The 101,711-nt window shown below is 71.3% G+C and carries 98 protein-coding genes, 1 tRNA gene and 2 pseudogenes; 42 read left to right on the top strand and 59 right to left on the bottom strand.

Annotated features, from left to right (window positions below; genetic code table 11):
* Nucleotides 1-180: 180 nt before the first annotated feature.
* Both Vau01_RS05255 and Vau01_RS05260 read right to left on the bottom strand, forming a co-directional pair.
* Nucleotides 181-717 (bottom strand): PH domain-containing protein, encoded by a 537-nt coding sequence (locus Vau01_RS05255; protein WP_203987897.1) that lies wholly within the window; start codon nucleotides 715-717, stop codon nucleotides 181-183.
* Between the two features lie 60 nt (nucleotides 718-777).
* On the bottom strand, nucleotides 778-1,590 hold the full coding sequence (locus Vau01_RS05260) for a biotin--[acetyl-CoA-carboxylase] ligase (protein WP_373320173.1): 813 nt from the start codon (nucleotides 1,588-1,590) through the stop codon (nucleotides 778-780).
* A 6-nt stretch (nucleotides 1,591-1,596) separates the two neighbouring features.
* Between Vau01_RS05260 and Vau01_RS05265 the strand changes: the two genes are divergently transcribed.
* Together Vau01_RS05265 and Vau01_RS05270 are read left to right on the top strand one after the other, a co-directional pair.
* Entirely contained in the window at nucleotides 1,597-3,180 is a 1,584-nt protein-coding gene (locus Vau01_RS05265) for an acyl-CoA carboxylase subunit beta (RefSeq protein WP_203987902.1), read from the top strand.
* 72 nt (nucleotides 3,181-3,252) lie between these two features.
* A complete protein-coding gene (locus Vau01_RS05270) occupies nucleotides 3,253-4,008 on the top strand; it encodes an SCO6745 family protein (protein ID WP_203987903.1) in 756 nt (251 codons plus the stop codon).
* Here Vau01_RS05270 and Vau01_RS05275 read toward each other — a convergent pair.
* The gene (locus tag Vau01_RS05275; RefSeq protein WP_203987905.1) at nucleotides 4,005-4,460 is read right to left on the bottom strand and encodes a gamma-glutamylcyclotransferase family protein; all 456 of its coding nucleotides are present in this window, start codon (nucleotides 4,458-4,460) and stop codon (nucleotides 4,005-4,007) included. The two genes, Vau01_RS05270 and Vau01_RS05275, sit on opposite strands and share 4 nt — an antisense overlap.
* Before the next feature lie 111 nt (nucleotides 4,461-4,571).
* On the opposite strand from Vau01_RS05275, the gene Vau01_RS05280 reads away from it, so the two are divergent.
* On the top strand, nucleotides 4,572-5,975 hold the full coding sequence (locus Vau01_RS05280) for an NAD(P)H-quinone dehydrogenase (protein ID WP_203987908.1): 1,404 nt from the start codon (nucleotides 4,572-4,574) through the stop codon (nucleotides 5,973-5,975).
* Here Vau01_RS05280 and Vau01_RS05285 read toward each other — a convergent pair.
* Entirely contained in the window at nucleotides 5,972-6,496 is a 525-nt protein-coding gene (locus tag Vau01_RS05285) for a 2'-5' RNA ligase family protein (RefSeq protein ID WP_308440436.1), read from the bottom strand. The genes Vau01_RS05280 and Vau01_RS05285 overlap by 4 nt on opposite strands.
* On the bottom strand, nucleotides 6,484-7,287 hold the full coding sequence (locus tag Vau01_RS05290) for an Fpg/Nei family DNA glycosylase (protein ID WP_203987911.1): 804 nt from the start codon (nucleotides 7,285-7,287) through the stop codon (nucleotides 6,484-6,486). Before Vau01_RS05290 ends, Vau01_RS05285 begins: the two co-directional genes overlap by 13 nt.
* Nucleotides 7,288-7,429: 142 nt before the next feature.
* Here Vau01_RS05290 and Vau01_RS05295 point away from each other — a divergent pair, with 142 nt between their 5' ends.
* The 3 genes from Vau01_RS05295 to Vau01_RS05305 all read left to right on the top strand — a co-directional run bounded on the left by Vau01_RS05295 (nucleotide 7,430) and on the right by Vau01_RS05305 (nucleotide 10,187).
* Nucleotides 7,430-8,374 carry a GNAT family N-acetyltransferase gene (locus Vau01_RS05295; RefSeq protein WP_203987914.1) on the top strand — a complete coding sequence of 315 codons (945 nt, stop codon included), beginning with the start codon at nucleotides 7,430-7,432 and terminating at the stop codon, nucleotides 8,372-8,374.
* A gap of 207 nt (nucleotides 8,375-8,581) precedes the next feature.
* Nucleotides 8,582-9,766, top strand: coding sequence for a threonine--tRNA ligase (gene thrS, locus Vau01_RS05300; RefSeq protein ID WP_203987915.1), 1,185 nt, complete (start codon nucleotides 8,582-8,584; stop codon nucleotides 9,764-9,766).
* A gap of 37 nt (nucleotides 9,767-9,803) precedes the next feature.
* Nucleotides 9,804-10,187, top strand: coding sequence for a heavy metal-binding domain-containing protein (locus tag Vau01_RS05305; protein WP_203987918.1), 384 nt, complete (start codon nucleotides 9,804-9,806; stop codon nucleotides 10,185-10,187).
* Here Vau01_RS05305 and Vau01_RS05310 read toward each other — a convergent pair.
* A complete protein-coding gene (locus Vau01_RS05310; protein ID WP_203987921.1) occupies nucleotides 10,180-11,934 on the bottom strand; it encodes an acetyl/propionyl/methylcrotonyl-CoA carboxylase subunit alpha in 1,755 nt (584 codons plus the stop codon). The two genes, Vau01_RS05305 and Vau01_RS05310, sit on opposite strands and share 8 nt — an antisense overlap.
* 145 nt (nucleotides 11,935-12,079) lie before the next feature.
* Here Vau01_RS05310 and Vau01_RS65660 point away from each other — a divergent pair.
* From Vau01_RS65660 to Vau01_RS05330, 4 genes and pseudogenes are all read left to right on the top strand, one after another.
* Nucleotides 12,080-12,304: pseudogene (locus Vau01_RS65660) on the top strand (PadR family transcriptional regulator); the annotation flags it as partial.
* A 517-nt stretch (nucleotides 12,305-12,821) separates the two neighbouring features.
* On the top strand, nucleotides 12,822-13,778 hold the full coding sequence (locus tag Vau01_RS05320; protein ID WP_203987923.1) for an ATP-binding cassette domain-containing protein: 957 nt from the start codon (nucleotides 12,822-12,824) through the stop codon (nucleotides 13,776-13,778).
* On the top strand, nucleotides 13,775-14,512 hold the full coding sequence (locus Vau01_RS05325; RefSeq protein ID WP_203987925.1) for an ABC transporter permease: 738 nt from the start codon (nucleotides 13,775-13,777) through the stop codon (nucleotides 14,510-14,512). Before Vau01_RS05320 ends, Vau01_RS05325 begins: the two co-directional genes overlap by 4 nt.
* Before the next feature lie 23 nt (nucleotides 14,513-14,535).
* A complete protein-coding gene (locus tag Vau01_RS05330) occupies nucleotides 14,536-15,732 on the top strand; it encodes an MFS transporter (RefSeq protein WP_203987927.1) in 1,197 nt (398 codons plus the stop codon).
* Here the strand turns inward: Vau01_RS05330 and Vau01_RS05335 are convergent.
* The 3 genes from Vau01_RS05335 to Vau01_RS05345 are packed head-to-tail and all read right to left on the bottom strand — an operon-like array spanning nucleotide 15,710 to nucleotide 17,166.
* The gene (locus Vau01_RS05335) at nucleotides 15,710-16,363 is read right to left on the bottom strand and encodes an O-methyltransferase (RefSeq protein ID WP_203987928.1); all 654 of its coding nucleotides are present in this window, start codon (nucleotides 16,361-16,363) and stop codon (nucleotides 15,710-15,712) included. The two genes, Vau01_RS05330 and Vau01_RS05335, sit on opposite strands and share 23 nt — an antisense overlap.
* A gap of 9 nt (nucleotides 16,364-16,372) precedes the next feature.
* Nucleotides 16,373-16,963: a Maf family protein gene (locus Vau01_RS05340; protein WP_203987930.1), complete on the bottom strand. Its 591-nt coding sequence runs from the start codon at nucleotides 16,961-16,963 to the stop codon at nucleotides 16,373-16,375.
* A complete protein-coding gene (locus tag Vau01_RS05345; RefSeq protein ID WP_239151325.1) occupies nucleotides 16,960-17,166 on the bottom strand; it encodes an acyl-CoA carboxylase subunit epsilon in 207 nt (68 codons plus the stop codon). The genes Vau01_RS05340 and Vau01_RS05345 overlap by 4 nt, the downstream gene beginning before the upstream one ends.
* Nucleotides 17,167-17,252: 86 nt before the next feature.
* On the opposite strand from Vau01_RS05345, the gene Vau01_RS05350 reads away from it, so the two are divergent.
* The gene (locus Vau01_RS05350; protein WP_203987934.1) at nucleotides 17,253-19,469 is read left to right on the top strand and encodes a hypothetical protein; all 2,217 of its coding nucleotides are present in this window, start codon (nucleotides 17,253-17,255) and stop codon (nucleotides 19,467-19,469) included.
* Here Vau01_RS05350 and Vau01_RS05355 read toward each other — a convergent pair.
* Both Vau01_RS05355 and Vau01_RS05360 read right to left on the bottom strand, forming a co-directional pair.
* Nucleotides 19,466-20,401 (bottom strand): hypothetical protein, encoded by a 936-nt coding sequence (locus Vau01_RS05355; RefSeq protein WP_203987937.1) that lies wholly within the window; start codon nucleotides 20,399-20,401, stop codon nucleotides 19,466-19,468. The two genes, Vau01_RS05350 and Vau01_RS05355, sit on opposite strands and share 4 nt — an antisense overlap.
* Nucleotides 20,398-21,027, bottom strand: a complete 630-nt coding sequence (locus Vau01_RS05360; protein WP_203987939.1) for an MBL fold metallo-hydrolase — start codon at nucleotides 21,025-21,027, stop codon at nucleotides 20,398-20,400. Before Vau01_RS05360 ends, Vau01_RS05355 begins: the two co-directional genes overlap by 4 nt.
* A 101-nt stretch (nucleotides 21,028-21,128) precedes the next feature.
* On the opposite strand from Vau01_RS05360, the gene Vau01_RS05365 reads away from it, so the two are divergent.
* Entirely contained in the window at nucleotides 21,129-22,079 is a 951-nt protein-coding gene (locus Vau01_RS05365) for a DUF4349 domain-containing protein (RefSeq protein WP_203987942.1), read from the top strand.
* On the opposite strand, the gene Vau01_RS05370 is transcribed toward Vau01_RS05365, so the two are convergent.
* Nucleotides 22,076-23,338, bottom strand: a complete 1,263-nt coding sequence (locus Vau01_RS05370) for an amidohydrolase (protein ID WP_203987945.1) — start codon at nucleotides 23,336-23,338, stop codon at nucleotides 22,076-22,078. The two genes, Vau01_RS05365 and Vau01_RS05370, sit on opposite strands and share 4 nt — an antisense overlap.
* Before the next feature lie 906 nt (nucleotides 23,339-24,244).
* On the opposite strand from Vau01_RS05370, the pseudogene Vau01_RS65665 reads away from it, so the two are divergent.
* The 3 genes and pseudogenes from Vau01_RS65665 to Vau01_RS05380 form a co-directional block, all read left to right on the top strand.
* A pseudogene (locus Vau01_RS65665) lies at nucleotides 24,245-25,505 on the top strand (serine/threonine-protein kinase); the annotation flags it as partial.
* A 233-nt stretch (nucleotides 25,506-25,738) separates the two neighbouring features.
* Nucleotides 25,739-26,287: a serine/threonine kinase C-terminal domain-containing protein gene (locus Vau01_RS65670; protein ID WP_444546019.1), complete on the top strand. Its 549-nt coding sequence runs from the start codon at nucleotides 25,739-25,741 to the stop codon at nucleotides 26,285-26,287.
* A 2-nt stretch (nucleotides 26,288-26,289) separates the two neighbouring features.
* Nucleotides 26,290-27,924, top strand: a complete 1,635-nt coding sequence (locus tag Vau01_RS05380; RefSeq protein ID WP_239151326.1) for a phospho-sugar mutase — start codon at nucleotides 26,290-26,292, stop codon at nucleotides 27,922-27,924.
* Between the two features lie 2 nt (nucleotides 27,925-27,926).
* Here the strand turns inward: Vau01_RS05380 and upp are convergent, their stop codons facing one another.
* Nucleotides 27,927-28,565 (bottom strand): uracil phosphoribosyltransferase, encoded by a 639-nt coding sequence (upp, locus tag Vau01_RS05385; protein ID WP_203987949.1) that lies wholly within the window; start codon nucleotides 28,563-28,565, stop codon nucleotides 27,927-27,929.
* A gap of 37 nt (nucleotides 28,566-28,602) precedes the next feature.
* On the opposite strand from upp, the gene deoC reads away from it, so the two are divergent.
* From deoC to Vau01_RS05410, 5 genes are all read left to right on the top strand, one after another.
* A complete protein-coding gene (gene deoC / locus Vau01_RS05390) occupies nucleotides 28,603-29,550 on the top strand; it encodes a deoxyribose-phosphate aldolase (protein ID WP_203987951.1) in 948 nt (315 codons plus the stop codon).
* A 2-nt stretch (nucleotides 29,551-29,552) separates the two neighbouring features.
* Nucleotides 29,553-30,983: an aldehyde dehydrogenase family protein gene (locus Vau01_RS05395; RefSeq protein ID WP_203987954.1), complete on the top strand. Its 1,431-nt coding sequence runs from the start codon at nucleotides 29,553-29,555 to the stop codon at nucleotides 30,981-30,983.
* Nucleotides 30,976-31,815, top strand: coding sequence for an aldehyde dehydrogenase family protein (locus Vau01_RS05400; RefSeq protein WP_203987956.1), 840 nt, complete (start codon nucleotides 30,976-30,978; stop codon nucleotides 31,813-31,815). The genes Vau01_RS05395 and Vau01_RS05400 overlap by 8 nt, the downstream gene beginning before the upstream one ends.
* Nucleotides 31,816-31,883: 68 nt before the next feature.
* Nucleotides 31,884-33,893: a SatS C-terminal domain-containing protein gene (locus tag Vau01_RS64530; protein ID WP_275423917.1), complete on the top strand. Its 2,010-nt coding sequence runs from the start codon at nucleotides 31,884-31,886 to the stop codon at nucleotides 33,891-33,893.
* Nucleotides 33,894-34,080: 187 nt separating this feature from the next.
* On the top strand, nucleotides 34,081-36,525 hold the full coding sequence (locus tag Vau01_RS05410) for an atrophin-1 family protein (RefSeq protein WP_239151327.1): 2,445 nt from the start codon (nucleotides 34,081-34,083) through the stop codon (nucleotides 36,523-36,525).
* Between the two features lie 155 nt (nucleotides 36,526-36,680).
* Here Vau01_RS05410 and Vau01_RS05415 read toward each other — a convergent pair whose 3' ends face one another.
* From Vau01_RS05415 to Vau01_RS05435, 5 genes are all read right to left on the bottom strand, one after another.
* A complete protein-coding gene (locus tag Vau01_RS05415; RefSeq protein WP_203930224.1) occupies nucleotides 36,681-37,265 on the bottom strand; it encodes a GTP-binding protein in 585 nt (194 codons plus the stop codon).
* Nucleotide 37,266: 1 nt separating this feature from the next.
* A complete protein-coding gene (locus Vau01_RS05420) occupies nucleotides 37,267-37,644 on the bottom strand; it encodes a DUF742 domain-containing protein (protein WP_203988086.1) in 378 nt (125 codons plus the stop codon).
* Nucleotides 37,645-37,696: 52 nt separating this feature from the next.
* A complete protein-coding gene (locus Vau01_RS05425) occupies nucleotides 37,697-38,101 on the bottom strand; it encodes a roadblock/LC7 domain-containing protein (protein ID WP_203930225.1) in 405 nt (134 codons plus the stop codon).
* Nucleotides 38,098-42,144, bottom strand: a complete 4,047-nt coding sequence (locus Vau01_RS05430; RefSeq protein WP_203987958.1) for a sensor histidine kinase — start codon at nucleotides 42,142-42,144, stop codon at nucleotides 38,098-38,100. Before Vau01_RS05430 ends, Vau01_RS05425 begins: the two co-directional genes overlap by 4 nt.
* A gap of 368 nt (nucleotides 42,145-42,512) precedes the next feature.
* Nucleotides 42,513-43,601: an adenosine deaminase gene (locus Vau01_RS05435; protein ID WP_203987960.1), complete on the bottom strand. Its 1,089-nt coding sequence runs from the start codon at nucleotides 43,599-43,601 to the stop codon at nucleotides 42,513-42,515.
* 35 nt (nucleotides 43,602-43,636) lie between these two features.
* Between Vau01_RS05435 and Vau01_RS05440 the strand changes: the two genes are divergently transcribed.
* Nucleotides 43,637-44,431 (top strand): putative RNA methyltransferase, encoded by a 795-nt coding sequence (locus tag Vau01_RS05440; protein ID WP_239151328.1) that lies wholly within the window; start codon nucleotides 43,637-43,639, stop codon nucleotides 44,429-44,431.
* A 78-nt stretch (nucleotides 44,432-44,509) separates the two neighbouring features.
* Complete coding sequence (locus tag Vau01_RS05445) at nucleotides 44,510-44,818, top strand: hypothetical protein (RefSeq protein ID WP_203987962.1); 309 nt, start codon at nucleotides 44,510-44,512, stop codon at nucleotides 44,816-44,818.
* Nucleotides 44,819-44,958: 140 nt separating this feature from the next.
* On the opposite strand, the gene Vau01_RS05450 is transcribed toward Vau01_RS05445, so the two are convergent.
* The 9 genes from Vau01_RS05450 to Vau01_RS05490 all read right to left on the bottom strand — a co-directional run bounded on the left by Vau01_RS05450 (nucleotide 44,959) and on the right by Vau01_RS05490 (nucleotide 54,639).
* Nucleotides 44,959-45,639, bottom strand: a complete 681-nt coding sequence (locus Vau01_RS05450) for a DUF4272 domain-containing protein (protein WP_203987963.1) — start codon at nucleotides 45,637-45,639, stop codon at nucleotides 44,959-44,961.
* Between the two features lie 87 nt (nucleotides 45,640-45,726).
* Complete coding sequence (locus Vau01_RS05455) at nucleotides 45,727-46,998, bottom strand: thymidine phosphorylase (protein ID WP_203987964.1); 1,272 nt, start codon at nucleotides 46,996-46,998, stop codon at nucleotides 45,727-45,729.
* A 100-nt stretch (nucleotides 46,999-47,098) separates the two neighbouring features.
* A complete protein-coding gene (locus tag Vau01_RS05460) occupies nucleotides 47,099-47,809 on the bottom strand; it encodes a cytidine deaminase (RefSeq protein WP_203987965.1) in 711 nt (236 codons plus the stop codon).
* Nucleotides 47,810-47,835: 26 nt separating this feature from the next.
* On the bottom strand, nucleotides 47,836-49,125 hold the full coding sequence (locus Vau01_RS05465; protein ID WP_239151329.1) for an ABC transporter permease: 1,290 nt from the start codon (nucleotides 49,123-49,125) through the stop codon (nucleotides 47,836-47,838).
* A complete protein-coding gene (locus Vau01_RS05470; RefSeq protein WP_203987966.1) occupies nucleotides 49,122-50,267 on the bottom strand; it encodes an ABC transporter permease in 1,146 nt (381 codons plus the stop codon). The genes Vau01_RS05465 and Vau01_RS05470 overlap by 4 nt, the downstream gene beginning before the upstream one ends.
* Nucleotides 50,264-51,856 carry an ABC transporter ATP-binding protein gene (locus Vau01_RS05475; protein WP_203987968.1) on the bottom strand — a complete coding sequence of 531 codons (1,593 nt, stop codon included), beginning with the start codon at nucleotides 51,854-51,856 and terminating at the stop codon, nucleotides 50,264-50,266. Before Vau01_RS05475 ends, Vau01_RS05470 begins: the two co-directional genes overlap by 4 nt.
* Before the next feature lie 105 nt (nucleotides 51,857-51,961).
* A complete protein-coding gene (locus Vau01_RS05480; RefSeq protein WP_239151335.1) occupies nucleotides 51,962-53,023 on the bottom strand; it encodes a BMP family lipoprotein in 1,062 nt (353 codons plus the stop codon).
* 160 nt (nucleotides 53,024-53,183) lie between these two features.
* Nucleotides 53,184-53,531, bottom strand: coding sequence for a hypothetical protein (locus Vau01_RS05485; protein WP_239151330.1), 348 nt, complete (start codon nucleotides 53,529-53,531; stop codon nucleotides 53,184-53,186).
* 61 nt (nucleotides 53,532-53,592) lie between these two features.
* Complete coding sequence (locus Vau01_RS05490; protein WP_203987974.1) at nucleotides 53,593-54,639, bottom strand: hypothetical protein; 1,047 nt, start codon at nucleotides 54,637-54,639, stop codon at nucleotides 53,593-53,595.
* Between the two features lie 108 nt (nucleotides 54,640-54,747).
* Here Vau01_RS05490 and Vau01_RS05495 point away from each other — a divergent pair, with 108 nt between their 5' ends.
* A complete protein-coding gene (locus tag Vau01_RS05495) occupies nucleotides 54,748-55,371 on the top strand; it encodes a TetR/AcrR family transcriptional regulator (protein ID WP_203987977.1) in 624 nt (207 codons plus the stop codon).
* Complete coding sequence (locus tag Vau01_RS05500; RefSeq protein WP_203987980.1) at nucleotides 55,368-56,312, top strand: MerR family transcriptional regulator; 945 nt, start codon at nucleotides 55,368-55,370, stop codon at nucleotides 56,310-56,312. The genes Vau01_RS05495 and Vau01_RS05500 overlap by 4 nt, the downstream gene beginning before the upstream one ends.
* Here the strand turns inward: Vau01_RS05500 and Vau01_RS05505 are convergent.
* Genes Vau01_RS05505 through trpS form a run of 4 tightly spaced genes read right to left on the bottom strand, consistent with a single transcriptional unit; the run spans nucleotide 56,301 to nucleotide 59,311 of the window.
* Complete coding sequence (locus Vau01_RS05505; RefSeq protein ID WP_203987983.1) at nucleotides 56,301-56,708, bottom strand: hypothetical protein; 408 nt, start codon at nucleotides 56,706-56,708, stop codon at nucleotides 56,301-56,303. The genes Vau01_RS05500 and Vau01_RS05505 overlap by 12 nt on opposite strands.
* Before the next feature lie 7 nt (nucleotides 56,709-56,715).
* On the bottom strand, nucleotides 56,716-57,669 hold the full coding sequence (locus Vau01_RS05510) for a YihY/virulence factor BrkB family protein (protein ID WP_203987986.1): 954 nt from the start codon (nucleotides 57,667-57,669) through the stop codon (nucleotides 56,716-56,718).
* A gap of 5 nt (nucleotides 57,670-57,674) precedes the next feature.
* Nucleotides 57,675-58,229 carry a 2'-5' RNA ligase family protein gene (locus Vau01_RS05515; RefSeq protein ID WP_203987989.1) on the bottom strand — a complete coding sequence of 185 codons (555 nt, stop codon included), beginning with the start codon at nucleotides 58,227-58,229 and terminating at the stop codon, nucleotides 57,675-57,677.
* A 56-nt stretch (nucleotides 58,230-58,285) separates the two neighbouring features.
* Nucleotides 58,286-59,311, bottom strand: coding sequence for a tryptophan--tRNA ligase (gene trpS, locus Vau01_RS05520; RefSeq protein ID WP_373320176.1), 1,026 nt, complete (start codon nucleotides 59,309-59,311; stop codon nucleotides 58,286-58,288).
* Between the two features lie 102 nt (nucleotides 59,312-59,413).
* On the opposite strand from trpS, the gene Vau01_RS05525 reads away from it, so the two are divergent.
* Together Vau01_RS05525 and Vau01_RS05530 are read left to right on the top strand one after the other, a co-directional pair.
* Nucleotides 59,414-59,995 (top strand): RNA polymerase sigma factor, encoded by a 582-nt coding sequence (locus Vau01_RS05525; RefSeq protein ID WP_203987993.1) that lies wholly within the window; start codon nucleotides 59,414-59,416, stop codon nucleotides 59,993-59,995.
* Nucleotides 59,992-61,281 carry a beta propeller repeat protein gene (locus Vau01_RS05530; protein WP_203987995.1) on the top strand — a complete coding sequence of 430 codons (1,290 nt, stop codon included), beginning with the start codon at nucleotides 59,992-59,994 and terminating at the stop codon, nucleotides 61,279-61,281. Before Vau01_RS05525 ends, Vau01_RS05530 begins: the two co-directional genes overlap by 4 nt.
* Here the strand turns inward: Vau01_RS05530 and Vau01_RS05535 are convergent.
* The 6 genes from Vau01_RS05535 to Vau01_RS05560 form a co-directional block, all read right to left on the bottom strand.
* Nucleotides 61,274-62,179 carry a hemolysin family protein gene (locus Vau01_RS05535; RefSeq protein WP_203987997.1) on the bottom strand — a complete coding sequence of 302 codons (906 nt, stop codon included), beginning with the start codon at nucleotides 62,177-62,179 and terminating at the stop codon, nucleotides 61,274-61,276. The two genes, Vau01_RS05530 and Vau01_RS05535, sit on opposite strands and share 8 nt — an antisense overlap.
* 27 nt (nucleotides 62,180-62,206) lie before the next feature.
* Nucleotides 62,207-63,487 carry a sulfate adenylyltransferase subunit 1 gene (locus tag Vau01_RS05540; RefSeq protein ID WP_203987999.1) on the bottom strand — a complete coding sequence of 427 codons (1,281 nt, stop codon included), beginning with the start codon at nucleotides 63,485-63,487 and terminating at the stop codon, nucleotides 62,207-62,209.
* The gene (gene cysD / locus Vau01_RS05545; protein WP_203988001.1) at nucleotides 63,487-64,395 is read right to left on the bottom strand and encodes a sulfate adenylyltransferase subunit CysD; all 909 of its coding nucleotides are present in this window, start codon (nucleotides 64,393-64,395) and stop codon (nucleotides 63,487-63,489) included. The genes Vau01_RS05540 and cysD overlap by 1 nt, the downstream gene beginning before the upstream one ends.
* A gap of 92 nt (nucleotides 64,396-64,487) precedes the next feature.
* On the bottom strand, nucleotides 64,488-65,951 hold the full coding sequence (locus Vau01_RS05550; RefSeq protein WP_239151331.1) for a sugar transferase: 1,464 nt from the start codon (nucleotides 65,949-65,951) through the stop codon (nucleotides 64,488-64,490).
* A gap of 357 nt (nucleotides 65,952-66,308) precedes the next feature.
* Nucleotides 66,309-66,896, bottom strand: a complete 588-nt coding sequence (gene pth / locus Vau01_RS05555; RefSeq protein WP_203988004.1) for an aminoacyl-tRNA hydrolase — start codon at nucleotides 66,894-66,896, stop codon at nucleotides 66,309-66,311.
* Between the two features lie 78 nt (nucleotides 66,897-66,974).
* Nucleotides 66,975-67,619 carry a 50S ribosomal protein L25/general stress protein Ctc gene (locus Vau01_RS05560; RefSeq protein ID WP_203988008.1) on the bottom strand — a complete coding sequence of 215 codons (645 nt, stop codon included), beginning with the start codon at nucleotides 67,617-67,619 and terminating at the stop codon, nucleotides 66,975-66,977.
* Nucleotides 67,620-67,844: 225 nt separating this feature from the next.
* Here Vau01_RS05560 and Vau01_RS05565 point away from each other — a divergent pair, with 225 nt between their 5' ends.
* Nucleotides 67,845-68,570, top strand: coding sequence for a DUF6597 domain-containing transcriptional factor (locus Vau01_RS05565; RefSeq protein ID WP_203988011.1), 726 nt, complete (start codon nucleotides 67,845-67,847; stop codon nucleotides 68,568-68,570).
* Here Vau01_RS05565 and Vau01_RS05570 read toward each other — a convergent pair.
* From Vau01_RS05570 to Vau01_RS05585, 4 genes are all read right to left on the bottom strand, one after another.
* Nucleotides 68,557-68,952: a VOC family protein gene (locus Vau01_RS05570; protein ID WP_203988013.1), complete on the bottom strand. Its 396-nt coding sequence runs from the start codon at nucleotides 68,950-68,952 to the stop codon at nucleotides 68,557-68,559. The two genes, Vau01_RS05565 and Vau01_RS05570, sit on opposite strands and share 14 nt — an antisense overlap.
* 57 nt (nucleotides 68,953-69,009) lie before the next feature.
* Nucleotides 69,010-69,990 (bottom strand): ribose-phosphate diphosphokinase, encoded by a 981-nt coding sequence (locus tag Vau01_RS05575; RefSeq protein WP_203988016.1) that lies wholly within the window; start codon nucleotides 69,988-69,990, stop codon nucleotides 69,010-69,012.
* Nucleotides 69,991-70,054: 64 nt separating this feature from the next.
* Nucleotides 70,055-71,500, bottom strand: coding sequence for a bifunctional UDP-N-acetylglucosamine diphosphorylase/glucosamine-1-phosphate N-acetyltransferase GlmU (gene glmU, locus Vau01_RS05580; RefSeq protein WP_203988017.1), 1,446 nt, complete (start codon nucleotides 71,498-71,500; stop codon nucleotides 70,055-70,057).
* 123 nt (nucleotides 71,501-71,623) lie between these two features.
* Nucleotides 71,624-71,695, bottom strand: a tRNA-Gln gene (locus Vau01_RS05585).
* A 409-nt stretch (nucleotides 71,696-72,104) separates the two neighbouring features.
* On the opposite strand from Vau01_RS05585, the gene Vau01_RS05590 reads away from it, so the two are divergent.
* On the top strand, nucleotides 72,105-73,085 hold the full coding sequence (locus Vau01_RS05590; protein ID WP_203988019.1) for an acyl-CoA desaturase: 981 nt from the start codon (nucleotides 72,105-72,107) through the stop codon (nucleotides 73,083-73,085).
* A gap of 101 nt (nucleotides 73,086-73,186) precedes the next feature.
* A complete protein-coding gene (locus tag Vau01_RS05595) occupies nucleotides 73,187-73,795 on the top strand; it encodes a TetR/AcrR family transcriptional regulator (RefSeq protein WP_239151337.1) in 609 nt (202 codons plus the stop codon).
* Nucleotides 73,796-73,816: 21 nt separating this feature from the next.
* Here Vau01_RS05595 and Vau01_RS05600 read toward each other — a convergent pair whose 3' ends face one another.
* The 7 genes from Vau01_RS05600 to metG all read right to left on the bottom strand — a co-directional run bounded on the left by Vau01_RS05600 (nucleotide 73,817) and on the right by metG (nucleotide 81,456).
* Nucleotides 73,817-74,278 carry a DUF4383 domain-containing protein gene (locus Vau01_RS05600; RefSeq protein WP_203988021.1) on the bottom strand — a complete coding sequence of 154 codons (462 nt, stop codon included), beginning with the start codon at nucleotides 74,276-74,278 and terminating at the stop codon, nucleotides 73,817-73,819.
* Nucleotides 74,279-74,328: 50 nt separating this feature from the next.
* Nucleotides 74,329-76,077: an ABC-F family ATP-binding cassette domain-containing protein gene (locus tag Vau01_RS05605; protein ID WP_203988023.1), complete on the bottom strand. Its 1,749-nt coding sequence runs from the start codon at nucleotides 76,075-76,077 to the stop codon at nucleotides 74,329-74,331.
* A complete protein-coding gene (locus tag Vau01_RS05610; RefSeq protein ID WP_203988093.1) occupies nucleotides 76,077-77,018 on the bottom strand; it encodes a 4-(cytidine 5'-diphospho)-2-C-methyl-D-erythritol kinase in 942 nt (313 codons plus the stop codon). Before Vau01_RS05610 ends, Vau01_RS05605 begins: the two co-directional genes overlap by 1 nt.
* 112 nt (nucleotides 77,019-77,130) lie before the next feature.
* Nucleotides 77,131-78,006, bottom strand: a complete 876-nt coding sequence (gene rsmA / locus Vau01_RS05615; RefSeq protein WP_203988026.1) for a 16S rRNA (adenine(1518)-N(6)/adenine(1519)-N(6))-dimethyltransferase RsmA — start codon at nucleotides 78,004-78,006, stop codon at nucleotides 77,131-77,133.
* A gap of 7 nt (nucleotides 78,007-78,013) precedes the next feature.
* Nucleotides 78,014-78,874 (bottom strand): TatD family hydrolase, encoded by an 861-nt coding sequence (locus tag Vau01_RS05620; RefSeq protein WP_203988029.1) that lies wholly within the window; start codon nucleotides 78,872-78,874, stop codon nucleotides 78,014-78,016.
* Between the two features lie 15 nt (nucleotides 78,875-78,889).
* A complete protein-coding gene (locus tag Vau01_RS05625; protein ID WP_203988031.1) occupies nucleotides 78,890-79,666 on the bottom strand; it encodes a spermidine synthase in 777 nt (258 codons plus the stop codon).
* Between the two features lie 11 nt (nucleotides 79,667-79,677).
* Nucleotides 79,678-81,456, bottom strand: coding sequence for a methionine--tRNA ligase (gene metG / locus Vau01_RS05630; protein WP_203988034.1), 1,779 nt, complete (start codon nucleotides 81,454-81,456; stop codon nucleotides 79,678-79,680).
* An 84-nt stretch (nucleotides 81,457-81,540) separates the two neighbouring features.
* Between metG and Vau01_RS05635 the strand changes: the two genes are divergently transcribed.
* Nucleotides 81,541-82,395 (top strand): hypothetical protein, encoded by an 855-nt coding sequence (locus Vau01_RS05635; RefSeq protein WP_203988036.1) that lies wholly within the window; start codon nucleotides 81,541-81,543, stop codon nucleotides 82,393-82,395.
* A gap of 46 nt (nucleotides 82,396-82,441) precedes the next feature.
* Here Vau01_RS05635 and rsmI read toward each other — a convergent pair whose 3' ends face one another.
* Nucleotides 82,442-83,263 (bottom strand): 16S rRNA (cytidine(1402)-2'-O)-methyltransferase, encoded by an 822-nt coding sequence (rsmI, locus tag Vau01_RS05640; protein ID WP_203988094.1) that lies wholly within the window; start codon nucleotides 83,261-83,263, stop codon nucleotides 82,442-82,444.
* Between the two features lie 62 nt (nucleotides 83,264-83,325).
* Here rsmI and Vau01_RS05645 point away from each other — a divergent pair, with 62 nt between their 5' ends.
* Both Vau01_RS05645 and Vau01_RS05650 read left to right on the top strand, forming a co-directional pair.
* Nucleotides 83,326-84,909 (top strand): dolichyl-phosphate-mannose--protein mannosyltransferase, encoded by a 1,584-nt coding sequence (locus tag Vau01_RS05645; protein WP_239151333.1) that lies wholly within the window; start codon nucleotides 83,326-83,328, stop codon nucleotides 84,907-84,909.
* Between the two features lie 97 nt (nucleotides 84,910-85,006).
* A complete protein-coding gene (locus tag Vau01_RS05650; RefSeq protein WP_203988038.1) occupies nucleotides 85,007-85,507 on the top strand; it encodes a hypothetical protein in 501 nt (166 codons plus the stop codon).
* On the opposite strand, the gene Vau01_RS05655 is transcribed toward Vau01_RS05650, so the two are convergent.
* Nucleotides 85,504-86,481: an aldo/keto reductase gene (locus Vau01_RS05655; RefSeq protein ID WP_203988040.1), complete on the bottom strand. Its 978-nt coding sequence runs from the start codon at nucleotides 86,479-86,481 to the stop codon at nucleotides 85,504-85,506. The two genes, Vau01_RS05650 and Vau01_RS05655, sit on opposite strands and share 4 nt — an antisense overlap.
* Nucleotides 86,482-86,506: 25 nt before the next feature.
* Here Vau01_RS05655 and Vau01_RS05660 point away from each other — a divergent pair, with 25 nt between their 5' ends.
* Nucleotides 86,507-86,761: a Smr/MutS family protein gene (locus Vau01_RS05660; protein ID WP_203988042.1), complete on the top strand. Its 255-nt coding sequence runs from the start codon at nucleotides 86,507-86,509 to the stop codon at nucleotides 86,759-86,761.
* A 3-nt stretch (nucleotides 86,762-86,764) separates the two neighbouring features.
* Here the strand turns inward: Vau01_RS05660 and Vau01_RS05665 are convergent, their stop codons facing one another.
* The 3 genes from Vau01_RS05665 to Vau01_RS05675 form a co-directional block, all read right to left on the bottom strand.
* Entirely contained in the window at nucleotides 86,765-87,028 is a 264-nt protein-coding gene (locus Vau01_RS05665) for a DUF3040 domain-containing protein (RefSeq protein WP_203988044.1), read from the bottom strand.
* Nucleotides 87,029-87,117: 89 nt separating this feature from the next.
* The gene (locus Vau01_RS05670; RefSeq protein WP_203988046.1) at nucleotides 87,118-87,837 is read right to left on the bottom strand and encodes a hypothetical protein; all 720 of its coding nucleotides are present in this window, start codon (nucleotides 87,835-87,837) and stop codon (nucleotides 87,118-87,120) included.
* Nucleotides 87,834-88,733 carry an ABC transporter ATP-binding protein gene (locus tag Vau01_RS05675; RefSeq protein WP_203988048.1) on the bottom strand — a complete coding sequence of 300 codons (900 nt, stop codon included), beginning with the start codon at nucleotides 88,731-88,733 and terminating at the stop codon, nucleotides 87,834-87,836. The genes Vau01_RS05670 and Vau01_RS05675 overlap by 4 nt, the downstream gene beginning before the upstream one ends.
* Before the next feature lie 148 nt (nucleotides 88,734-88,881).
* On the opposite strand from Vau01_RS05675, the gene Vau01_RS05680 reads away from it, so the two are divergent.
* Together Vau01_RS05680 and Vau01_RS05685 are read left to right on the top strand one after the other, a co-directional pair.
* Entirely contained in the window at nucleotides 88,882-90,111 is a 1,230-nt protein-coding gene (locus Vau01_RS05680) for a sensor histidine kinase (protein WP_203988051.1), read from the top strand.
* Nucleotides 90,108-90,710 (top strand): response regulator transcription factor, encoded by a 603-nt coding sequence (locus Vau01_RS05685; protein WP_203988054.1) that lies wholly within the window; start codon nucleotides 90,108-90,110, stop codon nucleotides 90,708-90,710. The genes Vau01_RS05680 and Vau01_RS05685 overlap by 4 nt, the downstream gene beginning before the upstream one ends.
* Here Vau01_RS05685 and Vau01_RS05690 read toward each other — a convergent pair.
* On the bottom strand, nucleotides 90,707-91,312 hold the full coding sequence (locus Vau01_RS05690; protein ID WP_203988056.1) for a DedA family protein: 606 nt from the start codon (nucleotides 91,310-91,312) through the stop codon (nucleotides 90,707-90,709). The genes Vau01_RS05685 and Vau01_RS05690 overlap by 4 nt on opposite strands.
* A gap of 88 nt (nucleotides 91,313-91,400) precedes the next feature.
* Here Vau01_RS05690 and Vau01_RS05695 point away from each other — a divergent pair, with 88 nt between their 5' ends.
* The 4 genes from Vau01_RS05695 to Vau01_RS05710 all read left to right on the top strand — a co-directional run bounded on the left by Vau01_RS05695 (nucleotide 91,401) and on the right by Vau01_RS05710 (nucleotide 95,050).
* A complete protein-coding gene (locus Vau01_RS05695; RefSeq protein WP_203988058.1) occupies nucleotides 91,401-91,916 on the top strand; it encodes a SigE family RNA polymerase sigma factor in 516 nt (171 codons plus the stop codon).
* Entirely contained in the window at nucleotides 91,913-92,992 is a 1,080-nt protein-coding gene (locus Vau01_RS05700; protein WP_203988059.1) for a hypothetical protein, read from the top strand. Before Vau01_RS05695 ends, Vau01_RS05700 begins: the two co-directional genes overlap by 4 nt.
* 77 nt (nucleotides 92,993-93,069) lie before the next feature.
* Nucleotides 93,070-94,065, top strand: coding sequence for an aldo/keto reductase (locus Vau01_RS05705; protein WP_203988061.1), 996 nt, complete (start codon nucleotides 93,070-93,072; stop codon nucleotides 94,063-94,065).
* A gap of 7 nt (nucleotides 94,066-94,072) precedes the next feature.
* On the top strand, nucleotides 94,073-95,050 hold the full coding sequence (locus Vau01_RS05710; protein ID WP_203988063.1) for an MBL fold metallo-hydrolase: 978 nt from the start codon (nucleotides 94,073-94,075) through the stop codon (nucleotides 95,048-95,050).
* 12 nt (nucleotides 95,051-95,062) lie between these two features.
* Here the strand turns inward: Vau01_RS05710 and Vau01_RS05715 are convergent, their stop codons facing one another.
* Together Vau01_RS05715 and Vau01_RS05720 are read right to left on the bottom strand one after the other, a co-directional pair.
* Complete coding sequence (locus tag Vau01_RS05715; RefSeq protein ID WP_203988065.1) at nucleotides 95,063-95,854, bottom strand: class I SAM-dependent methyltransferase; 792 nt, start codon at nucleotides 95,852-95,854, stop codon at nucleotides 95,063-95,065.
* Nucleotides 95,851-96,183: a hypothetical protein gene (locus Vau01_RS05720; protein WP_203988067.1), complete on the bottom strand. Its 333-nt coding sequence runs from the start codon at nucleotides 96,181-96,183 to the stop codon at nucleotides 95,851-95,853. Before Vau01_RS05720 ends, Vau01_RS05715 begins: the two co-directional genes overlap by 4 nt.
* A gap of 101 nt (nucleotides 96,184-96,284) precedes the next feature.
* Here Vau01_RS05720 and Vau01_RS05725 point away from each other — a divergent pair, with 101 nt between their 5' ends.
* The gene (locus tag Vau01_RS05725; protein WP_203988069.1) at nucleotides 96,285-98,552 is read left to right on the top strand and encodes a putative bifunctional diguanylate cyclase/phosphodiesterase; all 2,268 of its coding nucleotides are present in this window, start codon (nucleotides 96,285-96,287) and stop codon (nucleotides 98,550-98,552) included.
* Here Vau01_RS05725 and Vau01_RS05730 read toward each other — a convergent pair.
* Nucleotides 98,538-99,017 carry a hypothetical protein gene (locus Vau01_RS05730; protein WP_203988070.1) on the bottom strand — a complete coding sequence of 160 codons (480 nt, stop codon included), beginning with the start codon at nucleotides 99,015-99,017 and terminating at the stop codon, nucleotides 98,538-98,540. The two genes, Vau01_RS05725 and Vau01_RS05730, sit on opposite strands and share 15 nt — an antisense overlap.
* 59 nt (nucleotides 99,018-99,076) lie before the next feature.
* On the opposite strand from Vau01_RS05730, the gene rpsD reads away from it, so the two are divergent.
* Entirely contained in the window at nucleotides 99,077-99,685 is a 609-nt protein-coding gene (gene rpsD, locus Vau01_RS05735) for a 30S ribosomal protein S4 (RefSeq protein WP_203988075.1), read from the top strand.
* Here rpsD and Vau01_RS05740 read toward each other — a convergent pair.
* Together Vau01_RS05740 and Vau01_RS05745 are read right to left on the bottom strand one after the other, a co-directional pair.
* A complete protein-coding gene (locus tag Vau01_RS05740) occupies nucleotides 99,682-100,374 on the bottom strand; it encodes a hypothetical protein (RefSeq protein ID WP_203988077.1) in 693 nt (230 codons plus the stop codon). The two genes, rpsD and Vau01_RS05740, sit on opposite strands and share 4 nt — an antisense overlap.
* 11 nt (nucleotides 100,375-100,385) lie before the next feature.
* Nucleotides 100,386-101,240: a hypothetical protein gene (locus tag Vau01_RS05745; protein WP_203988079.1), complete on the bottom strand. Its 855-nt coding sequence runs from the start codon at nucleotides 101,238-101,240 to the stop codon at nucleotides 100,386-100,388.
* A gap of 132 nt (nucleotides 101,241-101,372) precedes the next feature.
* Between Vau01_RS05745 and Vau01_RS64535 the strand changes: the two genes are divergently transcribed.
* On the top strand, nucleotides 101,373-101,711 hold a 339-nt coding region (locus tag Vau01_RS64535), incomplete at its 3' end, for a hypothetical protein (RefSeq protein WP_203988081.1).

The following is a 101,711-nucleotide window of genomic DNA, read 5'->3' on the forward strand; positions in this document are numbered from 1 at the left end:
GCCCCCGCGTCCTCGGCGCCCCCGCGTCCTCGGCGCCCCCGCGTCCTCGGCGCCCCCGCGTCCTCGGCGCCCCCGCGTCCTCGGCGCCCCGGCCCGCGCCCCAGGCAGCAGTCGATCTTGCAGTTGTGCTCGCCTTTTTGTGGTGGTTAGGTCCGCTTTGGGCCGTGCACAACTGCAAGATCAACGGGGCCCGGGGGGTGGGGGGCGTTTCTGGGCTGGGGCGTCATCCTCCGCGGTGGGGCGGACGCGGTCGGCCTCCACCAGCTCGTAGAGGACCGTCTGGGTTTGCTCGACCCGCGGCAGGTCGGCGAGGACCAGTTGGCCGCGTTCGCCGGCGGACTCGACGGTCAGCGTTCCCGAGCCGAGCATCCGCTCCAGCAGGGAGTGCGAGAACGATACGTCGTTGATGCGGGCCAGCGGGATGTCACGACCGCGGCGGGCCAGCACGCCCTCGCGGGTCAGCACCCGTTCGGTGGTGAAGACATAGTGTGTCGTGCGCCACTCCAGGTACGGCCACACGGCCACCCACAGGAGCAGGCCGAGGCCGAGCACGCCGAGCACCAGCGCGCCGCTGCCACCCCAGATCACGAATCCGCCGATCACCGCGGCCAGCACGAGCAGGACCCAGCCGACCGGTGCCACCAGCCGCCGCCAGTGCGGACGCAGGTGCAGCACGACCTCTTCGTCGCTGGTGAGAACACTTTCGGGGAAGCCCACGGCGGCCAGGCTAGCGCCTGCACAGCCGTCACAGTGTCACCACGCGTCACACGGGCCGCGTCAACGCAGGTGAATCACGTCGGCGGCGGCGTACGGGGCTCCGTCGACCACGATGCGGCCGGAGCTGTCGACGTCGGTGGCGGTGCCGGTCACCGAGCGGTTGCCGGGCAGGTCGAGGCGCACCTCGCGGCCCAGCGTGGCGCAGTGCACCAGGTACGTCTCGCGCAGGCCGCTCGCGACCGGATCGCCGCCCGCGTCGCGCCAGCGCGTGTACCCGTCGGCCAGGCGGCGCAGCAGCGCCCGCAGCAGCGGGTCGCGGTCGGCGTTCGCGGCGCCGGCCAGCGTCAGCGAGGTCGCGGCCGGCACGGGTAGCTCGTCGTCGCGCAACGACACGTTCAGGCCCACGCCGGCCACCACGGCGCCGTCGTGCACCTCCACCAGGATCCCGCCGAGCTTGCGGCCGCCGACCAGCACGTCGTTGGGCCACTTGAGCACCGCGTCGACCTCCGCCACGCGCCGTACGGCCTCCACCGCGGCGACGCCGACCAGGAGCGGAAGCCAGCCGCTCACCGCGTCCGGTCGCAGCAGCACCGAGACGGCGATGCCGGCCCGGGGCGGCATGGACCACCCGCGGCCCAGCCGGCCCCGGCCCGCGACCTGGCGCTCCGCCGTGATCACCAGGCCCTCGGCGGCGCCCGCGCGGGCCGCGGCGGCGACGTCCGCGTTGGTCGAGGCCGTCTCGGGGGTCACCCGCAGATCGGTGTAAAGACCATCGGGGACCACGAGAGCACGCCGAAGGGCCGCGGCGTTCAGCGGCGGCCGCCCGAGGTCGGTGTAGGGACCGGTCACGGGGCAATCCTGCCCGACTAACATCCGGGCATGAGCGCTGACGCCGTTCCGGACATCCACACCACCGCGGGAAAGGTCGCCGACCTCGAGCGGAAGCTGGACGAGGCGGTGCACGCCGGTTCGGCGCGAGCGGTCGAGAAGCAGCACGCCCGGGGGAAGAAGACCGCCCGGGAGCGGATCGACATGCTGCTCGACAAGGACTCGTTCGTCGAGGTCGACGCGTTCGCCCGGCACCGGGCCACCGCGTTCGGCATCGATGCGACGCGGCCCTACGGCGACGGCGTGGTCACCGGGTACGGCACCGTCGATGGTCGCCCGGTCTGCGTGTTCTCGCAGGACTTCACGATTTTCGGCGGCAGCCTCGGCGAGGTGTTCGGCGAGAAGATCGTCAAGGTCATGGACCTGGCGATGAAGACCGGATGCCCGGTGATCGGGCTGAACGACTCGGGCGGCGCGCGCATCCAGGAGGGTGTCGTCTCGCTCGGCCTGTACGCGGAGATCTTCTTCCGGAACGTCCGGGCCAGCGGCGTGATCCCGCAGGTGTCGGTCGTGATGGGACCGTGTGCGGGCGGCGCGGTCTACTCCCCCGCGATCACCGACTTCACCGTGATGGTCGACCAGACGTCGCACATGTTCATCACCGGCCCCGACGTGATCAAGACGGTCACCGGCGAGGACGTGACGTTCGAGGACCTCGGCGGCGCCCGCACGCACAACACGAAGAGCGGCAACGCGCACTATCTGGCCTCCGACGAGGAGGACGCGATCGAGTACGTGAAGGCGCTCCTCTCCTACCTGCCGTCGAACAATCTCGACGAACCCCCCGTCTTCGAGTCGCCCTCCGATTTGTCCGTTTCGGAGACGGACCGTGCGCTCGACTCCCTCATCCCCGACTCGGCCAACCAGCCCTACGACATCCACACCGTGATCGAGGCGGTCCTCGACGAGGGCGAGTTCCTGGAGGTCATGCCGCTGTTCGCGGGGAACATCGTGGTCGGGTTCGGCCGGGTCGAGGGCCGGCCGGTGGGCGTCGTCGCCAACCAGCCCATGGTGCTGGCCGGCTGCCTCGACATCGACGCCTCCGAGAAGGCGGCCCGGTTCGTGCGCACCTGCGACGCGTTCAACATCCCGCTGCTCACGTTCGTCGACGTGCCCGGCTTCCTCCCCGGCACCGGCCAGGAGTGGGAGGGCATCATCCGCCGCGGCGCCAAGCTCATCTACGCCTACGGCGAGGCCACGGTGCCCAAGCTGACCGTGATCACCCGCAAGGCGTACGGCGGTGCGTACGACGTCATGGGTTCCAAGCACCTCGGCGCCGACCTGAACTTCGCCTGGCCGACGGCCCAGATCGCGGTGATGGGCGCACAGGGCGCGGTCAACATCCTCTACCGCGCCGAACTCCGCGACGCCGACGATCCGGTGGCCCTGCGGGCGGAGAAGATCCGCGAGTACGAGGACACGCTGGCCAACCCGTACGTGGCCGCCGAGCGCGGCTACGTCGACAGCGTGATCAAACCGTCGGAGACGCGGGCCGAGATCGTGCGTGGGCTGCGGATGCTCCGCACCAAGCGGGAGACGCTGCCGCCGAAGAAGCACGGCAACATCCCACTCTAGAGTGCTCAATAGGTGTCGATCCGTAACTGGACGGGTGGTACGGAACGGCGCACCGGGGCAGAATCAGGATCCGTGACACCGGAGCAGGCGGCGGCAGCCGGTAAGCGCGCGATCCTCAAACTCGGCGGGGCGTTCAGCCACGACCCCCGCACCATGCGACGGGCCCGGCAGCTCGGCCTCACCGGCTGGGCCTTCTACGTGGCCGGTCGAGGTGGTGCCCTGGGCGACGTCCGGGCCGACACCGTGGCCGGGGTGCTCGGGTTCATCGCGCCCGAGGCCGTCCACGACGGGTGGGAGGCCGCCCGCAAGGTGGCCCCGCCGCTGGAGATCGCGGCCCACAACCTCGCGGAGTGCTGCCGCTGGGGGCGCGAGCACCTGACCACGTTCTTCGCCCTGGAACGCATGGTGGAGCTCACCGAGCGGGTGGTCGTCTCGGCCGAGGCGGCCGGCCTGCCGCTCTTCGCCGCCTGGCGGGCGATGCCGGTGCCCGACGACGCCCCCGGCGCCCGGGCGGCGGTGCTGGCGCACCTGCTGCGCGAGCACCGCGGCGCCGCGCACCTGCTGGCGATCCGGGCCAGCAATCTCACGCCGCTGGAGGCGATCATCGCCGGCCCGGAGAAGGAGTCGGGCGCCACCGCGTTCGGCTGGCAGCCGCCGTACCCGGCCGTGGAGCCGCTGATGCGGCGCCGGGCCTGGGCGGAGGCGCTCACCGACCGCATCGCCGGCGAGGCGTACCGGGTGCTCGATCCGCCCGAGCGCCAGGAACTGGTCGAGCTGCTGGAGACCGCGTCGAAGATGCTGCAGGAGACGGAGCCGGTGCCCGTCTAGGGCGACGGGGTGCTCGTGGGGTGCTCGCGCAGGGTGGTGACGTAGTCGACCGGTGCGCCGGCCTTCTCCGCCGCGGCGGCGATCTCGGCCAGGTACCACGCGGTCGGCAGGCCGCCCTCGTAGCCGTTGTAGACGTACACCCACGCGGTGACGTCACCCTCCAGGGTCGCCACCCGCACGTGCAGCTTGCGGTACGTCTCACCGGAGATGCCCTCGACCTCGTCGAGCTGCTTCTCGTCGAGGGGATGGACGTCGTACAGGGCGACGAAGACCCGCTCGCCCTCCGCCTCCACGATCGTGGTGACGGATCCCTCCCACCCGAGCTCGGTATCACCGGCGAAGGTCAGGCGCCACCCTTCCAACCAACCGATACCGGTCATGGGCGAGCGCGGACAGTAGGCCTGCATTCGCCCAGGGTCGAGGTTCGAACCGTACGCAGCGTAAAGACGCACGGCGATGACGATAGCCGGGCGGGGCCATACGGGAGAATACTGCCGCGCGTGTCGGATTCTGACTTGTCCCGCCGTAGCGTTGGGTAGGTAGTCCTCGGAGGGGGTGCAGCGGTGAATCGGGTCGTCATCATCGGCGGGGGGCCGGCCGGCTACGAGGCGGCGCTCGTGGCCGCCCAGTTGGGCGCCGACGTCACGGTCGTCGAGGCGGAAGGTCCAGGTGGGGCATGTGTGCTTCACGACTGCGTGCCGTCGAAGACGTTCATCGCCAGTTCCGACGTGGTCACCGCGTACCGCGACACCGAGCAGTTCGGGGTCCGCTCGGGCGGCCTGGAGGCGGTCACCGTCGACGCGAAGGCGGTACACCGGCGGGTGAAGACGCTCGCGGCGGCGCAGTCGAGCGACATCGGCACCAAGTTGATCAAGGCGGGAGTGAATCTCGTCACCGGACACGCCCGGCTCGGCAAGGACACGCTGGGTCACACCCACCGGGTCGAGGTGTCCCCGCGCGACGGTGACTCACAGTATTCGATTGACGCCGATGCCGTCCTGATCGCGACCGGCGCGACGCCGCGCGTCCTCCCCACCGCCGCGCCCGACGGCGACCGCATCCTCGACTGGCGGCAGGTCTACGACCTCAGCGAGCTTCCCGAGCACCTGATCGTGGTCGGGTCCGGCGTCACCGGAGCCGAGTTCGCGTCCGCCTACCTGGCGATGGGCGTGGCGGTGACGCTCGTGTCGAGCCGCGAGCGGGTCATGCCGCACGAGGATCCCGACGCCGCCCGGGCCATCGAGCGGGTGTTCAGCGAGCGCGGCATGACGATCCTCGGCCGCAGCCGGGCGGCCGCCGCGAAACGAACGGCCGACGGCGTGGTGGTGGAACTGGCCGACGGCCGCACGGTCACCGGCTCGCACGTCCTCATGGCGGTGGGGTCGGTGCCGAACACCGACGGCCTCGGGCTCGCCGAGTACGGCGTCAACGTCGGCGACGGCGGGTTCCTGACGGTCGACCGGGTGTCGCGCACCAACGTCCCCGGCGTCTACGCCGCCGGCGACTGCACCGGCGTGCTGCCGCTGGCCAGCGTCGCCGCCATGCAGGGGCGCATCGCGATGTGGCACGCGCTGGGCGAGGCGGTGGCGCCGCTGAAGCTGAACACCGTTTCGGCCAACGTGTTCACCGACCCCGAACTGGCAAGTGTCGGCGCGACGCAGAAGGACGTCGACAGCGGCAAGGTGCCGGCGCGCACCGTGATGCTGCCGCTCGCCGGCAACGCCCGGGCCAAGATGATGGGCCTGCGCGACGGGTTCGTGAAGCTGTTCTGCCGGCCGGCCACCGGTCAGGTGATCGGCGGCGTGGTGGTGGCGCCGAAGGCGAGCGAGCTCATCCTGCCGATCACGATGGCGGTGGAGAACCGGCTCACGGTCGACGAGTTGGCCCACACGATCACGATCTACCCGAGCGTGTCGGGGTCGATCGCGGAGGCCGCCCGCCAGCTCATGCTGCACGAGATCAGCTAAAGGGGCGTGTAGATCCCCTTCGCGTGGTCGGCCACGGCCGCACCGGTACAGGTCGCCTCGATCGGCAGCGTCTCGATGCACCGGCGCAGCGCCTCGGTGAGCACCGGTCGCGGCACCCGCATCGACACGGTGGCGTGCGGCACCCACGCTCCCGGCGCGTACAACGGCGACATCGCGACGCCCGCGACGGCCAGCCGCCGCCAGACCTCCGCCTGGTGCCCGAGCAGGGAGACGCTGGGCGCCGGCCCGAGCCACAGCACCCGCCCGACGAAGACGCCGGCGAACTGGAACGACAACTTCAGGGGTGGCGCGATGTCGAAGCCTTCCAGCGCGTCGCGCACCACGGCCGGATCGAGCGCGGTCGAACCCACCAGCGACAGGTGCGGACGGTGCTTGCCGTCGAGGAGGCCGCGCATGGTCGGCACGCCGTCGGTCTCCAGCGCGTCCCACAGCACCCGCATGCGCCGCTCGGCGACGTGGTCGAAGTACAACTCCAGGGCGGCGACCACTAGCGCTGACACTCCTCACACCAGTACGAGTTCCGGCCGGCGAGGGTACCGGTCGACACCGGCGTTCCGCAGATGAGGCACGGCTGCCCGGCCCGGCGGTACACGTACACCTCGCCGCCGTGGCGGTCGACGCGCGGCGGCCGGTTCATCGCCTCCGGCGTGTGTGCACTGTGGACGGTGTCGATCCGGCCGTTGACCACGGCCTCGCGCATCAGCGCACCCAGGTCCGTCCACAGTGGACCCCAGGCCGCCGGGGTCAGGGTCCGCGCGGGGGCGGTGGGCCGGATCCCCGCCCGGAAAAGCGTTTCCAGGACGAAGATGAGCCCGCCGCCGGCGACCACGGACTGATCGAGCAGCACGGCCGCGATCGCCTTGCTGCTGCGACGGATCCGTTCGTAGGCCCGGTCGGGGTCGCTGTCGTCGTTCAACGGGTCGGGGCCGAGGCGTCCCTTGAGCAGGTCGACGCCCATCGGGTCGAGCACCTCGCAGGCGGCCGGGCCGCGCAGGTCGAGCCAGCGCCGGTTGCCCACCATCCGCAGCCGCACCTCGCCGACGATCGGCGGCGGCCGGCCCGTGCCGTCGGTGAACTTCCCGTACAACCCGAGGTGGACGTGCACCGCCAGGTCACCGTAGTGGTGCAGCAGGTGCTTGCCGACCGCCGACGTGCCCGTGAGCACCTTCCGGTCGATGGCCGTCGCCCCGTCGGCGAACCGTCCCTGTGGGCTGCTGACCCGCACCCGCCGCCCCACGAACAAATCGCGGTGCCGGGTGGCGAGGCGGTGAATAGTATGTCCCTCTGGCACCCGCCAATGATGCCGTTGCGGTGCCCCGGCCGATGAAGGGAGGTGAGCCGATGTCCACCCGTCCGGTGCCGTGCTCCCTCCCGCCAATGCAGGAAAGCTGACGCGGGAAAGGCGAGCACGCCCACTCCGTTGAGGAGAACGCGTGTCCCGTACCACCTTCCATCCGCTCACCGCGGGCGAAACTTCCCTGTTCACCGGCTTCGGCCCGGCGTCGGCCTCGGGTGTCGGCGAGCGCCGGCGCACCGTCGACGACGAGTTGGCCGCCGGCCTCTACCGGCCCGAATGGCTGTGGGTCGCCGAACGCGGCTCGTCGATCGTGGCCCGCGCCGCGTTCTGGGGGCCAGAGAACGCCGCCCACCCGTGGAGCATGATCCGGTTCGATCCGGGCACCGGGCCCGACCGGGTCGAGGTCGGCGCGGCCCTGATCGGAGCCGCGTACGCCGCGCTGGCGCCGGCTACCGGCCGGCCCGACTACATCCTCCAGATGCCGGCCGCGTGGCGTGACCTGCCGGCGGCCCGCCGGGACGTCGCCGATCGCCGGGCCGCCGCCGAGAAGGCCGGGCTGAACCTGTTCGTGGAGCGGTTGAACGTCCGGTGGATTCCGGAGTTCGGGCTGCCACCCCGTCCGGGACGCCTGCGGTTCACGCCGGCGGCCGACGACCCCGACACCACCCGCGACGTGCTCGGCCGGATCTGTACCGATTCGCTCGACGCGTACGCCCGCCGCGACGTCGAGCGGTACGGGCTGGCCCGCGCCGTCGAGGTGACCATCGAGGAGCTGATGGAGATGCCCGGCGGCACCGGTTGGGACCATTGGCGGCTGGCCCGCACGCCCGACGGGGCCGCTGCCGGGATCGTGCTGGGCACCCGCAACACGCTGGGCGCCACCATCGGCTACCTCGGTGTCGTGCCGGAGCACCGGGGCAACCGGTACAGCGACGACCTGGTGATCGAGGCACTGCACATCTTCACGGCGGCCGGTGAGCCGGAGGTGTTCGACGGCACCGACGTGGGCAACGCCCCGATGGCGGCGTCGTTCGCGCGCTGCAACTACGAGGTGAGCGGCCGCTTCATGGTCTTCTCCTGACGAAAACGCATTCTGGAAGCGGGCCGGCGCGCCGTAGGCTTGGTGCCATGCGCATCAGCCGATCCACGACGACGCCGGTCCGTCACCGGCGTCATCACGGCTGAGCATGTAGCACCTCAGACCATCCGAGACCCCGGGGCGAACCCCGGGGTCTCGTCGTCTGCGCGCCCTGTGGAGGAGCCCCGACCATCCACAGGGAGAACCGACATGATCGACCATCGGCGGCTCGGCCGCGAACTCGACTACTTCCACTCCGACCCGCTCGTCGGCGCGGGCCTGCCGATCTGGCTGCCCGACGGCGCCGCCGTTCGGCGGGCCATCGAGGAGTATCTCCGGGAGCTCGAACGGCGCAACGGCTACCGGCACGTGTACTCGCCGCCGTTGGGACGCCGCGAGATGTTCGAGAAATCCGGGCACCTGGCCCACTACCACGACGACATGTTTCCGCCGATGCCCGACGGCGGTGCCGAACTGTTCCTGCGGCCCAGCCTGTGCCCGCACCACGCGATGGTGTTCGCCAGCCGCGGCCGGTCGTACCGCGACCTGCCGTTGCGGGTGGCCGAGATCGGCCCGATGTACCGGGAGGAGCGCTCGGGCGTCCTCGGTGGACTGTCGCGGGTGCGGGCCGTCTCGTTGAACGACGCCCACATCTTCTGCTCGGAGGAACAGGCGGTCGACGAGGTCAGGCGGGTCTTCCGGCTGATGCACCGGGCCCACGAGGCGGTGCGGATGCGGCCGCTGCGGTACCGGCTGTCGTTGCCGAGCGACGGCAACGAGAAGTACGCGGCGCACGACGGCTGGCTGAAGGCCGCCGACATGTTGCGGCAGGGACTGGGAGACCTCCCGTACGAGGAGGCGCCGGGCGAGGCCGCGTTCTACGGGCCCAAGATCGATGTGCAGATCGCCGACCCGGCCGGTCGCGAGCAGACCCTGTCGACCGTGCAGATCGACTACTTCCAGCCGGAGCGGTTCGGGCTGTCCTACGTGGACAGTGAGCAGCGGGAGCAACGGCCGGTGATCATCCACCGGAGCCTGCTCGGCAGCATGGAGCGGCTGGTCGCGCACCTGCTGGAGATCCACAACGGCTGGCTGCCGGACTGGTGCGCGCCGGTGCAGGTCGTCGTGCTGCCGGTGCACGACCGCCAGGTCGGCGCCGCCCGGGAGTTTGCCGACCGGGCGCTCGCCCGCGGCCTGCGGGCCGAGTGCCGAGCACACGGGTCGCTCGGGCTGCGGGTGCGGCAGGCGGCCGAGCGGCGGGTCCCGCACGTCGCGGTGATCGGTGAACAGGAGGCCGGCGCCGGTGCGGTCGCGATCAGGGGACGCGCCGCGCAGCCCGCCGACGTGGCCCTGGAGATACTGGTCGACTCCTGCGAGGTACCACTCAAGGGGTGATCGAGCGCGGGCGGGCTGTCCGCCTTAGGCTCACGACGTGCTCGTTGTGACGACGGACAGCCTGCCCGGGTACGACGTGCGGGTGGTGCTCGGTGAGGTGCTCGGCGTCACCGCGTCCACCCGGAACCCGTACGCCGCCGGTATCCGCTCGCCCGCCACCGGCGAGCGCGGCGACATGGCCCACGTGCTCGTGCAGACCCGGGCCCGGGCCATCGAGCAGATGATGGTCGCCGCCCGCCGCCGGGGCGCCAACGCGATCCTCGGCATGCGCTTCGACAACCGCGACATCACCAGCATGTGGGTGGAGATCGTCGCGTACGGCACCGCCGTGGTGGCGGTGCCGGTGACACCCGAGGCTCAGCGCCAGTACGACGCGATGCAGGCCGAGAGCAACCGCCTGCCGGAGGAAGAGATCATTTGATCTCGCAGATCACCGCACCCGCGGTGATCACCTCGCCGACCGTGGCCGACAGGCCGGTGACCACGCCGGCCTTGTGCGCGGCGAGCGGCTGCTCCATCTTCATGGCCTCCAGGACCACCACCGGATCGCCCTCGGCCACCTCGTCGCCCTCCGCGACGACCAGCTTGACGATCGTGCCCTGCATCGGGCTGACGAGCGCGTCACCGCCCGCCGCGCCACCGCGGGTGCCGCCCGACGATCTCCGCCCCGCCGGGCGGCGGGTCCCGGCGGCGGCTGTGCCCGTACTCCGTCCGAAGGTGGCGGGAAGGCTCACGCTGAGCCGCTTTCCACCCACCTCGACCACGACGGTGGTGCGTTCTTCCGCCTCGACCTCGGTGGACGCGGCGCCCACGAACGGCTCGATGGTGTTCTCGAACTCGGTCTCGATCCAGCGGGTGTGGATCGTGAAGGGCTCGGCGGTGAACGCCTCGTCGCGGACGATCGCGCGGTGGAACGGCAGCGCGGTGGCCATGCCGTCGACGACCATTTCATCGAGGGCGCGGCGAGCGCGCTCGATGGCCTCGGCGCGGGTCTCGCCCGTGACGATCAGCTTGGCGAGCAGCGAGTCGAAGTTGCCGCCGATGACGCTGCCCGCCTCGATGCCGCTGTCGACGCGCACGCCGGGCCCCTGCGGGAGCCGCAGCGCGGTGACGGTGCCGGGCGCCGGCAGGAAGTTGCGGCCCGGGTCCTCGCCGTTGATGCGGAATTCGATCGAATGTCCGCGGGGGGCGGGGTCGGCGCTGAGGCGGAGCTTTTCATTGGACGCGATGCGGAACTGCTCGCGCACCAGATCGATGCCCGCGGTCTCCTCGGTGACCGGGTGCTCCACCTGCAGCCGCGTGTTGACCTCCAGAAACGAGATGGTGCCGTCGGCGCCGACGAGGTACTCGACCGTGCCGGCGCCGTGGTAGCCGGCCTCCCTGCAGATGGCCTTGGCCGACTCGTGGATCGTGGCGCGCTGCTCGTCGGTGAGGAACGGCGCCGGCGCCTCCTCGACGAGCTTCTGGTGGCGGCGCTGCAGCGAGCAGTCGCGGGTGCCGACGACGATCACGTTGCCGTGCTGGTCGGCGAGCACCTGCGCCTCGACGTGGCGGGGCTTGTCGAGGTAGCGCTCGACGAAGCATTCGCCCCGGCCGAAGGCGGCGACCGCCTCACGGACGGCGCTCTCGAACTGGGCGGGGATCTCCTCGATCGTGCGGGCGACCTTGAGCCCGCGCCCGCCCCCGCCGAACGCCGCCTTGATCGCGACGGGCAGGCCGTGTTCCCGGGCGAACTGCGCGATCTCGTCCGCGTCCTTGACCGGGTCGTTCGTGCCCGGGGTGAGCGGCGCGCCGGCGCGCTTGGCGATGTGCCGGGCGGTCACCTTGTCGCCGAGGTCGCGGATCGCCTGCGGGCTCGGCCCGATCCAGGTGAGGCCCGCGTCGATGACGGCCTGGGCGAAGTCGGCGTTCTCGGAGAGGAAGCCGTAGCCGGGGTGCACCGCGTCGGCGTCGGCCCTCCTGGCGATCTCTACGAGCTTGTCGATGCGGAGGTACGAGTCGGCGGCGGTGTCACCGTCGAGGGCGTACGCCTCGTCGGCGAGCACGGCGTGCGGGGCGTCGCGATCGGAGTCGGCGTAGACGGCGACGCTTTTCAGCCCCGCGTCTCGACACGCCCGCACCACCCGCACCGCGATCTCACCACGGTTGGCCACAAGTACCTTACGCATACGGACGTGCTCCTCCCGGCCACTTCTGGTCGGGAGTCTAGTGACGCCGCCCCGGGAAATCCCTGTGACCTTGAAGCGGTGCTCTTGTGACGTCACTCGTTAGTCAAAATTGAATGGGTAGGGTGATGTCATGTCGGTGACGCGCATGGTGATCCTGGGCCTAGTCCGCTGGCTCGAACCGGTGCACGGCTACCAGGTGCGCCGCGAGCTGGTGAGCTGGAACGTCGAGGACTGGGCCAACATGGCGCCCGGCTCGATCTACCACGGCCTGCGCAAGATGACCGAGGAGGGCCTGCTCGACGAGGTCGGCAGCGAACAGGTCGAGGGCCGGCCGGCCCGCACCATGTACCGCACCACCCGGTTCGGGCAGGAGGAGTTCCACCGCCTGCTGCGGAAGTACTGGTGGGAGCTGCACCAGCCCAACGACCCGTTCCTGGCGGCGATGTCGTTCCTGCCGGCGTTGCCCCGGCGGGAGGCCCTGCTGGCGATCCGCAACCGGATGGCCGTGCTGCGCGGCTACGCCGACCAGTCCCAGCTGGCGATGCGGGAGATGACGCCCGAGAAACCGGTGCACGTGAGCTGGCTGATGGAGTTGTCGGCGGTGCGGATCGAGGCGGAGATCGCCTGGTGCGAGCGGGTGCTGGCCCGGATCGAGGCGGGCGAGGGCCAGCACGAGGGCGACCCGGGTGAGCCCCTGGAGGCCCAGTTCACGGAGTGGCGCAAGGAGATGAACGGCTAGCGCCGGCTCGATTCACCGCACCGCATCCCTGGGCGTCGTGCACCCAATTTCATAGTCAAATTTGACTAACCAGCGCCGCGGGCTTACCGTCACAGGCTAACAGGATGACGTCATAGTGATGTCACTTGCCCGACAAGGATGGTGCTCCATGATCAAGACCTCCGGCCTGCGCAAGTCGTTCCGGAGCGGACGTACGACCGTCGATGCCGTGCGCGGGGTCGACCTCGACGTCGGCGACGGGGAGATCTTCGGGTTTCTCGGCCCGAACGGCGCCGGCAAGACCACGACGCTCCGCATGCTCGCCACGCTCATCCGCCCCGACGGCGGCAGCGCGCTGGTCGCCGGCATCGACCTGCGTCAAAGGCCGGGCGAGGTGCGCCGGCGCATCGGGTACGTGGCGCAGGGCGGCGGCACCTGGGACGAGGTGTCGGCCCGCGAGGAGCTCGCCTACCAGGTCCGGCTCTACGGGATCGGCCCGGCCGAGGCGAGAAGGCGCGCGCACGAAGCGGTCGACGCCTTCCAGCTCACCGAGTTCGCCGACCGCCACTGCAAGACGTACTCGGGCGGCCAGCGGAGACGGGTCGACATCGCGCTCGGCGTCATCCACCGGCCCCGCGTCGTGTTCCTCGACGAGCCCACCACCGGGCTCGACCCGCAGAGCCGCGCGCACATGTGGAACGAGGTGCGCCGCCTCCGCGACGAGGGCATGACGATCTTCCTCACCACCCACTACCTGGAAGAGGCCGACGCGCTCTGCGACCGGGTGGCGATCATCGACCACGGCACGATCGTGGCCGTCGACTCACCGGCGGAGCTGAAGCGCCAGGTGGCCGGCGACGTGGTCACCCTCGACCTCGCCGACGACCCCACCACCGTCGCCGCCGACCTGGAGCGCCAGCCCTACGTCCGCGAACTGGAACGCAGCGGCGACAACGGCCTCCGGCTGGTGGTCGACGCGGGTGCCACCGCGATGCCGCAGATCATGCGCCACGTCGACGCCGCCGGCGCCACGATCTCCGCGATCGAACTGCACCGCCCCAGCCTCGACGACGTCTTCCTCGCCCGCACCGGCCGCTCACTCCGCGATACAGGGAGCCAATCATGATCCGTGACACCTGGCTGGTCTTCACCCGCCAATGCGTCCTCGTCCTCCGCAACCCGGTCTGGGTGTTCGTCGGGATCTTCCAGCCGCTCTGCTTCCTTCTTCTCTTCGGCCCGCTGCTCGACAGGATGCCAGGGGTCGGCGGCTACGAGGCGTTCGTGCCCGGCCTGCTGATCCAGCTCGCCATGTTCGGCTCGATGTTCGTCGGGTTCGCGCTCATCGCCGAGTTGCGCGCCGGTGTGCTCGAACGGATGCGGGTGACGCCGGTCAGCCGCCTCGCCCTGCTGCTCGGCCGGTGCCTGCGCGACATCGTGTCGCTGCTGGTGCAGGCGCTGATCCTCGTGCTGATCGCGCTGCCGTTCGGGCTCGACGTGAAGATCACCGACCTGGCCCTGGCCATGGCGATGCTGGCCCTGATCGGGCTGCTCTTCTCGGCGTTCTCGTACGGGGTCGCGCTCCTGGTCCGCAGCGAGGACGCGCTGGCGCCGTTGCTGAACTCCCTCGTCATCCCGCTCCTCCTGCTCTCGGGCATCCTGCTGCCGCTGAGCCTGGGCCCGGGCTGGCTGCAGACGATCGCGCAGTGGAACCCGTTCTCGTGGGCGGTCGACGCCGCCCGGGCCCTGTTCGCCGGCCACCCGGGCGACCCGGACGTGTGGAAGGCCCTGGTGATCGTCGGTGCCCTCGCGGTCGCCGCCGCAACCTGGTCGGCGCGTGAGTTCGCCCGCAGTATCAGATAAGCGGGAAAGATAGCCTGGTCCCAGTGCAACGCCTCCAGCTCCAACGGGACCGGCTCACCCTCGTCACCTACGCGCAGTTGGGCATCTTCGGCTACTGGATCTACGGGTTCGGGCCGGTGGTGCCCCTGCTGCGCGACGAGCAGGGCACCAGCCGCGCGGTGGCGAGCCTGCACGGGTCGGCGCTCGCGGTCGCGGCACTGGTCGGCGGCGCCGCGTTTCCCTTTCTGGTCAAGAGGTTCGGGCGTCCACGGGTCATGTGGGCCGGCATCGCGGGGATGGCGGTGGGCGTCCTCGCGCTGTGGGCCGCGCGTCCGTTCCCGGCCACGATGGCCGCCGTGTTCGTGGCCGCGACAGCCGGGTCGATCCTGGTCAACGGCGTGGTCGCGACGCTGTCGGGTCATCACGGCCCAGCCGGCGCGGCCGCGATCAGCGAGGCCAACGCGGTCGCGGCCGGGGTCGGCACGGTCAGTCCGCTGATCATCGGCGGCGCGGTCGCCGCCGGCTTCGGCTGGCGGCCGGGCCTGGCCGCGGTGGTCCTGGCCATCGCGGTGGTCGCGGCGGTCGGTTGGTTTTCCGGTGACGCGTTGCGGGCCGCCGCCGTTGCGGCATCCGTCGATCGACCGGGTACCGGCCGGTTGCCACCGGCGTACTGGCTGGCCTGGACGAGCATGGTCGTCACCGGCTCGGTCGAGGTCTGCTTGAACCTGTGGGCCGGCGACGAGTTGCGCGGCCACGCGAACGTCTCGCCCGGGGTGGCGACGGCCGCCCTCGCCGCGATCGTCGGCGGGATGTTCCTCGGCCGGCTGGCCGGTGTGCGGCTGCTGCTGCGGTTCCTGCCGTTGCAGGTGCTGCTCGTCGCGCTGGCGGTGAGCGCGGCCGGGTTCACGATCTTCTGGCTGGCCACCACGGCGTGGCTGGCGATCGCCGGGCTGCTGGTGTGCGGGATCGGCAACTCGCTGCACTACCCGCTGGCGGTGGCGCTGGCCGTCGACCACAGCGACGGCCAGCCCGACCTCGCCGCCGCGCGCAGCGCGTACGCGATGGCCATCGGATTCGGGCTGGCTCCGCTCGCCCTCGGTTGGACCGCCGACCAGGTGGGCACCCACCGGGCGTTTCTCCTGGTCTACCTGCTGCTCGCCGCGGCGGCCGTAGTGGTGCTGCGGCTCATGCGGCACCCGGTGCCCATCAGCGAACCCTTCAGCGCACCCGGGCGACCGTGATGCCGTCGGCCACCGGAAGCAGGATCGAGTCGACCCGCGGGTCGTCACGGACCATGGTGTTGAAGCCGACGATCACCTGGTCGTCGGTGGTCTCCGGGTTCAGCACGCGCCCGTGCCGGAGCACGTTGTCGATCACGAGCAGGCCACCCGGACGCATCCGGGGCACCAGTTCGTCCCAGTACGTCGGGTAGCTGGACTTGTCGGCGTCGATGAAGGCGATGTCGACCACCGGGTCGGCCGGCAGCTCGGCCAGCCCCTTCTGCGCCGGCCCGATCCGCAGCTCGATGCGGTCGGTGACGCCGGCCAGGTCCCAGTACCGCCGGGCGATGTCGGTGAACTCGGTGGAGATGTCGAAGCAGATCAGCTTGCCGCCGTCGGCCAGCCCCCGCGAGATCGACAGAGCCGAGTAACCGGTGAACGTGCCCACCTCGACCGCGACCTTCGCATCGACCAGTCGGGTGAGCATCGTGAGCAGCCCGGCCTGCTCGGGAGCGATCTGCATCCCGGCGTTGTCGGGCAGCACCCGGCGGGTCTCCTCGATCAGCGCGCCGGCCACCTCGTCGGTGTTCGGGTTGTGCGCGACGACGTAGGCGTGCAGCTCGTCGGTGAGGTTGAGGGTTCTGAAGGACATGAACGAACCCTATGCCCAGAGATCGGTAAGGCTGGTCCCGAGGTCGGCGAGCAGGGTCCGGAACAGGGGCAACGACAGCCCGACCACGGTGCCGTGGTCACCCTCGATCCGGGCGACGAACGGGCCACCCCGGCCGTCGATCGTGAACGCGCCGGCGACCTGCAGCGGCTCGCCGGTCGCCACGTAGGCGTCGATCTCGGCGTCGGTGACGTCGGCGAAGTGGACGGTGGTGGCCGACGTCGCCGCGGCCCGCTTGCCGGTGCCGAGATCGATCAGGCAGTGACCGGTGTGCAGCACGCCGTGCCGGCCGCGCATCTGCCGCCAGCGGCGGGTGGCCTCGTCGGGTGACGCGGGCTTGCCCAGGATCTCGCCGTCGAAGGCGAGCACCGAGTCGCAGCCGAGCACCAGACCGGGCCCGGTGAGCCGGGCCGCGACCGCTTCCGCCTTGAGGCGGGCCAGCGTGCCGCTGAGTTCGGCCGCGTCCGGGGAGTCGACGGTCGTCTCGTCGACGTGGCTGACGATCACCTCGGGCCGGAACCCGGCGGCCGTGAGCAACGCCTTCCGGGCCGGGCTCGCCGAGGCGAGGACGAGCCGCGTCACCGCTGGGCCGGGAGGGCCGACGCCCGCCACGCACCCGGGCCGGGCCGGCCGGCCGCGCCGGGGATCGCGCTCGCCCGCCACCGCGACACCGGCGCCGGAACCTCGCCGGCCACATCGGCACCGGAACCCGACAACAGCACCACCGTTACCGCCGCGATCTCCTCGGCGCTGGGGTCACCAGCGAGAACCTGCAGTTCGAGCACGTGCTGTTCCCCTTTCGAGTCTCGATCGACGCCCAGCATAGGCGGCCGACGGCCATACTCGAAAAGGGACGAATCGGGGTGATCTTATGATTGCGCGGCGGCTGGCCGCGACGGTCGCGCTGGTGACGGTCGGGCTGACCGTCCCGGTGGCACCCGCCCGCGCAGAGGATCCGGAGCCGTTCGCCCGGTCCGCCGCCACCACCTACCAGGTGACGCTCGCCGCACGCGGCTGCGGCTCCTACGCCGAGGTCGTGGCCAACCAGGTACGCGAGGACCGGGGCGAGAGCCCGGGCCGGCCCGGCCGCGACAGCCCGTACAAGCCCGGCGACCCGGTCGACCCCCTGGTCGAGGACCAGAGCGGCTGTGAGCCGCTGGCCGGGATCACCTTCACGTTCGGCGGCGGCCGGGAGAAGAAGGGCGCCATGTCGTCGGTCACCGCGGCCGGCGCCCCGGTGACCACGCTGGCCGAGACCCCGCTCCTCGACGCGGTCGGCCGCACCGGAACCGGTCAACTCGGTGGCGCGGTGACCGTCCCGCTCAGCGAGACCCAGATGAACCTCGCCGGCAAGCGGGAGTTGTGGGTGCAGGGCGGCACGCCGGCGGCGCCGGTGCCGAACGGGTTCCAGTTCGCCGTGCTGCGCTGCGCCATCGACGGCCGCACCGGCGGCAACGCGCAGTGGATCGGGTACCTGCCGGGCACCCGGCATGTGTTCTGCTTCGCCTACTACGTCCGGAACGCGGCGCCGACCGGCACGCTCGCCGTCAAGCTGCGCACCACGAAGGCGGTCGGGTACGCGCAGCGCGTCCCGTTCACGTCGAACCTGAGCCAGAGCGGCTCGTTCCAGTTGACGACCGACAGCAGCTCGGCGTCGTTCGTGCGGCTGTCCGGCCAGACCTACCGGTTCCGGCCGGTGCTTCCGCCCGGGTGGCGGCTGGCCGACGTCAGCTGTTCGGCGTCGCGGCAGGTGGTCGACGTCGGCACCGGCCAGGCCGACATCACGTTGATCGGCGGCGAGAACGCGTCCTGCTCCTACGCGGTCACCCCGCCGGCCGCACCGCCCGGGCTCACCATCCGCGCGCTCAGCGAGGGCGGCGGCGGCACGTTCGGCATCGTGGTCGCGTCGGCCGCCACCACCTCGTCCAGTCCCAGCGCCGGCACCGGCGGCACGGGCGGCGGCTCGGCACCGGGCCTCCGCGTCGTCTCCGCGACCCCGACCGGAGACGGGAACGCGGCCGTCGCGACCGGCTCCGACCTCGGGTCCCTCCCGGCCGGCCAGTACCGGCTGACCGTGAACCCGCCGGCCGCCGAGACCGACCTGTGGACCGTCGGCGCGGCGACCTGCAACGGTTCGCCCGTCACCGTGCAGGGACGGGCGGTGCAGGTCGCGGTCGGATCGGGCGTGGTGACCGACTGCGTGCTGCGGCTCGTGCGCAAGCAGGGCAGCGCCGGCCTGCGGGTGATCACCCAGGGCGCCGTGGCCACGGCCGGGTTCGCGCTGCTGCCGCTGTCGACGGCGGAACCGGGCTGGTCGGCGTCGGCCACCACCACCCGGGCCGGCGACGCCGCGGCCGCCAGCGGCGACCTACCGGGGTCGCTGCCGTTCGGCACCTACCTCGTGATTCCGGTGGCGCCGCTGACCACCGTCGACTCGGCCTGGCGGCTGACCTCGCTCGGCTGCAGTCCGGGCACCTCGGGCGGCCCGGACACCCGGGCGCTGACGATCGACGTGCGGGCGGCCACGCCCACGGTGGACTGCACCGCCACCTACGAGCCGGTGCGTGCCGCCGAGCTACGGATCAACATGCAGGTGGAGGGCTCCGCCACCGCCGCCGCCCCGATCGTGGTCGACGTGTCGTGCACCGACGGCTCCACCGGCCGCCTGGTGCTGGCGGCCGGCGACCAGTCCTCGGCCGACCTGCCCGCGCCGCTGATCTTCACCGCCGACACGAACTGCACCGTCGGGCTGGGCGAGGACACCGAGCGCCCGTTCAACGCGTCGCTGGTCAACGAGGCGGCGGCCGGCAACGCGCCGCTGGCGTTACCGGCCACCGTGGCCGTCCGCCCACCCGACGCCGACTCCTCCGCCGACCCGGCCGCCGGCGACATCCGACTCGCCGTGACGCTCGGCTACACGGCCATGGGCGGCCGCGGTACCGACAAGGCGAAGCCGGGCGTGGTCGACTCGTTCGCGCTGCTGCCGGTGGCGCTGATCGGTGCCGGTCTGATCGGCATCGGCGCGGCCGTCCTCCTGGTCATGGTCGCGCGGCGCCGCCTGGGCCTGGCGGACGACGACGATCTTTAGCCCGGGTCGACGGTGGCGGCCTGTACGGCGGCCAGCGCCTGCTCCACCCGGCGCTTGGCGGCGCGGACGGCCTTCTCCGCCTCGGCGCGTTGGGCCTCGGCCTCGGCGAGCGCGGTCCGGGCGGCCAGCAGTTCGCGGTGCGCGGTCTGCTGCCGGCGACGTTGTTCGGCGGCCACCTTGCGGGCCGCCTCCTGCTCGGCGGCGCGCTGCCGCGCGGCCTCGTGATCGGCCTCGGCCCGGCGTTCAAACTCCGCGAGTTCGGCGTCTTCGGCCACGTCCCGACGGGGAACGGACCGCCGTTTGTCCGCGAGTTTGGACACTTTGGCGCCGCTCTCCGACGCCGGTGCCGACGCGGGTGCCGGCTTTCCGGAATCGCGGGGAGCTTCCTTCGGAACCTCTTTGGGCGGGTCCTTGGTGGCGGCGCCGCCGTGGACCAGCCGGAGCTGGGGACGCGGCTGCTCGCCGAACCCCGCGTACTCGATCGGCTTCACCAGCCGCCCCAGCCGGACCTCCTCGGCCACCTCCGGATCGGCCAGTGCGGCGGTCAACGTGTTCTCGACCTCGCCCAGCGGCAGCACCGCCCGCACGCCCCGGCCGGCGGCGACCGCCAGGGCCCGGGACTCCCGGGCCAGCGCCGACACCATGGCGCGCCGCTGGGTGGAGAGCTCGCGCAGCTCGTCTCCGCGCAGGTTCCGCTGGGCGGAGCGCATCTGCTCGCCCAGCGCCAGCAGTTCCCCGACGAGGTCGGGGCGCTGGTGGGCCAGCAGGTTCACCAGCCACGCGCCGACCGTGGGGCGGCGCAGCCCGCCGATCCGGCCGGCCAGCTCGCGGTCACCCGACTTGCGGGCGGCCGCCACCGCCTCGCCGCGCGCCGCGGTGAACTCCTCCGGCGGCAGCGCGTAGAGCTCGGCGGCGACCTCGTCGAGCGTCACAACTTGACGGCCTCCCCGGTGCCGAGCCGCACGTAGTCGCGGCCGGACAGGTTACCGATCATGGTGTCGAACACCTTCAGCCCGACGTCGTTGAGCAGCCCGTCGTGGATCGGGTGGACCCGGCCGGGCGCCACCAGCCGCACGAACTCCACCGCCTCGGCGAGCTTCGACCACGGCGCCGACACCGGCACGAGCAGCGTCTCCACCTCGGCGTCGGTGGGCACGTCGTACGAGTCGCCCGGGTGGTACACGCCCTCGATGAAGAAGCCGACGTTGGCGATCCGCGGCAGGTCGGAGTGGATCACCGCGTGCAGTCCCCCGTAGGTGCGCACGGCGAAGCCGGCCGCCTCGAAGTCGTCACCGGGCTGCACCTCGGTGACCGCGCCGGCCAGGTCGCCGAGCTTCGGCGCCACCTCGGGATGGGTGAAGATCCGCAGGTCCGGACGCTTCTCCCGGGCCTCGGTGAGCGCCTCGACGTCGAGATGGTCGAAGTGCTCGTGCGTGACGAGCACCGCGTCGACACCGTCGAGCGCCGTCCGTTCGGACAGCGTGCCCGGGTCGATCACCAGCACCGCGCCGTCGCGCTCCAACCGGACGCAGGCATGCGAGTACTTGGTCAGCCGCATTCGTGACCTCCACGCGGTTCAACCGTGACCTACCGGGTGGAACCGACCCGCTCCACCCGCACGTCCCAGTGGCCAGAAACTGAAACCTACCGGAGGCATAGATGACAGGCAGGCAATCGCTGCGGCGGGTCGCCGGAGCACTCAGCATCGGGCTGTTGGCCGCGCTCGTCGCCGCCGGCTGCGGCAGCAGCGCCGACAAGGACTCGGCGAGCACCGCCGGCGCTCCGGCGGCCCAGCCGGGCGATCCGAACGCCGCGAAGGACGCCGCGGGCGGCACCGGCGAGAACGCGGCGGGCACCAACGCACCGGCCCGCGCGCCGGTGGAGCTTCCGCCCGACGAGCGGTCGATCATCTACACCGGCCACATCTCGGTCGAGCCGGCCAACGTCAACGAGGCTGCCGACGCCGCGATCGCCGCGGCCCGCACGGCCGGCGGTGTGGTCGGCGGCGACAACCGGACCAGCGCCGGCGACCGGGCCGAGGCCACCGTGACGCTGCGGGTGCCGTCGGCCAAGTTCGGTGACGTCATGACGTCGCTGGGCAAGCTCGGCAAGGAGCTGAACCGCGAGGTGAAGACGGAGGACGTCACCGAGCAGGTGGTCGACGTCCAGTCGCGGGTGGCGACGGCGACGGCCAGCGTCGACCGCGTGCGCGCCCTGCTGGCCCGGGCGACGACGCTGGGCGAGATCGTGTCGCTGGAGTCCGAGGTGGCCAAGCGCGAGGCCGAACTGGAGTCGCTGAAGGCCCGGCTGAACAAGCTGACCAGCCTCACCGCGCTGTCGACGATCACGGCCCAGTTCACCCGCAACGGCCCCGTCGAGGAGCCGAAGAAAGAGGACGACTCCGGGTTCCTGGCCGGCTTCAAGGGCGGCTGGGACTCGTTCACCGCGTCGTTGAACGTGCTGCTGACCGTCGTCGGCGCGCTGCTGCCGTGGTTCATCATGCTCGGCGTGCCGGTGCTCATCCTGGTGGTGCTGCTCCGCCGGTCGGCGGCGCGCAACGATCGCGCGCAGCCGGTACCTGCGGGCGCAGCCGCCACCGACGAGAGTTAGAACGCTCCGGCGGAGAGAGCGGCCAGCGCCGTGTGGACCATGACCCGGACGCCGTATCCGATCGACCGCTCGTCGACGTCGAACGCCGACTGGTGGATGTCGAACTTCTGGTCGGACCCCGGGATGCCGCAGCCCAGCCGGATCATCGTGCCGGGCACCTGCTCCAGGTAGAACGAGAAGTCCTCGCCGCCCATGCTGATCTCGGCCTCGACCACGCGCTCGGGGCCGAGAGCCGCACCCGCGGCACCGGCGACGATCGCGGTGGCGAGCCGGTCGTTGACCACCGGCGGCACGCCCCGGGTGTACTTGACCTCGACCTCCGCGCCGGTGCCGGCGACGACGCTGTGCACCAGCTCGGTGAGCAGGTTCGGCACCTCGCGCCAGGCGTCCCGGTTGAGCACCCGCACGGTGCCGCGGACCACACCCTCGCCGGGGATGGTGTTGGCGGCGTCGCCGGAGTGCACGGCACCCCAGACCATCGAGACACCCGCGCGGGCGTCGACCCGGCGGTCGAGCAGCGATGGGACGTCGACGATCACCCGGCCCAGCGCGTGCACCAGGTCGGAGGTGAGGTGCGGGCGGGCAGTGTGCCCACCGCGCCCGGTGATCCGGACCTCGATCTTGTCGGCGGCCGCGGTGAACGGGCCGGAGCGCACCCCGACCAGCCCGACCGGCAGCAGCGGCGCGCAGTGCAGCGCGTAGATCGCGGCGACGTCGCGCAGCCCGCCGGCGGCGATGACCTCGGGCGCGCCGGACGGCATGTTCTCCTCGGCCGGCTGGAACAGCAGCCGCACCCGGCCGGGCAGCTCGTTGCGCTCGGCCAGCTTGGCCAGCGCGAGACCGGTTCCGAGCAGCACGGTGGTGTGCACGTCGTGGCCGCAGGCGTGGGTCACGTTCTCGACCGTGGACCGGTACGGCACGTCCTTGGTGTCGGGAAGCGGCAGCGCGTCAAGATCGGCGCGAAGCGCGATGACGTGATCGCCGACGCCAATGTCACAGATGACGCCGTTGCCCTTGGGCAGCATCTTCGGTGAAAGGCCGGCCAGCTTCAGTTCCCGCGCCACCAGTGCCGCCGTCTCGAACTCCTGGTGAGACAGCTCCGGGTGAGCGTGAATGTGACGGCGAACGGCTACCAGTTCGGCCCCGCGGGAGGCTAGCCAGCGGTCGAGCTGGCCGGGTAGCGGGTCGGCGCCGACTGGCGTTTCCGGCCAGGACGACGTCAACGAACTGTTACTCGGTAACGACAGAGCACTCGTCACGGTGAGTTCTCGTTCTCGGTCTATGTGAGCAACGCGCCCCGTGCGCGTCTCCGACAGCGTAGCCCCGTCTTGGTAACGGAGCGCAACATCATTCTCGTGACCAGTGGATCGCACTGTGTCACATTTCGCCTGGTGAGGGCTGTTTGAGGGCGTAGGCGCAGCCAGTGTCGCATTCCACGGCACCGACATGTGCCACACACCTCCTACAACGTGTGACGGGTTCCCGGGTCACGGCGCGGTCTTCTCGCCACTACTCGCCGTCATTGCTATTCGCGGATCAAGACAGAAAGGATGGCCCCTGCTGGACGCAGGGTGATGACCTTGACCGCAGACTGGCACGAACCCGTGTCTGACCGGCGCACACATCGTCCGTCACCTCCGCCGCCGACGGGGTCGGCTGGACGACCCGACGGCATACGACTTCTAGACGCCGACGGCTCCGCCAATGGACGCATCGTCGGACGACCATTAAGACAAACTTCAAAGTCAACGAAGCTCTTATAAAGCATTTCCCGATTGGAGCCAGTTCAATCTTCCGCCCGTCGAGTGTCTTTTGTCTCGATTTCCGGAAGTTTGCGACATGGAGTTCCCGAGTATGGCGCCTGCGCCGCCGCCTGCATTTCGTACCTCACGATTGGGACAAGACCGACACCCCACGGCCCTCCTTCCTTCATTGGGAGGCCTTCCGCGGGTTAGGGTGAACCGTCCCAATGACCCCCTCCTGCGACGGTGCGCGAGCCAGTGACGATGACGTGGCACGGTGAACCCCTGCCCGCCCCCGGTTCCCCGGCCGGCCCGAACTCAGCGGGTCAGGTCGGCGCGGGTGGATCCCCGAATCAGGCGTCGGCGGCTGCCGGCTCCACCCCCGGTTCGGGGCCCGACTTACCCGCGACACCGGGCGGCCCCGTGCCGTCCCAGCGTGGCGCTCCGGGCACCGTCATCGGCGGCCGGTACGCGCTGCGCACCGCGATCGGGCACGGCGGCATGGGCACGGTCTGGCGCGCCACCGACACCGTCCTCCGGCGCGACGTCGCCGTGAAGGAGGTCGTGCTGCCGCCGGGGCTCGCACCGGCCGACCGCGACCAGATGTACCAGCGCACGCTGCGCGAGGCGCGGGCCGCCGCCGCCCTGAGCCACCCCGCCGTGGTGCAGGTCTACGACGTCGTCACCGACGCCGGCCGGCCGTGGATCGTCATGGAACTGCTCAACGCCCGCAGCCTGGCCGAGATGATCGTCGAAGACGGTCCGCTGGCGCCGCGCGCGGTCGCGAAGATCGGCATCGCGCTGCTCGGCGCGCTGGAGGTGGCCCACGCCGCCAAGGTGCTGCACCGCGACGTGAAGCCGGCCAACGTCCTCATCAGCTCCGACGGGCGGTGCGTGCTCACCGACTTCGGCGTCGCCCGGATGCCCACCGACGCCGAGCTGACCTCGCCCGGCATGGTGCTCGGGTCGCCGCACTTCATCTCGCCCGAGCGCGCCGTCGGCGCCAGTTTCGGGCCCCCGAGCGACCTGTTCTCGCTCGGGGTCACGCTCTACACCGCGGTCGAGGGCCGGCCCCCGTTCGACAAGCCCGACCCGTTCGAGACGATGCGGGCGGTGGTCGAGGAGGCCCCGGCGCCGGCGATGCGCGCCGGTGCGCTGTCCGGCGTCCTCTACGGGCTGCTGGAGAAGAACCCCGACCGGCGGTGGGACGTCGAGACGGCCCGCTCGGTGCTGCGGGAGCTCCTGGTCGGCCCGCTCGCCAGCAACCCGACCACGCACTTCACCGACCCGTACGCGGTCGTCCGGCCGGCGCCGTTCACCCCGCCGCCCGCGCCGACGGCCAGCGGACAGATCGGCGGCCGCGCGATGCTCGCGCCGGGCGAAACCATCGACGACGCGCGGCGCCGCCGCGAGCTGCCGAACACCCCGCAGCCCGCGGGTCCGGTGTCGGGCCTGCCGGGTGGTCCCGTTTCCGGCGGGCCGGGCCCGCTGCCCGGGCCGATGCCGCCGTCGACGCCGCCGGTCCAGCGCCGCCGGGCGGCCCGCGACGAGACCAGCGCCAGCATCCCCGTCTTCGACGACAGCGACACCGGCAGCGGGGTCACCGGGCTCGACGTCGACGTGCTGCCCCGCGGCGGCCCGGGCCAGCCGGTCGGCGGCGCCGGGCACCCCGGCGTGCCGTTCGGCGCCATCCCGACCCAGCCGGTCGGCTCGCCCACCGAGTACACGGCCACCCGCCTGCCGGGCGGCCGGCACGCGCGGGCCAGCGGACCCGAGGCCAGCCAGGGCACCGTCGGTGCGGCGGCGAGCACGGCCGTCACCGCCGTCGCGCAGCTCGCCGGCCCGGCCGCGCAGACGCTCCGCCGCCAGCCCAGGGGCGTCCAGATCGCGGTCGCCGCCGGCGTCGCGCTGGTGCTCGTGATCGGCCTCATCGGCGTCATCGCGCTGTGGCCGGGCGGCAGCAGCGGGCACGCGCGGGCCACCGGCTCGCCCACGCCGTCGGGCCCGGCGTTCGCGACGCAGGAGTACCACGACTCGCGCGGCTTCACGGTCAACGTCCCGAAGGACTGGACCCAGCGGAAGCCGACGAACGGCTCCTACATCGACTACCTCGACCCGCAGGACAACAACCGCCGGATCCGGTTCAACATCGAGCCCACCGGCGGAACGGCGGCGAGCTTCGCGGGCGTCGCCGAGGGCTACCTCAAGAACAACACGGGCTCGTGCGAGGCGCCGTACCAGCGCGTCGGCCTGCGCGACAGCGCCGACATCAAGCTCGCCGGCCAGGGCGCGGCCGAGCTCGAGTACACCTGCGGCAACGGCGCCACCGCCCGGCACGGCATCTGGCGGTTCACCGTCCAGAACGGCAAGGTGTTCCACTTCTTCCTGACCGTCCCCGGCGGGAAGTTCGCCGACAGCAAGGCAATCTACGACGAGATGGTGCGGTCGTACCGCCTCGGAAGTTGACCGTGGATCTCCGTTCCGCCGCCGACCGGTGGCTCTCCGACGACCCCGATCCGGCCAGCCGCGACGAGCTTCGCGCGGCCATCGCGTCCGGGAACGAAGCCGACCTCGCCGACCGGTTCGCCGGGCCGCTGCGGTTCGGCACGGCCGGCCTGCGTGGCCCGCTGCGGGCCGGGCCGAACGGCATGAACCGGGCCGTCGTGCGGCAGGCGGCGGCGGGGCTGGTGGCCTGGCTCGCCGCCCGCGGCGTCGAGGGTCCGCTGGTGATCGGGTTCGACGCGCGGCACGGGTCCCGTGAGTTCGCCGCCGAGACCGCGCGCGTCGCCACCGGAGCGAAGCGGGCGGCGCTGGTGCTCCCCCGGCCGCTGCCGACGCCGGTTCTCGCCTACGCGGTGCGCACGGTGGGCGCCGCGGCCGGCGTCATGGTGACGGCGAGCCACAACCCGCCCCAGGACAACGGCTACAAGGTCTACCTGGCCGACGGCGCGCAACTGGTGCCGCCCGCCGACGCCGAGATCGAGGCGGCCATCCGGGCGGTCGGCCGGCTGTCCGAGGTGCCGCTGGGCGACGAGGGCGAGGTCGTCCCGGAGTCTCTGATCGAGGCGTACGTCGCCGCGGTGGCGGCGCTGGTGGGCGACGGTCCGCGTGCTCTCACCGTCTCGTATACGCCCTTGCACGGTGTCGGCGCGCCTGTGCTCGCCGCGGCGCTGGAGAAGGCCGGGTTCGCGGCGCCGGCAACCGTGCCGGAGCAGGCCGAGCCCGACCCCGACTTCCCGACCGTGGCGTTCCCGAACCCGGAAGAGCCCGGCGCGATGGACCTGGTCACGGCGCTCGCGTCGAAGACCGGCGCCGACCTGGCGATCGCCAACGACCCCGACGCCGACCGGTGCGCCGTCGCGATCCCGGCCGGCAGCGCCGGCACTGCCGGCTCCGCCGGCGAGGGCTGGCGGATGCTGCGCGGCGACGAGGTAGGCGCGCTGCTCGCCGACCACCTGATGCGGCGCGGCGCGGCGGGGCGCTACGCCACCACCATCGTGTCGTCGGCGCTGCTCAAGGCGTTGTGCGCCGCTCGTGGCCACGCCTACGGCGAGACGCTCACCGGGTTCAAGTGGATCGTGCGCGCCGGCGCCGACCTGGTCTTCGGGTACGAGGAGGCGCTCGGGTACTGCGTCGCCCCGTCGTTGGTGCTCGACAAGGACGGCATCTCCGCGGCGCTGCTGGTGTGCGAGCTGGCCGCCGGGTTGAAGGCCGAGGGGCGCACGCTCGCCGACCGGCTCGACGACCTCGCCCGCGAGTTCGGCGTCTACGCCACCGACCAGCTGTCGGTGCGGGTCACCGACCTCGCCGACATCACCCGGGCGATGGCCCGCATCCGCCGCCGGCCGCCGGCCTCGCTGCTCGACGAGCCGGTCTCGGACACCGACGACCTGCTGCCCGACGCCGACGTGCTGACGCTGCGCACGGCGAGCGCGCGGGCGGTGGTGCGCCCGTCCGGCACCGAGCCGAAGCTCAAGGCCTACCTGGAGGTCGTCGAGGACGTCGTCGACGGCGACGTTCCCGCCGCCCGGGAACGCGCTTCCGCTGCCCTGTCGGCGCTCCGCGCCGAGGTGGCGGCCGCGTTGGGCCTGATCAGCCCGTAGCTCTACTCGTGGAAACGGGGCATGCCGCCGAACTGGCGGTCGCCCGCGTCACCGAGGCCCGGCACGATGAACGCCTTGTCGTTCAGGCCCTCGTCGATCGACGCGGTCACCAGGCGCAACGGCAGCCCGGAGCCCTCCAGCCGCGCGACGCCCTCCGGCGCCGCCAGCGCGCACACGACGATGATGTCGGTGCAGCCCCGGTCGGCGATCAGCCGGCAGCAGTGCACCAGCGAGCCGCCGGTGGCGAGCATCGGGTCGAGCACCAGCACGGGCTTGCCGGCCAGGTCGGTGGGCAGCGACTCCAGGTAGGCGCGCGGCTCGAACGTCTCCTCGTCGCGGGCCAGCCCCACGAACCCCATCGACGACTCCGGCAACAGCGCCAACGCCGCGTCGGCCATGCCCAGCCCGGCCCGCAGCACCGGCACGAGCAGCGGCGGGTTGGCGACGCGGGCACCCTCGGTCGGCCCGACCGGCGTCATGATCGCGTACTCCTCGACCGGGAACAGCCGCGCGGCCTCGTACACGAGCATGGTGGTCAGTTCGTGCAGGGCTGCCCGGAACGACGCCGAATCGGTACGCGCGTCACGCATGTCGGTCAGCCGGGACCGGACCAGGGGGTGATCGACCACAAGAACGTCCACGGCGCTCAACCTACTGGAAAGCCGATAAGCTCGGCGCATGACGGCAACGGTGCCTCCCCTGGCCGAGGTCGCCCGGTCCACGACCGCGTTACGCGCGTTTCTGCACGGCCTGCCCGGTGTCGACCAGGTCGGTGCGGAGCAGCGGGCCGCGATGCTCGGTACCCGGTCGATCAAGACCACGTCCAAGGCGTGGGCGCTCGACCTCGCGATCCGCATGGTCGACCTCACCACGCTCGAAGGCTCCGACACGCCCGGCAAGGTCAAGGCGCTCTGTGCGAAGGGCCGGCGGCCCGATCCCACCGACGCAGACTGCCCGCCGGTGGCCGCGATCTGCGTGTACCCGTCGATGGTGGCCACGGCCGTCGAGGCGCTGCGCGGTAGCAAGATCCATATCGCGTCGGTCGCCACCGCGTTCCCGTCCGGTCAGGCGCCGCTGGAGATCAAGCTCGCCGACACCAGGGCCGCCGTCAAGGCGGGCGCCGACGAGATCGACATGGTGATCAACCGGGGCGCGTTCCTGTCCGGCCGCTACCTGGAGGTCTACGAGGAGATCGCGGCGGTCAAGGAGGCCTGCGGCTCCGCCCATCTCAAGGTCATCCTGGAGACGGGCGAGCTGGCCACCTACGACAACGTGCGCCGCGCGTCCTGGCTCGGCATGCTCGCCGGCGGCGACTTCATCAAGACGTCCACCGGCAAGGTGCAGCCCGCCGCGACGCTGCCGGTCACGCTGGTGATGCTGGAGGCGGTGCGCGACTTCAAGGCGCTCACCGGCACCACCATCGGCGTCAAGCCGGCCGGCGGCATCCGCACCGCGAAAGACGCGATCAAGTACCTGGTCATGGTCAACGAGACCGCCGGCGACGAGTGGCTGCACCCCGACAGGTTCCGCTTCGGCGCGTCGACGCTGCTCAACGACCTGCTCATGCAACGGGCCAAGATGGCCACCGGCCGCTACTCGGGCCCCGACTACGTCACCCTGGACTGATCATGGCCTTCGAGTACGCACCCGCACCCGAGTCCCGCTCCGTCGTCGACGTCCGCGAGTCCTACGGCCTGTTCATCGACGGCGCGTTCGTCGACTCCAAGGGCGGCGAGGCGTTCAAGACCGTCAACCCGGCCACCGAGGAAGTGCTGGCCGAGGTCACGGCGGCGGCGTCCGCGGATGTCGAGCTGGCGGTCGCGGCCGCGCGCCGCGCCTTCGAAACATCGTGGGGACGCCTACCAGCGCGCGATCGCGCGAAGTACCTGTTCCGGATCGCCCGGATCATCCAGGAACGCGCCCGCGAGCTCGCGGTGCTGGAGTCGCTCGACAACGGCAAGCCGATCCGCGAGTCGCGCGACGTCGACATCCCGCTCGTCGCCGCGCATTTCTTCTACTACGCCGGCTGGGCCGACAAGCTCCCGTACGCCGGTTTCGGGCCGTCACCGCGGCCGCTGGGCGTGGCCGCGCAGGTCATCCCGTGGAACTTCCCGCTGCTGATGCTGGCGTGGAAGATCGCGCCGGCGCTGGCCGCCGGCAACACGGTGGTGCTCAAGCCGGCCGAGACCACGCCGCTCACCGCGCTGCTGTTCGCCGAGATCTGCCAGCAGGCCGAGCTGCCGCCGGGCACGGTCAACATCATCACCGGCGCGGGCGACACGGGCCGGCTGCTGGTCGAGCACCCCGACGTCGACAAGGTCGCGTTCACCGGGTCCACCGACGTGGGCCGCCAGATCGCCCGGTCGGTGGCCGGCAGCCGCAAGAAGCTCACCCTCGAACTCGGCGGCAAGGCCGCCAACATCGTGTTCGACGACGCGCCGATCGACCAGGCGGTCGAGGGCATCGTCAACGGGATCTTCTTCAACCAGGGACACGTGTGCTGCGCCGGGTCGCGGTTGCTCGTCCAGGAATCGGTGGCCGAGGAGGTCCTGGATTCCCTGAAACGCCGGATGGCGCAGCTGCGCGTCGGCGACCCGCTCGACAAGAACACCGACGTCGGAGCGATCAACTCGGCCGCCCAGCTGGCCCGCATCAAGGAGTTGTCGGAGGCCGGGTCCGCCGAGGGCGCGGAGATCTGGTCGCCGCCGTGCGAACTTCCCGACCGGGGCTTCTGGTTCGCGCCGACGATCTTCACGGGCGTCTCGCAGGCGCACCGCATCGCGCGCGAGGAGATCTTCGGACCGGTGCTGTCGGTGCTCACGTTCCGCACGCCCGCCGAGGCCGTCGAGAAGGCCAACAACACGCCGTACGGCCTGTCGGCCGGCGTGTGGACGGAGAAGGGCTCCCGCATCCTGTCGATGGCCGACAAGCTGCGGGCCGGCGTGGTGTGGGCGAACACGTTCAACAAGTTCGACCCCACGTCGCCGTTCGGTGGGTACAAGGAGTCGGGTTACGGGCGCGAGGGCGGCCGGCACGGGTTGGAGGCCTACCTTGCCTGAGTCGGTCCGTCTTGCTGTTCGCAAGACCTACAAACTGTTCATCGGTGGGGCGTTCCCCCGGAGCGAGTCGGGGAGGTCGTATCCGGTGCGGTCGGCGGCAGGCGACTTCGTGGCGAACGCTGCTCTCGCGTCCCGTAAAGATGTTCGCGACGCGGTGCGCGCGGCCCGGGCGGCCTCTTCCGGCTGGGCCAGGGCGACGGCCTACAACCGCGGCCAGATCCTCTACCGCGTGGCCGAGCTGCTCGAGGGCCGGCGCGAGCAGTTCGTGGCGTACGGCGTGCCGGCGGCCACGGTCGACGAGGCGATCGACCGGTGGGTCTGGTACGCCGGCTGGTCCGACAAGATCGCCACGGTCTACGGCGGGGCGAACCCGGTGGCCGGCCCGTACTTCAACATCTCGGCGCCGGAGGCCACCGGCGTGGTGGGCGTGGTGGCGCCGGCCGACCCGTTGCTCGGGCTGGTGAGCGTGGTGGCGCCGGCGATCGTCACCGGCAACACGGTGGTGGTGCTCGCCGCGGAGGAGAACCCGTTGCCGGCGGTGACGCTGGCCGAGGTGCTCGCGACGTCCGATCTCCCGGGTGGCGTGGTGAATCTGTTGACGGGCCGCGTCGCCGAGATGGCGCCGTGGCTGGCGTCGCACATGGACGTCAACGCGCTCGACCTGGCCGGCGTGGAAGACGCGTCGCTCGCCGCTGACCTGGAGCGCGACGCCGCCGAGAACCTGAAGCGCGTCCTGCGCCCGGCGCCCGTCGACTGGTCCGACGACCCCGGTACCGGGCGCATGACCGCCTTCCTGGAGACCAAGACGGTGTGGCACCCCAAGGGGGTGTAACGAGACGCAGCTCGCCCGGCTAGGGTGGTCATCGCTTTGTAGCGACGTATGCCAACCCGGAGGTCGACGTGGCCCGCCAGCGGTCCGGATCGAGCAGCTCCCGCAACACTGGCCCCCGCGGGGCACGGCCGGCTTCCAGCCGACCGGCGGCGAAAGCCACCGGTAAGCCCCCGGTCGAGCCGGTCGACCCCGTCGACCCGACGACAGCCGACGCCGCGGGCGAGACCCCCGCGGCCACGGTCGCCCCCGACCCGGCCTCTCCCGCCCCTGCTTCCCCCGGCCTCGAGCCGGTGGCGGGCGCCGAGCCTGCCGGGGCCGAACCGGCCGACGCCGAACCGGCCGACGCCGAACCGGCCGACGCCCAACCCTCGGACGCCGCTGCCACCAGCGCCCCGGCCAAGCGGACGCCGGCCCGCAAGACCACCCCGAGAAAGGCCGCTCCGGCGAAGAAGACCACGCCAGCCGTGGGGCAGGCAATGCCGTCCACGGCGAAGAGCACGCCGGCCAGGGCCGCTGGCACCGCGGCAGCGAAAGCCGCGCCCGGCACCGCCGCTGCGAAAGCCGCACCTGGCGCCGCATCGGGCACCGCGCCCGGCACGGCCGCGAAGGCCGCGCCTGGCACCGCATCGGGCACCGCCGCGAAAGCCGCACCTGGCACCGCCGCGAAGGCCGTGTCTGGCACCGCAGCTGGCGCCGCCGCCGCGAAGGCCGCGCCGCCGGCAAAGGCCGCACCCGTGAAGCGGGCTCCCGCCGCCCGGAAGACGACTCCCGCGAAGAAGGCCACGCCTCCCCCGCCACCCGTGGTGGACGAACCGGTCGACCTCGAACCGGTCACCGTGGAGCCGGTCGATGTCGAGCCCGTCGATGTGACGCCGGTCGACGTCGAGCCCGCCGAGGTCGCGAAGCCGGCCGACGCGCCGGTGGCGGCCACGAAGCCGGCCCTCCGCAAGCAGGACTCGGTGGTCGAGGCCCCGCCCGAGCTGGAAGACATCGACGACGAGGTCGACATCGATCCGGTCGAGGCCGACGTCGAAGCCGACGAGGCCGACGAAGCCGAGCTCGACGAGGAGGATCCCGAACTCGCGGCGGCCGCCGCCGAGTTCTGGTCGGACGTCAAGGTCGCGCCGGTGGAGCTGGCCCTGCCCAAGGGCGTCGGGTACACGCTGCGGGCCTACCGGATGTCCGACGAGCTCGCGGCGGTCGAGGTCGACGAGCGTGAAGACGAGTTCGCCGGTTTCCTCGACGATGAAGACGAGGCCGATTCCGACCTCGTCGCGGAGGAGGAACTGGTCGCCGCCCTCGGTCTGGAGGCCGGTCCGGTCACGAAGACCCGCACCAAGAGCGACCGCGACGACGACCTCGACTACGACGACGATGCCGACGAGGACGACGACGACGACCTCGACGACGAAGACGAGGACGACGACGACATCGACGCGGAAGCGGACGATGACGACGATGAAGACGACGAAGACGAAGACGATGAGGACGAAGACGAGGACGACGAGCCGACCGCGTCCGACGATTCCGATGACGACGACGCTGACGACGACGAGGACGATGACGACGTCGAGGTGAAGCCCGCCGCGGAGGAGGTTCCGGTCTTCCTCGGCCGGCGCGGCAAGGTCTTCGTCTTCAGCACCGCCGACCAGCTCGTCGAGTACGTCAAGGCCAGCGACGACCACGATCTCGCTCAGCTCGACACCTGGGCCGACCTACGCGAGCGGATCACGGCCGACCACATCGTTCCCGACCCCGCCGACAAATACGAGCTCGACCTCGTCGTCGACAATCTTCGCGGCGGAGCGGACTCGCTCGATTACACGCTGTTGATTCAGGCCGGCGAGATCACCCGTGACATCGCGTACGCCACCCGGCTCGAAGCGGTCATCACCGCACTCGGCCCGGGAACGCCACTCGACGATCTCGACGAAGCGGTGCGCAAGGCCGATAGCAGTGGCGGAATTCGTGGCTTCTTCGCACGGCGCAAACTGCGAAAAATCGTCACGCAACAGACCGCGCTAGGCTGGCGCACGATAATTGGCAAGATCTCATCGGTCGTGGACTGGCGCGAGTGACCCCTAACCAGGGAGCATCATTCGGTGAGCATGCCATTGCGCCGTAACGGGTGATCGTCAGCAGGGTCACAACCGTGAATAGTGGCTGTTGTTTGGCCCTGCCTCCTGGGTAGGCCTGGTTGGTGGGGGGACGCACCGGCCAGGTTGAAAGAGCTCATGCACTCGGTCCCGGGAGGAGGAGCACGCGGTGACGCTCGTTCGGGTCTACTGCGGACTGGCGTCGGCAGACGGTCCTGCGCTCGCACCGGAGGCGCAGAACTGGTTGACGGTCTCGATCGTCGACGACGCCGGCCGGCTGCTCGACATATGCGAGATCACCGACGACCCCGGCGGGTACGCGGAGTTGTGTGCTCTGTTCGCCCAGCGGGGTGATGGTCCGGCAGCGGTGGCGGTCGCTACTGCCAACAACGATCATGCCGTCACCCAGTTACTCACCGCCGCCGGCCGTTACATGGCCTACGCCGGTCCCGACTCGGCCGACGACTTCGCCGAGCGGTTCGCCGACGACGGCTCGCCCGACGAGATCCGGTCCGGCCCGGCGGAGCGCCGGGCGATCGGGCTGGCGCGCGCGTTGCAGGCCGGCGTGCTGCAGGCCGTCCCCCAGGCCACGCCGCCGGAGATGTTCAACCTCAAGCCATTGCTCACGGCGCACGCCGCGATCGTCACCGGCCGGCAGCAGGCGGCCGGAACGCTGCGCGAGGTGCTCCGCGAGTTGTACCCGGCCGCGCTGCGCGCCTATGCCGACCCGGCCGAGCCGGTGTCGCTCGCGGTGCTGCAGGCCCTGCCGGAGCCCAGCCAACTCGTCAACGCCTCGGCCGGACGGGTGCAGGAAGGCGAGGTCGTCGCCGCACTCGTCGACGCGGGGGTCGCCGAGCGGGAGATCCTCGACGAAGCTGTTACCGCGCTGCGGGTCGCGATCGCCGAGACGCCCCGGCGCGCCGGTGTCACCCGCGCCATGACCTCGGCGGTGGCCGAGACCGTCAAGCAGGCGGTTGCCTCGGTCCGCTGCTTCGACGGCGCCAGCGAGGCGCTCGTCGGCGTCATCGCCGACCGGATGGCCCCGCCGGTGCGTCCGGTGGAGCAGCCGGCCTACGAGGCCCCCCGGCACCTCGGCGCCGGGTTCGGCGCGCCGCAGGCGCCGGCTCAACCGCCGCCGCTGCGGGTCGTGTCGAACGGCTTCGGCAACGGTCACAGCAACGGGAACGGCAACGGCAACAGCGGCCTGGGCGAGACGGCTCCGTACCAGCCCGAGCCGGTGTCGCCGGCCCCCTATCAGCCGGCCGCGTCGTTCCCCGGCTCCGGCATGATCCAGGTGCCGGCTGCCCGTCCGGTCGACCCCGGTAACAACGAAGAGCGCGGCCAGCCGACCACCGAACTGCCCCGGCGGCCCGTCCCGTCGTCGATGCCCACGGCGATCCCGCCGAGCACGCGGCAGAGCCGGCCGGCGTTCGGGTCCGACAACACCTCGACGTTCGCGGGGCAGTCGACCTTCGGGTCCGACAACACGTCGACGTTCGCCGGGCAGCCGAACAGGTCCTTCGGGTCCGACAACACGTCCACGTTCGCGGGGCAGCCCACCTACGGCTCCGACAACACCTCGACGTTCGCGGGACAGCCGACCTACGGGTCCGACAACACGTCCACGTTCGCCGGGCAACCCGCCACCGGGCAGTTCCCGGCGATACCGCAGCCGCCCGCGCCGTTCAGCCAGGTGACCACCGACGAGCGGTTCGGCGCGCAACCGCCGGCACACCACCAGCCGTCGCCGCCGATGCCGCGGCTCTCGCCCGAGGTGCACGCACCCGGGTCACGCGGCAACTGGCCGCTCAACGGCGAGCCAGACGAGGAGGCCAGCGGCTCGTACCCGTTGGTGTCCGGTACCGGTGCCGCCGACGTACCGCGTCAGCGCGAGGGACGCGTCAAGCCGCCGTGGCAGTCCGACGACCTGCCGGTCGAGCCGCCGACCCTGCGCCTCGTCGAGCCGGCCCCGCTGGCCGATCCCGCGTTGTCGGGCAACCGCCCGCTCAACGACCCTCACGACGACCGGTTCGACCCGCCGACGCTGCGGCTCGTGCCGTCCGCCTCGGAGCAGGCCAACCGGCACACCCGGGTGTCCGCCAGCGCCAGCGTCGGTGTCGACCACCTGGGTGAGGCGCCGGTTGAGACCAACGCCGACGACGACGATCTGCTGATCTTCGCGGCCTGCCGGTCGGCGTGGTTCATCGACGGCACCGAGGCCGAAGAGGAACGCGAGTGGGTCACGGCGGCCGACACGGGCTGGGAGGCGGCGTCGCAGGCGGCCCGCCCGGCCGTCGGCGCCGAGACCACAGCCGGCCTTCCGCGCCGGGTTCCCCAGCGCAACCTGGTGCCCGGCTCGGCGGCGGCGTCCGCCACCCCCGAGATCGAGGAGCGGCCGCTGCGCATCGTGCGCGACGCCGCGGCGATCGCCGCCCACACCGGTGCCTACTTCAACGGCTACCGGCGCGGCCAGGAGGTCGGCGGGTTCTCGGTCGGCGGTCGTCCGGGCCGCGAGTCGTCGGTCGGCTGGGACTTCAGCCGCGACGCGTCCGGTGACGAGGAGTTCGCCGCCGCGCCGGTCAACGACTACGGTTACCGCTCGGCCCGTCGCTAGGATCCACGAACGCCGAAGCCCGGTCCCAGAAGGGACCGGGCTTCGTTTTTAGGCAATACGCGCGATTTGTCTCTCCTTGACTACGCGGCGTAACCGACCCCGGATAGCAATCGACGCGGGCCGGAGAGGGAGGCCCGCGTCGATTGAAGCGGCGTTTACGCCGGTGCTGCGGCCCGCGAGCGACGCATCGAGAGCACGTACTCGACGAGCGAGATCAGCACCTGCTTGGTCGACTCACGGCTACGCGCGTCGCACGGCACCACCGGGACGTCGGGCGAGACCGCGAGGGCCTCCCGCACGTCGTCGGCATTGTGGTACTGCACGCCGTCGAAGCAGTTGATCGCCACCAGGTACGGCAGCCGCCGGTGCTCGAAGAAGTCGATCGCGGCGAAGCAGTCGGCGAGCCGCCGGGTGTCGACCATGACGACCGCACCGATCGCGCCCCGCACCAGCTCGTCCCACATGAACCAGAACCGGGTCTGGCCGGGGGTACCGAACAGGTACAGGATGAGGTCGCGGTCGATGCTGATCCGGCCGAAGTCCATGGCGACGGTCGTCGTCAGCTTGCCGGGCACCTGACGGGTGTCGTCGACGCCGACACCGGCCGAGGTCATGATGGCCTCGGTCGTCAGCGGAGTGATCTCCGAGACCGAGCCCACAAGCGTGGTCTTACCCACACCGAATCCCCCGGCGATGACGATCTTCGCCGACGTGACCCGCCCGGAAGCCGGGCGAGCCATGTTAGAGCCTCCGAAGTCCACTGAGCACCCTCTCCAGCAATTCCGTGCCCACCGCCTCGTTGTCGTCCAACGAGGTCGGCTCATGTACTGAGACCAAGCCCTCCGCCGCCATGTCGGCGACGAGCACCCTGGCCACCCCAAGGGGAAGATGCAGCCGGGCGGAGATCTCAGCCAGTGACTGCACCCGGTTGTCACACATCGTTGCGATGTACTGCTGCTCCTGGCCCTGGTTACCACCGGGGCGAGAATTCGCGGTCCGCCCTCGCACCGTCGTCTCGATCAGCGCCTCGATGGCGATGTCGACCCGCGGCCGGGTGCGGCCTCGGGTGACGGCGTAGGGACGCACTAGAGCACCCGTCGGCTCATCCCGTTCGGCCATTTCGCCGTTCACCTCCCCACCAGCCCCGATCGTGGTAGTCAATGTCTACCGCTCAGCCCATCATGGACGCGGCCGGGCGGGGCGCTGGCGTCAGCGCGTCACCCACCCGGTCCACGAGCAGCGCCATCTCGTACCCGACCTGGCCCACGTCGCATGCGCGGGCGGCGAGCACCGCGAACGAGGAACCGTCGGAGATGGACATGAGGAAAAGGAACCCGTTGTCCATCTCCACGACCGTCTGCAGCACCGCTCCGCCTTCGAAGCAGCGCGACGCGCCCTGGGTCAGGCTGACCAGGCCCGAGGAGATCGCGGCGAGTTGGTCTGCCCGGTCGCGTGGCAGGTCTCGTGACGAGGCCAGGAGCAGCCCGTCTGCCGAGACCGCCACCGCGTGGGCCACACCGGGCACACGGTCGGCGAAGTTGGCCAGGAGCCAACCGAGGTCCTGCGTCGATGTCATGCTTCGCGCTCCTTGCCCTGCGGATTAGAAGGCCCGGCCTGCGTTGGTTGCGGGGTTCGTGAGTCGGTGGACGAGGGACTCTGCTGACTGCGCCCCCGCTGGACACCGCGGTGGTACGCGGAGAGCAGGCCACGCACTGCTTCGGGGCTGCGCCGATGCGCCGCCGTGGCGCCACGCTCGACGCCTCCCGGCACGAGCTGCGACATCGGCACCCGCTTCGGCAGGCCACCCTCCGTCAAGTTGAAGTCCCGCTCCTCACCGAGAGCCTCAGCCGCACGCCATCCGTCGTCGGCGGCTGTACGCCAGGTTACCGACTCCCCCGGCGTTGACCTATCGGTGGATGCCGATGCGGGCTCGCGCGTCTCGGCGGGCGGGGTGTTCGACGCCGCGGCGGGCGCCGGCGTGCGCGGCGGGAGCGGCGACGACGGCGTACGCGGCGGCAGTGGCGACGACGGCGTACGCGGCGGGAGCGGCGACGACGACGCACCCGACGGTGCACCCGCCGACGACGGCGACCACGGTGCGCCGGTCGGCGCTGCCGACGGCCCGGTGCCCCGGCTGGGAGCCGACATGGGACCGGAGGCCGGCGCACCCGTCACGGGTGGGCTGGACACCGGACGCGTCGGCGCGGGCGGGCCGCTGACCGAGCTGTCGGACGGCCGGGCCGGTGCCGACGTGCCACCGGTTGCCTCCGGCGTGGCGCCGTTGGAGCCGTTGGTGAGCGCACGCATCGGCGACGGCCGGCGGGTGCGGAACCAGGCCGACTCCACGTCCCGGAAGATGGGCGGAAGCTCCATCGTCTGGTCGGGACGCGGCAGCGCGGCGAGTTCGTCACCGGGCTGGCCCGGCTGACCGGACTGACCGTTGCCGGCGGGCGGCGGTGCCCAGTCGTCACGCACCCGTGGAATCTCGGCGGTCATGTCGAGCGCGGGCGAGTAACCACTGTCGTCGCGGGACGCCGGCGGCTGAGTGGGTGCACCGGAGCCCGAACCGCCGGGCGCGCGGGTACCCGGCGCACCGGGACCCGGGACCGGCGGCGCGGTCGGCGCACCGGACGCCGGCGGCCAGGCCGGCGGTGCTGGTTGCGCGGCGGCTGCCGGCTGGGCCGGCTGCGGCTGGCCACCCGACGGGCGGACCGGAAGCCCACCGGGACCGGACGTACCGGGACGCGACGGCAATCCACCGCTGGCCGGCGCGGCCGGGGCCGACGGACGGGACGGCAGCCCACCGGGCGCGCCACTGGTCGGGACCGCCGGCGTCGCCGGGCCGGACGGACGGGTCGGCAGCCCACCGGGACCACCCGCCGGCGGACCGGCCGGGGTCGTCGGACGGGTCGGCAGCCCGGCCGACTGAGCACCGGCCGCCTGCTGCGGCGGAAGATCGGCCGGCCGCTGGCGCGGGATCGCCCCACCGGGATCGGACGGCTCGTTCGGGGTGCCCCAGTTGTCGCCTGCGCGCCGCTGCGGCAGCCCCTGCTCGGGACCGCCCGGACCGCTACCCGGACCGTGAGTGCCGTTGCCGTTGGTGGCGGAGGACGCACCGGTCAGGTCGGACCACGGCGGAAGGCCACCACGACCACCACCCGCGGGCGCACCCGGCCGACCGGGACCACCCGGACCGCTGGGGGCACCGCTGGCTGCGGGCCGTTGGAAGGCCGAGGACGCCGGCGGCTGGCCGCCACCGAAGGCCGGTGGCTGCGCACCGGGGATACCCGGAGAGCGGCCGGCCTGCGGCTGCGCCGGCCCACCCGAGCTCGGAGCGAGCGGACGGGACGGGCTCTCGGGAGCGGACGGACCGCGACCGAGCGACGACGGACCCAGCGGTGACGGACCGGACCCGCGGGTCGGAGCCGTGGGGTTGCCCGGCGAGAACGCCGAACCGGACGCGAACGCCGACTGCGCGCGCTCGCGCGGCCCCACCGGCCGGTCGCCACCCTCGATCGACAGCGTGGACGGCATGCCCATCGCGGGACGCGACGGCGGCGGCTGCAGTGCCCGATCGGCACCGCCACCGACCACCGGCAGCTCGCCGGTGGCTCGGCCGCCGGCCAGCCGCTGCACCAGCACGCTCGCGGGCAACGTGATGTCGGCGACCGTGCCGCGCTCGCGGGCGGCACGCAGTTCGACGCGCACAGCGTGCCGGGCCGCCAGCCGGGCGACCACGACCAGGCCCATCATGCGGGAGACGGCCACGTCGACGGCGGGCGGGTTTCCGAGCTTCTCGTTGAGTTCGCGCAGTTGGTCGGGCGAGATGCCGATGCCGCGGTCCTCGACGAGGAGCACGCACCGCTCACCGACCCGGCGCGCCTCCACGACCACCGCGGAATCGGGCGGTGAGAACGCGGTGGCGTTGTCGAGCAGCTCGGCGACCAGGTGCACCATGTCGTTGACCGAGTGCGCGGCGATCTCGACGTCGCGGTCGATCATGCCGAACTCGATGCGGGTGTAGTGCTCCACCTCGGACTGGGCGGCACGCAGCACGTCCATCAGCGGGGCCGGCTCGCGCTGCACGCGCGAGGAGTCGGCACCGGCGAGAACCAGCAGGTTCTCGTCGTTCCGCCGCATTCGGGTGGCGAGGTGGTCGAGCTGGAACAGCTCGGCCAGCCGGTCGGGGTCTTCCTCGCCACGTTCCAACCGGTCGAGGTGACCGATGAGCCGGTCGACCAGGATCTGCGAACGGCGGGCGAGGTTGACGAACATCGTCGCGACGCTGGACCGCAGTTGCGCCTGCTCGGCGGCGGTTCGCACCGCTTCCAGGTGGACCGCGTTGAACGCCTCGGTCACCTGCCCGAACTCGTCGCGGCTGCGGACCGGCAGGGGTTCGGCGATCTGCCGCGCGATGTGGTCGGGCGAGGCACCGATGGCCAGCGAGGGTTCCCGCAGCCGGGCGACGGCCTGTGGGAGGCCGTACTGGGCGACGGTGAGCGCGCCGTGGCGCAGTTCACGCAGCGACCGCGCCATCGAGCGGGCCACCAACCAGGCGAACAGGATCGCCAGGAGCAGCATGCTCAGGAGCAGACCGGTCTGGACGAGCACCGTCTGGCGCAGGTCGTCACGCACGCCGGTGGCGGCGATCACGACCCGCTCGTCGAGCGTCAACTCGACCTCGCGGAGCAGGTTGACCTCGGTGGCGATCGCGGCGTCCCATTCGGGCGCGGCGAAGTTGGGACCGGTGCCGTTGGTGGCGCTCTCGATCTCGCCCTCGAACAGGAACGCCTTGCGCAGGTCGCTACCGGTGAGGGTCTGTGAGAGCAGTTCCCGCTCGGCCGCGGTGGAGGTCGCGTCGAACCGGTTGCTGGCCGCGTCCTCCGCTGCCTGGGCGTTGTCGTACTCGCGCCGTAGTGCCAGCGTGAGACCGTTGTCGCCGTTCGCCGTGCCACTCGCGAGCACACGGAGAATGACCACCCGCTCGTCGTTGATCGCCGTCTTACGGTCGCTGACCGCGGCGGCGGCCTGCTGGGCGGTGTTCAACTTCGAGTCGGTGGTGAGCCGGATGGCGGTCTCGCGCACCTGGGTGAGCTCGGAGATCACCGCGCGGTAGCTGGACGCGATCGTCGTCTGCGACAGGACGCTGACCTTCTTGACCTGCTCACGCAGGCCGCCGAGGTCGCCGAGGTACTCGTCGGCCTCGTTCAACGCCCGCTGCGGGTCACCGCCGAGGTCACCGACGGCGCGACGGCTCTGCTTGTACTGCGAGATCGCGTTGTCGGTGAGCGGGATCTGCTTGTCGTAGGACTCCTGCGTGGTGCCGCGCGTCGCCTCCGGGGAACCGACGAAGAGAACGCTCGCGGCGCGCTCGTTCTGCAGTTCCTGGATGACCGCGCCGGCCTGTAGTGAAAGCCGGGCGAGGGTGCGCGTGCGGTCGGCGTCGTTGGCGGAGGAGATGTTCTCGACCAGACCCGTGGTACCGACGACGATCGTGGCGATTGTCGGCACGATCATGATCAGGCCGAGTTTGGACCAGATGGGCAGGTCGCGGAGGCGGCCTACCGGCTTGCGCAGACGCGAGAACTTGGAGCCCTCCGTCGTTGGCCGTTCGCTCACCTCACCGCCCTCCGTAACGGGACCCGCACAATGGGCACCCGCGACCGTCCGACCCGATCAGGCCGAACCTCCGAGATTCCACCATGTCCGGTGCTCCAAAGAAAGCCCGTGCAAGGTGCGATCGTGTTTGTGGAGAGTCTGTCGGGTCGAGCGAACCGTTACCGTTCAGGCGGTTTGTCCCGCATTGAAGGCCGGCGAATCGTCCCAAACATCCCACTGCAAAGTCCTTAAATTGGACGAAAGCACCATATTGCCCAGCACCCAGCGTAAAGAACCGGCCAACCGGCTGATGCCGTACCCGCCGTATGTTGGCCCGATCCACCGGCTCGGCGTGGACAAAATGTGCGCTTTAACGACCCCGCGGCTGCCTAAGTAGCAATATCGATCCGGTCGATCAATTTGGCGTAAGCGGGTTTGATCACTTCATTGATCAACGCCAACCGTTCGTCGAACGGGATGAATGCGCTCTTCATGGCGTTGACGGTGAACCACTGTAGCTCGGCCCACCCGTAACCGAACGCCTCGGCGAGCAGAGACATCTCCTTCGTCATCGATGTGCCGCTCATCAGCCGGTTGTCTGTGTTGACGGTCACCCGGAACCGAAGATCACGCAGGAGCCCGATCGGGTGTTCCGAGATCGAGGCCGCCGCACCGGTCTGCACGTTCGACGACGGACATAGCTCCAGCGGGATCCGCTTGTCGCGAACATACGCCGCGAGCCGGCCCAACGACCGGTCGGCCTCCGCGATGTCGTCGACGATGCGCACGCCGTGCCCGAGCCGGTCGGCGCCGCACCACTGGATCGCCTGCCAGATCGACGGCAACCCGAACGCCTCACCGGCGTGGATCGTGAAGTGGAAGTTCTCCCGCTGCAGGTACTCGAACGCGTCGAGGTGGCGGGTGGGCGGGAACCCGGCCTCGGCACCCGCGATGTCGAAGCCGACCACACCGGCGTCGCGGTACCGCACCGACAGTTCGGCGATCTCCATCGAGCGCGCCGCGTGCCGCATCGCGGTGAGCAGCGTGCCGATGCGGACCGGCTGGCCGGCGAGGGCGGCCTGGGCCGAGCCGTCGGCGAACCCGGCCAGCACCGCCTCCACCACCTCCGGCAGCGTGAGCCCGCGGGTGAGGTGCTGTTCGGGCGCGAACCGCACCTCCGCGTACACCACACCGTCGGCGGCCAGGTCGAGCGCGCACTCCGCGGCCACCCGGTGCAGCGCCGACGCCGTCTGCATGACGCCGACGGTGTGCGCGAACGTCTCCAGGTACCGCACCAGCGAACCGCTGTCGGCGGCCGCGGTGAACCAGCCGCCCAGCTCGTCCGGGTCGGCCACGGGCAGTTCGTGGCCGATCTCCGCGGCCAGTTCCACCACGGTCGCCGGGCGCAGCCCGCCGTCGAGATGGTCGTGCAGAAGGGCCTTCGGCGCGCGCCGGATTTCCTCGTATGTGGGTGCCATGCAAGGACATTAGACCCGTCGGGAAGGATGGCCGGGTGGACCTTCGGATAGTCGCCCGGCTGCGTTGTCCGGTGTGCGGCGAGGCCATGGACCCGGCCGAATCCGTGCTGCGGTGCCGCGGCGGCCACAGTTTCGACGTCGCGAGGCAGGGCTACGTCGACCTCAGCGCCGGCCCGGTGACGCATCCCGGCGACACCACCGAGATGGTCGCCGCCCGCGAACGGGTGCTGGCCGCCGGTCACTTCGGCTTCATCACCGCCGGGCTGGCCGAGGCCACCGCCACCTACGATTCCGGCCTGATCGTCGACGTGGGCGCCGGCACCGGCGTCCACCTGAAATCGTTGCTCGAAGCCCGGCCCGACGCTCTCGGCCTGGCCGTCGACGTCTCGAAACCCGCGCTCCGGCGGGCCGCGCGCGCCCATCCGCGCATGGGCGCCGTGCGCGCCGACGCGTGGCGCGGTCTCCCGGTCGCCGATGGCGCGGCGTCCGTCGTCCTCAACGTTTTCGCGCCTCGTGCGGGCCGCGAGTTCGCCCGCGTTCTCCGACCGGGTGGACGCCTGGCAGTGGTGACACCGGCCCCCGATCACCTCCGCGAACTGGGCCTCGCGATCGGCGTCGATCCACGCAAGGAGGAGCGCCTCTTCGCCACCCTCGGCCCCTGGTTCGTCCGCGAACAGGACCACGAACTCCGGACGACCCTGCACCTCTCCGCCGCCGAAGCCCACGCCGTGGCCGGCATGGGCCCGGGCGCCTTCCACCACCCCACCCCGGCCTACGAAGGCCCGGTCACCGCGGCCGTCCACCTCTCGGTATGGCACCACGCCGAATGACCCCTCGGCCGGCCGGCAGAGCCGCAGATACTCGATCTCCGGCAGGGAGTGGGCACCGCCCGCGGCATCGTGGGCGACGTGTGCGACCAGAAGCCGCCGACGGGCGCGTGGTTGCCGCGCCAACGCCACGGTCAGGTCGTCGATTCCGACCAGCCGCTGCTGAAACGCCGCAACGACGAGCGCGGCCGCCTCATGGTCGGAGGCCGCCCACTGCGCGGCGTCGACGACCGCACGTCCGGCCACGGTGCACGGTGGCGAGGTCGCTCGATGGAGTTCGTCGGATCGGAGCAGTCGGGTGCGGTGAACCACCGCGAACGGCGGCGGGTCGTGGTCACGCAGGCGACCGGGCAGCAACGCCCCAGTGCGCCTGCCGCCACGTCCCGGTGACGAGACGGTGGCGGATGGCCCCGGAACTGAGCCAGCGCCCCGCCTGGCGTCTGCTGATGACTCCCTCCTGTTGGTACAGCAGGAGGTCGAGATCGCTGAGTGAGTCGAACGGGTTGCTCCGGAGAGGCCGGAAGCGCTGATCAGACGCTCAGGTCGATTTCCTCCCAGGCCAGCGGGGCGTCGTGGTACGGGCCGTGGAAGACGACCGCCCATTCCAGGGCCCAGCGCCGTTGGCCGATCGCGTTCGAGTCGACCTCGCCGGGCAGGGGGAGGTTGCGGCGCTCCGCCTCCAGGTAGGCCCAGTCGAGGCAGTAGTGCAGGTCGAGTTGGCTGGCCACCTCGCCGGGCTCGCGGGGGGCGGTCAGCGTGCGGCCGCGCCAGGACGCGAACGTCTCGCCCTCCGCCAGGTTGGGCAGGCGTTGCACCAGGCCGTTGGCCGACGCGCGGCACGGGTCGAGGTCGCGGGTCAGGCCCATCACCCAGCCCAGGGCGTACACGGCCTCCAGGTGCAGGGCGAAAGAAAACTGGTCGCCCTTGTCGGCGACCACGAAATGCCATTCCGGACGGGTGAGGCGTTCGACCAGGTGCGCGTCGAGCAACCACTCCATGGCCATCTTGGGCGGCATCCCGAAGCTGCGGGCCAACACGATGTTGAGCACCGCCACCCGCGCCTCGAGCTCGGCCCGTGGGCGCAGCTCCATCTCGTCGCCGGGATCCCAGACCATCGGGAAATTGTCCGCCGGCACCGGCAGGCCGAGCCGCTCCAGCACGCGAAGATTCGCCTCGCGGACGGGTAACGGGTCAGGCGCGGTGGCGGTCATAACGGGCCCTCATACCAAGAACTCTAACGACCGATCGGCGCAGCGACAACGATCAACTACTGAGGGTCACGATATGTGGGTTACGATTCAGTCCAACCGCTCCAGGACCAGCGGAGATGCGTCGGGCGCGGTATCGGAGATCGTCACTGCCGAGGCGGCGACCTCCAACGCCGACGGGATCCGGCCGGCCTCGTCGGCGCGCAGTTCCATCAGGACGTCGCCCGCGCGCACCGCGTCGCCCTGTTTCTTCCGCAGCATGACCCCGGCGGACGCCGACACCGGGTCCTCCTTGCGCGCCCGGCCCGCGCCCAGCCGCCAGGCCGCGACGCCGATCCCGTACGCATCGAGCGTCGTCACATAGCCGTCGCGGTCGGCGCGGACGACCTCCGTCTCCGGCGCCTGCGGCAGCTTCGCCGACGGGTCGCCGCCCTGCGCGGTGATCAGTTCGCGCCACGCGTCCATCGCGCGACCGTCGCGGAGCGCGTCGGCGGGGTCGACGCCGTCGATGCCGGCGGCGGCGAGCATCTCGCGGGCCAGCGCCAGCGTCAGCTCGACCACGTCGGCCGGGCCGCCGCCGGCCAGCACCTCCAGCGACTCCTCGACCTCGATCGAGTGCCCGGCGGCCAGCCCCAGCGGCGTGTTCATGTCGGTGAGCAGGGCCCGCGTGACCACCCCGTGCGCCTTGCCCAGGTCGACCATCGTGCGGGCGAGCTCACGTGCGTCCTCGATCTTTTTCATGAATGCGCCGGAGCCGAACTTCACGTCGAGGACGAGCGCGGCCGTGCCCTCGGCGATCTTCTTGCTCATGATCGAGCTCGCGATCAGCGGGATCGCCTCGACCGTTCCGGTGACGTCGCGCAGCGCGTACAGCTTGCGGTCGGCCGGCGCCAGCCCCTCGCCGGCGGCGCAGATCGCCGCGCCGACGGTCTGCAACTGGCGCACGAACTCGTCGTTCGACAGCTTCGTGCGGAACCCGGGGATCGACTCCAGCTTGTCGAGCGTGCCGCCGGTGTGGCCGAGGCCGCGCCCGCTGAGCTGGGGCACGGCGGCACCGCACGCGGCCACCAGCGGCGTCAGCGGCAGCGTGATCTTGTCACCGACCCCACCCGTGGAGTGCTTGTCGACGGTCGGCCGGTCCACTGTGGACAGATCGAGCCGCTCGCCGGACGCGATCATCGCCGCGGTCCAGCGGGCGATCTCGGCGCCGGTCATGCCGCGCAGCAGGATCGCCATCGCCAGCGCCGACATCTGCTCGTCGGCGACGACACCCTTCGTGTAGGCGTCGATCACCCAGTCGATCTGGTCGTCGGTAAGCGGTCCGCCGTCGCGCTTCGTCCGGATGACATCGATCACGTTCACGGCCGCACCTCGCTTCGCGAGGGGTGGCCTCCGCGGCGATCCGCTCGCTCCGCGAGCGCATCGCCGCTGCTGTGCTGAATGATGATCTCGCTCCGCTCGATCATGGGCGCCACTCTTCAGAAAATTCTTCGGGACGCGCACCAGCGCCGGCCCAGTACGTACGGCCCTCGCCGTCGATCACCACCACACGGGGCGTACGGGCCCGACCCCAGGCCACCGCCGCGGCCGTGTCGGGCCACACCGGACCCTCCTCGATCACCGACGCCGAGCCCTCCGGGTCGCCGGGCCGGCCGGCACTCCAGTAACCGGTCCACACCTGCTGGCCACCCGCGATGTCGGGGTGCAGGAACGCGGTGCCGCTGCCCACCCGGTTCGACAGCACGGCCGGCACCCGGCTGGTCGAGTCGACCGCCGGCTGCCCGACCTTGCCGAGGTCGATCTCGTCGAACGCGTACGGCAGCAGGTCTTCCATCGTCACCGGGCCGCTGACGTGGTCGACCAGCATCTTCGGCCCGCCGTGTTCCCACAGCAGTTGGCGGCAGCGGCCGCACGGCATCAGCGGTTCGCCGTTGCCGTCGACGCACGCCATCGCCACGAGCCGGCCGCCGCCGGACGCGTGCAGCGCCGACACCAGGCCGCACTCGGCGCACAGGCCCAGCCCGTACGACGCGTTCTCGACGTTGCAGGCGCTGAGCACCCGCCCGTCGTCGACCAGGGCGGCGACGCCCACCGGGAAGTTCGAGTACGGCGCGTACGCCCGCCGCATCGCTGCGACGGCCGCGGCGCGCAGGGCGACCCAGTCCGGACTCATGGATGTGATCGTAGACCCGTTCAAGATCAGGTCGAGCGTCTGTACGGAATTCCGTCGGCGGCCGGGGGCCGCAGCCGCTGCGCCGCCAGCGCCAGCACCACGAGCGTGGTGACGTGCGGCGTGAACTGCACGAACGGCACCGGAACCTGGTCGGTGAAGAAGTAGGAGATCGCGGCCAGCACCGAGAGCCCGATCGCCACCCCACCGATCACGAACTTGCGCCGGTACACCTGCCAGGCGCCGACCGCCAGCAGGATGCCCGAGATGAGCAGCAGCAGCGCGTGGATCGACGTCGTACCGCCGCGGAGCTGCAGCGCGTCGGTGTAGCCGAACAGCGCCGCACCGGCCGCGAGGCCACCCGGCCGCCAGTTGCCGAAGATCATCGCGGCCAGGCCGATGTACCCGCGGCCATTGGTCTGGCCCTCGCGGTAGATGTCGGCGGCGACCATCGACAGGAACGCGCCGCCGAGGCCGGCGATCGCGCCGGAGACGACCACCGCGTAGTACTTGTACAGGTAGACGTTGACGCCCAGCGTCTCCGCCGCGTGCGGCGCCTCGCCCACCGAGCGCAGCCGCAGGCCGAACGACGTGCGCCAGAGCAGGTAGAACGTGACGGGCACCAGCACCACGGCCACGATCGTGAGCACCGAAACGTCGGTGAGCAGGCCCCGGACGATCCCGGCCAGGTCGCTGACCAGGAACCAGTGCTTGCTCTCCAGCCCTTCGGTGAGCCAGGTGACGCCGGGCACCGACAGGTCGGGCGGCTGCTCGACCGACGGCGACTGGTTCACCCCGCCGCCCTCCTCGTTGGCGAACGTCAACGAGGACAGGTAGCGGGTGACGCCGAGCGCCAGGATGTTGATCGCGACACCGGACACGATGTGGTCGACGCCGAACGTCACGGTGGCGACGGCGTGCAGCAGACCGCCCAGCGCGCCACCGATCACCGCCGCGATCAGGCCGACGGCCCAGCCCCAGTTCAACGAGCCCCAGGCACCGAACCACGTCCCGAAGATCATCATGCCTTCGAGGCCGATGTTCACGACGCCCGCCCGCTCGGCCCAGAGACCGCCGAGGCCGGCGAGGCCGATCGGCACCGCGGCCTGCAACGCGGCGTGCGTGGCGCCGCTGGACGTCAGGTCGTTCGCGCCGGTCATGACGCGCACCAGCGACAACGCGATGACGCCGGCGAAGATCGCCCCGGACGTGATCAGCAGGATCATCGGCAGGCTCAGCCGCCGCTTCTTCGGCCCGGGGTCACCGGTGCCGGCCGCGGCACCACCCGGCGCCGGCGTGAGGAGCGAATCCGCGGTCATGCCACTTCCTCCTTGGCCGGCGACGTCGGCGGGGTCGGCGGAACCGCCGCCGTACCCGTCGACTCGCCGACCTGCTTCTGCTGGATCCGGCGACCGATGCGGGCGGCCAACTCGTACGCGACGACGACCGCCAGCACCACCGTGCCCTGCATGATCGTCACCGTCTCGCGCGGGATGTCGTTCAGGTCGAGGATCTGCGCGGAGTTCTCCAGCGCGCCCCACAGCATCGCGCCGAGGATCATTCCGATCGGATGATTGCGGCCGAGCAGCGCGATCGCGATGCCGGTGAACCCGTACCCACCGACGTTCTCGGCGACGGCGTGCGTCTGCCCGAGCAGTTCCGGCAGCCCGATCAGCCCGGCCACCGCGCCGGACAGCATCATCGTGACGACCACCATCCGCTTGGCGTCGACACCGCTGGCCACCGCGGCCGACGGGCTGTGCCCGGTGGCCCGCAGGTCGTACCCGAACCGGGTCCGCTCGATCATGAACCAGTACCCGACGCCGACCAGCGCGGCGATGATGCCGAACCCGAAGAACCGGGCGTTGGTGCCGGGAATCAGGAGGATGCCGGGGATCCAGGCGTCCTTCTCCAGGATCGGGGTGGTCACCGAGTTGCTGCCCGGCGCCCGCACTCCGAGCAGGTCGGTGGTGAGCAGCCAGGCGAACAGGCCACCGGCGATGAAGTTCAGCATGATCGTCGAGATGACCTCGCTGACGCCGCGGGTGACCTTGAGCAGGCCGGCGATGCTCGCCCACGCGGCGCCGACCACCATCGCGGCGAGGATCATCAGCACGATCCGCACCGGACCGGGCAGGCCCTGGGTGAACGACGCACCGCCGAGCGCACCGGCCAGCAGCACGGCGAGCCGGTACTGGCCCTCGATGCCGATGTTGAACAGGCCCATCCGGAACCCGATCGCGGCCGCGACCGCGCCGAGGTAGTAGTACACCGTCTTGTTCAGGATGCCGTTGATGGTTCCGGGGCGGGTGCCGTACTCCCACATCGCCTGGAACGTCGAGATGACCTCGTGGCCACCGAGCGTGAGCACCAGCGCCGAGACCAGCACCGAGATCAGCAGCGCGACGATCGGCGCCACGATCGGCGGGAGGATCCGCACCGGATCGAACCGGCCCTTCATGCCTGCTCCCCCTCGGTCTTCTTTTCCAGCGACTTTTCCAGCGACGGACCCGCGTGCACCGGGTCGTCGGTCGCGCCCGTCATCGCCAGGCCGAGCTGCTCGGGCGTCACCGCGGCCGGGTCGACGGTGGCGACGAACCTGCCCCGGTAGATCACCTGCAGGGTGTCGGACAGGCCGATCAGCTCGTCGAGGTCGGCCGAGATCAGCAGGACGCCCATGCCGGCCCGCCGGGCGGCCCGGATGTGGTCCCAGATCGCAGCCTGCGCGCCCACGTCGACCCCGCGCGTCGGGTGGGCCGCGATCAGCACCTTCGGCTCGTGGCTCATCTCCCGACCGACGATCAGTTTCTGCTGGTTGCCGCCGGACAGGGCGCCGGCCGAGACCTCGATGCCCGGCGTACGGACGTCGTACGCGGCGACGATGCGCTCGGTGTCGCGCCGGGCGGCCCCCGAGGTGATCAGGAACCCGTTCGAGTTCGGCGGCTCGGTCTGGTGGCCGAGGATCCGGTTCTCCCACAGGGGCGCGTCGAGCAGCAGGCCGTGCCGGTGCCGGTCCTCCGGGATGTAGCCGATGCCCTTGACCCGGCGCTGCCGGGTGCCCCAGGTGGTGATGTCGGCGTCATCGAGCGTCACGGTGCCGGTCGAGGCGCGCATGCCCATGATCGCTTCGACCAGTTCGGCCTGGCCGTTGCCCTCGACACCCGCGATGCCGAGCACCTCGCCGCGGCGGATCCGCAGGCTGACGTCGTCGATGATGGTGCGGCCGGTGTCGGTGTAGACCGACAGGTCGCGGACGTCGAGCACGACCTCGTCGGTGACCGTCGACTCGCGCGTCTCCGGGCTGGGCAGCTCGCTGCCGACCATCAGCGTGGCGAGTTCGCGCGCGGTGACGTCGCCGGGCTTCACCGAGGCGACCGTGGTGCCGCGCCGGATCACGGTGATCGCGTCGGCGACCGACAGCACCTCGTGCAGTTTGTGCGAGATGAAGATGATCGTGAGGCCGTCGCGGGTGAGCTGGCGCAGGTTGCCGAACAGCTCGTCGACCTCCTGCGGCACCAGCACCGCCGTGGGCTCGTCGAGGATGAGGATGTTGGCGCCGCGGTAGAGCACCTTGACGATCTCGACCCGCTGGCGGGCGCCGACGCCGAGCTCTTCCATCAGCGGGCCGGGGTCGACGCCCAGGCCGTACTGCGCGGAGATCTCGCGGATCCGGTCGGCCGCCCGGCCGCCGATGCCGGCCACCTTCTCGGCGCCGAGAACCACGTTCTCCAGCACGGTGAGGTTGTCGGCGAGCATGAAATGCTGGTGCACCATGCCGATGCCGGCGGCGATCGCCTGCTGCGGAGTGTGCAGGGTCGACGTCTTCCCGTCGATGAGGATCTCGCCCTCGTCGGGGCGGTACATCCCGTACAGGATCTTCATCAGGGTGGACTTGCCCGCGCCGTTCTCGCCGACGATGGCGTGGATGGTGCCCCGGTCGACCCGGAGGTGGATGTCGGAGTTCGCCACGACGCCGGGAAAGCGTTTGGTGATGCCGCGCAGTTCAACCGCTACGCGCCCAGCCGAGGGGTCGCCGGGTGATTCGGCCATCTGTCACTCCAGGGCAGGGGGCGATCTTTGCAGGGATCGCATCTTTCCAAAGGAATGCGACCGGCGGGGGGCACGAGGCCCCCCGCCGTCGGAATTCTTTACTACCTACGCCTCGGGCACCTTGATCGTGCCGGCGATGATGTCCGCCTTGTACTTGTCGAGCTGGGCCTTGATGTCGTCGATCTTGCCGCCCGACGTGGAGTAGCCCACGCCCTCGGCCTTCAGGTCGAACACGACCTTGCCGGCGGTGAACTTGCCGGCGGCCTGGTCCTTGATGAAGTTGTAGACGGCCACGTCGACCCGCTTGAGCATCGACGTGATGATGACGTCCTTGAGGTCGGCCTGCACGGTGTTGTACTGGTCCGAGTCGACGCCGATCGCCCACTTGCCCTTGGCCTTGGCGGCCTTGAACACGCCGGAGCCGGAGCCGCCGGCGGCCTGGTAGACCACGTCGGCACCCTGGTCGTACATGCCGGTGGCCTGGGTCTCACCCTTGGCCGGGTCGTTGAAGCCCGAGCACTTGTCGGCCGGGGTCGACAGGTAGTTGCTCAGCACCTTGGTGCCGGCCTTCGCGGCCGCGGCACCGGCCTTGAAGCCGGCCTCGAACTTGTGGATCAACGGCACGTCGCAGCCGCCGACGAAACCGACCGTGCCGGTCTTCGTCTTCAGCGCTGCCGCCGCACCCACCAGGAACGAACCCTGCTCCTCAGCGAAGACCAGACCGGTCACGTTCGGAGCGGTGACGCTCTGGTCGTCGATGATCGCGAACTTGGTGTCCGGGCACTCCTGCGCGGCCTTGGCCAGCGGACCCGTCTTCGGGTCGGCACCCGCGTACACGAAGCCGACCGCGATGACCGGGTTGTAACCGCCGGTACACAGCAGCTTGAGGCGCTCGAACTTGTCGTTCTCGCTCTCGTTCGCCGCCGCTTCGAGGTCTTTGGCCTCGATCTTGAGTTCCTTCATGGCGTTGTCGAGCCCCAACGCCGCGGCGTCGTTGAACGACTTGTCACCACGGCCGCCGATGTCGAACGCAAGACCGACCTTCACGGTCTTGTCGTTGCTGCCGCTGCCCCCGTCCGACCCATCGTCGTCGGTTCCCCCGCAGGCGGTCATGCCCAGCGTGATGACCGCGGCTCCGGCCAACGCGAGCATCTTCATCCCACGCACTCGGCGCAAGACGATCTCCTTCCCCAATGCACCGCCCCACTTACTTACGCGGTGACCCAACGCAGCGCAGCGTACGCCCGACCGGCCCCGGATCCGACGAATGCTGCAGGGTTGGGAGATCGGCGTTATCCGGCCGTGACCAGGAGACCTGAACGACCGGTCACCGCCAGAAGGTGCCGACGGCCGCGGTGACGAGGGTCAGCCCGAGGATCGCCAGGAAGTGACCCTTGTTGACCTGCGCACGTCGCCGCGAGAAGAAGACCATCACGAATATCATGACAGCGAGTAGCAGCTTCACCACCAGTTTCGCGACCGGCGGTTCCTCACCTTCCGGGCGTAACGGTGCGGCAAGGGCGATGCCGGACGCCAGCTGGATGATCGACCCCCACAGCATCGCCGGATTGATCCGCAGCGTGCCGGTCAGATACTGGGCGAGGGTTCCGCCGAACAGCGCCGCGAACCCGACCAGATGGATGTACCGCAACACGTGCAGCAGAAGGTCGTCCACGCGCCGGAGTATATGGGTGTGCCCGGCGCCGCAACTGGGCGCCGGGCTTCCACAGACGGGGTCAGGCGGCCACCAGTTCGGGCGCGGCCTCCGCCGGGGCCGGGCGCCGGCGCCGGGCACCGGCCGTCGCCACCAGGATCAGACCCACGACGACGTAGGACGCGAGGACGATCGCACTCCGCGTTGCGCCCGCCCAGTCGAAGTACGAAGCCGACCGGATCAGCGTCGCGCCGGCGCCCACCGGCAGGAACTGCCCGATCTCGCCCCACGGCTGCGGCAGCATCTCGGGAGCCGTCGCCAGGCCCGACAGCGGGTTGCCGACCACGAAGGCGAGCACCGCGCCGAGCGCGATCCCGGGCCGGCCGAGCAGCGCGTACAGGCCGGCGACGGTCGCGGCGATGGAGCCGGTGAGCAGCGCGATCGCGGTTGCACCGCCGAGGTAGGAGCCGGCCAGCACGCCCGTCCAGTGCATGAGACCCGCGGCCAGGAGGCCGGCGCCCGCGCCGTAACCGACGATCGCCGCCACCCGGACCGGCCGCGACCGGGCCAGCAGCGCGACCACGACGCCGGCACCGATGCTGGTGAGGATCAGCGGCAGGAACGACCCGGCGAAGCCCGCGCCGCGCGGGTCGTCGGCCGAGGTGGGCACGACGTCGACGACCTTCACGGCCGGCCCGCCCGGCTGGCCGAACTGTGCCTGCATCTGGGCCGCGAGCTGCGACAACGCGGTGGCGACGGCCGGGCTGGCGGCCGAGGCGACGTGCACCTCGACGCCGGCAGCGGCTGGTTTGTCGCCGAGTGAGGCGACGGGCTGGCTCACGATGAACGCCGCGTACGCCGTGCGGTCGGTGAGCGCCGCGTCGGCGGCGGCCGCGTCGGCCACCGTCGTGACGTCGAACGCGCCCTCGCGCGCCGCGCCCAGTTTCGCGGCGAGCGCGTCGGCGGCCTGCTGCGGGCCGGCGACCACCACCGGCAGGTCACGCGGTTCGGCCTTCTGGGCCGGCCACGCGAACCAGAGCATCAGCAGCGCCTGCACCGCGACGACCGCCGCCAGCACGACGGCGACGGGTGGGGTCCGGCGGGGGGTGACCGCATCGTGCTCGCTCATGATGAGCTCCTTCCTAAAACGAACGATCCCTCTTTTAAGTGATGAGGGAATTCTCCGCCCGGTGAGTTTGGGTTGTCAAGAACGATCGTTCGTTTTACTTTGGGATCCATGCCACGTGTCTCCGCCGAACACCTCGCCGCCCGGCGCCAACAGATCCTTGACGCGGCGCGCCGCTGTTTCGTGACCAACGGCTTCCACGCCACCTCGATGCAGCAGGTGATCAGCGAGGCGGGGCTCTCGGTCGGCGCCGTCTACCGGTACTTCCCCAGCAAGAGCGACCTGATCGCGGGCGTCGCCGCGCAACTGGCCGAGGGCATCACCGCCCAGTTGCAGTCGATCGCCGCCGACCCGGAGCGCTCGCTGGTCGACGTGATGGACGGCGCGGTCGGCGTCGTCGACGCCAACGCGAACCCCGACGGGGCGTTGCCGATCGCCGTGCAGGTGTGGGCGGAGGCCCAGCGCGATCCGGCCCTGCGCGACCTGATCGCGCGGGTCTACGGCCAGATCACCGAGGTCTACGTGCGGATCGCCGGGCGCGCGGTCGCCCGCGGCGAACTGCCGAAAGACGCCGATCCCGGCGCGGTCGGGCCGGCGCTCGCCGCCATGATGCTCGGCTACGGGCTGCTCAAACTCCTCACCGGCGCCGGGACGGTGGACCTGGAGCGGTACCGGGCCGGTGTCCGCGCGATCCTTGACTCTCCACCCACGGGAGACTTCACCCTGGAGTCGTGAACATCGGGGAGCTGGCCCGTCGGACCGGGCTGTCGGTCAAGACGATCCGGTACTACTCCGACGAGGGGCTGGTGCCGGAGGCGTCGCGGACCGCGGCCGGCTACCGGCGCTACGACGCCGGCGCGCTGGCCCGGCTCGAGTTCGTGCGCTCGCTGCGCGACCTCGGGCTCGACCTGGCGACCATCCGCCGGATCCTCGACCAGCGGGCCGACCTGCGCGCGGTCGCCTCGGCGCACGCCGACGTGCTCGCCACGCAGATCCGGCTGCTCAAGGTGCAGCGGGCGGCGCTGCGGTCACTGGCCGGGCGGGGCTCCGGCGACCTTCGACCGGCAGAGGTGGAACGGATGAACCGGATCGCACAGGCGACCAACGAGGAACGGCGGCGGGCGCTCGGCGAGTTCCTCGACTCGATCTTCGACTACGGCTCCGGGCCGGTCGAGAACGACTTCACGAAGATGATGCGCGGGGTGGCGCCGGACCTGCCCGACGATCCGACCGACGAGCAACTCGACGCCTGGCTGGAGCTGGCCGAACTGATCCACGACGAGTCGTTCCGGGCGAAGTTGCGCGAGATGGGTTCGTGGATGAAGACCTCGCAGGCACCGGACGAGGTGATGCCCACCGACCCGATGGTCGCGATGGAGCTGTCGGAGCTGGCGTTCGGCCGGATCGAGCCGCTGGTGGCGGCGGGGGTCGTGGCCACCGACCCGGCCGCGCGGCCCGTCGTCGACGACATCGTGGCCGCCTACGCGGAGCGGGCCGGCAGAACACCCGACGACGCCTACCGGCGCGAACTGGCCGCCGCCACCCGGCGGGGGTACGAGCCCCGCGCCGAGCGGTACTGGCAGCTCATGGCGGTGATCAACGGCTGGGCGCCGGTGCCGCCCCGCATGCACCTGTGGGGCTGGTTCGCCGACGCCCAGGAGGCGCTACTCCCCTAGTTGCCGGGCGATCCGGGCGAACGCGGCCTTGATCTCCTCCGGCGACGGCGGGGTGCTCGGCGTCACGACCTCGTCGCCGTGGTCGTGATCGTGGTCATGGTCGTGCTCGTCCTCGGTCTCGTCGTCCTCCGCCTCGTCGGCGTTCAACCGGGACGCCGCGATCTCGCCGCGGATCTGGTCGACGGTGAGCGCCGGCTGCAGCGGCTCGACCACCGCCATCAGTTCCTCGTCGGCGAGCACGGCCTCGGCGAGCGCGAGCGCGTGCGCCCGCTCGTAGGGCCCGCACACGACGGGCTCCCATTCCTCCTCGTCGTCGGCCGGGCCGAAGGTGATGATCCAGGGCAGGGACAGCGCCGGCGAGTCGTCGGGCAGGTCCAAGGTCACGAGAGTTCCCACGCCGACATCATTCCGTAAGCGTCGGAGCGTTCGGTTCCGGGTCGGGGACCATGCGCTTCGGGCGGCGGCTCATGTCGTAGACCACGCCCCGGTTGCTGGTGGCGGCCAGCGCGGCGGCGAACAGCACGATCTGGTGGAAGAAGTACATGAACAGCAGCAGGCCCACCGCCGCGGCGGCGGCCGTGAAGTTCTCGTACGCCGGGTTGTGCTGGGTGCGGGTGATGAACCAGCGGCCGATCACCTTGAGCACGCCGAGGCCGACCACCACCAGCAGGGCCGGCCGGATCAGCCGCCGGAACGGCATGCGCAGCCGCGGCACCACCGCGAGCAGCGAGCAGGCCAGCACCAGGTCGACGCCGGCGGCGATCGCGGCGTCGGTCCACGTCACGAAGCCTTCGGCGGCGGCCGGGACGAGCACGTCCTCCGCCTGGTCGCGCAGCCCCAGCAGGACGCCGCGCAGGCCCGACGAGACCGCGATCGACACCAGGAGCAGCCCGCCGAGCACGGCCAGCACCGCCAGGTCGAGCAGCCAGCGCACCACCGGGTGCCCGGGATGCTGCTCCAGGCACCAGAGCGCGCGCTGCGACGAGCGCAGCGTCTCGATCCAGCCGACCCCCGCGATGATCAACGCGAAGATCGCGAGGACCCCGATCCGGGCGCTGGCCTTCGTGAGCGAGTCGGCGTCGAGCTGCGGCAGGTTGCCCGACAGGTACTCCTGCACGGCGTCGAGGCCGGCCTTGCTGGAACCCGGGATCGCCCAACCCACCACCGCGAACGCCAGCACGCCGAGCGCGAACGCGGCGAAGAAGCCGTAGTAGGCGGTCGCCGCGGCGAGCCGGGTTCCGTCGATCCCGTCGTACCGGGCGTAGGCGCGGAAGATGTGGTCGATGGGACGCGAACGGGCGCGTACGGCGTCGGCTCTCGCGACGATGGCTCGCTCGATCCGATCGACGATCACCATGTGTCCTACCGTCGACGATGTGACGCGGGTGGCGGCGCGGCGCCGTCACCCAGGCAGTATTCCCGATGTGGGCGCCAGCGCCCGTCCGGACCGTGCTCGAACAGAGTAAAGCCGGCAACCGTGAACTTCGCGTCGAAGTCGGCAAGATCCGCGAAGACCTCGTCGAGCGCCTCCGATGCGACGTCGTGGGCCACCGTGACGTGCGGGTGGTAGTCGTAGCGCAGCGGGCGCCGCACGGCGTCGAGTTCCCGCACCGCGGCCCACAGCCGCTTGCACTCCTCGTCGCCCGACGCGACCGCGACGTACACCACCTCGGTGAGCGGGCGGAACGTGCCCGTGCCGCTCAGGTGCACCGGAAACGGCTCGTGCCCGCCGGCGACACCGGTGAGGTGCTCCGCGACCTCGGCGATCACGCCGGTGTCGACCTCGGTGGGCCCGAGCAGCGTCAGGTGCGCCGGTATGTGGGTGGCCGCGGCGTCGCCGGCCTGCAGCCGCCGGCGGGTGAGCTGGCTGCCCCACGGTTCGGGGATGTCGATAGCGATGCCGATCGTTGTTCGCAAATTCGCCTCTTCATACCCGACCCCCGAGCCAACGGACCCCCTACGACCAGCGGCTGTCAGGCCGTGGCCGGCGCGACGAGACCGACGCGCTCGTACGCCGTCGCCAACGTGGGCGCCGACACCGAGCGTGCCTTTTCTCCGCCGATGGCCAGCAACTTGTCAAGTTGGGCCGGGTCGTCAAGATACATCCTGGTGCGCTGCTGGATGGGCTCGACGAAGGCGACGACGATCTCGGCGAGGTCCTTCTTCAGGTCGCCGTAGCCCCTGCCGTCGTAGGCGAGGGTGAGATCGTCGAGGGTGCGGCCGGTGAGCGCGGCGTAGATCGTCAGCAGGTTCGACACACCGGGCTTGTTCTCCGGGTCGTAGACGATCTCGCGGCCGGTGTCCGTCACCGCGCTCTTGATCTTCTTGGCGATGCGGTTCGTCGGCTCCAGCAGCTCGATGAGCCCGTTCGGGGTCGACGCCGACTTCGACATCTTGGCGCCGGGATCCTGCAGGTCGGCGATCTTCGCGGTGTCCTTGACGATGTGCGGCGCCGGCACCGTGAACGTCTTGCCGAACGAGGTGTTGAACCGCTGGGCGAGATCGCGGGTCAGCTCCAGGTGCTGCCGCTGGTCTTCACCGACCGGCACCGCGTCGGCCTGGTACAGCAGGATGTCGGCGGCCTGCAGCACCGGGTAGGTGAACAGCCCGACGGTGGTGCGGTCGGCGCCCTGCTTCAGCGACTTGTCCTTGAACTGGGTCATCCGGCCGGCCTCGCCGAAACCGGTGAGGCAGTTCAGCACCCACGCCAGTTGGGCGTGTTCGGGCACGTGACTCTGCACGAAGAGGGTGCACCGGTCGGGGTCGAGCCCGGCGGCGAACAACTGCGCGGCGCTCGCCCGGGTGCGGGCCCGGAGCTGCGCGGGATCCGGCCCCACCGTGAGCGCGTGCAGGTCGACGACGCAGAAGAACGCGTCGTGGGTGTCCTGCATCGCCACCCAGTTCCGCACCGCTCCCAGATAGTTGCCAAGGTGGAAGGAGTCGGCGGTGGGCTGGATGCCGGACAGCACCCGCGGTCGAGCCTCGGACATGGGCGTCATTGTTGCAGTCGGACGCGCGTGCAGACGCACGGGAGGTACGCAACCGGACAGCCGCCTCGCCGGTCTTCCAAGCAGGTGCCAACAGAGCCGAGGATGGAGTACATGGGAACCAGCCCCGAGGAGCGGGAGGCTCAGGAGGCCGTTCGCGCGGCGTACTCCGCGCACTACCGGCGGCTCGTCGCGGCGCTGTACGGGCTCACCGGCGACTACTCCGATGCGCAAGACCTGGTACAGGAGGCGTACGCGCGCGCCCTGGCCCGGCCCCGGCAGTTCCTCGACGTCGCCGATCCGGAGGCCTGGCTGCGCACGGTGGCGATCAACCTCGCCCGCACCCGGTTCCGGCGCCGGCGGCTGTTCGACACGCTGGTGCGCACCGGCCGGGTGGCCCGGCAGCCGGAGAGCGTGCCCGGTCTCGATCCGAACCGGGTCGCGCTGGTCGCGGCCCTGCAGCAGCTGTCCCGGCCCACCCGCGAGACCATCGTGCTGCACCACCTGGCCGACCTGTCGGTGCACGAGGTCGCCGAGACCCTGGGTGTTCCGGTCGGCACGGTCAAGGCGCGGCTGTCCCGCGGTCGCGCGATGCTCGCCACCCTGCTCGACGAACACGCCGAGGCCCGCCCGGCCCCGCCGCCACCGAGAACACCGGCGAAGTCGGAGAACGCCACCGAGGCGAAGCCATCATGACCGCGCCGGACGAGGAAGCCTTCGTCAGCGGGCCCGACTTCGAGGCGCTCCGCTCCGACGTGGAGACGGCCACCCGGCTGCCCGAGTTCGACCGGGTCACCCGGCTGGCCCGCCGCGTCCGGCGGCGCGACCTGCGGCGGAAGCTGGTCATCTCGATCGCGGCGATCGTCACCCTGCTGCCCGCCGGTGTGGCGGGCTGGCATGCGGCGCCCGGCGGTCCCTCGGTGCAGACCGACCAGCAGGTCGGTCCCGACCGGCCCGACCTGGCGCCGTCCCCGTCCCCGTCGACGGCCCCGGTCGCGACGATCCGGGCGATCGCCGGCACCCGCGTCGGCGCGCTGTACGCGGCGGTCGACGTGTGCCGGCCGGCCGAGCGGGTGAGCACCTGCAGCCTCCAGGTGGTGCCGCTGGCCGCCACCGCGCAGGATCAGCGCGCCCCGATCGCGGTCGGCGAACTGCGTAACGATCCGACCGATCCGCTCGACGAGGTGACGCTGCAGGCGGTCACCCCGCAGTCGCTCCTGCTCTCCGGGATCCGCCGCGACGGCGAGCGCAAGTACCGCCGCATCGACCTGCGCGGCGGCGGCCTCGACATCGCGCCCGAGCCGAACGACCACTCCGTGCCGACGGCCGGCGACCAGGCCGTGCAGCTGACCCGGTACGGCGAGATCTCGTTCGTCCGGCAGTCCGACGCGCGGGCGCTGCGGGTGCCGATCCAGCCCAACCTCCGGGACCTCGTCCTGGTGACCTCGGTGGCGCCGAAGGACGGCTGGTGGGTCACCGGCACCGATCCGACCACCGGCGAGGTCTCCGTCGCCGTCAGTCACGATCTCGGCACCAACTGGACGGTGGTCTCCCTCGGCCTGCGGCCCGGGATGAGCGACCCGATCCTGACCACCGGCGACGGCGACACCGCGTACCTGTTCCTGCGCACGTCCACCGGCATCCAGCAGCGGCTGACCACCGACGGCGGGCTCAGTTGGCGTCCGCTGCAGACCGACATGCCGTGGCCGGCGTTCGCCTCCGGCGGCGACGTGGTCGAACGGCGGCTGGGCGCCGTGGTGCGCCGGGACGGGTCGCTGCTGGTGTGGGTCGAGGAGGGGCCGGGGGCGGTCTTCCTGGAGAGCAGCGACCTCGGCGCGTCGTACCGGCCGGCCAACGGGCCGTCGGGGCCGATCGTGGTGGTGCCCGACGGGTTCGCGGCGCTCGGCGACCCGCCGCTGTTCTCGACCGACGGGCGCAGCTGGTCGTCGCTTCCCCGCCCGGCGGTCGTGCCGCCTACGTAGTCGTACGCGCCAGCCCGACGCGCGCCACCCGCCGGCCGTCGAGTTCGGCGACGGTGAGCTGCCAGCCGTCGATGCGCACCTCGTCACCCACCGACGGCAACTTGCCCAGCCGCGCCATCAGGAACCCGCCGATCGTCTCGTACGGGCCGGGTGGCAGGGGCAGGCCGGCGCGCTCGGCGAAGTCGGTGAGGTTGAGCAGACCGTCCACTTCGGACGGTCCGCCTTCGAGCTGCGGCTCCGGCGCGGCGTCGTACTCGTCGTGGATCTCGCCGACCAGCTCCTCCAGCAGGTCCTCCAGCGTCACGATGCCGGCGGTGCCGCCGTACTCGTCAACCACCACGGCGAGGTGGTGCCCCTCCCGGCGCATCTCCGACAGCGCGATCAGCGCCTTCTTGCTGGCCGGCAGCCGCTTCACCTCGCGCATCAGATCGCCGACGGAGCCGCACGGGTCGGTGGAAGGACGGATCGTCAGGTCGCGCAGGTGCACGAACCCGACCACCTCGTCGGGGCTGCCGTCGATCACCGGGAACCGCGAGTGCCGCGCCTCCCGCACCAGGCCCAGCGCGGCGTCGACGGCCAGGGCCGCGTCGAGGAAGACGACCTCGGTGCGCGGGACCATCAGCTCGTTGACGTGCCGCGCGCCGGCCGAGAGCACCTCGTCGATCAGCCGGCGCTCCTCCCGGGGCAGCACGGTGTTCGCCGCGACCAGCTCCCGGAACTCGACGTTGGAGATGCGCTCGCGACCGGCGGTGTGGTCGGCGCCGAGCAGCTTGACGACCAGCCGCCGCAGCGCGTCGAGGGCGGGGAGGACGACGCGCGCGAGCGCCGTACGGAACGGGCCGGGTTCCGCTATGTGAGCGGACCCGGCCTCGGTACTGCCCGAGGGCACGCCGGACATGCCCCGATAGTAGGCGTACCGCTCGACCTACGACGCCTCGATGATCATTCCCGCACCCACCGTGCGGTTCGTGGTCTCGTCGATGACGATGAACCCGCCGGTGGTGCGGTTACGGCGGTACTCGTCGGCCAGCAGCGGCACGGTGGTGCGCAACTTCACGCGTCCGATCTCATTGAGCTTGAGCTCGGTGGCGGCCTCGTCGCGGTGCAGGCTGTTGATGTCGAGCCGGTAGTTGAGCCCGCGCACGACGGCGCGCACGCTGCGGGTCGTGTGCTTGATCGCGTACTTGCCACCGACGCGCATCGGCCGCGACTCGTCCATCCAGCAGATCAGCGCCTCGACGTTCTGGGCGACCTCCGGCGCGTTGTTCGGCCGGCAGATCAGGTCGCCGCGGGCGATGTCGATCTCGTCGGCGAGGCGCAGGGTCACCGACATCGGCGGGAACGCCTCGTCGACCGGCCCGGCCGCGCCGTCGATCGCGGTGATCCTGGTGGTGAGGCCGCTGGGCAGCACCATCACCTCGTCGCCGGGCTTGAGCACGCCGCTGGCCACCTGGCCGGCGTAGCCGCGGTAGTCGGGGTGGGTGCTCGACTGCGGACGCACCACGTACTGCACCGGGAACCGCACGTCGACCAGGTTCCGGTCGCTGGCGAAGTGCACGTGCTCCAGGTGGTGCAGCAGCGACGGGCCCTCGTACCAGGGCATGTTCGCCGACCGGCTGACGACGTTGTCGCCCTTGAGCGCCGAGACCGGGATGACCGTGAGGTCGGGCGCGTCGAGCTTGGCCGCGAACGACGTGAACTCGTCGGCGATGCGGTCGAACACCGCCTGGTCGTAGTCGACCAGGTCCATCTTGTTGACGCACAGCACCAGGTGCGGCACCCGCAGCAGGGAGCACAGGAACGCGTGCCGGCGCGACTGCTCGACGAGACCCTTCCGGGCGTCGACGAGGATCAGCGCCAGGTCGGCCGTTGACGCGCCGGTGACCATGTTCCGCGTGTACTGGATGTGCCCGGGCGTGTCGGCGATGATGAACTTCCGCCGCGGCGTGGCGAAGTACCGGTACGCGACGTCGATCGTGATCCCCTGCTCCCGCTCGGCCCGCAGGCCGTCGGTGAGCAGCGCGAGGTTGGTGTACTCGTCGCCACGGGCGCGCGACACCTGCTCGACCGCTTCGAGCTGGTCCTCGAAGATGGTCTTGGTGTCGAAGAGCAGCCGGCCGATGAGCGTCGACTTGCCGTCGTCGACGGAGCCGGCGGTGGCGAACCGCAGCAGATCCATGGGCGGAGCCTCAACAGCGGCCGTCATTAGAAGTAGCCCTCCCGCTTGCGGTCTTCCATGGCCGCTTCCGACACCTTGTCGTCGCCCCGGGTGGCGCCGCGCTCGGTGATGCGGGTGGCGGCCACCTCGTCGATGATCTTCTCCACGGTGTCGGCGTCGCTGCGCACGGCGGCCGTGCACGACGCGTCGCCGACGGTGCGGTACCGCACGGTCTCCGTGAAGGCGGTCTCGCCGTTCCGGAGCGGCAGGTGCTCGTGGACGGCGTACAGCATCCCGCCGCGGTCGACCACCTCGCGCTCGTGCGCGAAGTAGATCGACGGCAGTTCGATCCGCTCGCGGGCGATGTAGTGCCACACGTCGAGCTCGGTCCAGTTCGACAGCGGGAACACCCGGATCGACTCGCCCGGCGCCACCCGCGCGTTGTAGAGCGACCACAGCTCCGGACGCTGGTTGCGCGGGTCCCACTGGCCGAACTCGTCGCGGAACGAGAACACCCGTTCCTTGGCGCGGGCCTTCTCCTCGTCGCGGCGGGCGCCGCCGAACAGCGCGTCGAAGCGGTACTTCTCCACGGCGTCGAGCAGCACCGGCGTCTGGATGCGGTTGCGCATGCCGTCGGCCGACTCGCGCACCAGGCCGCTGTCGAGCGCCTCCGGCACCGACGCCACGATCAGCTGGATGTTCAGCTCGTTGACCCGCTTGTCGCGGTAGGCGAGCACCTCGGTGAAGTTGTGCCCGGTGTCGACGTGCATCACCGGGAACGGCACCCGGCCGGGCGCGAACGCCTTCTCGGCCAGCCGCAGCATCACGATCGAGTCCTTGCCGCCGGAGAACAGGAGCACCGGCCGTTCGAACTCGGCGACCACTTCGCGCATGACGAATATGCTCTCGGCCTCGAGGGCGTCGAGATGGCTCACGCGGTATCTGCTGCGGGTCATTTCAGGCCTTTCGCGGGGACTCGTTGGGCCAGTCACCTAGTATGCCGGTCGTTTTCGGCGGCGCTGCCGAATACGTGGCGGGCAACACGTCTCTAGTACGCTCCCGCTCCGCGCCAGACCGCGGTGAGCGTGCGGAGCAGGATCACCAGGTCCAACGAGAGCGACCAGTTCTCGACATAACGGAGGTCGAGCCGAACGGCTTCCTCCCACGGAAGGTCGGATCTACCGGACACCTGCCACAACCCGGTCATCCCGGGCCGGACGGCCAGCCGCCGCCGGGCGTCGCGCGGATACGCGGCCACCTCGCTCTGCAGCGGCGGACGCGGTCCGACCAGCGACATCGTGCCCCCGACCACGTTGAACAGCTGCGGCAACTCGTCCACCGAGAACCGGCGGAGATGCCTGCCCACCCGGGTGATCCGCGGGTCGTCCCGCATCTTGAACAGCACACCGTCCTGCTCGTTCAGGTGCCGGAGCTCCGCGAGCCGCCGCTCGGCGTCGGTGTGCATGGTGCGGAACTTGTAGATCTGGAACTCGCGCCCGTACCGGCCGACCCGCGTCTGCCGGAACAGCACCGGCCCCTTGGAGTCGAGCCGCACCGCCAGCGCGACGGCCGCCAGCACCGGCGAGAACGCCAGCAGCAGCAGCGCCGCGCCGACCCGGTCGAACACCGACTTGGCCACCCGCCGGGCGCCGCTGAGGGTCGGGTGCTCGACGTGCAGCATCGGCAGCCCGTCCACCGGGCGGATCGTGGTGCGCGCCCCGGCGACGTCGATCAGGTTGTTCGCGACGATCAGGTCGATGTCGTCGCGCTCCAACTGCCAGGCCAGCCGGCGCAGCGACTCGCCGTCGAACTCGGGGCAGGTCAGCACGATCACGGTGTCGGCGCCGGCCTGGGCGACGGCGCGGGCGACGTCGTCGAACGTGCCGTAGACGGTGAGGTCGCCGACCTGCCCGTCGTGCTGCGGCGGCAGGCAGGCGCCGACGATGTCGAGCCCGTGGTACCGCTCGCGGCGCAGTTGCCGGGTCAGCCCCACCACGGCGAGTTCGTGCCCGGCCACCACCACCCGCCGCAGGCACTCGCCGCGCCGCCGGGCCGAGTGCAGCGCCTTGCGGTTCAGGAACCGGGTCACGATGCAGGCGGCGGTCGCCACCGGCAGCGCGATCACCACATAGCCGCGCGCGAGGTCGATGTCGAGCGAGTACGAGCCCACCGCCACGGTCGCCGTCACCGCGATGCCGGCGCCGAGCACCCGCTGGTACTCCTCGGTGCCGACGAACATCAGCCGCCGCTCGTAGGCCCGGTTCACCGCGAGCGCGATCAGCAGCCCGAGCGGCAGCAGCCCGCTGAGCACGAGATAGCCCTCGTTGTACGGCGTCACGTCACCGAACCGCAGGTCGAACGCCAGCGCCGCCGCGATGAGCCCGACCGCGAGATCCAGCGCGATCGTCCGGATCAGATAGTGGATCTCCCAACGGCGCGGGCTCCGCCGCAGGGCCGGGCCGCGGCGTCGCTGCGGGGCCGCGGCAAGATCAAGATCATCGGCTACGCCCACCGCTGGGTCGCCACTCGAACAGCTTGCGCGTTCAGCGCCGTTCGCAACGTCGGGTGCGACCTCGGCCGCAACCTCGGTCCCGGCGGCAACCTCGGCCGCGGTCTCGCCGCGACGGTGGGTCCCCTGGTGGCTTCCGTGGCCCGCGACACGGCGCCGACTGCGCGGCGACGGCCGGCGGACCGATCTCCCTTCCCGCCCGGCGTCGACCGACACAAAGCCCCCTTACGTCGTCCGCATGTAAGCACCATTCGGACATAAGGTGCGTACGCGGTTACAACGCCAGGATGCCGTCAATCGTCACGGCTCGGGCAACTTCCTCACCATGACACTCATCCGAGTCACCTTCACCACCGGTGCTCAGCCGGCGTGGTAGGTGTTCTGGGCGGGCTCGAGGCCGCCCACCACCACCGCCTCCACCGCGTCGGCGGTGCGGTCGACGAGGAACCCGAGTTCCTTCGACTCGGCGCCGGAGAAGTTGGAGAGCACGAAGTCGGCCGGGTCCTGCCGACCCGGCGGCCGGCCGATGCCGAACCGCACCCGCAGGTAGTCGCGGTTGCCCAGCGACTTCGACATCGACCGCAGCCCGTTGTGCCCGCCCTCGCCGCCGCCGCGCTTGAGCCGCAGCGTCGCGAACGGCAGGTCGAGTTCGTCGTGGACGGCGATGATCTGCTCGACCGGCACCTTGTAGAAGTTGGCCAGCCCGACCACCGCGCCACCGGCGAGGTTCATGTAGGTGAGCGGCTTGGCGAGCACCAACCGCGGCCCGCCCAACCCCAGCCTGCCCTCGGCCGCCAGCGCCACCGCCTTGCGGCTCCGGCTGAACGTGACACCCATCCGGCCGGCGAGCAGTTCGACGACCATAAAGCCGACGTTGTGCCGGTGCTTGGCGTACTCGGGCCCGGGATTGCCGAGCCCGACCACCAGCCAGGGCGCGTCCGACGTCATTTCTTCTCCCGGTAGACCGAAAGCCTGCGCTCCCCTTGTACGTGGGGACGCAGGCTCTCGTCAGTCGAATTTCGGCTCTTACGCCTCCGCGGTGGCCGCCTCGGCCGGGGCCTCGGCGGTCTCCTCCTCGGCAGCCTCGGCCGGGGCCTCGCCGCCGGCGGCGGCCATCTGCTCCTCGGTGGGCGCCGCGGTGATCACGACGATCGTGGTGTCGGGGTCGGCCGCGAGCTCGACGCCGGTCGGCAGCTTGACCTCGGCGGCCGTCACCTTGGCGCCGGCTTCGAGACCGTCGATCGACACCTCGATGTTGTCGGGCAGGCGCAGGGCCTCGGCCAGGACCGAGAGCCTGTCGTGCTCGGTCATCACCAGGGTGTTCTTCGCCGGCTCGCCGGTGAGCAGCACCGGGATGTCGACGGTGACCTTCTCGCCGCGACGCACGATGAGCAGATCGACGTGCTCGAACGTGTCGCGCACCGGGTCACGCTGGATGGCCTTCGGCAGCGCCAGCGCGGACGAACCGTCGCTGATCTCGATGGCGAACGCCTGGGTCATGCCGCCGTGGCGGATCGCGGCTGCGAACTCGCGTGCGGGCAGGGCGATATGGCGGGGCTTCTCGCCGTGGCCGTACAGCACCGCGGGCACCAGGCCAGCCCGGCGGGTACGGCGGGCACCACCCTTGCCGAACTCGGTGCGAACCTCGGCGCTGATCTTTACCTCGGACACGGGAAGACTCCTGTTGCGGTGTTCATGGTTCGAGTACGGTCAGCGGTGCTCGGGAGAGGGGTGCGTGGCGGGCCGTCGAACCGGCATCGCCCGGAGCACCGCGTCGATCACGGTGCCGACCGAGCCGATCCAACCAAGCAGATGCTTTGGCCCACGGGGCACCCTCGCCGTGGCAACCGCACTAGCCTACCCGAGCCATGCCCCGGGCGAGAAACCGGGCTCAACATGGCGGCGGTCCACCGGTCGGTGGATGCTGGTGGGGTGGCGGATCTTCCATACCGCGAGCGGGCGTCGCGCGTCGCCGGGGCCGTCGTGTGGCGGCGCCGGACGCGTCGAACGTCGCCCGGCCGGATCCTGCCCGACGGCTGCATGGACCTCATCTGGCACGACGGCGGGCTGCTGATCGCCGGCCCCGACCGGGAGGCGTTCGTCGGGCCGGTGGGCGTCGGCGGTTCGTACGTGGGGCTGCGGTTCCCGCCCGGCGTCGGCCCGGCGGTGTTCGGGGTGCCGGCCACCGAACTGGTCAACCAACGGGTCCCGCTGGCCGACGTGTGGTCGCCGGCGGAGGTCCGTCGGATCACCGACGCCGCGGCGGCCGGCGACATCGCCGGCGCGCTCGAACGGGTGGCGGGCGCCCGGCTTGAGGCGGCCGGTCCCGACCCGGTGGCGGCCCGCGTGGTCGAACGGATCGACGCCGGACGCAGCGTCCACGAGATCGCGGCCGACCTCGCGCTCAGCGAGCGGCAACTGCACCGGCGCTGCCTGGCGGCGTTCGGCTACGGGGCGAAGACGCTGGGCCGGATCCGGCGGATGCAGCGGGCCCTGGCGATGCCGGCCTCGGTGCCGGCCGCTCTCGTCGCGGCGACCACCGGGTACGCCGACCAGGCCCATCTCACCCGCGAGGTGCGGGCGCTGGCCGGCGTCCCGTTCGGACGGCTCAGCCGCCAGTAGGTGCGTACAGGTCGACGCCGTTGCCGTCGGGGTCGAGGACGGTCGCGTACCGCTGGCCCCAGAACGCGTCGAACGGTTCGAGTTCGCTCGAATAGCCGGCACCGACGAGGTCGGCGTACGTGCTGTCGACCTCGGCCGGCGAGTCGCACCGGAACGCGAGGCCGATCCGGCCCGGCCCGGTCGGCATGGTGAAGCCGGGGTGGAAACTCACGATCGTCGCGACCGTGTCCCAGCACAACCGCAGCCCACCGGGGAATGCGCATTCCACGTGCGGTTCGCCGTCGGCGTCGGCCGGGATGTCCAGGCCGAGCCGCCGGTAGAACGCGAGCGCCTTGCCCATGTCGGCGACGACGACATTGATCACATCGAAGGTAGGTGCCATGCCGTCCACGCTATTCGCCGCGCGGCCGGCCGGCTTGAAGGAATCGGACGGGCCGGGCTAGCTCAGGCCACCGAACAGCGTGGTGACGGAACCGTCGTCGAAGACCTCGCGGATCGCCCGGGCGAGCAGCGGCGCGATCGACAGCATGGTGATCTTGTCGAGCCGCTTCTGCTCCGGCAGGGGCAGCGTGTTCGTCACGACGACCTCGCTGATCTTGCTGTTGTGCAGGCGCTCGGTGGCGGGGTCGCTCAGGATCGCGTGCGTGGCGGCCACCACCACGTCGGCGGCGCCCTCGTCGAACAGGATCTCCGCGGCCCGCACGATCGTGCCGCCGGTGTCGATCATGTCGTCGACGATGATGCAGACCCGGCCCTCGACGTCGCCGACCACGCGGTTGGCGACGATCTGGTTCGGCTTCATCGGGTCACGCGTCTTGTGGATGAACGCCAGCGGGCAGCCGCCCAACCGGTCGGTCCAGCGCTCGGCCACCCGTACCCGGCCGGAGTCGGGCGCGACGACCGTGATCGGCCGGTCGCCCCACTTCTCCTCGACGTACTCGGCCAGCAGGTTCATCGCGAACAGGTGGTCGACCGGGCCGTCGAAGAAGCCCTGCACCTGCGCGGTGTGCAGGTCGACGGTGAGGATGCGGTCGGCACCGGCCGTCTTGTACAGGTCGGCCATCAGGCGCGCCGAGATCGGCTCGCGTCCCTTGTGCTTCTTGTCCTGCCGCGCGTACGGGTAGAACGGCAGGACGACGGTGATGCGCTTGGCCGAGCCGCGCTTGAGCGCGTCGACCATGATCAGCGACTCCATCATCCACTTGTTCACCGGCGACGACATCGACTCGACGACGAACGCGTCGCACCCGCGCACCGACTCCCGGTACCGCACGAAGATCTCGCCGTTGGCGAAGTCGTACGCGTCCATCGGGGTCGGCTGGACGCCGAGCACGCCGCCGATCTCCTCGGCCAACTCCGGAAACGCCCGCCCGCTGAACAGCATCAGCGACTTACGGTTCTCGGCCTGAATGCTGCTCATCGATCGGCTCGCTCCCCGACTCGCGCCCGTGTCCTGCCGGGGCACGTCCGTCACCGTCATCTGGTCAGCCCGTCTGTTGCTCGTTGGATCCGGTCGCGTCCGCACCGGCCGCCTCAGCGGCCTTCGCCGCGGGGGTACCCGGCCGCCGCAGGGCGACCCAGCCGTCGATGTTCCGCTGGACCCCGCGCGCGATGCCGAGCGCTCCCGGTGGCACATCGTTGACGATCACGCTGCCGGCCGCGGTGTAGGCGCCGTCGCCGACCTCGACCGGTGCAACGAACATGTTGTCAGCACCGGTCCGGGCATGCGCACCGATCACGGTGTGATGTTTCCGTACCCCGTCATAGTTGACGGTAACCGTTGCGGCGCCAACGTTCGAATGCTCACCGATCGTCGCATCACCGATGTACGAAAGGTGCGGAATCTTGGCGCCCTCACCGACCTTGGCGTTCTTCGTCTCCACGAACGTGCCGACCTTCGCGGTGGGCGCCAGCACCGTGCCCGGCCGCAGGTAGGCGTACGGGCCGACGTTCGCGCCGGCACCGATCTCGGCCTGGACGGCGTGCGCCCGCACCACGGCCGCGCCGGCACCGACGGTGGTGTCGATCAGGCTCGTGTCGGGCCCCACGGTTGCCCCCGCTGCCACGTGCGACGCCCCGCGCAGGTGCGTGTTCGGCTCGATCGTCGCGTCGGGTTCGATCCGGACGGTGACGTCGATCCAGGTGGTGGCCGGGTCGACGATGCCGGCACCGGCGCGCATCCACTGCGCGTTGACCCGGTCGCGCATCACCGCGCGGAGCGTCGCGAGCTCCACCCGGTCGTTGGCGCCCATGGTCTCGTCGGGGTCGTCGGTGCGGTACGCCCGCACCGGCCAGCCGCCGGAGACCATCAGCCCGACCACGTCGGTGAGATACTCCTCACCCTGATCGTTGTCGGTGGAGATCTTGCCGAGCATCTCCCGCAACGCCCCGCCGTCGAACGCGTACGCGCCGGCGTTGATCTCGTTGATCGCCAGTTCCTCGGGGGACGCGTCGCGCTTCTCGACGATGCGCGCCACCGCCCCGTCGGCGGTCCGGACGATGCGGCCGGCACCCATGGGATCGGCCACGGCGGCGGTGAGCAGGGTGGCTCCCGCCTTCGCCGCCTCGTGACCCTCGACCAGCGCCCGGAGCGTGTCCGGGGTGATCATCGGCAGGTCACCGTTGAGCACGATGATCGGACCGGCGCTGTCAGGCACCTCTTCGAGCGCGACGCGCACCGCATGACCGGTGCCCTTCTGCTCGGCCTGCAGCACCGTGCCGGCGCTCGGGGCCACGTCGGCCACGTGCTCGGCGACGCGTTCGGCCCCCCGGCCGATCACCACCAGCACGCGGGACCCGGGCAATGCAGTGTCGACCGCAGCCAGCACGTGCCCAACGAGGGTACGGCCGAGAACGGGGTGCAGGACCTTGGGTAGGTCGGACTTCATCCGCTTCCCCACGCCTGCGGCGAGGACGATCACGGTGCGCATGCGCGCTCCCTCGACTGAGCCAGCAGGAACCTCGGCCATGGTAGCCAGCGCGGAATGCGCGACTCGGGAGTGGCTGCCCATCGGCGACCCGGACGGATTAACCGATTCAGACAAAAAGTGAAGCTCGGCCGCAAGGACTCGAACCTTGACAAACGCCTCCAAAGGGCGCTGTGCTGCCAATTACACCACGGCCGAACGAGGTCGTAAGCGTATCGAATCTCTTCCGACGAAGCGAAGCCTTACCCGTTTGGTCGATGCAAAGCCGGGTAGGAAGGGTGGCCCTCGGGCGACCGGGATTTAGAACGCACGTACGACGAAACGTGGCATGTCGGGTTCTTGGAAAGCTACGGTTGCGTAGGTTACGGTGACGTAGGCGTAGCCGGTGTGGCGGGGTCCTGAAACCCACGTCACGCGGGGACGGCCGCCGCGACATGCAGGGCCCGCAACGACCACGACATGCCAGCACCACGGGGCCCACAAGCACGGCAGGCAGACCGCCGCCACACACATCCGGCCAGTTCTCCACATCTCAGGCCAGCCTCGGTCCACCCCGACCGGCTGACCGGTCGACCCGTACCCAAACCCAGGACTCAGCGAGGTGCCAGTGACCGCCGTACTCGAACCGACCCCGCCGCCGCCCGCGCCCGATGCCGGGCCGAAGGCCCTGACCACCGGTAAGCAGTCCCGCGGCATCCTCATCGCGCTGTGGGCGTTCGTGGCGATCCCGTTCGTCGCGCTGGTCGCCGCCGTCCCCGTCGCCTGGGGATGGGGGCTGAGCTGGGTCGACGTCGTGATGTTCCTGTTCTTCTACGTCGTGGGCGGCATCGGCATCGGCACCGGCTTCCACCGCTACCTGACGCACGGCTCGTTCAAGGCCGTCCGCCCGCTGCGCATCGCGCTGGCGCTGGCCGGCTCGCTGGCCATCGAGGGATCGCCGACCCAGTGGGTGGCCGACCACCGCCGGCACCACGCCTTCTCCGACCGCGAGGGTGACCCGCACTCGCCGTGGCGGTTCGGCGAGAGCTTCTGGGGTCTCACCAAGGGCCTGCTGTACGCCCACGTGGGCTGGCTGTTCCACCGCGACCTGTCGAACCCCGCCCGGTTCGCGCCCGACCTGCTGGCCGACAAGGACATCCGGCGCATCGACAAGGCGTTCCCGTTGATCGTGACGGCGTCGGCGGCGCTGCCCGGCATCATCGGTGGCCTGGTGACCTGGTCGTGGCAGGGCGCCCTGGCCGGCTTCTTCTGGGCCGGCCTGGTGCGGATCGCGCTGCTGCACCACGTCACCTGGTCGATCAACTCGGTGTGCCACGTCTACGGCGAACGTCCGTTCGAGACCCGCGAGGGCGACAAGGCGTCGAACTTCTGGCCGCTGGCGATCCTGTCGTTCGGCGAAAGTTGGCACAACCTGCATCACGCCGACCCGACCTGCGCCCGGCACGGCGTCGACAAAGGTCAGATCGATATCAACGCCCGGGTGATCTGGCTGTTCGAGAAGCTGGGGTGGGTATCCAACGTCCGCTGGCCCAAGGCGGACCGGTTGGATGCGAAACGGCTCGCCGGCACTGGCACGATGAGTAAGTGACCGACGGGTACCAGAGCGAGTCCAGCGAACCCGCACCTCCTCCTACGGCCGGCATCCCGCCACCGAAGGCGGTGCCCCCACCGAAGAACAGCCGGGTGCGGATGTCCTCGGCCCAGCGCCGGGAACAGCTCATCCTGATCGGCCGGCAGTTGTTCGCGGAGAAGGGGTTCGACGCCACCTCCGTCGAGGAGGTCGCGGCCCGCGCGAAGGTGTCCAAGCCCGTGGTGTACGAGCACTTCGGTGGCAAGGAGGGGCTGTACGCGGTCGTCGTCGACCGTGAGGTGCGGGCGTTGCTGCACCACATCGCGACGGCGCTGACCGCGGGGCACCCGCACGAGCTGCTGGAGCAGGCGGCACTGGCCCTGCTCGACTACATCGAGGGCGAGACCGACGGGTTCCGGGTGCTGGTCCGCGAGTCGCCGGTGATGTCGGCGACCGGCAACTTCTCCAGCGTCCTCAACGACATCGCGCACCAGGTGGAGCACATCCTGGGCGCGGAGTTCAAGACGCGGGGCTACGACCCGAAGCTGGCCGAGCTGTACGCGCAGGCGCTGGTGGGGATGGTCGCGTTGACCGGTCGCTGGTGGCTGGAGGTGCGCAAGCCCCGCAAGGAGACGGTGGCGGCGCACCTCGTGAACCTGGCGTGGAACGGCCTGTCGCACCTGGAGGCGAAGCCGGGCCTGGTGACCAGGCGGACGAGCGGCCGGTAGGAGCTACCGGCCGTCGGGCCCTCAGGCGTGGACGCGCTCGGGCGACTCGTGGTGCTGCTCGGACCGCCCGACCTTGGCGTACATGCTGGCGGTGAGGATGAACACGCCCACCACCATGACCACGATGATCGAGGTCATGTTGAAGCCGAGCACGTTGGCGTCGGTCCGCTCCACCGCCATCGACAGCAGCGCCGACAGGATCAGGATCTGCCCGATCCAGAAGTTGCCGAAGTGGTCGAGGTTGCGGCCGAGGGCGGTGACGATCACGACGATGCCGCCGAGCACCAGCAGCATGCCGGCGCTGGCCGGGTTGAGCTGCTGCTTCCACACCTCGGGCAGGTCGTCCTGGGCGAACAGCTCGAGCCCGCTGGTCTCGACGATGCCGTAGATCCCCAGCGCCACCAGGTACAGGCCGCTCAGCCCGGCGACCGCACGGTAGAGGCCCCGCAGGTGGTGGTTGATCGGGATGTGTGCCAGGTACATGGTTCAGATTCTTGCGTACCCGGCGCCACCGCGCGGCGCCGGGTCGAGATTCATTCCGCAGCGTGCAGCCAGGCCTCTTCCGCGGCCTCCCGCTCGGCCTTGACGTCGCGGAGCTCCTGGTCGAGCGCGGCCACCTTCTCGTAGTCGGTGGCGTGGAGCGCCAGCTGCCCGTGCAGCTTCTCCTCCCGCTGCGTCAGCCGGTCGACCAGCCGTTCCAGCCGCGCCAGCTCCTTCTGCGCCGCCCGCGAGTCGGCCCGCGCCGCCCGCGAAGCGGCCGGCGATTCCGCGGCGGGCGCCAGCAGCGACAGGTACTCGTCGACGCCCCCCGGCAGGTCGCGCAGCCGGCCGTCGCCGAACATGCCGATCATCCGGTCGCAGACGCGTTCCAGCAGGTACCGGTCGTGCGACGCCACCACGAGCGTGCCCGGCCAGGAGTCGAGCAGGTCCTCCAGCGCGGCCAGCGTGTCGATGTCGAGGTCGTTGGTCGGCTCGTCGAGCAGGAGCACGTTGGGCTCGACGGCCAGCAGCCGCAGCAGTTGCAGCCGGCGCCGCTCGCCACCGGAGAGGTCGCCGACGACCGTCCACAGGCGACGGTCGGTGAACCCGAACTCCTCGGCGAGCTGGGCGGCGGAGATCTCCCGCTTGCCGAGCACCACCCGCCGGGCGATCTCCTCGACCGCCTCCAGCACCCGCAGGCCCAACGGCAGCTCGCCCAGCTCCTGCGACAGGAACGCCGGCCGCACCGTCGAGCCGACCCGGACGGAACCGGCATCCGGCGGAACCGTCCCGGCGAGCACCCGCAACAGCGTCGACTTGCCGCTGCCGTTCGCACCGAGCAGCCCGATCCGGTCACCCGGCCCGACCAGCCAGTCCACAGTGGACAGAATCGGCCGCGCCGAGAACGCCACCGACACGTCCGACAGCTCGTACACCTGCTTCCCGAGCCGCGCCGTCGCCAGCTTGTGCAGCGTCACGGTGTCCCGCGCCGGCGGAACGTCGGCGATCAGCGCGTTGGCCGCGTCGATCCGGAACTTGGGCTTCGACGTGCGCGCCGGCGGCCCGCGCCGCAACCACGCGATCTCCTTGCGCAGCAGGTTCTGCCGGCGCGCCTCAGTCGCGGCCGCGACCCGCTCGCGCTCGGCCCGGGCCAGCACCCACGCCGCGTAGCCGCCCTCGTACGCGCGCACGGTTCCGCCGCCGACCTCCCACGTCGTGGTGCACACCGCGTCGAGGAACCAGCGGTCGTGCGTCACCACGACGAGCGCGCCGCGTCTCCGCGCGAGGTGGTCGGCGAGCCAGCGCACACCGGCGAGGTCCAGATGGTTGGTCGGTTCGTCGAGAACAAGAACATCGGACGCGCGGACGAGCAGCGCCGCGAGCGCGACCCGCCGCCGTTCCCCGCCGGACATCGGCCCGACCGTGGAGTCGAGCCCGAGCCGGTCGAGGCCGAGCCCGTCGAGCACCGTGCGCACGGCGGCGTCGCCGGCCCACTCGTGCTCGGCGGCGAAGCCGGCCGGCAGCCAGGCGGCGCCGATCACCACGTCGCGCACGCTCGCCCCGGCCGGCAGCACCAGTTGCTGCGGCAGGGTGGCCACGCGCAGGTCGCGACGGTGCGTCACGCGTCCCGTATCGGGTTCGTCGTCGGCGGCGAGCAGGCGCAGCAGCGTGGTCTTGCCCGCGCCGTTGAGGCCGACGACGCCGACCCGGTCGTTCTCGTCGAGCCCGAGCGACACCGACTCCAGCAGGGCCGAGTCGGGGTAGGCCTTGGACACGCGGTCCAGGTTGATCACGTTGACCATCAGACGACCCGGGCCCCCGCTACCGGCCCGGTCACGGTGGCGGTGGAGCGGCAGACGCCGGACCGCTCCAGGCTGGCCGCGATCGCCGCCGCGTGCCGGGAGTCGGCGGCCAGGAACACGCACGTCGGTCCGGAACCGGAGATGACGCCGGCGAGCGCGTCGACGTCGTCGGCGGCCATCAGCGTGCGCATCAGCTCGGGCCGCAAGGCGAGCGCCGGCGCCTGCAGGTCGTTGACGAGCGTGGCGGCGAGGATCTCCGGATCGCGTTGCCGGAGCGCGGCGAGCAGCATGTCGGCCTCGCCGGCCACCGCGTCGGCGATGCCGTTGGCCCGGCGCCGGTCGATCTCGGCGTAGACCTCGGGCGTCGACAGCCCGTCGTCGGCGAACGCGAGCACCCAGTGCCAGGTGTGGCCGGGTGCCAGCACGGGCGACACCCGCTCGCCCCGGCCGGTGCCCAGCGCGGTGCCGCCGAGCACCAGGAACGGCACGTCGGAGCCGATCTCGGCCGCGATGTCGGCGAGGTGGTCGCGGGTCAGCCCGGTGTTCCACAGCGCGTCGCAGGCCACCAGCGCGGCGGCGGCGTCGGCGCTGCCGCCGGCGAGCCCGCCCGCGATCGGGATGTTCTTGCGCAGGTGCAGCCGGGCGTACGGGGGCCGCCCGGTGTGCTCGGCCAGCAGCCGGGCCGCCCGGATGGCCAGGTTGGACTCGTCGAGGGGCAGGTGCCCGGCACCCTCACCCTCCATCGTCAGCGTGAGGGTGTCGCCGGACCGGGCGGTGATCTCGTCGTAGAGGCTCACCGCGTGGTAGACGGTGCTGAGCTCGTGGAAGCCGTCGGGACGCAGGTCACCGACGCGCAGGTGCAGGTTGATCTTCGCGGGCACGCGCACCCGGACCGGCGCGGCCCGCCCCAGCCGGGGACGCTCGCGCTCGGCCTCGTCCAGCGGCTCCGTCACGGGCGTGCCTCGCTCCGCGAGGCGCGCCCGTACAGGCGATCCGCTCGCTTCGCGAGCGATTCGCCTTCACTGGGCTGAATGGTGCCCTCGCTTCGCTCGGTCACGAACGCCGACCATACCCGCTGCCCGCGGGCGCGGCGGGAGCGGCGGCGGCGATGGCGGCGAACTGGGTGATCGTGAGCGCCTCGCCCCGCAGGCCGGGGTCGATTCCGGCGGTGACCAGCGCCTTCTCCGCCCGGTCGGGTCCGCCGGCCCAGCCGGCCAGCGCCGACCGCAGCGTCTTGCGTCGCTGGGCGAACGCGGCGTCGACGACGGCGAACGTGCGCTCCCGGTCGCCCGGTGGCGGGTCGTGCCGGACGAACCTGACCAGCCCGCTGTCGACGTTCGGCACCGGCCAGAAGACGGCGGGCGGCACCCGGCCCGCGGGACGGGCGTCGGCGTACCAGGCGAGCTTGGCGGTCGGGATGCCGTAGGTGCGCGACCCGGGTTCGGCGGTGAGCCGGTCGGCCACCTCCTTCTGCACCATCACCAGCCCCGAGGCCAGCGTCGGCAGCGCGGCGAGCAGGTTCAGCACCACCGGCACCGCGACGTTGTACGGCAGGTTCGCCACCAGCGCGGTCGGCGCCGGCACGAGGTCGGCCGCCGCCACCCGCTTGGCGTCTCCACTGTGGACGGTCAGCCGGTCGGCGTGGTCGGGCGCCCGGTCGGCGACGGTCGCGGCGAGCGCGGACGCGAGGACCGGATCGAGCTCGACCGCGTGCACGTGGGCCGCCTCGGGGAGCAGCGCCAGCGTCAGCGACCCCAGCCCGGGGCCGACCTCCAGCACGACGTCGGTGGGCGCCAGTTCCGCGGCGCGCACGATGCGCCGCACCGTGTTGGGGTCGTGGACGAAGTTCTGCCCGAGCGTCTTCGTCGGCCGCACCCCGAGCCGGGCGGCGAGCGTCCGGATGTCGGCCGGGCCCAGGAGGGAACTCACGGTGCCTTCACCATGGTCCGAAGACCCGCTCGCCGTTGGCGGAGATCGCCTCGCACAACGGCTCGACGGCGGTGCCGGTCGCCTCGGCCAGGGCCCGCACGGTGAGCGGGATCAGGTACGGCGCGTTCGGCCGCCCGCGGTGCGGCGCCGGCGTGAGGTACGGCGCGTCGGTCTCCACCAGGATCCGGTCGAGCGGCGTCGCGGCCGCCGCGACCCGCAACGACGTGGCGTTCGCGAACGACACGACGCCGGCGTAGCTGAGCACGAACCCGCGGCGGACGCACTCGCGGGCGAAGTCGACGTCGCCGGAGAAGCAGTGCATCACCACCACGTCCGGGGCACCGGTCTCGTCGAGGACCCGCAGGATGTCGGTGTGCGCGTCACGGTCGTGGATCACCAGCGGCTTGCCGTGCCGCTTGGCGATCTCGATGTGCCCGCGGAAGCTCTCCTCCTGCGTCTTGCGGCCCTCGTCGCCGGTGCGGAACGTGTCGAGCCCGGTCTCGCCGATGCCACGCACCCGCGGATCGGCCGCCAGCTCGTCGATCGCGCGCAGGGCGGCGTCCACATCGGACAGTCGCGGCGCCGCGTTCGGGTGCACGGCCACCGTCGCGACGATCTCCGGATACTCGTTGGCCGTCGCGACACCCCAGCGCGACGTCTCCACGTCCACACCGACCTGGACCAGGCGATCGACCCCGACCGACCGCGCGGCCTCAACCGCGGCGGCGACCGATGGCGGCGCCCCGGATCCGGTGATTGCGGTGTCGAGGACGATGTCGAGGTGGGTGTGGCTGTCGACCACCGGCACCGGGAGCGCGGGCGGGACCGGCGGGAAGCCGCCCTCGCGACGGCCGCTACGTCTGTTCATCGCGTTCAGGATCCCTCAGGCCACGTCGGCGTCGACCAGCGGGCGGGCACCACGCATGAACTCGGCGAGGCCCTCGCCGTGCAGCACGGCGCCGCCGGTGTTGCGGACCAGCCGGGTCACCGGCAACCGCTTCGGCGCGCGCCGGGCGGCGATCACCGCGTTGCCGTACCGCTTGCCGGTGAGCAGGCCCGGCTCGGACATCAGGCACACGTCGGGGAACAGCGAGGACACGGTGGCGACCTGGCGCCGGGAGAACGCCAGCGGCGGCAGGTCGGTGACGTTGACGATGTACGCGCCGCCCGGTGCGAGCACCTCGTACGCGGCGGCCACGAACTCCACCGTCGCCACGCTGCCGACCATCCGACCGGCCTCGTACGCGTCGGCCACCACGATGTCGTACGAGGCCGCCGGGGTCGATTCGACCACGCTGCGGGCGTCATCTATCTGTATGTCGATGCCGGCACCAGCCGGCAGCGGCACGAGGCGCTCGACCAGCGCGGCGAGTTTGCCGTCGCGCTCCACCACCACCTGCGGCGAGCCCGGCCGCGTGACGGCGAGGTAGCGCGGCAGCGTGTAGGCGCCGCCGCCCAGATGCAGAACCCTGAGTGGACGCCCGGCGGGCGCGACGGTGTCGAACACCGCCGCCACCCGCCGCATGTACGGGAACTCCAGATGCTCCGGCTCGATGATGTCGACGTACGACTGCGCCACGCCGTCGACGCGCAGCACCCACGAGCCGGGCCGGAACGGGCACGGTTCGATCGTGGCAACGCCGAACTCGACCTCGTGCATCGTTGTTTGTCTCAGCCGCCCAGTCGGGCCAGCTCTTCTTCCACGATCGACTCGTCGAGCTTCTTGAACACCGGCTTCGGCGCCGCCAGCTCCCGGCCGACCTCGATCGGCACCGACCGCCACCGCGCGCCACCGGTGTAGTCGCCGGTGAGGATCGGGTAGGCCGGGCCGCCGTCGAGGTCGTCGACCTCGCGGATCTCCGGCATCGGCGTGTGCAGGTCCTTGTTGCCGAGCAGTTCGTGCACCTTCTGCGCGGAGTACGGCAGGAACGGGGCGAGCAGGGTGTTGCAGTCGGCGACCGCCTGCAGCGTGACGTGCAGCACCGTGCCCTGGCGGTCGCGGTCGTCCTTCAGCTTCCACGGCGCCTGGTCGGAGACGTACTTGTTGACCTCGCCGACGATCCGCATCGCCTCGGTGATCGCCGCCTTCTGCCGGTGCCGCTCGATGAGCCTGCCGACACTGTCGAACCCGTTGCGCACGGCCGCCAGCAGGTTCTGATCATCTTCGGTGAGCTCGCCGGCCGGCGGCACCGCGCCGAAGTTCTTGTGCGCCATCGAGACCGACCGGTTGACCAGGTTGCCCCAGCCGGCCACCAGCTCGTCGTTGTTGCGGCGGCGGAACTCGGCCCAGGTGAAGTCGGTGTCGTTCGACTCCGGCCCGGCGACCGCGATGAAGTAGCGCAGCGCGTCGGCGTCGTAGCGGGACAGGAAGTCACGCACGAAGATCACCACCGAGCGGCTGCTGGAGAACTTCTTGCCCTCCATGGTGAGGAACTCGCTCGACACCACCTCGGTGGGCAGCGCCAGCTTCCCCATCACGCCGGGCTCGCCGCCCTTGGCACCCTCGCCGTTGTAGGCGAGCAGCTCGGCCGGCCAGATCTGGGAGTGGAACGTGATGTTGTCCTTGCCCATGAAGTAGAACGACTGCGACACCTCGGGCGTCCACCACTTGCGCCACGCCTCGGGGTCACCCTGGCGGCGCGCCCACTCGACCGAGGCCGACAGGTAGCCGATCACCGCGTCGAACCACACGTAGAGCCGCTTGGCCGGGTTGTCCTCCCAGCCCTCCAGCGGCACCGGGATGCCCCAGTCGATGTCGCGGGTCATCGCCCGCGGCTTGAGGTCGTCGAGCAGGTTCAGCGAGAACCGCAGCACGTTGGGCCGCCAGTCGGTGCGGCTGCGCAGCCACTCGCCCAGCGCGTCGGCCAGCGCCGGCAGGTCGAGGAAGAAGTGCTCGGTCTCGATGAACTTCGGCGTTTCGCCGTTGATGCGGCTGCGCGGGTTGATCAGGTCGATCGGGTCGAGCTGGTTGCCGCAGTTGTCGCACTGGTCGCCGCGGGCGCCGTCGTAGCCGCAGATCGGGCAGGTGCCCTCGATGTAGCGGTCGGGCAGGGTGCGGCCGGTGGACGGCGAGATCGCGCCCTGCGTGACCTTCGCGATCATGTAACCGTTCCGGTGCACGACCCTGAACAGCTCCTGCGCCACCTGCGCGTGGTTCCGGGTGGTGGTGCGGGTGAACAGGTCGTAGCTCAGACCCAGCGCGTGCAGGTCTTCGACGATCATGCGGTTGTAACGGTCGGCGAGTTCGCGGGGGGTGACGCCCTCCTTCTCGGCCTGGACGAGGATCGGCGTGCCGTGCTCGTCGGTGCCCGAGACCATGAGCACGTCGTGGCCGGCCATGCGCATGTACCGGCTGAACACGTCGGAGGGCACCCCGAAGCCGGAAACATGACCGATGTGGCGCGGTCCGTTGGCATATGGCCAGGCGACCGCGGCGAGAACGTGACTCATGGGACCCAAGCCTAAGAGGCGGCCGTGCCAACACGCAGCCGGGATCTAACTGCGCATACGGAACATTTGTAGTGCAATGGGGTAATGAGCAGGGATCACTCCACCACGGCCTGGACCCCGGACTGGTTGGGTGAATCGCCGGGACCGGCCGACCAGCCGACCGACGGGCCGGCCCACGCCGCCCCCGATCTTGACGACGAGACACGCGAACTCGAGGTGCACCTCGACGCCGCGGACCTGGCCGAGGAGCCGTTCGAGCCAATCGAGTCGCATGAGCCCCGCCGGAGCCCGATCAGGGAGCCGCGGCGTCCGCTGGTCAGCGAGGGCTGGGCCGAGGAACGCGGCCGGCCCACCTCCGACCGGCCCACCGACCCGGAAGTCGGCTCGCTGCGCGCGCTGAGCGCGGTGGCCGTCACCGGGCGCCGGCCGGTGCGTCCCCCGTCGTCGCCAATCCGGGTGGGTCGACGCGGCCCGCACGCCGGATCGACCGCCGGCCTGGTCGCGCTGGTGCTGCTGGCCCTGGTGTCGGCGTTCTTCGCCTGGGTCACGGCCGAACCGCTGTGGCTCGCCGTCGGGCACTCCCAGCCCGGCGTGGTCACCGTCACCCGGTGCACCGACGGCCGCTGCCTCGGCACGTTCACCGGAACCAGCAAGGACTTCGTCCGCGACGGCGTCCCGGTGATGGGTGACGCCCCCGTCGTCGGCCAGACGGCACCGGCCAGGATGACCTCCGACCGGGGCATCCGCGCCTACGTCGACGTCGACCCGAACAGCCGGGCACTGGTCGGGTTCGCCCTGATCCTGCTGTGCGGCCTGGGCATCGTCCGCGCCACCGCCGTCCGGCGCCTACCGACCCGCCCGGCCCGGCGGATCGCGGCCCTGCTCAGCCTCGGCGGCCCACTGCTCCTGCTGGCCGCGATGCTCGCGGCCACCTACTGACGCGCCGCTGATCGATCGACCCGTTCCGCGAACTCGCCCACTCGGGTCAGCGCGAGGCGACCACCGCGGCGTACACGTCGCGCTTCGGGCGGCCGTGTGCCTTCGCCACGGCGGAGATGGCGGCTTTGCGCGGCGTCCCGGTTGCTTCCAGCGCGGCGACCGCGGCCGCGAGGTCACCGGCGCCCTGCACCACGACGGCGCCCGGAACTGCCCCGCCCACGACCAGCGTGATCTCGCCCCGCGGCGGGTCCGTCGCGACGGACGCCGCGAGGTCGCCCAGCGGCGCGCGGCGCACCTCCTCGTGGGTCTTGGTGAGTTCGCGGGCGAGCGCCGCCGGGCGGTCGTCGCCGAAGGCCGCGATCAGGTCGGCGAGCGTGTCGGCGATCCGGTGCGGCGACTCGAAGAAGACCAGCGTGCGCCGCTCGTCGGCCAGGTCGTCGAGGTAGGCGCGGCGCTCGCCGGACTTACGCGGCGGAAAACCCTCGAAACAGAACCGGTCGCACGGTAGTCCCGACAGTGCCAGCGCCGTCGTCACGGCGCTCGGGCCGGGGACGGACGTGAGCGCGACGCCCTCCGCCAGCGCCGCCCGCACCAGCCGGAAGCCGGGATCGGACACCGACGGCATGCCACCGTCGGTGATCACCGCGACGGTCTCGCCCCGGCGCAGCGCCGCCACGAGTTCGGGCGTGCGCCGCTCCTCGTTGCCCTCGAAGTAGGAGACCGTTTTCGCAGTTATGGAGATTCCGAGATCGGCGGCGAGCCGGGCGAGCCGGCGGGTGTCCTCGGCCGCGATCACGTCGGCTTCCTGCAGCGCGGCGCGCAGGCGGGTGGACGCGTCGCCGGGGTTGCCCAGGGGCGCGCCGAGCATGATCAGCGGCACCCGGTCACTCCTTCACCCACGCGTTGATGTGAGCAGCCTACGATCGGCGGGTGACCACCGACACCACGGCCACGGCGATCGAACCTCTTGACGAATCGCCGGAGGCCGTCGACGAGGCGCCCGAGCCGCCAGCGGCCGAGGTCGCCGAGCTACCGGCCACGGTGCGCGGGCGCCTGGCCACGGTGGCCGCCGACCCGATGTCGTGGCTGGCCACGGCGTTCGTGGTACTGATCGGTGGGATCCTGCGGCTGGCCAACCTCGGCCATCCCGACGCCAAGATCTTCGACGAAATCTACTACGCCACCGAGGCCGACGAGCTGCTCCGGTACGGCGTCGAGTGGAAGCCGGAGAACAATTCGGGCGACTACGTCGTCCACCCGCCGTTGGGCAAATGGTGCATCGCGGTCGGCGAATGGATCTTCGGGTACGACTCGTTCGGGTGGCGGATCTCGGCCGCGGTCTTCGGCATCGTGTCGATCCTGCTGCTGGTGCGCATCGCCCGGCGCCTGTTCCGGTCGACGATTCTCGGCTGCGTCGCCGGCCTGCTGATGGCGCTCGACGGGTTGCACTTCGTGCTCTCCCGGGCCGCCCTGCTCGACATCTTCCTGATGACGTTCGTGCTCGCCGCGTTCGGCTGCGTGCTGCTCGACCGCGACCAGCGCCGCCGCCGGATGCTCGCCGCCCTGGAGAGCGGCGTGCTCAAGCTCGGCGACAGCCCGCGACTGGGCATCCCGTGGTGGCGGATCGCGACCGCGTTCTTCCTCGGCTGCGCCTGCTCGGTGAAGCTCAGCGGCGCGTTCTTCATCCCCGCGGTCATCCTGATCATGGTGATCTGGGAGATCGGCCTGCGTCGCGCCGTCGGCGCCCGCATGCCGTGGTTGTACGGGTCGCTCAACGCCGTCGGCTGGACGGCCGGCATGGGCGTCCTCGTGCTCTCGGTCTACATCGCCGCGTGGACCGGGTGGTTCGCCACCGACCACGGCTGGAACCGGCACGGCCTGGCGGCGACGGGCCAGGACGAGACACCGGTGCTCGGCGCGCTGAAGAACCTGTGGGACTACCACGTCAGCGCGTACAAGTTCCACACCGGCCTGGTCCAGAAGCACGACTACCAGTCGTGGCCGTGGCAGTGGCTGCTGATGGGCCGCCCGGTGGCGTTCTACTGGAGCACCGAACTGCCCTGCGACTCCGACCGCTGCGCCGCCGAGGTGCTGCTGCTCGGCAACCCGATCCTGTGGTGGTCGTTCATCCCGGCCCTGGCCGGGCTCGCCTGGTTCGGCGTCGCCCAGCGCGACAAGCGGGCCGGCGTGATCGGCCTCATGGTGGCCGCCGGCCTGCTGCCCTGGTTCTGGTACCACTACGACGGCGGCCGCACGATGTTCGTGTTCTACGCGCTGCCGGCGCTGCCGTTCCTCGTGCTCGCCGTCGTGTACGTACTCGGCTCGATCATGGGCCCACCGGGTCCGCCCGGCACCGGCGCACCCGACCGCCGGATGATCGGCGCCGTGGTCATCGGGATCTACGTCCTGGTCGTCGCCGCGTTCTTCGCGTACTTCCATCCCATCTACGTCGGTGAATCGATTCCGTACGAGGCGTGGTGGGATCGCATGCTCCTCGGCCGGAGGTGGGTTTAGCTTCGTTTCGACATTCGTCGGGGATCAGTCTGACTTGGGCGAATGACACGCCGTGACAATCCGCCCAGCAGGTCGACAACGCCGCTAAGTTCCCTGGATGCCGCGCGCTGAAGCCATCCAGCACGCCGAAGAGGCGTCCGCACTCGAAGCCGAAGCTGCCGGGGCCACCTCCGGCACCACCGCCGGCGGACTGCTGATCGAGGCCGCCAACCAATGGTGGCTGGCCGGCGACCTTCAGAGATGCAGATCGCTGCTGGAGACCGTCATCGAGGGCGGCGGCGAGGCGGGCTGCTTCGCGCGGGCCGAGCTGCTCGGCGTCTTCCTGCAGGAGGCCGACCGCGACGGCGCCGAGGCCGAACTCGTGCGCCTCGCCGACGACCCGGCCCTGACGGAAGGCCCGTGCCAGCTGGTCGGCGAACTGCTCACCGACCACGGCGCCCTGGCCGCGGCCCTGGAGTGGTACGACCGCGTGCTCGGCTTCTGGACCGACGAGCGACGCGCGGCCGCCGCGGCGACCGACGGCCGCCGCAGCACCGATCGCATGTTGTGGCAACAGCGCCAGCGGGTCCGCAAGCGCCAGGGCCTGCAGCCCGACTAGTGACCGCTGATCTCGTGCGGCCGGTACGGCGCCGCCAGCTTCTTGAGTTCGTCCCCGTCCAGGGCCAGGTCCACGGCCGCCACGGCGTCGTCGACGTGGGGAAGCTTCGTCGCGCCGAAGATCGGGGCCGCGACGCCGGGCTGGTGCAGCAGCCACGCCAGCGCCACCTGCGCCGACGGCACACCGCGGCCGGCCGCGATCTCGTCGACGGCGTCGACCACGGCGAAGTCGTCGTCGGAGTACAGGCTGTCGCCGAACTGGTCGTTGCGGGCGCGCAGCGTGTGCTTGCCGCCGCCGCGCGAGCGTGACCCGGTGAGCAGCCCCCGGGCCAGCGGGCTCCACGGGATGAGCCCGACGCCGAGGTCGACGCAGAACGGGTTCATCTCCCGCTCCTCCTCCCGGTACACCAGGTTGTAGTGGTTCTGCATCGACACGTACCGGGTCCAGCCGTTCGCCGACGCCGTGTACTGCGCCTTCGCGAACTGCCAGGCGTACATGCTCGACGCGCCGAGGTACCGCGCCTTGCCGGCCTTGACCACGTCGTGCAACGCCTCGAGCGTCTCCTCGACCGGCGTCTCCGGATCCCACCGGTGCACCTGGTACAGGTCGACGTGGTCGGTGCCGAGACGGCGCAGCGAGTTGTCGATCGAGGCCATGATGTGCTTGCGGCTCAGCCCGCGGTCGTTGGGGCCGGCGCCCATCTCGCCCCACACTTTGGTGGCCAGCACGTAGTCGTCGCGGCCGGCGAACAGCTTCGCCAGCAGCGCGCCGGTGATCTCCTCGCTCGCGCCGGTGCTGTAGACGTCGGCGGTGTCGAAGAACGTGACCCCCGCTTCGACGGCGCGCCGGACGATCGGCTCCGCGTCGCCGATCCGCAGGCTCCACGGGCGGAGGTCCGGGTCACCGAAGCTCATCATCCCCAGCGCGACGCGGGAGACCTTCAGTCCGCTGCTGCCCAGTCGTACGTATTCCATGGCTCCCCACGCTAGCCTCGGGCCGGTGAAGCTGAAGTTGGACCTGCATGACATCTTCAACCGCGGCCAGGACATCGACCGCGCGCTGAACGCGATCATCAACGAGGCGGTGCAGAAGAAGGCGACCCTCGTCGAGATCATCCCGGGCAAGGGCTCCGGCCAGCTGAAGAAGCGGGTGCTGCGGTTCCTCGACCAGAAGGAGATCAAGGCGCTCTACCACCGGGTGGAGAAGGACTCGAAGAACTTCGGGCGCCTCTTCATCCACTTCCGGCACAAATAGGCGTCAGTCGAGCCGACGCCGCACGAACCGGATCAGCGCGACCACCGCGATCGCCACCAGCACCAGGACGGCGGCCCAGTGTCCGGTGAGGATCACCGCGGCCACGCCCAGGACGGCGAGCACCGCCAGCACGACGGTCCACGTGCGGCGGTACTCGCGGGGTGGTTTCGGGCGGCCGGCCCGCATCGCGGCGGCGAATCGCTTGTCGCCGGCGGCCAGATCGGCCTCGATCAGCTCGAGCAGGTGCCGCTCGCGTTCACTCAACATCCGGTCCTCCGGCGGCTGACGGTGATCGCGATGTACCCCACGGCGGTCAACATCACTCCGCTTCGGCAACAGTTACGTCCGGGAGATTTTCACGAACGGGGCTGCCAGCGGAAGACCCGGGCGGCCAGCCAGGCGGACACGGCCGCGGTCACCGCTGTCGCAACCAGCGGCGGAGCGATCGTCGAGAACGACAGCGCGGTCCCCTCCCAGCCCAACCTGACCAGTTGCGCGACCGCCGCGCCGGGCACGGCCATCATCACCCAGGTCACCTCGCCGGGCGCGGTCGCCAGGACCCACATCGAGCCGCCGAACAGGGCCACGAACAACGGAAGCGTGGTCAGCTGGGCCATCTCGGCGCCGGAGGTCACCGCGGCGGTGACGAACGCCAGCGCCAGCGCCAGCGCGGTACCGCCGACCAACGCGAGACCGATCGGCCACCACGCGTGCGGCCACGACCGGGTGACCGCGATCGTGGTGGCGACGAGCACCACCGCCTGCACCGCGACGAGCGTCGCCAGCGGCACCAGCAGGCCGGCGATGATCGCCCGGTCCGACGCCGGCGACGTGCGCAGCCGCTTGAGCACCAGCTGCTGCCGCCGGGCGGCGAGGGTGGTGGTGGCCCCCGCGTACGGGGTGAACCCGAGCAGCCCCACCAGCTGCATCGACACCACCATGCCGACGGGCAGCTGCCCGTTGCCGATCAGGACGAACCCCATCGCGAGCGGGGCGAGGATCGCGGTCCCCGCGGCGAGCGGGCTGCGGGTGATCAACTTCAGTTCCGCGACGGCAAGCAGGGCCCAGGGCTTCATCGGCTGTACTCCTTGAACACCTCGGCGAGCGACGGCGGCGCCGCCCGCAACCGTTCCGGGCGCGCGTCGAGCCGCTCCGCCCAGGTCGAGAGCCGCTGCATGTCGCCGACCAGGTCACCGGTGCGGATCTCCAGATCGCCGACGCCGGTCCACACCTGCTCGCCGACCAGGCCCGGCACCATCGCGCCGTGCAGGCGGGCCGGCAGCGAGCACCGGATGCGGGCCGGCTGGCCGGCGGCCACCTCGTCGAGCGTCCCGGTGGTGACGATCCGGCCGGCGTGCAGGATCGCCAGCCGGTCGGCCAGTTCCTCCGCCTCCTCCAGGTAGTGGGTGGTCAGCACGACCGTGACGCCGGCCCGCACCCGCCGCCGGATGACCTCCCACGCCCGTTCCCGCGACTGCGGGTCCAGGCCGGTCGTCGGTTCGTCGAGGAACAGCAGTTCGGGGTCGCCGACGAGGGCCGCGGCCAGGTCGAGCCGGCGCTTCTCCCCGCCGGACAGGGCACCCACCCGCACCCGGGACCGGTGGGTCAGGTCGACCTCGTCCAGCAGCGTCGCCGGCGCCGTCGAGGAGCCGTACAGGCGCTGCCACATGGTCAGGGTCTCGGTGACGGTCAGGCCGGGCGCGAACCCGGACTCCTGCATCACCGCGCCGGTGCGGGCCGCCACCCGGTGCCGCTCGCGGTGGACGTCCAGGCCGAGCACCCGCACCTCGCCGGCGCTCGGCCGCAGGTGACCCTGCAGCGTGTCGAGAATCGTGGTCTTGCCGGCACCGTTCGTGCCGAGCAGCGCGAACAGCTCACCGCGGCCGACCGTGAGGTCGACCCCGCGCACCGCCTCGTAGTCGCCGTAGCGGCAGCGCAGGCCAGCGCACCGCAGAACCGGGTCCGTCGTCATGGCTCAAAAGCTTCTCGGTGACGCCGTGCGCCCGGTAGTGCGTGCGGGCACCGCCCGGTGTGCGCACTCCACGACCTCTCATGACAGATGTCATGAACCCAGGTCAGGGGCTTGGCCCCGAACCCGCCCGAGGGCGGATGATGACGGCGTGACCGTCGCCGCCCCCTACCCCGCCCGCCTGCGGTACCTGCGTCACATGACGTTGTGGACGCTGCTGCTGTTCGACGGCGTGGTGTTCCTCCCGGTGGCGATGGAACTGTTCTGGCACCGGTCGGCAGCGGTGCCGGTGCTGCTGGTCCTGGCCGCCGCGCTGGTGGTGTCGTGCGCGGTCGCCGCCCACTTCATGATCGCTTCGGTGGCGGCCGGCGGCCCGCCGCCGATGACCCGTCGGGTCCGCGTCGCCTTCGGATGCGCGGCCGCCGGCGCGCTGATCGCCCCCGTCGTGGCGGCGCCGCTGTATTCGCCGTCGACCGGGCCGCCGGCGCCGTGGCTGCTGCTGCCGGCCCTGTTCACCGCCGCGGTCATGGCCGGCAGCGGGCTACCCCGGTTCCGCACCGCGGTCGCCGGAGCCGTGCTGGCCGCCGGGGCCGGCGCGGCCGGTGCGGCGAACGCCGGCCAGGAGGTACTGCCCGCGGTCGTGGTCGGGGCGTTCGCCGTGACGGCGGCGTGTGCGGCCGTCGCCGCGCAGGTGTGGTTCTGGGACGTGGCGGCGCAGGCCGACCGGGCGCGGCAGCTCGAAGGGGAGGCCGCGGTGGCCGGCGAGCGGCTACGGTTCGCCGCCGAACTGCACGACATCCAGGGGCACAGCCTGCAGGTGATCGCGTTGAAGAGCGAACTGGCCGCGCGGCTCGTCGAGGCCGACCCGGCCCGGGCCGTCGCCGAGATGCGCGAGATCGAGTCGCTGGCCCGGGAGGCGCTGCGGGACACCCGCGAGGTGGCGTACGGCTACCGGACGGTCAACCTCACCGTCGAGATCGCCAACGCGACCCGCGTGCTGGCGGCCGCCGGGGTGCACTGCGCGACCCGGTCCGACGCCGACCCGCCGGCGTTGGCACCGGCCGCGGAACGGCTGCTCGGGCTCGTGGTGCGGGAGGCCACCACCAACGTCATCCGGCACAGCCGGGCGGCGAACGCGGAGATCGAGTTGGTCCGGGACGGTGCCGAGGTGCGGTTGCTGATGGCGAACGACGCGCCGCTCACGCCGTCGGCGGCCGGCTCCGGCGGCGGCCTCGCCGGCCTCGCCGAGCGGTTCGAGGCCGCCGGCGGCTCGCTCTCCTGGCGACGCGGCGAAGACCGATTCGAGGTGACGGCGATGCTGCCGGCCCACGTTCCGGTGCCCGCGCCCGTTGTCACCAGGGACGGAGCGGCGTCCCGTTGATCACTTTGCTGTTGGCCGACGACGAGGACCTCATCCGCGGCGCCCTCGCCGCCCTCCTGGAACTCGAGCCCGACCTGCGCGTCGTCGCCCAGGCCGCGACCAGCGCCGCCGCCGTCGACCTGGCGCTGGCGCACCGGCCGCAGGTCGCGGTGCTCGACCTGGAGATGCCACCCGGTGACGGGCTGCAGGCCGCCACCGGCATCCGCGCGGCGCTCGGCATCCCGGTGATCCTGGTGACGCGGCACTCCCGACCCGCCGTGCTGCGCCGCGCCCTGGCCGCCGGCGTCGCCGGGTTCGTGCCCAAGACCACGCCGGCCGGGCGGCTCGCCGAGATCATCCGCGACGTGCACGCCGGCCGCCGGTACGTCGACTCCGACATCGCCGCGAGCGCGCTCACCGAGGACGCCTGCCCGTTGACCATCCGGGAACTCGACGTGCTGCGGGCCGCCCGGACCGGCGCGGCGGTCACCGAGATCGCGACGGCCGTGCACCTCGCACCGGGAACGGTGCGCAACTACCTGTCGTCGGCGATGACCAAGCTCGGCGTCAGCACCCGGCACGCCGCCGCGCACACCGCCTGGGAAGAGGGCTGGATCTAGGCCCTGACCTTCTCGCGACTCCGCCGCCAGGCCAGGGCCGCCAGACCGACCACGATCAGCCCGACCACAACGAGGCTCACCGGCCCCATGTAGTGGTCGACCTCCTGCCACTTCTCGGCCAGGAACCACCCGGCGGCGATGAACGCGGCGTTCCACACGCCGGTGCCGATCGAGGTGAGCACCGTGAACTTCACCAACGGCATCCGGGTCATGCCGGCCGGTAGCGACACGACGCTGCGCAGCACCGGCACGCACCGCGACGCGGCCACGATCCAACTGCCGTTCTTCTCGAACAGCTTGCAACCGCGGTCGACGTCCTTCTGGCTGGCCACGAAGAACCACGGCCGGCCGGCGAGCCGGTGCAGCCGCTCGTACCCGAGCCACCAGCCGAGCCAGTAGAGCACCAGGGCGCCGGCCAGGCCGCCGGCGGTCGCCGCGATCCAGACCAGGATCACGTTCATCGCGCCCTCCCGGGCCCGGAAACCGGCCAGCGGGAGGACGAGTTCGGACGGGATCGGCGGAATGATCGTCTCCAGCGCGATGAGGATGCCCACGCCGAACGGCCCGAGGGCATCCATCACGCTGCTGATCCAGTCCGCCATCTCCTGATCGTTCCCCTCATCCCGGAGGTAACAAACCGAGCCGCTCCCGGCGTGTACCAGTCGAGACCGGAAAACGAAGGGACGCGCTTTGACCGAGGCCAGGAACGACAGTTTCGACGACTTCGTGGTCAACCGGGGTCCGGCGCTGCTCCGCTTCGCGTATCTGCTCACGGGTGACCGGCACCGCGCCGAGGATCTCGTGCAGGAGGTACTCGCGCGGGTCCATCAACGGTGGAACCGCATCGAGCGGGCGGAAGGCGCCGAATTCTATGTCCGCACGGCCCTCGTGCGGCAGAACATCTCGTGGTGGCGGCGGCGGTCGGCGCGCAGTGAGCAGCCGGTCGCCGAGGTGCCGGAGACCGCCGCCGACGGCAGCGAGCACTCGCTGGCCGCCCGCGACGAGATGTGGAACCTGCTGGCCACCCTGCCCCGCAAGCAGCGGGCCGTGCTGGTGCTGCGGTTCTACGAAGACCTGCCCGACGACCGGATCGCGGCCCTGCTGGGCTGCTCGACGGTGACGGTGCGGGTCCAGGCGTCGCGGGCGCTGGCCCGCCTGCGCGCCACTCTGAGCGACAAGAACATCACCACCAGGAGAGAACAGTGACCGAAGTCGACATGTTGCTGCGGGACACGCTGTCCGACCACGCGGAGTCGGCGCCGGCCGGTGCCGGCCTGCTGACCCGCGTACACACCCGCTCGCGGCTGATCCGGCGGCGGCGCCGCGTCGGCACGGCCGGTGCCGGCGTCGCGGCGGTGCTGCTGGGCGTCGCCGGCGTGCCGGTGGTCACCGGCCTGCTGCCCGGCGACGGCCCGGGTGAGCAGGCCGGCGGCCCGGCCGCGACGAAGCCCGTCGGCACCGGCACCACCCCGCCGAGCCCGGAGCCGTCGCGTCCCGGCGGGACGCAGACCCCGCCGCCGCCGACCACCGCCGTGCTCGGCCCGCCGACGTTCACCGTGCCGAAGGTGCCGTTCACGGCGCCCACCGGCGTGATCGACGGGCTCGCGCCGGCCGCACCCCTCTTCGACGGCAAGCCGATGATCATGCACTCCCCCGACGGCGACAGCAACGGCAAGCCGATGCTGACGCTGTACATCGGCTCGGATCCGGGCGACTTCGTCACCGCGGGCCAGGACGCCACCGTGCAGGTCCGCGGCGTATCGGGCAAGCTCGGCAAGCCCACCGACCGGGCGCACCCGGGAACGATCCTGACCTGGACCGAGCCCGACGGCACCTCGATGGTCATCGTCGCCGGGAACATCCCGGACGAGAAGGTGATCGCCTACGCCAACGGGCTCACGCGGGTCGAGTCGACGGTCACCGCGCCGTTCTCGTTCAAGGAGCTGCCGCAGGGCGTGGAGCTCGACACCGTCAACGCGAGCGACATGATCTTCCGGCTGCCGGGCCAGGCGTCGTCCCCCGGCGACTTCCAGTACAAGCTGGGCTTCATCCTCAACGCCGACGGCGGGGGCGAATCCGCGTCGTGGCCGCTGACCATCGACGGGCGGAAGGCGCAGCTCGTGCCGCAGGACGACGGCGGAACGATGCTGATGATCGCGCAGCCGAACGGCTACGTGCTCGCCATCCAGGTACCGGTGAACCTCAAGATCAGCGACGCCGACCTGTTCCGGATGGCCGAGGGCGTCACGGTCAACCCGGGCGCCAAGGGCAGCCGGGGCTGAGCTTCGCAAGGAGACGGCGACCGTCTGGTCGCCGTCTCCTTGCGTTCGAGTGCGCTCTAACACCTAGCGTCGATGGCATGGAGAAGATCGAACTCGGTAACACCGGCGTCCGGGTGGGTCAGCTCGGGCTTGGCTGCATGCAGATGGGTACGGCAACCGACGAAGCCACCTCGTTCCGCATGCTCGACGCGTTCACCGACGCCGGCGGCGACTTCCTCGACACCGCCGACTGCTACATGTGGTGGGGCGGCCCGCAGTACAGCGGCGGCGAGAGCGAACAGCTCCTCGCGAAATGGCTCGCGCGGAACGGCAACCGCGACCGCACGTTCCTCGCCACGAAGGTCTCCGGGCTGCCGGTCAACGTCCCCGAACTGCACGCCTCCGGCCTGCAGGGCGAGGAAATCTGGGCGAACGTCCGGTTCGAGGGCGCCGGCGCCGACACCGTCCGCCGCGGCATCGACGGCAGCCTGAAGCGGCTGGGCGTCGAACACGTGGACCTGTACTACGTCCACGTCGACGACCGGAAGACGCCGCTGGAGGAGACGCTCGCCGCCCTCGCGGAGGTGGTCGCCGCGGGCAAGGCCCGCTTCATCGGCTGGAGCAACGTCCGCACCTGGCGATTGGACCGCGTGCGGCAACTCGCCGCCCAGAACGGCTGGCCGTCGCCGGTGGCGGTGCAGCAGCGGTACAGCTACCTGCCGCAGCACCCGGGCACCAACCACACGTCGTCGGCCGGCGAGGAGATGCTCGACTACCTGCGCGATCACCGCGACGTGTCGCTGGTGGCCTACTCGCCGATCCTGGCGAACCTCTACGACAGCCCCGATCCCCAGGGTCACCGGTTCTGGCCGCTGTACGGCAACGCGAAGGCGCTCGACGCCGTGCACACCGTCGCGAAGGAGCTCGGCGCCACCGCCAACCAGGTCGCCCTGGCCTGGCTGCTGAAGCGGCGCGACCCGCAGGCGTTCGCGCTGATGGGCCCGCGCACCTGGGAGCAGTTCGAGACGATCGTGCCCGCGATCGACGTCCGTCTCAGCGACGAACAGTTCCAACACCTCGAGGACAGCGCATGATGACCGGATGCGGATAACGCTGGAACCGGTCGACGGCGTCCACGTCACGACGCTGATCGACAACTCGTCCGACGCGCTGCTGCCGGACGAGGGCCTGGTGCGGCGCTGGGGCCTCGCCGGCACGGCCGGCCCGCTGCCCGTGGTGCCGAACGGGATGTCCCTCGGCGGCAGGGCGGTGGACTTCCTACGCGCCGAGCACGGGTTCTCCGCGCTCGTCGAACTGGTCGACGGCGACCGGAGAAGGCGGGTGCTGTTCGACACCGGGATCACCCCGGACGGCCTGATCGGCAACCTCGACCGGCTCGGCATCCCGCCCGACACCTTCGAGGCCGTGGTGTTCAGTCATGGTCACTTCGACCACGTCATGGGCCTCGACGGGCTGGCCCGCCGGCTCGGCCGGGCCAACCTGCCGGTGCTGCTGCACCCGGACTTCTGGCTGCGCCGGCGGATCAAGGGCCCGGACGGGATATTCGAGTTCCCGACGCCGAGCCGGCCGGCGATCGAGGGCGCCGGCTTCACGGTCGTCGAGGACCGGCAGCCCTCGTTCCTGCTCGACGGGCGGCTGCTGGTGACCGGCGAGGTCGACCGCACCACCCCGTTCGAGACCGGTATGCCGCCGGCCCACCAGGCGTACCGGGACGGCGAGTGGGTGCCCGACCAGCTCGTGCACGACGACCAGGCGGTGGTGCTGCACGTGCGCGACAAGGGCCTGGTGGTGCTGACCGGCTGCGGCCACGCCGGCATCGTCAACATCGTGCGCCACGCCAAGCGACTGACCGGCGTCGACCGCCTCCATGCCGTACTCGGCGGCTTCCACCTCCGCCCCGGGCCGACGGTGGCACCCAGCGTCCAGCTGCTCACCGCCGAGGCGCCGGCCGTGGTCGTGCCCGCACACTGCACGTCGTGGCAGGCCCAGCACGCGCTCGCGGCCGCGATGCCCGCGGCCTTCACCCCCAACGCCGTGGGCAGCCGCTTCGAACTGTGACCGGCCGGCGTCCTATGACCGGCCGGCGGCCAGCGTGACCGACACCGGGACGGACGATCCGTGCTCGGCGACCAGCCGGTCGAACTCGGCCCGGATCGCCGCCCGCACGTCGTCCGGCTGGCCCTCGACCACTGCGGCGGTGCGCACCGTGCCCGAGATCAGCGTGTTCCACAGCTCGTCGGGCCCGGCGATCCGGTGCGGGAACGCGATCGTCACCACCGAGACGCCGGTGAACCCGGCGCCGCCGAGCAGCGCCGCGAACTCGTCGTGGTCGGCGAAGCGGAAGAACGGCGGGCCGGGCGGAAGTCCGGCCGGTGGTCGCGCGCCGACCGCGGCGATCGCCTCCGCGAGGACGCCGACCAGCCGGTTCCGGTGCGGTTCGTCCCACGAGGTGAGGGCCAACCGCCCGCCGGGCGCCAGCACCTCGGCGAACCGGCCGACCGCGGCCTCCGGCTCGGCCAGGTGGTGTACGAGGAAGTTGCCGATCACCGCGTCGAACGGGCCGGTCACGGGAAGGTCCGATGCGGAACCGACCAGGAAGTCGAGCTCCGGATACCGCTCCCGGGCCAGCTCGACCATCGCCGGCGCGAGGTCGACCCCGACGGGTATCGCGCCACGTTCGGCCGCCGCGCCGCAGGCGGCACCGCCCCCGCAGCCCACGTCGAGCAACCGGCTGCCGGCGGAGACGCCCGCCGCGTCGAGCACGTCGTTCGTCACGTGGGCGGTGACGCGGCCGAGCAGGCGGTCGTAGCCGGCCGCCTTCTCGGCCCAGCCGGCCCGCTCGAAGGACGCGAAATCGGTCAACCCGCCACGCCGAGGGGCGGGACGAGCTCGCGGAGGCGGATGCGCGTCTCGTAGATGAGCTCGGCCAGCGGGTCGGCCAGGGCCGGGTCGTGGTCCAGCAGCCCCTCCAGCCGCACCCGCCACCGCCCGGCCTCGACGGGCTGGGCGTCGGTGCGCGTGGAGTAGGTCAGCTGGTAGCGGGTCTCGGCGAGCGCGCGCAGCGCGTCGGCGCCGAGGAGGTCGCCCAACATCGGGGCGAGCCAGCCGTAAAGATCGTCGAAGTGGGCGGCGCCGACGAACATCATCGCGCCGTCCCAGGCAAGCCGGGGATGGTGCGTCACTCGGGTCACAGGATCAGTCTCGCGATTTTTTCCGCCACCACAATGACGAAACCGTCCAGAATCGCGCGGCGCCGACCGATTTAGGCAGCGTGTTGCGGTTGGCCGGCGGCGTGACCTGGGCACGCGCGATCAGGGCGCTCCTGTGCGTCCAGGTCGTCGTGGTGCTCGCGTACGTCGTCCTGCTCCTGGTACCCGTCAGGATCATCGCCGACACCGTCCGCGACGGTGTGCTCGGCGACGGCGCCCTGGTCGTCTCGGCGATCATCGTGACGCTACGCGGGGTCCGGTGGCCCGCCGACCGGCCCTGGAGCTGGCCCATCGCCCTGGGCATCGGCACGTACGCGCTCGGCGACATCCTCTACGACAGTTGGATATCCGGCCTCGACCCGATGCCGTCGCCGTCGGCCGCCGACGTCTGCTACCTGGTCATGTATCCGCTCACCGCGCTCGGCCTGCTGCTCGGCGTCCGGGCCGGCAACCGCAAGGTCGGCCGCGGTCTCATCCTCGACGGGCTGGTCACGTTCCTCGGCGCCGCCGCGCTCGCCGGCGCGGTGGCCGTGCCGGTCGTGTCCGGCACGACCCGCGGCACCGACGACGTCCTGCACCTGGTGATCGCCGCCGCCTACCCGGTCGGCGACGCGACGCTGGTCGCGATGGTGATCGGCGTGCTGGTCCTGCGCGGCGGGGCGCCCGGTTTCCACGGCTGGATCGGCGCCGGCCTGGTGATCTTCGCGGTCGCCGACACCGTCTACACGTACCGGGTCGCGCTCGGGGACTACGTGGTCGGCACGCCGCTCGACGCGCTGTGGGCGACCGGGCTCGCGGTCGTCGCGATCGGTGTGTGGCGGCCGCAGCGCGGGTCCGACGTGCGCGTCGACAGCCCGTGGATGCTCACCGCGCCGCTGCTGTCGGTGCTGGTCGCGATCGGGGTGCTCGTCTTCGCGTCGGTGCGGCCGCTGCCGCTGCCGGTGGTCCTGGTCGCGGCCGCGACGCTGGTGGCCGCGACCGGCCGGATCATCGACGGGTTCCTCGCGGTGGTCGACATCGCCCGGGTGCGGCTGGAGGCCCGCACCGACGAGCTGACCGGGCTGGGCAACCGCCGGATGCTCTACGAGACGATCGAGACGGAACTGGCCGGCCTGGGCCCGGGTGAGTTCGCGTACCTGCTGCTCATCGACCTGGACCGGTTCAAGGAGGTCAACGACTCGCTCGGCCATGCGATCGGCGACGAGGTGCTGCTGACCGTCGCCGATCGGCTGCGCACGACGATCACGGCCGGCGACATCCTGGTCCGGCTCGGCGGCGACGAGTTCGGCGTGCTGATGCCCGGCCGCGACGCCGACTTCGACGTGCTGGTGTGCGTCGAGCACATCGCCGCCGCGATCAGCGCGCCGATCTCGGTGGCCGGGCTCTCCCTCCAGGTCGAGTCGAGCATCGGGATCGCCTGCGCGCCGGTGGACTCGCTGGACCGCACCGACCTCATGCGCCACGCCGACGTGGCGATGTACGACGCGAAGGTCAACCACACCGGGCACGCCCGCTACGACCCGGACCGCGACGACAACAGCCGCGAACGGCTGCAACTGATCGCCGAACTCCGCGAAGTGCTGCACACCGACCCGCAACAGCTGGTCGTGTACTACCAAGCGAAGTGCAGCCTGGCCGGCCGGGTGGTCGGCGCCGAGGCGCTGGTGCGCTGGCAGCACCCGGTCCGCGGGCTGCTCGGCGCCGACCGGTTCGTGCAGACGGCGGAGAACAACTCGCTGATGCCGGCGCTGACCCGGCACGTGCTGCGGTCGGCGCTGGTGCAGGTGCGGCAGTGGCGCGACACCGACCCGGCGGCGACCGTCTCGGTCAACCTGTCGGTGACGTCGCTGCTCGACGAGGGCCTGGTCGACCACATGGCAGCGGCGCTGATGGAGGCCGGGGTCGCGGCCGACGCGCTGATCCTGGAGCTCACCGAGACCATGATCATGGTCGACCCGGAACGCTCGAACCGGACGCTCCACGCGCTGTCGGCGCTCGGCATCAAGCTCTCGATCGACGACTACGGCACCGGCCAGTGCTCGCTCGCCTACCTCCGCGACCTGCCCGTGCAGGAGCTCAAACTGGACCGCTCGTTCGTGCGGCACATCGCGACGAAGGACCGCGACGCGGCGATCGTCCGCTCGACCATCGAACTGGCCCACTCGCTGGGCCTGGTGCTGGTCGCCGAGGGGGTCGAGGATCTCGAGTCGGCCGCACTGCTCCGCCTGATGGGCTGCGACGTCGCGCAGGGCTTCTACTTCGGGCGGCCGCGCCCCGCCGCGTCCACCCTGGCCGGAACCGCCGACGCCGAAGCCCTCCATGGCCTCGACATGCCGTTAGCCCATCATTGAATGATCAAAAGCGATCGGTGACGCGGCGCGGAACTCGTCGACGTCGAGCTCGACCAGGCTCGACCCGAACGCCAGCCGGACCTCGCCGACCTCGACCCGGTACAGCGCGTGCCCGCGACCGACGCCGAGCAGGTCCTCGGTGGGATTGACCGCCGCGTACTCCAACGCCGCCGCCCGGGCCGCCTCGCCCGCCAACGGTTCCGCCCAGCCGCTCAGCCACAGCCGACCGGGCAGATCGGGCCGGTGGCCGTCGACCGACAGGACCACCGCCGTGTCGCACTCGCCCGGCGGCGGCACCAGCGCCGCCGCCAGCGTGCCGGTGGACCGCGTGAGCAGCAGCGGGGCGCCGTCGGCCGGCGTGGCGTGCCGCACCCGCAACCGGCCCCGGTGCCCGTTGACGTGCACCACGCCCAGGACGTGACCGGTGGCCAGGGTGCGGGCGATCTCGACGAGGCTGATCGACACGGGCGCCCTCCGTTCCTCTAGGATGAGTTAGGCAAGCCTAACCTTAGAGGAGTTCGTCGGTGAACCAGTCCCGGCCCAAAGTTCGAATTTCGCGAGCCCTGGGCATCGCGCTGACGCCCAAGTGCGTGAAGTACTTCGAGAAGCGCCCGTTCCCGCCCGGCGTCCACGGCCGGCGCCGCCGCAACCAGAGCGACTACGCCGTGCGGCTCATGGAGAAGCAGCGCCTCCGGCACCAGTACAACCTGAGCGAGGGCCAGCTCAGCCGCGCGTTCAAGGAGGCCGCCCGCCGCCAAGGCGCCACCGGCGAGAACCTGATCGCGCTGCTCGAACAGCGCCTCGACGCGGTGGTGCTCCGGTCGGGCCTCGCCCGCACGATCTACCAGGCCCGGCAGATCGTGAGCCACCAGCACATCGTGGTCAACGGCCGGCGGGTGGACAAGCCGTCGTTCCGCACCCGCGCCGGCGACGTCGTGGAGGTCGCCGAGCGCAGCCGCGAGAAGACGCCGTTCCAGGTGGCCGCCGCGGGAGCACACGCCCCGGCGAGGTCAGCGCCGTACCTGTCGGCCGATCTCCCCAACCTGAAGGTGACGGTGCTCCGTCCCGCGGTCCGCACCGAGGTCCCCGTCATCTGCGACACCCAACTGGTGGTGGAGTTCTACTCCCGCTAGTTCTCCAGCCGCCACATCAGCAGTTTGTCGAGCGCGGGCCCGAGGTCGACCGGTTCGGCCTCGCCCGGCTCGACCAGCGCGAGCTGATCGGGCCTCAGGTCCGGCGAGACGCAGTAATGCAGGATGCCGCCGTCTTCGGTGATGATCAGGAGCCGGGTCGACGGGATGTCGACCTCGTCCTCCCAGCCCGGAATGCCGTCCGGGGAGTCGGCCTGCTCGGCGACGGTCTCCATGTACGCGGGCCGGCACGGGCCGAACGAGGTCCGGGTCTCGCACGTGAACCCGGCATGCACCGTGCGGAGGAACGTCTGCAGCGGCGGGGCGAAGCTGCTCCAGAACTGGGGCTCCTCGCCGAACGCCTCCGGCGCGTACCCCACCCACACGTGGAACTCGCCCGGCGAGAGGCCCGGTGCGACGTACGCCAGCGCTGGGATGCCTTCGTCGGTGACGCCCACCCGCACGTCGAGGAAGTGGTGGCGGAGCGCGTCGGCGAACTGCGGAATCAGCGCGAGCAGGTCGGGGTTCCACAACGCCAGCGCGGCGTCGCGCCGCGTACCGGGATCGGCCGCTTCGAGGACGGGCCGCCACGACGGGGGCAGGCGGTCCGGCGCCGGTCCGCCGGGCTCGACGAACGTCAACGCCCAGGCTTCCACCGACACGTCGAGATCGGCGGTGTCGAAGTCGGTCATGCCACGCTCCGTCAGACCTGGGAAGCCAGCAGCTTCGTGATCAGATCCTGCAGTTGTTGCCGCGTACGGATTTCCAACTGCACCTGGGCAGCCTGCCACGCCGGGTCGACCCCGGACATGTTCGCCACGCTCCTCGACGACTTCGACCAGTTCGCCTTGCTCGACATCCACTGCAGGTTGACGGGCGCGCGCGTGACCGCGTACATGTTCATCGGCGTCAGGCGGTGGAAGCCCGGCATGCTGACGATCTCCGACAGCGGAATGATGTGGTCCGGCGACACCGCCGGGCCGTTGCCCGACCGGGAGAGCGGAATCGTACGGTTCGCGTACGCCGGATCCCGATCGCCGACGCGCGGACGCGGCTGGCCCTGTAGCCGCACGTTGCCGACGTTCCCCGGGTTGCCGGCCCGCAGGATGTCGTACACCGGCTTGATCTCCGACGTGGGTGGCACCCGCCAGGCCTTGCCGGACGCCGGTGCCGGCGGCGGCGTGTAGTTCGCCGGAATATTCTTGATCGCGTTCTCGAGCGCCACCCGCGTCGTCTCGGGCACCGGCCGCAACGGCAGCGACGAGTTGCTGGCGCTCTCGAGCGCCGACATGGCCGCCGCGCACGCCGCGAGCGCCGCCTGGACCTGCGCCTTACGCGCCTCCAGCGCGGCGGCCTCCGCGTTGTAGGCCGCGTACGCCGCCGCCTGCCGCGGCAGCTCGAACACGTGCGGTGCCGCGTTGTGGGCGGCGATCTGCGCCGCGAGCGCCTCGGCCGCCGCGATCTGCGCGGAGCACATCTCCTGCGGCGCGGCCGCCGCCCGCGGGCCGGGCAGGAACAACGACATGCACACCACGACCAGTGCGACAAACCTGGCCATAATCGTTCGACGCCGTTCCCGAGTCTTCGTGTTCATCCCCCGCTGACCTCCGGCCGCGTGTGTAGCCGTGATACAGATTGTCATCCTATCGGCATAGGGGAAGATTTAAATTCGCCGACGGGGGGAGACAAGATGACAATTCCCGCACACGATCCACAACAGCAGCCCGAGCAACCACCGGACGGGACGTTCGGCCCGCCTGAGGGCCCGGTGCCGCCTCCCCCACCACCGATCCCCGGCCAACCACCGCCGGCGCCACCGGCCCCTCCGCAGGCGCCGCCGCCACCTCCGCCGGCCGCGGGCGCACAGCTGCCACCGCCACCGCCGGCCGACGGCCCGCTGTACCAGGGCCCGCCACCGCCCGCAGGCCCGCCACCGTCCGGCCCGCCACCCGCATCCGGACCGCCCTACCCCGGGCCGCCGCCCGCCGGCCGGCCGTACCCCGGCCCGCCACCCGCATCCGGGCCACCG

This window comes from Virgisporangium aurantiacum (genome assembly GCF_016863635.1).
Lineage (GTDB): Bacteria > Actinomycetota > Actinomycetes > Mycobacteriales > Micromonosporaceae > Virgisporangium > Virgisporangium aurantiacum.

Excerpts from the sequence above, each read along its gene's own strand:
- Vau01_RS05260 (WP_373320173.1), bottom strand. The coding sequence starts at position 1,590 with ATGTTAGTCGGGCAGGATTGCCCCGTGACCGGTCCCTACACCGACCTC.
- Vau01_RS05265 (WP_203987902.1), top strand. The coding sequence starts at position 1,597 with ATGAGCGCTGACGCCGTTCCGGACATCCACACCACCGCGGGAAAGGTC.
- thrS (WP_203987915.1), top strand. The coding sequence starts at position 8,582 with ATGATCGACCATCGGCGGCTCGGCCGCGAACTCGACTACTTCCACTCC.
- Vau01_RS05310 (WP_203987921.1), bottom strand. The coding sequence starts at position 11,934 with ATGCGTAAGGTACTTGTGGCCAACCGTGGTGAGATCGCGGTGCGGGTG.
- Vau01_RS05320 (WP_203987923.1), top strand. The coding sequence starts at position 12,822 with ATGATCAAGACCTCCGGCCTGCGCAAGTCGTTCCGGAGCGGACGTACG.
- Vau01_RS05325 (WP_203987925.1), top strand. The coding sequence starts at position 13,775 with ATGATCCGTGACACCTGGCTGGTCTTCACCCGCCAATGCGTCCTCGTC.
- Vau01_RS05335 (WP_203987928.1), bottom strand. The coding sequence starts at position 16,363 with ATGTCCTTCAGAACCCTCAACCTCACCGACGAGCTGCACGCCTACGTC.
- Vau01_RS05350 (WP_203987934.1), top strand. The coding sequence starts at position 17,253 with ATGATTGCGCGGCGGCTGGCCGCGACGGTCGCGCTGGTGACGGTCGGG.
- Vau01_RS05360 (WP_203987939.1), bottom strand. The coding sequence starts at position 21,027 with ATGCGGCTGACCAAGTACTCGCATGCCTGCGTCCGGTTGGAGCGCGAC.
- Vau01_RS05365 (WP_203987942.1), top strand. The coding sequence starts at position 21,129 with ATGACAGGCAGGCAATCGCTGCGGCGGGTCGCCGGAGCACTCAGCATC.
- deoC (WP_203987951.1), top strand. The coding sequence starts at position 28,603 with ATGACGGCAACGGTGCCTCCCCTGGCCGAGGTCGCCCGGTCCACGACC.
- Vau01_RS05395 (WP_203987954.1), top strand. The coding sequence starts at position 29,553 with ATGGCCTTCGAGTACGCACCCGCACCCGAGTCCCGCTCCGTCGTCGAC.
- Vau01_RS05415 (WP_203930224.1), bottom strand. The coding sequence starts at position 37,265 with ATGGCTCGCCCGGCTTCCGGGCGGGTCACGTCGGCGAAGATCGTCATC.
- Vau01_RS05420 (WP_203988086.1), bottom strand. The coding sequence starts at position 37,644 with ATGGCCGAACGGGATGAGCCGACGGGTGCTCTAGTGCGTCCCTACGCC.
- Vau01_RS05425 (WP_203930225.1), bottom strand. The coding sequence starts at position 38,101 with ATGACATCGACGCAGGACCTCGGTTGGCTCCTGGCCAACTTCGCCGAC.
- Vau01_RS05435 (WP_203987960.1), bottom strand. The coding sequence starts at position 43,601 with ATGGCACCCACATACGAGGAAATCCGGCGCGCGCCGAAGGCCCTTCTG.
- Vau01_RS05450 (WP_203987963.1), bottom strand. The coding sequence starts at position 45,639 with ATGACCGCCACCGCGCCTGACCCGTTACCCGTCCGCGAGGCGAATCTT.
- Vau01_RS05460 (WP_203987965.1), bottom strand. The coding sequence starts at position 47,809 with ATGAGTCCGGACTGGGTCGCCCTGCGCGCCGCGGCCGTCGCAGCGATG.
- Vau01_RS05465 (WP_239151329.1), bottom strand. The coding sequence starts at position 49,125 with ATGACCGCGGATTCGCTCCTCACGCCGGCGCCGGGTGGTGCCGCGGCC.
- Vau01_RS05470 (WP_203987966.1), bottom strand. The coding sequence starts at position 50,267 with ATGAAGGGCCGGTTCGATCCGGTGCGGATCCTCCCGCCGATCGTGGCG.
- Vau01_RS05475 (WP_203987968.1), bottom strand. The coding sequence starts at position 51,856 with ATGGCCGAATCACCCGGCGACCCCTCGGCTGGGCGCGTAGCGGTTGAA.
- Vau01_RS05490 (WP_203987974.1), bottom strand. The coding sequence starts at position 54,639 with ATGAGCGAGCACGATGCGGTCACCCCCCGCCGGACCCCACCCGTCGCC.
- Vau01_RS05495 (WP_203987977.1), top strand. The coding sequence starts at position 54,748 with ATGCCACGTGTCTCCGCCGAACACCTCGCCGCCCGGCGCCAACAGATC.
- Vau01_RS05510 (WP_203987986.1), bottom strand. The coding sequence starts at position 57,669 with ATGGTGATCGTCGATCGGATCGAGCGAGCCATCGTCGCGAGAGCCGAC.
- trpS (WP_373320176.1), bottom strand. The coding sequence starts at position 59,311 with ATGACGCCCATGTCCGAGGCTCGACCGCGGGTGCTGTCCGGCATCCAG.
- Vau01_RS05525 (WP_203987993.1), top strand. The coding sequence starts at position 59,414 with ATGGGAACCAGCCCCGAGGAGCGGGAGGCTCAGGAGGCCGTTCGCGCG.
- Vau01_RS05530 (WP_203987995.1), top strand. The coding sequence starts at position 59,992 with ATGACCGCGCCGGACGAGGAAGCCTTCGTCAGCGGGCCCGACTTCGAG.
- Vau01_RS05535 (WP_203987997.1), bottom strand. The coding sequence starts at position 62,179 with ATGTCCGGCGTGCCCTCGGGCAGTACCGAGGCCGGGTCCGCTCACATA.
- Vau01_RS05540 (WP_203987999.1), bottom strand. The coding sequence starts at position 63,487 with ATGACGGCCGCTGTTGAGGCTCCGCCCATGGATCTGCTGCGGTTCGCC.
- cysD (WP_203988001.1), bottom strand. The coding sequence starts at position 64,395 with ATGACCCGCAGCAGATACCGCGTGAGCCATCTCGACGCCCTCGAGGCC.
- pth (WP_203988004.1), bottom strand. The coding sequence starts at position 66,896 with ATGACGTCGGACGCGCCCTGGCTGGTGGTCGGGCTCGGCAATCCCGGG.
- Vau01_RS05565 (WP_203988011.1), top strand. The coding sequence starts at position 67,845 with ATGGCGGCGGTCCACCGGTCGGTGGATGCTGGTGGGGTGGCGGATCTT.
- Vau01_RS05570 (WP_203988013.1), bottom strand. The coding sequence starts at position 68,952 with ATGGCACCTACCTTCGATGTGATCAATGTCGTCGTCGCCGACATGGGC.
- Vau01_RS05575 (WP_203988016.1), bottom strand. The coding sequence starts at position 69,990 with ATGAGCAGCATTCAGGCCGAGAACCGTAAGTCGCTGATGCTGTTCAGC.
- glmU (WP_203988017.1), bottom strand. The coding sequence starts at position 71,500 with ATGCGCACCGTGATCGTCCTCGCCGCAGGCGTGGGGAAGCGGATGAAG.
- Vau01_RS05595 (WP_239151337.1), top strand. The coding sequence starts at position 73,187 with ATGTCCTCGGCCCAGCGCCGGGAACAGCTCATCCTGATCGGCCGGCAG.
- Vau01_RS05600 (WP_203988021.1), bottom strand. The coding sequence starts at position 74,278 with ATGTACCTGGCACACATCCCGATCAACCACCACCTGCGGGGCCTCTAC.
- Vau01_RS05605 (WP_203988023.1), bottom strand. The coding sequence starts at position 76,077 with ATGGTCAACGTGATCAACCTGGACCGCGTGTCCAAGGCCTACCCCGAC.
- Vau01_RS05620 (WP_203988029.1), bottom strand. The coding sequence starts at position 78,874 with ATGAACAGACGTAGCGGCCGTCGCGAGGGCGGCTTCCCGCCGGTCCCG.
- Vau01_RS05625 (WP_203988031.1), bottom strand. The coding sequence starts at position 79,666 with ATGCACGAGGTCGAGTTCGGCGTTGCCACGATCGAACCGTGCCCGTTC.
- metG (WP_203988034.1), bottom strand. The coding sequence starts at position 81,456 with ATGAGTCACGTTCTCGCCGCGGTCGCCTGGCCATATGCCAACGGACCG.
- Vau01_RS05635 (WP_203988036.1), top strand. The coding sequence starts at position 81,541 with ATGAGCAGGGATCACTCCACCACGGCCTGGACCCCGGACTGGTTGGGT.
- rsmI (WP_203988094.1), bottom strand. The coding sequence starts at position 83,263 with ATGCTCGGCGCGCCCCTGGGCAACCCCGGCGACGCGTCCACCCGCCTG.
- Vau01_RS05650 (WP_203988038.1), top strand. The coding sequence starts at position 85,007 with ATGCCGCGCGCTGAAGCCATCCAGCACGCCGAAGAGGCGTCCGCACTC.
- Vau01_RS05655 (WP_203988040.1), bottom strand. The coding sequence starts at position 86,481 with ATGGAATACGTACGACTGGGCAGCAGCGGACTGAAGGTCTCCCGCGTC.
- Vau01_RS05665 (WP_203988044.1), bottom strand. The coding sequence starts at position 87,028 with ATGTTGAGTGAACGCGAGCGGCACCTGCTCGAGCTGATCGAGGCCGAT.
- Vau01_RS05670 (WP_203988046.1), bottom strand. The coding sequence starts at position 87,837 with ATGAAGCCCTGGGCCCTGCTTGCCGTCGCGGAACTGAAGTTGATCACC.
- Vau01_RS05675 (WP_203988048.1), bottom strand. The coding sequence starts at position 88,733 with ATGACGACGGACCCGGTTCTGCGGTGCGCTGGCCTGCGCTGCCGCTAC.
- Vau01_RS05690 (WP_203988056.1), bottom strand. The coding sequence starts at position 91,312 with ATGGCGGACTGGATCAGCAGCGTGATGGATGCCCTCGGGCCGTTCGGC.
- Vau01_RS05705 (WP_203988061.1), top strand. The coding sequence starts at position 93,070 with ATGGAGAAGATCGAACTCGGTAACACCGGCGTCCGGGTGGGTCAGCTC.
- Vau01_RS05710 (WP_203988063.1), top strand. The coding sequence starts at position 94,073 with ATGCGGATAACGCTGGAACCGGTCGACGGCGTCCACGTCACGACGCTG.
- Vau01_RS05740 (WP_203988077.1), bottom strand. The coding sequence starts at position 100,374 with ATGACCGACTTCGACACCGCCGATCTCGACGTGTCGGTGGAAGCCTGG.
- Vau01_RS05745 (WP_203988079.1), bottom strand. The coding sequence starts at position 101,240 with ATGGCCAGGTTTGTCGCACTGGTCGTGGTGTGCATGTCGTTGTTCCTG.